The sequence below is a fragment of the Bacillota bacterium genome (genome assembly GCA_040754315.1).
Taxonomy (GTDB): domain Bacteria; phylum Bacillota; class Sulfobacillia; order DUSP01; family JBFMCS01; genus JBFMCS01.
Genome location: JBFMCS010000052.1, coordinates 1 through 93,308 on the forward strand (window position 1 = coordinate 1; position 93,308 = coordinate 93,308).

88 protein-coding genes, 3 pseudogenes and 1 riboswitch are annotated in these 93,308 nt (G+C 60.4%); of the genes and pseudogenes, 23 read left to right on the top strand and 68 right to left on the bottom strand.

What is annotated here, in order from left to right; translation table 11 throughout:
- Nucleotides 1-1,091 precede the first annotated feature (1,091 nt).
- A complete protein-coding gene (locus AB1576_11395) occupies nt 1,092-2,357 on the top strand; it encodes a DUF4143 domain-containing protein (protein MEW6082349.1) in 1,266 nt (421 codons plus the stop codon).
- Between the two features lie 355 nt (nt 2,358-2,712).
- On the opposite strand, the gene eno is transcribed toward AB1576_11395, so the two are convergent.
- Nucleotides 2,713-3,993, bottom strand: coding sequence for a phosphopyruvate hydratase (gene eno / locus AB1576_11400; GenBank protein MEW6082350.1), 1,281 nt, complete (start codon nt 3,991-3,993; stop codon nt 2,713-2,715).
- A gap of 177 nt (nt 3,994-4,170) precedes the next feature.
- On the opposite strand from eno, the gene AB1576_11405 reads away from it, so the two are divergent.
- Both AB1576_11405 and AB1576_11410 read left to right on the top strand, forming a co-directional pair.
- Nucleotides 4,171-5,028, top strand: a complete 858-nt coding sequence (locus AB1576_11405; protein MEW6082351.1) for a DegV family protein — start codon at nt 4,171-4,173, stop codon at nt 5,026-5,028.
- A complete protein-coding gene (locus tag AB1576_11410) occupies nt 5,025-6,290 on the top strand; it encodes an ArgE/DapE family deacylase (protein ID MEW6082352.1) in 1,266 nt (421 codons plus the stop codon). Before AB1576_11405 ends, AB1576_11410 begins: the two co-directional genes overlap by 4 nt.
- On the opposite strand, the gene gpmI is transcribed toward AB1576_11410, so the two are convergent.
- The 29 genes and pseudogenes from gpmI to AB1576_11555 all read right to left on the bottom strand — a co-directional run bounded on the left by gpmI (nt 6,287) and on the right by AB1576_11555 (nt 31,359).
- Complete coding sequence (gpmI, locus tag AB1576_11415; GenBank protein ID MEW6082353.1) at nt 6,287-7,804, bottom strand: 2,3-bisphosphoglycerate-independent phosphoglycerate mutase; 1,518 nt, start codon at nt 7,802-7,804, stop codon at nt 6,287-6,289. The two genes, AB1576_11410 and gpmI, sit on opposite strands and share 4 nt — an antisense overlap.
- 11 nt (nt 7,805-7,815) lie before the next feature.
- Nucleotides 7,816-8,568 carry a triose-phosphate isomerase gene (gene tpiA, locus AB1576_11420; GenBank protein MEW6082354.1) on the bottom strand — a complete coding sequence of 251 codons (753 nt, stop codon included), beginning with the start codon at nt 8,566-8,568 and terminating at the stop codon, nt 7,816-7,818.
- Nucleotides 8,569-8,583: 15 nt separating this feature from the next.
- Nucleotides 8,584-9,750, bottom strand: coding sequence for a phosphoglycerate kinase (locus AB1576_11425; GenBank protein MEW6082355.1), 1,167 nt, complete (start codon nt 9,748-9,750; stop codon nt 8,584-8,586).
- A 12-nt stretch (nt 9,751-9,762) separates the two neighbouring features.
- The gene (gene gap, locus AB1576_11430) at nt 9,763-10,767 is read right to left on the bottom strand and encodes a type I glyceraldehyde-3-phosphate dehydrogenase (GenBank protein MEW6082356.1); all 1,005 of its coding nucleotides are present in this window, start codon (nt 10,765-10,767) and stop codon (nt 9,763-9,765) included.
- Nucleotides 10,768-10,962: 195 nt separating this feature from the next.
- Nucleotides 10,963-12,321: an RNA polymerase factor sigma-54 gene (rpoN, locus tag AB1576_11435; protein ID MEW6082357.1), complete on the bottom strand. Its 1,359-nt coding sequence runs from the start codon at nt 12,319-12,321 to the stop codon at nt 10,963-10,965.
- Between the two features lie 89 nt (nt 12,322-12,410).
- A complete protein-coding gene (locus AB1576_11440) occupies nt 12,411-12,641 on the bottom strand; it encodes a PhoU domain-containing protein (GenBank protein MEW6082358.1) in 231 nt (76 codons plus the stop codon).
- Nucleotides 12,629-13,243, bottom strand: a complete 615-nt coding sequence (locus AB1576_11445) for a PhoU domain-containing protein (GenBank protein MEW6082359.1) — start codon at nt 13,241-13,243, stop codon at nt 12,629-12,631. Before AB1576_11445 ends, AB1576_11440 begins: the two co-directional genes overlap by 13 nt.
- The gene (locus tag AB1576_11450) at nt 13,228-13,644 is read right to left on the bottom strand and encodes a Na/Pi symporter (protein MEW6082360.1); all 417 of its coding nucleotides are present in this window, start codon (nt 13,642-13,644) and stop codon (nt 13,228-13,230) included. Before AB1576_11450 ends, AB1576_11445 begins: the two co-directional genes overlap by 16 nt.
- Nucleotides 13,566-13,905 (bottom strand): annotated as a pseudogene (locus tag AB1576_11455) (Na/Pi symporter). The gene AB1576_11450 and the pseudogene AB1576_11455 overlap by 79 nt, the downstream one beginning before the upstream one ends.
- Nucleotides 13,906-13,946: 41 nt before the next feature.
- Nucleotides 13,947-14,840, bottom strand: coding sequence for an Asp23/Gls24 family envelope stress response protein (locus AB1576_11460; protein MEW6082361.1), 894 nt, complete (start codon nt 14,838-14,840; stop codon nt 13,947-13,949).
- A 195-nt stretch (nt 14,841-15,035) separates the two neighbouring features.
- Nucleotides 15,036-15,203 carry a hypothetical protein gene (locus tag AB1576_11465; protein MEW6082362.1) on the bottom strand — a complete coding sequence of 56 codons (168 nt, stop codon included), beginning with the start codon at nt 15,201-15,203 and terminating at the stop codon, nt 15,036-15,038.
- A gap of 26 nt (nt 15,204-15,229) precedes the next feature.
- Nucleotides 15,230-16,657, bottom strand: a complete 1,428-nt coding sequence (gene argH / locus AB1576_11470) for an argininosuccinate lyase (protein ID MEW6082363.1) — start codon at nt 16,655-16,657, stop codon at nt 15,230-15,232.
- 19 nt (nt 16,658-16,676) lie between these two features.
- A complete protein-coding gene (locus AB1576_11475; GenBank protein MEW6082364.1) occupies nt 16,677-17,918 on the bottom strand; it encodes an argininosuccinate synthase in 1,242 nt (413 codons plus the stop codon).
- Nucleotides 17,919-18,078: 160 nt separating this feature from the next.
- Nucleotides 18,079-19,047: an HD domain-containing protein gene (locus tag AB1576_11480; protein MEW6082365.1), complete on the bottom strand. Its 969-nt coding sequence runs from the start codon at nt 19,045-19,047 to the stop codon at nt 18,079-18,081.
- On the bottom strand, nt 19,040-19,507 hold the full coding sequence (locus AB1576_11485) for a DUF523 domain-containing protein (GenBank protein ID MEW6082366.1): 468 nt from the start codon (nt 19,505-19,507) through the stop codon (nt 19,040-19,042). Before AB1576_11485 ends, AB1576_11480 begins: the two co-directional genes overlap by 8 nt.
- Entirely contained in the window at nt 19,461-21,482 is a 2,022-nt protein-coding gene (locus tag AB1576_11490; GenBank protein MEW6082367.1) for a hydantoinase/oxoprolinase family protein, read from the bottom strand. Before AB1576_11490 ends, AB1576_11485 begins: the two co-directional genes overlap by 47 nt.
- Before the next feature lie 23 nt (nt 21,483-21,505).
- Nucleotides 21,506-22,159, bottom strand: coding sequence for a corrinoid protein (locus AB1576_11495; GenBank protein MEW6082368.1), 654 nt, complete (start codon nt 22,157-22,159; stop codon nt 21,506-21,508).
- Nucleotides 22,160-23,440, bottom strand: coding sequence for a PocR ligand-binding domain-containing protein (locus AB1576_11500; GenBank protein ID MEW6082369.1), 1,281 nt, complete (start codon nt 23,438-23,440; stop codon nt 22,160-22,162).
- 666 nt (nt 23,441-24,106) lie between these two features.
- Nucleotides 24,107-24,574: a hypothetical protein gene (locus AB1576_11505; protein ID MEW6082370.1), complete on the bottom strand. Its 468-nt coding sequence runs from the start codon at nt 24,572-24,574 to the stop codon at nt 24,107-24,109.
- Nucleotides 24,571-24,873, bottom strand: a complete 303-nt coding sequence (locus AB1576_11510; GenBank protein MEW6082371.1) for a hypothetical protein — start codon at nt 24,871-24,873, stop codon at nt 24,571-24,573. Before AB1576_11510 ends, AB1576_11505 begins: the two co-directional genes overlap by 4 nt.
- Nucleotides 24,874-24,934: 61 nt before the next feature.
- Nucleotides 24,935-25,300 (bottom strand): hypothetical protein, encoded by a 366-nt coding sequence (locus tag AB1576_11515; GenBank protein ID MEW6082372.1) that lies wholly within the window; start codon nt 25,298-25,300, stop codon nt 24,935-24,937.
- Nucleotides 25,216-25,437, bottom strand: coding sequence for a 4Fe-4S binding protein (locus AB1576_11520; GenBank protein MEW6082373.1), 222 nt, complete (start codon nt 25,435-25,437; stop codon nt 25,216-25,218). Before AB1576_11520 ends, AB1576_11515 begins: the two co-directional genes overlap by 85 nt.
- Entirely contained in the window at nt 25,406-26,113 is a 708-nt protein-coding gene (locus AB1576_11525) for a 2-oxoacid:acceptor oxidoreductase family protein (GenBank protein MEW6082374.1), read from the bottom strand. Before AB1576_11525 ends, AB1576_11520 begins: the two co-directional genes overlap by 32 nt.
- The gene (locus AB1576_11530; GenBank protein ID MEW6082375.1) at nt 26,113-26,970 is read right to left on the bottom strand and encodes a thiamine pyrophosphate-dependent enzyme; all 858 of its coding nucleotides are present in this window, start codon (nt 26,968-26,970) and stop codon (nt 26,113-26,115) included. Before AB1576_11530 ends, AB1576_11525 begins: the two co-directional genes overlap by 1 nt.
- 24 nt (nt 26,971-26,994) lie before the next feature.
- On the bottom strand, nt 26,995-28,149 hold the full coding sequence (locus AB1576_11535; protein ID MEW6082376.1) for a transketolase C-terminal domain-containing protein: 1,155 nt from the start codon (nt 28,147-28,149) through the stop codon (nt 26,995-26,997).
- Nucleotides 28,146-28,730 carry a carbon monoxide dehydrogenase beta subunit family protein gene (locus AB1576_11540; GenBank protein ID MEW6082377.1) on the bottom strand — a complete coding sequence of 195 codons (585 nt, stop codon included), beginning with the start codon at nt 28,728-28,730 and terminating at the stop codon, nt 28,146-28,148. Before AB1576_11540 ends, AB1576_11535 begins: the two co-directional genes overlap by 4 nt.
- Before the next feature lie 36 nt (nt 28,731-28,766).
- Nucleotides 28,767-29,915, bottom strand: a complete 1,149-nt coding sequence (gene purK / locus AB1576_11545) for a 5-(carboxyamino)imidazole ribonucleotide synthase (protein MEW6082378.1) — start codon at nt 29,913-29,915, stop codon at nt 28,767-28,769.
- On the bottom strand, nt 29,915-30,406 hold the full coding sequence (gene purE, locus AB1576_11550) for a 5-(carboxyamino)imidazole ribonucleotide mutase (protein MEW6082379.1): 492 nt from the start codon (nt 30,404-30,406) through the stop codon (nt 29,915-29,917). The genes purK and purE overlap by 1 nt, the downstream gene beginning before the upstream one ends.
- Before the next feature lie 419 nt (nt 30,407-30,825).
- A complete protein-coding gene (locus AB1576_11555) occupies nt 30,826-31,359 on the bottom strand; it encodes a transposase (GenBank protein MEW6082380.1) in 534 nt (177 codons plus the stop codon).
- Nucleotides 31,360-31,523: 164 nt separating this feature from the next.
- On the opposite strand from AB1576_11555, the pseudogene AB1576_11560 reads away from it, so the two are divergent.
- The 3 genes and pseudogenes from AB1576_11560 to AB1576_11570 all read left to right on the top strand — a co-directional run bounded on the left by AB1576_11560 (nt 31,524) and on the right by AB1576_11570 (nt 33,289).
- Nucleotides 31,524-31,670: pseudogene (locus AB1576_11560) on the top strand (transposase).
- Nucleotides 31,671-31,773: 103 nt separating this feature from the next.
- Entirely contained in the window at nt 31,774-32,496 is a 723-nt protein-coding gene (locus AB1576_11565; GenBank protein MEW6082381.1) for an IS1595 family transposase, read from the top strand.
- A 349-nt stretch (nt 32,497-32,845) separates the two neighbouring features.
- On the top strand, nt 32,846-33,289 hold the full coding sequence (locus AB1576_11570; protein MEW6082382.1) for a DMT family transporter: 444 nt from the start codon (nt 32,846-32,848) through the stop codon (nt 33,287-33,289).
- Between the two features lie 19 nt (nt 33,290-33,308).
- On the opposite strand, the gene AB1576_11575 is transcribed toward AB1576_11570, so the two are convergent.
- Nucleotides 33,309-33,959: a DUF1638 domain-containing protein gene (locus AB1576_11575; GenBank protein ID MEW6082383.1), complete on the bottom strand. Its 651-nt coding sequence runs from the start codon at nt 33,957-33,959 to the stop codon at nt 33,309-33,311.
- 197 nt (nt 33,960-34,156) lie between these two features.
- Here AB1576_11575 and AB1576_11580 point away from each other — a divergent pair, with 197 nt between their 5' ends.
- Nucleotides 34,157-35,299 (top strand): FAD-binding oxidoreductase, encoded by a 1,143-nt coding sequence (locus tag AB1576_11580; protein ID MEW6082384.1) that lies wholly within the window; start codon nt 34,157-34,159, stop codon nt 35,297-35,299.
- A gap of 8 nt (nt 35,300-35,307) precedes the next feature.
- Here AB1576_11580 and AB1576_11585 read toward each other — a convergent pair whose 3' ends face one another.
- From AB1576_11585 to AB1576_11690, 22 genes are all read right to left on the bottom strand, one after another.
- Nucleotides 35,308-37,146 carry an aldehyde ferredoxin oxidoreductase family protein gene (locus AB1576_11585; GenBank protein ID MEW6082385.1) on the bottom strand — a complete coding sequence of 613 codons (1,839 nt, stop codon included), beginning with the start codon at nt 37,144-37,146 and terminating at the stop codon, nt 35,308-35,310.
- Entirely contained in the window at nt 37,133-37,576 is a 444-nt protein-coding gene (locus AB1576_11590; GenBank protein ID MEW6082386.1) for a 4Fe-4S dicluster domain-containing protein, read from the bottom strand. The genes AB1576_11585 and AB1576_11590 overlap by 14 nt, the downstream gene beginning before the upstream one ends.
- 11 nt (nt 37,577-37,587) lie before the next feature.
- A complete protein-coding gene (locus AB1576_11595) occupies nt 37,588-38,748 on the bottom strand; it encodes an iron-containing alcohol dehydrogenase (protein MEW6082387.1) in 1,161 nt (386 codons plus the stop codon).
- A 24-nt stretch (nt 38,749-38,772) separates the two neighbouring features.
- Nucleotides 38,773-39,708, bottom strand: coding sequence for a metallophosphoesterase (locus AB1576_11600; GenBank protein MEW6082388.1), 936 nt, complete (start codon nt 39,706-39,708; stop codon nt 38,773-38,775).
- A gap of 18 nt (nt 39,709-39,726) precedes the next feature.
- The gene (locus tag AB1576_11605) at nt 39,727-41,346 is read right to left on the bottom strand and encodes an APC family permease (GenBank protein ID MEW6082389.1); all 1,620 of its coding nucleotides are present in this window, start codon (nt 41,344-41,346) and stop codon (nt 39,727-39,729) included.
- Between the two features lie 387 nt (nt 41,347-41,733).
- Nucleotides 41,734-43,338, bottom strand: a complete 1,605-nt coding sequence (locus AB1576_11610; protein ID MEW6082390.1) for a PucR family transcriptional regulator ligand-binding domain-containing protein — start codon at nt 43,336-43,338, stop codon at nt 41,734-41,736.
- Nucleotides 43,339-43,443: 105 nt separating this feature from the next.
- Complete coding sequence (locus tag AB1576_11615) at nt 43,444-44,895, bottom strand: trimethylamine methyltransferase family protein (GenBank protein MEW6082391.1); 1,452 nt, start codon at nt 44,893-44,895, stop codon at nt 43,444-43,446.
- Nucleotides 44,896-44,910: 15 nt separating this feature from the next.
- Nucleotides 44,911-45,543: a corrinoid protein gene (locus AB1576_11620; GenBank protein MEW6082392.1), complete on the bottom strand. Its 633-nt coding sequence runs from the start codon at nt 45,541-45,543 to the stop codon at nt 44,911-44,913.
- Between the two features lie 22 nt (nt 45,544-45,565).
- Nucleotides 45,566-47,047 carry a trimethylamine methyltransferase family protein gene (locus AB1576_11625; GenBank protein MEW6082393.1) on the bottom strand — a complete coding sequence of 494 codons (1,482 nt, stop codon included), beginning with the start codon at nt 47,045-47,047 and terminating at the stop codon, nt 45,566-45,568.
- Nucleotides 47,044-48,453 carry a trimethylamine methyltransferase family protein gene (locus AB1576_11630; GenBank protein MEW6082394.1) on the bottom strand — a complete coding sequence of 470 codons (1,410 nt, stop codon included), beginning with the start codon at nt 48,451-48,453 and terminating at the stop codon, nt 47,044-47,046. The genes AB1576_11625 and AB1576_11630 overlap by 4 nt, the downstream gene beginning before the upstream one ends.
- Nucleotides 48,454-48,655: 202 nt before the next feature.
- The gene (locus tag AB1576_11635) at nt 48,656-49,363 is read right to left on the bottom strand and encodes an ABC transporter ATP-binding protein (GenBank protein MEW6082395.1); all 708 of its coding nucleotides are present in this window, start codon (nt 49,361-49,363) and stop codon (nt 48,656-48,658) included.
- A 29-nt stretch (nt 49,364-49,392) separates the two neighbouring features.
- On the bottom strand, nt 49,393-50,115 hold the full coding sequence (locus AB1576_11640; protein MEW6082396.1) for an ABC transporter ATP-binding protein: 723 nt from the start codon (nt 50,113-50,115) through the stop codon (nt 49,393-49,395).
- Nucleotides 50,116-50,190: 75 nt separating this feature from the next.
- Nucleotides 50,191-51,477, bottom strand: a complete 1,287-nt coding sequence (locus AB1576_11645; GenBank protein ID MEW6082397.1) for an ABC transporter substrate-binding protein — start codon at nt 51,475-51,477, stop codon at nt 50,191-50,193.
- A gap of 54 nt (nt 51,478-51,531) precedes the next feature.
- Nucleotides 51,532-52,707 (bottom strand): MFS transporter, encoded by a 1,176-nt coding sequence (locus tag AB1576_11650; protein ID MEW6082398.1) that lies wholly within the window; start codon nt 52,705-52,707, stop codon nt 51,532-51,534.
- On the bottom strand, nt 52,691-53,707 hold the full coding sequence (locus AB1576_11655) for a branched-chain amino acid ABC transporter permease (GenBank protein MEW6082399.1): 1,017 nt from the start codon (nt 53,705-53,707) through the stop codon (nt 52,691-52,693). The genes AB1576_11650 and AB1576_11655 overlap by 17 nt, the downstream gene beginning before the upstream one ends.
- A 4-nt stretch (nt 53,708-53,711) precedes the next feature.
- A complete protein-coding gene (locus AB1576_11660; protein MEW6082400.1) occupies nt 53,712-54,590 on the bottom strand; it encodes a branched-chain amino acid ABC transporter permease in 879 nt (292 codons plus the stop codon).
- Nucleotides 54,591-54,662: 72 nt separating this feature from the next.
- The gene (locus AB1576_11665; protein MEW6082401.1) at nt 54,663-55,418 is read right to left on the bottom strand and encodes a hypothetical protein; all 756 of its coding nucleotides are present in this window, start codon (nt 55,416-55,418) and stop codon (nt 54,663-54,665) included.
- Nucleotides 55,419-55,788: 370 nt separating this feature from the next.
- Nucleotides 55,789-56,421 (bottom strand): corrinoid protein, encoded by a 633-nt coding sequence (locus AB1576_11670; GenBank protein MEW6082402.1) that lies wholly within the window; start codon nt 56,419-56,421, stop codon nt 55,789-55,791.
- A gap of 74 nt (nt 56,422-56,495) precedes the next feature.
- Entirely contained in the window at nt 56,496-57,929 is a 1,434-nt protein-coding gene (locus AB1576_11675; GenBank protein ID MEW6082403.1) for a trimethylamine methyltransferase family protein, read from the bottom strand.
- Nucleotides 57,930-57,963: 34 nt separating this feature from the next.
- On the bottom strand, nt 57,964-58,962 hold the full coding sequence (locus AB1576_11680) for a proline racemase family protein (protein ID MEW6082404.1): 999 nt from the start codon (nt 58,960-58,962) through the stop codon (nt 57,964-57,966).
- Between the two features lie 35 nt (nt 58,963-58,997).
- Nucleotides 58,998-60,446, bottom strand: a complete 1,449-nt coding sequence (locus AB1576_11685; GenBank protein ID MEW6082405.1) for a trimethylamine methyltransferase family protein — start codon at nt 60,444-60,446, stop codon at nt 58,998-59,000.
- 204 nt (nt 60,447-60,650) lie between these two features.
- On the bottom strand, nt 60,651-62,405 hold the full coding sequence (locus tag AB1576_11690) for a sigma 54-interacting transcriptional regulator (GenBank protein ID MEW6082406.1): 1,755 nt from the start codon (nt 62,403-62,405) through the stop codon (nt 60,651-60,653).
- A 131-nt stretch (nt 62,406-62,536) separates the two neighbouring features.
- Between AB1576_11690 and AB1576_11695 the strand changes: the two genes are divergently transcribed.
- A complete protein-coding gene (locus AB1576_11695; protein MEW6082407.1) occupies nt 62,537-63,994 on the top strand; it encodes a trimethylamine methyltransferase family protein in 1,458 nt (485 codons plus the stop codon).
- A gap of 101 nt (nt 63,995-64,095) precedes the next feature.
- On the opposite strand, the gene AB1576_11700 is transcribed toward AB1576_11695, so the two are convergent.
- Both AB1576_11700 and AB1576_11705 read right to left on the bottom strand, forming a co-directional pair.
- On the bottom strand, nt 64,096-64,743 hold the full coding sequence (locus AB1576_11700) for a corrinoid protein (GenBank protein ID MEW6082408.1): 648 nt from the start codon (nt 64,741-64,743) through the stop codon (nt 64,096-64,098).
- Nucleotides 64,734-66,059: a PocR ligand-binding domain-containing protein gene (locus AB1576_11705; protein ID MEW6082409.1), complete on the bottom strand. Its 1,326-nt coding sequence runs from the start codon at nt 66,057-66,059 to the stop codon at nt 64,734-64,736. The genes AB1576_11700 and AB1576_11705 overlap by 10 nt, the downstream gene beginning before the upstream one ends.
- Before the next feature lie 316 nt (nt 66,060-66,375).
- On the opposite strand from AB1576_11705, the gene AB1576_11710 reads away from it, so the two are divergent.
- The 5 genes from AB1576_11710 to AB1576_11730 all read left to right on the top strand — a co-directional run bounded on the left by AB1576_11710 (nt 66,376) and on the right by AB1576_11730 (nt 70,919).
- On the top strand, nt 66,376-67,578 hold the full coding sequence (locus AB1576_11710; protein MEW6082410.1) for a M48 family metallopeptidase: 1,203 nt from the start codon (nt 66,376-66,378) through the stop codon (nt 67,576-67,578).
- 86 nt (nt 67,579-67,664) lie between these two features.
- Nucleotides 67,665-67,844: riboswitch (cobalamin riboswitch) on the top strand.
- 89 nt (nt 67,845-67,933) lie between these two features.
- On the top strand, nt 67,934-68,506 hold the full coding sequence (gene cobU, locus AB1576_11715) for a bifunctional adenosylcobinamide kinase/adenosylcobinamide-phosphate guanylyltransferase (protein ID MEW6082411.1): 573 nt from the start codon (nt 67,934-67,936) through the stop codon (nt 68,504-68,506).
- A complete protein-coding gene (cobT, locus tag AB1576_11720) occupies nt 68,507-69,565 on the top strand; it encodes a nicotinate-nucleotide--dimethylbenzimidazole phosphoribosyltransferase (protein MEW6082412.1) in 1,059 nt (352 codons plus the stop codon).
- A gap of 8 nt (nt 69,566-69,573) precedes the next feature.
- Nucleotides 69,574-70,323, top strand: coding sequence for an adenosylcobinamide-GDP ribazoletransferase (gene cobS / locus AB1576_11725; GenBank protein MEW6082413.1), 750 nt, complete (start codon nt 69,574-69,576; stop codon nt 70,321-70,323).
- Nucleotides 70,320-70,919: a histidine phosphatase family protein gene (locus AB1576_11730; protein ID MEW6082414.1), complete on the top strand. Its 600-nt coding sequence runs from the start codon at nt 70,320-70,322 to the stop codon at nt 70,917-70,919. Before cobS ends, AB1576_11730 begins: the two co-directional genes overlap by 4 nt.
- On the opposite strand, the gene AB1576_11735 is transcribed toward AB1576_11730, so the two are convergent.
- The 8 genes from AB1576_11735 to AB1576_11770 form a co-directional block, all read right to left on the bottom strand.
- Nucleotides 70,916-71,551: a TraR/DksA C4-type zinc finger protein gene (locus AB1576_11735; GenBank protein ID MEW6082415.1), complete on the bottom strand. Its 636-nt coding sequence runs from the start codon at nt 71,549-71,551 to the stop codon at nt 70,916-70,918. The genes AB1576_11730 and AB1576_11735 overlap by 4 nt on opposite strands.
- Nucleotides 71,552-71,620: 69 nt before the next feature.
- On the bottom strand, nt 71,621-72,883 hold the full coding sequence (locus tag AB1576_11740) for an ATP-binding protein (protein ID MEW6082416.1): 1,263 nt from the start codon (nt 72,881-72,883) through the stop codon (nt 71,621-71,623).
- On the bottom strand, nt 72,880-73,383 hold the full coding sequence (locus tag AB1576_11745; protein MEW6082417.1) for a hypothetical protein: 504 nt from the start codon (nt 73,381-73,383) through the stop codon (nt 72,880-72,882). Before AB1576_11745 ends, AB1576_11740 begins: the two co-directional genes overlap by 4 nt.
- 26 nt (nt 73,384-73,409) lie before the next feature.
- On the bottom strand, nt 73,410-73,529 hold the full coding sequence (locus AB1576_11750) for a cyclic lactone autoinducer peptide (GenBank protein ID MEW6082418.1): 120 nt from the start codon (nt 73,527-73,529) through the stop codon (nt 73,410-73,412).
- Nucleotides 73,530-73,531: 2 nt separating this feature from the next.
- Nucleotides 73,532-74,134, bottom strand: coding sequence for an accessory gene regulator B family protein (locus tag AB1576_11755; protein ID MEW6082419.1), 603 nt, complete (start codon nt 74,132-74,134; stop codon nt 73,532-73,534).
- 26 nt (nt 74,135-74,160) lie between these two features.
- Nucleotides 74,161-74,538 carry a response regulator gene (locus tag AB1576_11760; GenBank protein ID MEW6082420.1) on the bottom strand — a complete coding sequence of 126 codons (378 nt, stop codon included), beginning with the start codon at nt 74,536-74,538 and terminating at the stop codon, nt 74,161-74,163.
- A gap of 126 nt (nt 74,539-74,664) precedes the next feature.
- Complete coding sequence (locus AB1576_11765) at nt 74,665-75,189, bottom strand: DUF2179 domain-containing protein (GenBank protein ID MEW6082421.1); 525 nt, start codon at nt 75,187-75,189, stop codon at nt 74,665-74,667.
- A gap of 2 nt (nt 75,190-75,191) precedes the next feature.
- On the bottom strand, nt 75,192-75,632 hold the full coding sequence (locus AB1576_11770) for a DUF1893 domain-containing protein (protein ID MEW6082422.1): 441 nt from the start codon (nt 75,630-75,632) through the stop codon (nt 75,192-75,194).
- 134 nt (nt 75,633-75,766) lie between these two features.
- Between AB1576_11770 and AB1576_11775 the strand changes: the two genes are divergently transcribed.
- The 5 genes and pseudogenes from AB1576_11775 (at nt 75,767) to AB1576_11795 (ending at nt 81,098) form a co-directional block, all read left to right on the top strand.
- Nucleotides 75,767-76,933, top strand: a complete 1,167-nt coding sequence (locus tag AB1576_11775; GenBank protein MEW6082423.1) for an aminotransferase class I/II-fold pyridoxal phosphate-dependent enzyme — start codon at nt 75,767-75,769, stop codon at nt 76,931-76,933.
- Nucleotides 76,934-76,952: 19 nt separating this feature from the next.
- Entirely contained in the window at nt 76,953-77,075 is a 123-nt protein-coding gene (locus tag AB1576_11780) for a hypothetical protein (GenBank protein ID MEW6082424.1), read from the top strand.
- A gap of 421 nt (nt 77,076-77,496) precedes the next feature.
- Nucleotides 77,497-78,891: pseudogene (gene mtbB, locus AB1576_11785) on the top strand ([dimethylamine--corrinoid protein] Co-methyltransferase).
- Nucleotides 78,892-78,963: 72 nt separating this feature from the next.
- Nucleotides 78,964-80,406 carry a trimethylamine methyltransferase family protein gene (locus AB1576_11790; GenBank protein ID MEW6082425.1) on the top strand — a complete coding sequence of 481 codons (1,443 nt, stop codon included), beginning with the start codon at nt 78,964-78,966 and terminating at the stop codon, nt 80,404-80,406.
- A 53-nt stretch (nt 80,407-80,459) separates the two neighbouring features.
- Nucleotides 80,460-81,098 (top strand): corrinoid protein, encoded by a 639-nt coding sequence (locus AB1576_11795; GenBank protein MEW6082426.1) that lies wholly within the window; start codon nt 80,460-80,462, stop codon nt 81,096-81,098.
- Nucleotides 81,099-81,163: 65 nt separating this feature from the next.
- Here the strand turns inward: AB1576_11795 and AB1576_11800 are convergent, their stop codons facing one another.
- The 5 genes from AB1576_11800 to AB1576_11820 all read right to left on the bottom strand — a co-directional run bounded on the left by AB1576_11800 (nt 81,164) and on the right by AB1576_11820 (nt 86,797).
- Nucleotides 81,164-81,790: an indolepyruvate oxidoreductase subunit beta gene (locus AB1576_11800; GenBank protein MEW6082427.1), complete on the bottom strand. Its 627-nt coding sequence runs from the start codon at nt 81,788-81,790 to the stop codon at nt 81,164-81,166.
- Between the two features lie 17 nt (nt 81,791-81,807).
- A complete protein-coding gene (iorA, locus tag AB1576_11805; protein MEW6082428.1) occupies nt 81,808-83,523 on the bottom strand; it encodes an indolepyruvate ferredoxin oxidoreductase subunit alpha in 1,716 nt (571 codons plus the stop codon).
- A 29-nt stretch (nt 83,524-83,552) separates the two neighbouring features.
- Nucleotides 83,553-84,347 carry an IclR family transcriptional regulator gene (locus tag AB1576_11810; protein MEW6082429.1) on the bottom strand — a complete coding sequence of 265 codons (795 nt, stop codon included), beginning with the start codon at nt 84,345-84,347 and terminating at the stop codon, nt 83,553-83,555.
- A 138-nt stretch (nt 84,348-84,485) separates the two neighbouring features.
- Nucleotides 84,486-85,481 carry a TAXI family TRAP transporter solute-binding subunit gene (locus tag AB1576_11815; GenBank protein MEW6082430.1) on the bottom strand — a complete coding sequence of 332 codons (996 nt, stop codon included), beginning with the start codon at nt 85,479-85,481 and terminating at the stop codon, nt 84,486-84,488.
- A 50-nt stretch (nt 85,482-85,531) separates the two neighbouring features.
- A complete protein-coding gene (locus AB1576_11820; GenBank protein MEW6082431.1) occupies nt 85,532-86,797 on the bottom strand; it encodes a CoA transferase in 1,266 nt (421 codons plus the stop codon).
- A gap of 401 nt (nt 86,798-87,198) precedes the next feature.
- On the opposite strand from AB1576_11820, the gene AB1576_11825 reads away from it, so the two are divergent.
- The 5 genes from AB1576_11825 to AB1576_11845 all read left to right on the top strand — a co-directional run bounded on the left by AB1576_11825 (nt 87,199) and on the right by AB1576_11845 (nt 93,229).
- Nucleotides 87,199-88,638 (top strand): trimethylamine methyltransferase family protein, encoded by a 1,440-nt coding sequence (locus tag AB1576_11825; GenBank protein ID MEW6082432.1) that lies wholly within the window; start codon nt 87,199-87,201, stop codon nt 88,636-88,638.
- Nucleotides 88,639-88,844: 206 nt separating this feature from the next.
- Nucleotides 88,845-90,305 (top strand): trimethylamine methyltransferase family protein, encoded by a 1,461-nt coding sequence (locus AB1576_11830; protein MEW6082433.1) that lies wholly within the window; start codon nt 88,845-88,847, stop codon nt 90,303-90,305.
- Between the two features lie 23 nt (nt 90,306-90,328).
- Complete coding sequence (locus AB1576_11835; GenBank protein MEW6082434.1) at nt 90,329-90,961, top strand: corrinoid protein; 633 nt, start codon at nt 90,329-90,331, stop codon at nt 90,959-90,961.
- A 36-nt stretch (nt 90,962-90,997) separates the two neighbouring features.
- Nucleotides 90,998-91,930 (top strand): cysteine synthase A, encoded by a 933-nt coding sequence (gene cysK, locus AB1576_11840; protein ID MEW6082435.1) that lies wholly within the window; start codon nt 90,998-91,000, stop codon nt 91,928-91,930.
- A 135-nt stretch (nt 91,931-92,065) separates the two neighbouring features.
- A complete protein-coding gene (locus tag AB1576_11845) occupies nt 92,066-93,229 on the top strand; it encodes an ABC transporter substrate-binding protein (GenBank protein ID MEW6082436.1) in 1,164 nt (387 codons plus the stop codon).
- Nucleotides 93,230-93,308 lie beyond the last annotated feature (79 nt).

Sequence of the window (93,308 nt, forward strand, 5' to 3'; positions counted from 1 at the left end):
CCCGTTCCGCTTCCAGACGTTCCTCCTCGAAAGACATAAGCCACCCTCTCCTGGATGTATTATTACCTCCAGAATAGCGCAAAAAATAACAGCAGTAAATAGTGAATCACATAATTGTCGTGCACCCGGCCTCTTTCCGGTCGAACTACATAACTGACTAGCACGCAGGCTTGGGGTAAAGAGGCAGCCTTCGGTATCGCTTATTCGGCGCATTGACTCAAATGTGGGTTTCACCTGCCGGAGTTCGGGCCAAGGTAAAGCGCCAAAGGGGTTCTTGTTCTCCGCGTATCTACCGTGGCTTTGGCAAGTGACTCGGCCATTTTGTGACTTCCAACCGGTCAAAATGGTGGTCGAAGGGAACGATCTTCGGAATTTGCGCCTTCTTTGCGTACGCCGCTAAGTAAGCATCAATGAAACCAAACTTCAAGGTTCCGGTATTCTATCAACGTCGCAAGCACGTCCGGTTGGTCCGCAAGTACCCCGCGCTGGTCGCCTGAGGGATATGGATACCCCAGATATCAATCTTTTTCGGGAAGTCTTCCCTGTGGGCAGGGCCTGTAGTTGTACTTACAAGACACACTTACGGTCCTACCAGTTCTTTACCGATTTAGCCGAAGGTGGTCGCAACCCGAACTCTTTGCCCATTTGCTCTTGGCCTGCATAACCGGCCAAATTGGCACCTATGCTTTTTCACAAAGGTGTTTAGCAATCCTCTGTATTTTTATTTTGCCAAACCCGGAAGTAAAGTGACGCCAAACTCGGAAGTAAAATGGTGACAAACTCGGAAGTTGGGTATACTATAATAATTGGGGGTATTCGCTTAATGCGGGTTGCTACTACATGTAGTAGTGAGGACTGGAGATTTATACGAAGAATCTCTCGGATTCGTAGATGTTTGCTACTGAAGAACCTGCCAGAAATACCTGCTCCACCAAGCTGTTGAGGTGGATCTGACACCGTAACGGAAACTCATTGAGGGCACCGATCACGTACTTTCCAGTCGTTGACCCTAGATATGGGGGTTGCCTGAGTCAAGCGGATACCCCTACTAATAGATATCTGATATTTATGAATCCCATGGGAGGACAAAAATGGAACGAAAATATTTGAGCAGAATTGCAGATAAGCTTTTGGATACAGCACTTCATGCATCTGGCGCGGTGTTGATTGAGGGACCTAAATGGTGTGGAAAAACACGGACTGCGAAGGAGAGGGCGTCAAGTTTTCTTTTCATGCAGGATCCTGACTATACAGCTTCCTATCTGAAAGCTGCGGACGCAAAGCCCTCTCTTCTGCTCCGGGGCGCAACACCGCGTCTGATTGATGAGTGGCAGTTGGCTCCCGTGCTGTGGGACGCAGTAAGATTCGCCGTCGATGAGCGCGGAGTTGCTGGGCAGTTTATCCTGACAGGCTCAGCAGTACCAATGGATAATGCCATGCGGCATACCGGTACCGGAAGAATTTCCAGAATGCTGATGCGTCCGATGAGCCTGTACGAATCGCTAGAGTCAAGCGGTGATATCTCTCTAAAAGCACTTTTCGAGGGAAACACCGATACGGAGGGGCTTTCAAGGCTGACAATCGACAGGTTGGCATATTCTTTAGCTAGAGGCGGCTGGCCAGCGTCTGTCGGCGAAATTGATAGCACCGCGTTAAGGCGTGTATACGATTATGTGGATGCCGTGATCAATATTGACGTATCAAGAGTCGACGAAGTCGAGAAAAGCCCGGCGCGCGTCCGCGCGTTGATGCGTTCCCTTGCGAGAAATGTATCTACGATGGCGAGTCTGACGACAATAAGAAACGACATCGCCGGAGATGAAGATACCATCTCCGAAAAAACGATTGCCTCATATCTGAACGCGCTCAGGCGGATATTCGTTGTAGAGGACCTCCCCGCATGGAATCCGGCATTACGCTCCAAAACCACGCTTAGAACTTCTCCAAAGAGGTATTTTGTTGACCCATCCATTGCCATCGCCGTTCTACGCACCACACCGGACAGTCTGCTGGAAAACTTTAGTACTTTCGGTTTCCTTTTTGAATCACTATGCATCCGCGATTTACGCGTATACGCCCAGGCGCTGGATGGAGAAGTCTTCCACTACCGTGACAAGAGCGGACTTGAAGCCGATGCGATTGTACACCTAAAGGACGGTAGATGGGGTGCAATTGAAATAAAGATGGGTTCGAAAGAAATTGAGGAAGCCGCCGGAAATCTAAAAACGCTGAGAGAAAAGATCAATCTTGATAAAATGAGGGAACCATCGTTTTTAATGGTTCTGACTGGAACGGAGCTTGCCTATCGCCGGGGGGACGGAGTATATATCGTACCTATCGGATGTCTGAAAGATTAATTAAACGGGGTATCAATATCACTCAGTTACCCCCTATATATAGTGGTCATGACTGGTAAGGTAATAACAGCACTTCCATGGAGCTAGCCAATGATCTCTTTGCAGGTCACGAGCTGAACCTGAACAGCCTGCTGAACGAGAAGGTGATTCGGAGAGACGGCCAACTCAATAGCAGGTCTTGACAGCCTATGATCTTGGGATTGGTCGTCGACCTTAGCATATTTCGAATCGAGGAAGTCTACGGCTGTTGCCCTTGAGGCTCAGGCAATTTGAAGGGCTACTAGGACACCCCCCGTCCATACGGTTCAAGGAGTGACCTCACAAGAGACACCGTGCTGCACAACAGCCCGCTCGTCTACTCTCTACCCGGCAGCCACTTGGACTTCCCCGCATACCGGGCGCTCCGTCCCAGTTCTTCCTCTATCCGCAACAGCCTGTTATACTTGGCAACCCTTTCACTACGGCACGGTGCACCCGTCTTTATGGCCCCGGCTTCAGTAGCTACAGCCAGGTCAGCTATGGTGACGTCCTCAGTCTCACCGGAGCGGTGGGATATCATAGTCCTGTAGGAGTTCCGGTGGGCGGTCTCCACGGCTTCCAGTGTCTCAGTCAAGGTTCCCACCTGGTTCAGTTTTACCAACACCGCATTGGCAACTCCCATGCTGAGCCCCCGCTCTATCCTGTGCCTCTGGGTTACGAACAAGTCGTCCCCCACCAGGTCAATCCTATCGCCCAAACGCCCTGTAAGGTCCGCCCACCCGTCCCAGTCGTCCTCAGCCAGCCCGTCCTCTATGGAGCAGATGGGGTAGCCCGACACCCACCGCTGGTAGACACCAGTAAGTGATGCGGCATCCAGATCCTGTCCATCAAGCCTATACTTCCCTTTTGAGAATAGCTCGGTAGCGGCCACATCCAATGCCAGGGACACGTCCTTGCCCGGTGTGAGCCCTGCATGGGAGATCGCCGTCACCATGAGTTCCAGTGCCTCCTCGTTTGAGCCTAGGTTTGGAGCGAACCCTCCCTCATCGCCGACTGTTGTCCCATACCCTTTGCCCTTCAGAACCGAACGCAAGGAGTGATACACCTCGGCCCCGTACCTTAGCGCCTCGGAAAAGGAAGGCGCACCTGCAGGCACTATCATGAACTCCTGGACATCAACGTTGTTATCCGCATGCCTCCCGCCGTTGAGAATGTTCATGAATGGAACGGGCAGAAGGCACGCCGCAGCCCCCCCCACGTACCGGTACAATGGCAGGCCAGACCACTTGGAGGCCGCACCCGCCACAGCCAGGGACACGCCCAAGATAGCGTTTGCTCCTAGATTTGCCTTGTTAGAGGTACCGTCCAAAGCTATCATTCCGGCATCGATCTTGGTTTGCTCCAAGGCATCCATACCAGTGATACGAGGAGCGATTACGTCCTGGACGGCCAGGACGGCCTTCCTGACACCCTTCCCAAGGTAGCGCGCGGGCTCGCCGTCCCGCAGCTCTACAGCCTCGTGCTTGCCTGTGGAGGCTCCGGACGGTACCGCGGCCGAGGCCTTGATCCCGCTCTCGAGTCTAACCTCCACTTCCAGTGTCGGGTTGCCCCTGGAATCCAGTATCTCAAGGGCCTTCACCACTGCTATCCTGCTCATCTTGAGGCCTCCTTGAAACCGGTGTTGAGTCCTTCACTTCTTGTGCCCACTGGCATCAGACCACATTCGGGCCCATGTCTCTTCTATTAACTGGGCGGATTTCCCTGCATTGTGGAGGTGAATGCCTCAAGGTGGTCGAAGTGAGGGGTATCTGTCACCTGTGAAGGAGGGGCTTTCTTGAAGGAGGTTGCCATAGTAACAGACTCGTCTTCAGGCCTGCCCCCTGAGATCCTTGAAAGGCTAGGCATATACATGGTGCCCATTCACGTCACCTTCGGCTCCGAAACCTACCTGGACGGCGTCACGATGTCAACGGATGAGTTCTACCAGCGCTTGGATGCCGGAGAGCTCCCAATGACCTCACAACCTTCGCCTGGGGACTTCCTGGCGCTCTACCGCAGCCTTAGGGAAAAAACCAGGTCTATCATCTCTGTTCATGTCAGTGCCAAGGCCAGCGGGACATGCCAGAGTGCCCGGTTGGCGGCGGAGGGAGCCCCGGAGACGGATATCACAATTGTTGATTCCGGATCCACCTCAATGGGCTTGGGTTTCATGGCCATGGCCGGGGCGGAGGCAGCCCTCCAGGGTGCCACCCGAGACCGGGTGCTCGCAGCCATGGAAGCCATACGCTCCCGCCTCAGCGTCTACGCCACACTCCCAACCTTGGACTACCTGAGACGGAGCGGGCGGTTGAGCCTGGGACGCGCCCTGATAGCCTCAGCCCTGTCCATCAAACCGGTACTCACCATGAGAGAGGGACTCCTTGAAGCCATCGAGCGGCCCCGGAGCATGAACCGGGCTATGGATAGAATGATTAGCCTGACATCCGAGACCGTCGGCGACTCCCTAGTAAGCGCATCGGTCATCTACACTCGCACCCGGCACAGAGCCGAGCAGTTCGCGGAGGCAGTGAAGAGAACCCTGAACTGCCTTCATGATCCCTACGTCCTGGAAATGGGGCCGTCCCTTGCCACCCACGGCGGGCCCGGCATCATGGGGCTGGTGACCATGACCATCGCAGGAGTTACCCTATGACACAGGAACAAGCAGTACTGGAGGCCCTGGCAGGGCTCGAGAACGAGGCCTTGGCCTTTCTCAGAAGGCTGGTGGCCACTCCCAGCATCACAGGGAATGAAGAGCGTGCTCAGCTAGTCATGGCAGAGCAGATGAAACGCATGGGCCTATACGTGGAGTCCTGGGTTCCCCAGGGAAAGGACCTGGAGGGGCATCCGGGCTTCTCCATGGTGAGTTTGGGCCCCCCCAGGCCTGTGGTGGTAGGACGGGTGAAGGGTTCGCCGGGGGGCCCAAGCCTGGCGTTGAACGGCCACATAGATGTGGTTCCTGAGGGGAACAGGTCCAGCTGGGAGGAGGACCCCTGGTCAGGCCTTTACAGGGACGGCCGGGTCTTCGGGCGGGGCGCCTGTGACATGAAAGGAGGACTCACGGCAGCCCTCTTCGCCGTGGCTGGCCTGCTCTACGCTGGAGTACGGCCGAGGGGCGACGTGATGGTACAAAGTGTCACCGGGGAGGAAGACGGGGGAATAGGCACGCTAGCCTGCATATCCCGGGGCCTGGCCGGAGACGCCGCGGTGGTCATGGAGCCCACAAGACTTGCCGTGTGCCCTGCCCAGGGAGGGGCCCTGACCTTTCGCCTCATTGTCAAGGGTAAGGCAGCTCATGCCTGTGTAAGGGATGAGGGGATCAGCGCAGTGGAAATGTTCTTTCACATACTCCAGGCCGTGAGAGCCTACGAGGCACGGCGAAATGTTGAACTTTGCCATCCCCTCTACGTAAACAGCACCAACAAGGTCCCCATAGAATTCGGCACCGTCCGGTCGGGTGACTGGAACTCCACCGTTCCTGACGAGCTGGTGGCTGAGGGACGAGCTGGAGTGTTTCCGGGAGAAAACGCAGGAAAGGCAAGACAGGACTTCGAGAGGATGCTTGACGGGACAGTAGCACAACACCCGTGGTTAAGGGAGAACCCGCCCAGGGTGGAGTGGCTGGGAGGCCAGTGGGAACCCGCAGAAACCCCTGCTGATCATACACTAGTCAGCCAGTTGAAGGGGGCCTTCGAGACAGTCATGGGGAGGAGACCCATCATCGAAGGGGTCACCTACGGTTCCGACATGAGGCTCTTCACCAACTACGCTGGGATCCCTGCAGTACTCTTCGGGCCGGGAGACGTGCGACTGGCTCACTTCGCCAATGAGTCCGTCCCCTTCAGTGAGGTCATGGCCGTGGCGCGCACCCTGGCCGTGATGCTGGTCCGGTGGGGTGGGGAGCAATCGTCCTAGCGCGAGGGCAGGAGGAGCGAGCGTCCCTCCATTGCCTGGGGCTGCGGCAAGCCCAGGATTTCCAGGATGGTAGGGGCAACGTCTGCAAGGATCCCGTCCCTTACAGCAGCATCCCTCCTGGAGGGATCCACAAGTACGAAAGGCACCTTGTTTGGCGTATGGGCAGTGTGGACCCCCTTCCCATTCTCCTCCAACATCTGCTCGGCATTGCCGTGGTCTGCCACGATGAGGGTAACACCACCTATGGCCAGCGCCCCATCGGCCACATTCCCTAGGCATTCATCCACAACCTCTATGGCCTTGATCGCCGCGTCCAACACACCGGTATGTCCCACCATGTCCGGGTTGGCGTAGTTCATGATAATCACATCGTACTGTCCCAGGAGGTCCAGGGCCCTCCGGGTCACTTCATACGCGCTCATACTGGGCAGGGTATCGTAGGTGGCCACCTGGGGGGAGGGAACAAGCACCCTGTCCTCGCCCGGGAAGGGCTCCTCCCGGCCGCCATTGAGAAAGAAGGTCACATGGGCATACTTTTCCGTCTCGGCAACCCTGAGCTGCGTCAGGCCGTGCATGGACAAGATCTCCCCCAGGGTATCCCCGAGCACCACCGACTCGAAGGCAGCGGGAACTGGGGAGTTCTCATTATAGCGTATCATCCCGGCGAAACTGGAGGGCATGACAGGCCTGGGGAACTCGTCAAAAGTCTCCTGGGTGAAGCAGCGGGTTATCTGCCGTGCCCTGTCCGCCCTGAAGTTGAAGAAGAACATACTGTCACCGGGCCCGATCCTTCCAACGGGCATGCCCCCCGACACCACTACTGTAGGGGTTACGAACTCGTCAGTCTCACCCCTGGTGTAAGCGAGCTTCACGGCCTCCAGGGAACTGGGGGCTGTAGGTCCATGGCCAAGGACCATGGCCTCATAGGCTTTGCGCACCCTTGTCCACCGGTTGTCGCGATCCATCGCGAAGTAGCGGCCACATACCGTGGCTACCCTGCCGGCGCCCAGGTCCTGGGTGAGGCGCTCCAGGTGTTCAAGATACCCAAGGGCCGTCTTGGGGCCTACATCCCTGCCATCAAGAAACGCATGAATGTATACATCCGGCAGGCCCTGAGCCTTGGCCATTCGCAGGATGGCCTCGAGGTGGCTGAGGTGACTGTGGACACCCCCGTCCGAAACCAGCCCCATGACATGAAATGCGCCACTACCCCTCATGACGGACAGGATGACAGGGTTCCGAAAGAAAGCACCGGAGTCTATGGCCTTGTTGATCCTGGCCAGATCCTGGTAGACAATGCGCCCGGCTCCAAGGTTGAGGTGGCCAACGTTGGAGTTCCCCATCTGGCCTGGGAGAAGCCCCACAGCCTCCCCGTATGCCTCCAGCTGGGAATGAGGGAACCCGGAGACAAGCCTGTCCATGTTAGGGGTCCGGGCCTGGCTCACGGCATTTCCCTGCTGGCGGTCACTCATGCCCCACCCATCCAGCACCACAAGGACTAGGGGCCTTGGCACCCTCCCCGGCGTCATCTGGCCGCCGCCAGGATGGCCCGGAACTCCACCGGATCCAGGCTGGCTCCGCCCACCAGGGCGCCATCCACGCCGGGGCTCTGCAGGAACTCCCGGGCGTTCTTAGCGTTAACACTTCCCCCATAGAGGAACCGCACGCCCTCCGCTGCCGAAAGACCGGCGGACTGGGTGATCACCCTGCGTACAGCCTCCGCCATGGCCGCGGCATCGCTGCCCTTGGCAGAACGCCCCGTGCCGATGGCCCACACAGGCTCGTAGGCTACCACCATTGTTGCCAGGATCTCAGGGGACAGGTCCTGTATGGCCGCGTTCAACTGCCTGACCACAACCTCCTCCGCCCGGCCCGACTCCCGTTCGGCCAGGCACTCCCCCACGCACACAACGGGGATAAGATCATTGTTCAAGGCAGCCCTGGTCTTTAGGGACACCCTCTCATCGTCATCGCCGAAGTGCTGCCTGCGCTCGGAATGCCCCACTATGACATAGCGGCACCCCGCGTCCCTGAGCATTCTCCCGGATACCTCGCCAGTGAAGGCGCCCTGCGACTCCCAGTGAAGGTCTTGCGCCCCCAGGGCTACACCGGAACCCTCTAGGATCTGGGCTAACGGCGCCAGGCACGGGAACGGGGGGCAAATGACCGCCTGGCTCTCTCCCCACGGTTCAAACCCGAGAAACTCACCAGCAAAGGCCAAGGCCTCAGAAATGGTCTTGTGCATCTTCCAGTTTCCCGCTATAATGCGTCTCCTCATGTGGCACCTCGATTCTTAGCGATCCATTAGGACCTCAATTCCCGGCAGGGAGCGACCCTCCAGGAATTCCAGGGACGCGCCTCCGCCAGTGGAAACATGGGTTATCTCCCCGTATACGCCAGTCTCCTTTAGGGCAGCAATGGAATCGCCCCCCCCCACCACAGTGACGCCTTTGCATGATGCTATTGCCTTGGCCATCTCCCGGGTGCCCCCGGCAAAGACCGGGTTCTCGAATACCCCCATGGGCCCGTTCCAGAACACCGTGCCCGCCGGGACCACCGTCTCGCGGTAGGCCGCCACCGTCCTGGGCCCTATGTCCAGGGCCATGAGGCCAGGGGGGACAGCGTCCACGGGAACCCTGGCAGATTCACCGGCCCACACAGAGGGTGCCACAAGCAAGTCCACGGGCAGGTGGAGGCAACCCCTGGTCTTTTCCAGCATTTCCCTTGCGAAGGTCGCCCCGTCATTATCTATGATGGATGTCCCCATGGAGAACCCCTTGGCGCTTAGAAAGGTGTTAGCCATGCCCCCTCCCAGAAGGAGCATGTCAGCCTTGCCGGCGAGGTTTTGGAGTACCCTGATCTTGTCTGACACTTTTATGCCGCCCAGGACGGCGATGAAGGGCCGGGCAGGTTCCGCCAGCAGGCGGCTGAGGCTCTCTATCTCCCTGGACATGAGGAGGCCTGCCACAGATGGGAGGTGCTTGGCAACCCCCACAGTGGATGCATGGGCCCTGTGGGCCGTGCCAAAGGCATCATTAACGAACACATCGGCCAGGGATGCCATCTCCCTGGCCAATTCTTCATCGTTGACCTCTTCACCGGGGTGGAAGCGCACGTTTTCCAAAAGCAGCAACTCGCAGGGCTGGAGGGCCGCGGCCAGGGCCTTGGAAGAGGCACCCGCCACATCACTAGCCTTGGTTACAGGCCTCTCCAGGATATCTGCCAAACGCCGTGCCACTGGGTCCATCCGCAAAGCCTCCAGAACCTTCCCCTTGGGCCTGCCACGGTGGGAGACCAGGATAATGCGGGCATCCTGCTCCAGGAGGTACTCGATGGTGGGAAGGGACGCCCTGATGCGCGTATCATCCGTCACGTCCCCATCCGCCATGGGAACGTTGAAATCCACCCTTAACAGGACACGTTTCCCCCGGACTTGGAGCTCCCGGACTGACTTCTTCAACTTGGTGCCTCCCTAGAGCCCCTTTGCGGCCATGAATTCCACCAGATCGCAAAGGCGGCCCGCATACGCCCATTCATTGTCATACCAAGCCACAACCTTGACCATCGTGCCCTCCATGACCATGGTTGACAGGGAGTCCACCACCGATGAGAGCGGGCAACCCTTGTAGTCAATGGACACCAGGGGCTCGCCTGACACCCCAAGTATGCCCTTCATCGGCCCCTCAGCCGCCATTCGAAAGGCCTCATTCACCTGGTCCTCCGAGACGGGCTTGCCCAGTTCCGCCACGAAATCCACCAGCGAAACCGTGGATGTGGGAACCCTGAGAGCAAAGCCGTTCAGCTTGCCTTTCAGCTCGGGCAGCACTAGGCTGACCGCCCTGGCCGCACCAGTAGTGGTGGGAATTATGGACATGCCTGCGGCGCGAGCTCTCCTGAGGTCCGAGTGAGGCAGATCCAGTATCCTCTGGTCATTGGTGTAGGCATGCACTGTGGTCATGAGTCCTCGTTTCACCCCGAAGGCATCATGGAGCACCTTCACCACCGGAGCCAGGCAGTTGGTGGTACAGGATGCGTTGGAGGCCACCTGGTGCCTGGAGGGGTCATATGTATGCTCGTTCACCCCAAGGACGATGGTAACGTCTTCACCCTTGGCCGGGGCACTGATAATGACCTTCGACGCCCCTGCATCCAGGTGCAGCGCCGCCTTGTCCCTGGAGGTGAAGCGCCCAGTGGATTCAATAACTACCTGGACGCCCATCTCTCGCCAAGGAAGCCTCGCTGGGTCAGCCTGGGAGACAACCTTGAACATGCTGCCTCCCGCCCTTATTGAGTCCCCCTCCGCGCTGACATCTGGGAGGGTGCCATAGTTGGAATCGTATCTTAAGAGGTGAGCCAGGGTAGCGGTATCTGTTATGTCGTTCACCACCACTACTTCAATTCCTGACCTCTCTAGGGCATTTCTTACAAAGAGCCTGCCTATCCGTCCAAAACCATTCACTCCGACCCTTGTAGCCAAGTGCTTTTCCCTCCTAAGGACGATGTCGACCTATGGCCATTATAACCTGCCTTCCCGAGTCTTTCCAGGAGACGCTGAGCCTACTAGGGGAATCCTCCCACCATCTTCACCATTTAACTCCCGGACACTAGAACTAGGCTAGGACAAACCAAACAAGAAACCAACCCCGGGGGGTTGGTGCCTAGGCAGGCCTTCCTAGTAACGCTTCCGCCTTCCGGAGGAGGGGATCATCAGTTCCCCGCGGTACTTGGCCACGGTGCGCCGGGATATCGATATCCCTCTCTGGCCTAGAATGCCGGCGATTGCCTGGTCGCTCACGGGATTGTGCTGGTCCTCACACTGTACAATGTCGGCGATGAACTTCTTGACACTCTCCGCCGAAACGCCCCCGCCGATGGAATCCACCCCGCTGGAGAAGAAGAACCTGAGTTCGAACACCCCATGGGGTGTCTGGACGTACTTGTTGGAGATCGCCCTGGACACGGTGGACTCGTGTACACCCACCAGTGAGGCGATCTCCTTCAGGGTCATCGGCTTCAGGTATCGTACTCCCCGGTCGAAGAAGTCACGCTGGAGGTGAATGATGCTTTCTACCACACGGTAGAGGGTCATCCTGCGCTGCTCGATGCTTCTGAGAAACCAAAGTGCCGAGCTCAGCCTGTGTTCTATGAACCTGCGGGTGGCATGGTCACCCCGGGTTTCGCTGAGCAGGCTCCTGTAAAGGGGGCTGATTGCCAACCGCGGCATCAGGCTGTCGTTCATTACCACCACATAGTCATCACCCACCCGGAACACGCTGACATCCGGGATGATGTATCGAATGCCCTGGTGCCCACCGAAGACCCTTCCAGGTTTGGGGTCTAGTGTTCTGATGAGGTCTGCCGCAGCCTGCACCTCCCGGGGGGTTACCCCCAGGGTCTCCGCCAGCCTGTGGCACCGGCCCATGGCCAGATCCTCCAGGTGGTCCTCAATAATGCGCCTGGCCAGGTTACCAACCTGCGAGATGTTCCCAACCTGGAGCATCAGGCATTCCTGGAGGTTCCTGGCGCCCACACCAGCAGGGTCAAACCCCTGGATCACCCGGAGGACCTCGGTAACCTTGCTCACGCTCACCCTCAGGGATTGGGCGGTCTCATCAACGTCGCTTCGCAGGTACCCGTAGTCGTCCATGTTTCCGATGAGGTACTCGCCTATTAGCCTGTCCTCACGGCGGGACACGGAGAGCCTCAGTTGAAGAAGGAGGTGGTCCTGAAGCGTCGGGGGCCTGGAGGTAAACGTCTCAAAGGAGGGAGGGTTATCCCGGGAGGGCGATATGTAGCCTGTGTCGCTGGAATCCAGGAAGTAGTCCAGCCACTCCGGCTCCTCAGCCTTCTGATCCTCACCATTGTCCATGGTGGACTCCTCGGTGATCTCCAGTACGGGGTTATTCAGGATCTCCTCCTGGATATACTGGGAAAGCTCCAAGGCGCCCAGCTGGAGCACCGTAATGGCTTGGCGCAGCTGTGGCGTCATGATCAGCTTCTGAGTCTGTTCAAGGTTAAGGTTGTAGCCCATCTTCACGGCCATCGCCCCTTCGAACCCTCTAACTCTATATTATGTGGGCGTCAAGAAAATTCCTGCAAAGGCCTCTCTCATAACCTCCCTTATTCCACTTCCTCCATCACGCCGTGGCCTATACCGCTGGCGTGGTCGCCTATGCGCTCCAGGTTACTTATGACGTCAAGGAACACCACCCCAGAACCGGGGTAGCACCGTCCCTCGTTAAGGCGCTTTATGTGTGCCCGCCTCATTGCCTTCTCCATAGCGTCTATGTCGTCTTCCGTTATGATAACCTCTCCGGCCCTGCTAGGGTCGTCCTCGGTCAGGGACGCCAGGCTCTTGCGAAGGCCCCCATAACCCTCTCGTGCATCTCTTTCAGGCTCTTGATGGCTTCATCCGAATACGGAAGATCACGCTCCATCTTGTACTCAGCTAGTTCGAGTACGTTCATGGCGTGGTCGCCAATCCTTTCTATGTCATTGACCGCATTGTATAGGAAGTTGAGCCTCTCGGACTGAGCCTTGGTCAAGGATCGCTGCGCCAATTCTACCAGGTAAACAGTTATTTCCCTCTCAAGATTGTTAACGGCCTCTTCCCTTGCCCTCGCTGGGCGCACCAGGCGTTCATTACCCGTAAAGAAGACCTCCGTGGCTCCGGATAGCGCTTCAAGGGCAAACTTACCCATCCGCCCGAGTTCCTTGACCACTTGCTGCAGGGCGATGGCAGGTGAATCGAGGAGCCTGCGGTCCAGGTACTTGGGGGCTGTCTCCAGGATTGGGTCCTCCCCTCTGATGATGCGGGTAGCCGCCACTACGAGAAGGTAGGCGAAGGGAAGCTGTATTACCGTGTTGACCTTATTGAACAGGGTGTGCGCGTTGGCGATTCCCCTCACGGGGTCTTGAGAGGTCCACAGCACCACCTTCAGGACCAGCGGCATGAGGAGCATGAATACCACCGTGCCCACGCAGTTAAACAGGAGATGGCAGCCCTGCGCGCAGCAATGGACGTGCCAGTGCTGGAGAGTAGAGCGGTAACACAGGTGCCGATGTTGTCCCCGAACAAGATGGGAAGGGCAACACGGATATCCACCAATCCCTGGCCAGCCAATCCTTGAAGAATACCTATGGTGGCGCTGGAGGATTGGACGGCAGCGGTAAGGCCCATGCCAGTAATGACACCCATGAAGGGATGCTGGCTCAGGGTCACCATGAGGTCGGTGAAGGCGGGGATGTCCTTTAGGGGCTTCATGGCGTTGGTCATCACTGGCATTCCCAGGAACAGCATGCCGAAGCCCACGAATACCTGGGCGACGTTCCTATGCAGAGGCCTCTTAGCCACGAGGGACAGGAAGACCCCGACAGCGATGCTGGCAGGGCGAAGTCAGTGAGCTCGAAGGCAATGACCTGGGCGGTGAAGGTCGTACCGATGTTGGCGCCCATGATCACCGCGACGGCCTGGCGAAGAGACGTGAGGCCCACGTTGGAAGCTTACAACCATGACCGTCGTGGCGCTGGAGGATTGCACCAGCCCGGTTATGCCTGCCCCTACGATTACCCCCATGATGGGATTACTGGTCAAAATCTCAGGGATCCGTCTCATTGATGAAAAGACCGAGACCACCCACCGAGCCGGATAGCATCTCAAGGTTCAAAGGCACTGTCTCCCCCAGGTTCACCGGTATGGCTCTCCAGGCTGAGCCTTCTGGCTGCGACATTGAGCACTAGAACGTTCAAAGATGTGGAGAACTCTACTGCCTCCCTGACCCTCTCCTGTACATAAGTGAGAACAGGAACCACCTTTACCCCGAACTTCAACACCAGGTCCAGGTCGATGGTAATGCCTTCGGGCAAGCCTTCCAGGCGGCATCGCAAGACTCCTGCTACCCCTTGGACTCGCTTTGCCTCAAAGTGGCATATCGAGGATATCACCGTATCCGCGATGAAAAACCGCCCTAGGGAACTATAGGTGGGTCTTACCACTGACTTCTCAATAACCAGGCTTTCGGACTGCTGGCTCTTGGGGCGAAGAAGGAAGTGGAGTGGGTCCACTAGGTAACCGGAAAAGGTCTTCTTCACCTCGAATGTGGGGGCGGGGATCACGTGTTTGCCTAGATCCCTGCGAATCCTCAATGCCCTGTTGATCTCTTCTACAGTGCTGACCTCCTCGATTTCGATGACCCTTGAAGGGTAAGGGAGGCTCAGCGAACGGCAGATCCTTGACACCATTGCATGGGACGTGCCCAGTACCAGAATCCTCCTGGGACTGGCTCTCCGGATAGCATTGACAGCCTCCCGGGCGTCCCTGCTGTCGCTGAAGATGGCTCGGCGCACAGCTGCCAACTTGGTATCCTCGCGCTTGGCCGAGCGGCCTGCAAGGATCCTGCCTTCCTGTACGACCAGCCCGTCATCGATTATGAGGTCGGCTCCAATCTCGTTGGCAACGAAGGAAGCCCGGTGGCTCTTCCCCGTGCCCGACCTGCCCACCAAGGCGATGACGTCAGGCTTCCTGTAGATTGACTTTTCCTCCAGGTCCATCCAGGATAATCCTCCCCCGACTGCCCCAGCTAGTATTCTAGCCTGTGCCTGATGATCCTCCATGGTTTCCATCCTAGAGCGCATCGTCCCATCTCCATTATTCACCTACTATGCCAGGCAAAAAACAAGCCTGCATCAGGTGGACGCAGGCCGAAACGATGTTTCTCCCCGACCGGGAAATCACTCCCTGCCAGGTCAGCCCCGGGGCGGGGACTTCCTGGGCACTGGTGAGGGGCTTGCTGGAGGTCTCCTCCTTAGGAGACTCGGGTCAAGGCCCAGCTCTTGGGCTACCTCGAATTCCAGCCGGTCAACGCTGAAAGGTAGCCGGGTCTTTGCGGGACCTTGAGGTGTTTCCTTGACCATCAGGGTCACCTCCGCAATTGGCCATCTTACACCATATTCTCTTCGGAGGCCCCGCTTTTATGTAACCAAAATACTTCTTGATCATCCAACGTCTTTGCTGCGGTTTCCATTTGTTCCCGCAAGCGCACTTCAGCGGTGCCCATGGGTGAGGTCCTGGAATTGACGGCAGCCACCGGATTAATGACACCCAGGGCATCCAGATCAAACTGGGGATGATACCTGGATAGCTCTTGGGCGTCGAGGTCCCCGAGGCTCCTTCCCGAGGCGATACAGTCGCCCACGAGCCTACCCACGGCGTGGTGGGCCTCCCGGAAGGGTACGCCCTTCCGCGCTAGGTAGTCCGCGAGCTCAGTGGCAAGGAGAAAACCTCCCCCAGCAGCCTGGGCCATGGCTTCTTCCTTTACCTTCAGGGTGGATAACATGCCCGCGAAAACCCGCAGGCACGACTGGACTGTGTTCACCGCGTTGAAGGTGCCCTCCTTGTCCTCCTGCATGTCTGAGTTGTAGGTCAAGGGCAACCCTTTCACTACAGTGAGGAGCCCCAGGAGACTCCCGAACACCCTCCCGGACTTCCCGCGCCCCAGTTCCGCCACATCGGGGTTCTTCTTCTGTGGCATGATGCTGGAGCCGGTCGAGTAGGCGTCGTCCATTTCGATGAAACCGAATTCCTGGCTGGACCACAGCACCAGCTCCTCGGCCAAGCGGCTGGTGTGCACCATGATGAGGCTTAGGCAAAACAAGAATTCCAGGATGTAGTCCCGGTCAGAGACCGCATCCATGCTGTTTTCGTACAGGCGGCCAAAGCCGAGTTCCGCTGCCACGTAGCCCGGGTCGATGGGAAACCCCGTGCCAGAAAGGGCCGAAGCCCCCAGGGGCATCATATCCACCCTGGACAGGCAGTCCTTCAGCCTGTCCAGGTCCCTGGCGAACATCCAGAAGTAGGCCATGACGTGGTGGGAGAAGAGCACGGGCTGAGCCCTCTGCAGGTGGGTGTAACCTGGCATGACCACCCCTATATGGTCCTTTGCCAGTTGCAGTAACGCCCACTCCAGCTGCATCAACAGAGACGCCGTTATAGAAGTCTCCTCCCTGATGTACATGTGCATGTCCAGGGCCACCTGGTCATTCCGGCTCCGTGCGGTGTGAAGCCTTCCCGCCACGCGCCCTATCTTCTCTGCCAGGCGCCCCTCGATGTTCAGGTGTATGTCCTCCAGGTCTGGTCTGAAAGGGAAGGAACCATCTTCCAGTTCCTTGCCTATCTCGTCGAGCCCCCGGATGATCAGGTCCGCATCCTCCTGGGTGATGATGCGCTGCCTGGCCAGCATCTTGGCGTGGGCCACACTCCCCACCAGGTCATACCGCCAGAGCACCCTGTCAAAGGAAAGGGAGGAGGTGAACCCCTCAGCCTTCCTTCCACCCTCTGAGGAGAAGCGCCCCCCCCACATCTTCCGCATCCTGCAAGTTCCTCCCCCTCTAGTCTCCAACCAGGGGCACCTTCTCCTCTTCCCTTTCCCCTTCCCCTTGAGCGGCCCTGTGCACCGCCGCATAGGTCCGGGTGGGAAGCCCCCAGATATCTATGAAGCCCTCTGATGACTTGTGGCTGAAGGCATCGGCCTTGTCGTAAGTGGCTAGGGAGAAATCGTACAGTGACACCGGCGACTTCCGGCCAACCACATGACACAGGCCCTTGTACAGCTTCAGCCTTACCGTTCCGGACACGCTCTCTTGTACCTTATCCACGAAGGCATCAATGGATTCCTTCAGCTGCGAGTACCACAGGCCAAAGTACACCAGCTCAGCGTACTTCTCCTCCAGCCTTGTCTTGAATGATACGGTCTCCCTGGGCAGAGTGAGGAACTCCATCTCCTTGTGGGCCTGGATCAACACAGTGGATGCCGGGCACTCGTATATCTCCCTGGACTTGATCCCAACGAGGCGGTTCTCTACATGGTCTATCCTGCCAACGCCGTGTCGCCCCCCTATGTTGTTGAGTTCAGCGATTAGGGCTACAGGCTCCATTGGCCTGCCATTCAAGGCTACGGGAGTGCCCTGGACGAACTCGATCTCAAGGTACTCCGGTTCACCCGGGGCATCCGCCGGGGAGACAGTCCACTGGTAGATATCTTCCGGAGGCTCCACCCAGGGGTCCTCCAGGACACCGCACTCAATGCTCCGCCCCCACAGGTTCTGGTCTATGCTGTAGGGGTTCTTCTTTCCCACAGGTATGGGGATTCCCTTCTCCCTGGCGTAGTCTATCTCTTCTTCCCGGGACATGGGCCATTCTCTCACGGGGGCTATGACCTTGATGTCCGGGGCCAGGGCAGACACGGATACATCGAACCGCACCTGGTCATTGCCTTTGCCTGTGCAACCGTGGGCAACGGCCTCCGCGCCCTCGCTCTTGGCCACATCTACCAGTATCTTGGATATCAGGGGCCTGGAGAGGGACGCCGTGAGAGGGTACTTCCCCTCGTAAAGGGCATTAGCCTTCAATGCCCTGAAGGCATAGTTCCTGGCGAAGTCATCCTTGACGTCGACCACCTGGCACTTGACACAACCCAGGGACAGTGCCTTCTTCCTGATGAACTCAAGGTCCCGGCCCTCTCCCACATCGGCAGTAAGGGCTATCACATCCATGTTGTACTTGTCCTGCAGCCAGCGGATACACACGGAGGTGTCAAGACCCCCAGAGTACGCCAGAACTACGCTCCCCATGCTTTCTCCCTCCTGGTTTGCCCCGGCGGGCGCCATGATAGTAAAAATTATAGACCAGGACGCATATTTATGCAAGAGATTCCCTGAGGTTCCTGCGGTTCCTGGGGTTTCCCGGGAGTTCACGGCGAAGACCCTGGAGAATGCGGGGGTAATGGCCGGTCTACCTCGGGGGGATGTAGGCGCTCCTTTCCAGGTACTTGTCCCAGGCAGTCCATGGGGTGCCGGTATCATCATGGTTTTTCACCAGGACGGCGAACTGGTTCAACCTGGCGCTGACCAGGTCTGCGTAGAACAAGGCAAAGGCATTCATGGTCTTGGGTACCTCTGGGGCTCCCCAGTCCTTCTGCCCGTGGTGGCTCAGGATCATGTGGTCCAGTTCCATCTTGATGTCCTCGGGGAAGCCCTCCATCCCTCCGGTGGCCCTGTCTACCATCTCCTTGCCTATGACCACATGGCCTATGAGTTTGCCCCTATCAGTCATCTGGAAGGACACGCTGTCCATGTCATATTCCTGCACCTTGCCCACATCGTGGAGAAGCGCCCCGGTTATGAGGCGGTCCAGGTCCAAGGACTCCGGGTGAAGCCGCCACATACCCTGGCACAGGTCAGCCACCTCCAGGGTATGCTCCAGGAGCCCCCCGGCGAAGGCGTGGTGAACCCTCATGCCGCCGGGCGCCCTGGAGAAGATCGCAGCGAAACTGTGGTCCCCAAAGAAGGCGTGGAGGAGGGCCTTCAGGTGAGGGTTCTTCACCTGCCCGGCTGTCTCCAGGACCTTCTCCATCATCTGACCGCGGTCCTTGGAGGTAACAGGCTGGAACAGGCTGGGATCCATCTCGGAAAGGGATCGCTTCTCGAGCCTGGACACGTTCAGCTGGGGGCCCATGTAGTCAACAACCTGGCCCTCGACATAGACAAGGTCATCCACGTCAAACAGGCCGGACAGCCTGTCAGCGTTGTCCCAGACGCGTGTCTCGATCACGCCGCTGGAATCACCCAGCTGCAGTTTCAGGTAGCGCTCTCCCGAGCGCTGGCTGGCTTGGCTGTAGGTCACCAGGCTCTTTTTCACCACCGCAAAGGTGCTTGCCACCCTGTCCCCCGGCTTCAGTTCACTGGCCATTCTTCTAGACATCGCTCTTGTCTCCCCCGGTATAATGCTCATCACTGGACACAATGATCCCCTCCCTGCTAAGCAGGGCAGCGGTGACCCCCATCCCTGCCCTGGTTCGTCCTGAGAAGGTCCCGTCCGCTATCTCGAAGGTTCCACAGGAAGGACTCCTCTCCTTCAGCACTGCCCTCTTTAGGCCACACAACTGGCATATTTGCAGGACCTCCCGGGCGCCCCGCAGGAAGGCTCCGGTCCTGTCATTCCCATCCCGGTCCACGACGGGGCAGCGCCCGTCGATGACATCAAACCCGTTCCCGCCGCTTATCTCCGAGGGCACCCTGGGGGTGGGCATGCCTCCCAGCTGCTCCGGGCATACCGGTATGACCTCTCCCCTGGAGAATGCCTCTAGTAGCTGAGGGTTAGGGGATGAGCCCCCGTCATACCGGCACCCTATTCCCAGGAGACACGCGCTCACCACCAGCATGGTCTGGTCCTCCGTCCACAGGGGTGTCAAACCACTTGGGGGTCCCCACAGCTGTGATGGAGATCTCAGTGCCAAGGCAGAGAGAGTTCTCAGTGGCCATAGCCACCATGCAGTCCCGGACCTTGACCGATACCTCAACCCCGGAGGCCCCGGCCCTTAGCGCGCCTTCCCTCACTCTCTTAGTGCCCATCTCAATGGCGAAGGACCTTGCCTCATCCAGGATGTCGAACTCCTGCCTGAGCCAGGGAGAGAACAGTATGTAACCGCCATCGCTGGAGCTGTGTATCAGGAGATCGGCCGTCTCAACCACATTCCCCACGATGGCCCCCACGGCGTTGGCCACATCGGCATCCCCCGGCACCATTATCCCGGTCCCCAGGCGCCCAGCGACCCCAGGCAGGTAGGCATGGGCTGGAGCCCCCACCCCCACCAGGGGGATCTTGAGCCTCATGGAAACATCTAGGAGGTCCATTCTCTTTGGACCCAACGCCTCCCGGGTGAGCCCATGGCAGACAGGGCAATACACTGGGTCCTCCAGGTTCAGGCCGTCGCCAATGACCTTTCTCAGTATCTCCGATGATAGTCTATCCTCCATCGCCTGGAGTACATCTTGAGCCAGGACATCAGGCTCGACCCCCATTCGTCTAGCCATGATGGCCATGGCACTCCCAGACGCATCCCGGTTCCACGCATCCAGCCTTCCGAGGTAGTGAAGCACGTCGGTGGGAGTCAGGCCTGCCCGGAGTATCACGCCGTTGGCCTCAAGGCGATCCAGGGGAAGAAGGTCAGCATCCCGCTGCAGGGCCTTCCCCAGCGCCCTCACAGACAGGGGCCCTCCCCTGAGGGCCGAGACCACATCCGCCTCGCCCCCGTCCTGAACAGCGCCGTCCCTGATGAGGATCAGGAAGTCCTGCATCTCGCTCCTGGTGGGGCCGAAAACCGGGTCCTCCCGGATGAGTTTTAGTTCCTTCAGGGCCCCTGAGTGCTCGTAGGCCAGCCACGACAGGGGAGCAACCCGCTTGGGCCCCACGCGAAGGTTATGGTCCCGGTCCCTCCATATGTAGCTGTCCCCACCCAAGCCGATGGTGGTCATGTCCGCAGCCCGCACCCGGGTCCGCCATCCCCCCACGGAGGCACCCTCGCGGTTGAGGGTGGGCCTGCCCTCCAGGACCACGGCCACGTCTGAGGTTGTACCTCCTACGTCCACTACCAGCCCGTTGTCGACGCCAGTGAGGAAGACCGCCCCCAGCACGCTGGCGGCGGGTCCTGAGAGCAGCGTCTGGATGGGACGCATCCATGCCTCTGCCTCATCGACAAGGGAACCATCGCTCCTGACAACCATCACGGGGGCCTTGATGCCTATGTCCGCCAGGGCACCCTTCACGGCAGCCAGGAGTTCCTTGATTATGGGAATGAGCCGGGCATTGAGGACCGCGGTGACAGTCCTTTCACGGAAGCCCAGGGCCGTTGTGAGCTCGTGCCCGCACACCACCGGCACCCTCGTTATCGCTTCCAGAAGGGCCTTGGCCTCCAGCTCGTGCTCCGGGTTCCTCACACTCAGGTAGGTACTGATGGCCACCGCCTCTACCCGGCCCTGGAAGTGGCGGGCTGCCTCCTGTACGGACGCCACATCTAGTTCTGCCGCTGCTTCACCGTTGATGCGGTGCCCCCCGTCCACAACACGAACCTGGGCCGGAGGCAGCGGCCACTCTATTTCGGCCCCCGCCACTACCAGGCCCACGTCGGCACCTCGGCCCTCCACTACCGCATTCGTGGCCAGGGTTGTGGATAGGGCTACCACATCGGCCTTCAGTGCTTCCTCCCTCACGGCGCGGACAGCCTCCAGTACACTCCTGGCCAGGTTGGACCGGTCCGTCAGGGCCTTCCCCTTGGCCAAGATCTGGCCTGACGCCCTGTCCAGGACAACAGCATCAGTGTAGGTACCGCCGGTGTCTATCCCCAAGCCTACTGCCATGGTTTCCACCTCTCTCCCCAGTGTCAAGAGCCTTGCCTGGACATGAGCCGCCTGGCCGTCCTGGCCGCTGCTCGCGCGTCATGGGCATAGGCGTCAGCCCCAACCCGCTTGGCAAACTCCCGAGTGACCGGCCGGCCTCCCACTATTATCTTCACCCGACTGCGGAGCCCTGCGGCACTCAGGTAGTCCAGGGTCTCCCGGATGAAGGGCATCGTGGTGGTCAGGAGCGACGACAGTCCCAGGATATCCGGGGAATAGCGCTCCACCGCCATGGCGAATTCCTCGGGTGAGATGTCAATGCCCACGTCAAGAACCTCAAAACCCACAGCCTTCAGCATCATTGCCACCAGTGACTTCCCTATGTCGTGAAGGTCTCCGGCCACAGTACCTATGACCACCCGGCCCTCGTGGGTCTGGGCCGAGCCGGTGAGTAGGGGTCTCAAGGCATGGATCCCGGCATGGACCGCCCTGGATGCCATCAGCACGTCGGGTATGTATATGGTACCGTCCCCGAACCTCTCGGACACCAGGTCCATGCCGGCTATGAGGTGGTCCTCCAGCAGGGCCTCAGGTGACACCCCACTGTCTATGGCCGATCTCACCAAGGACATGACCTGGCTGGCTGAGCCGTGCAGGACAGCGTAGACAATTGGGCTGGGAACACCGCAATGGGGCATCTAGACCTCCCCCTTTGCCGGCTCTCCGGGACACCTGGCGCAGTTGTCCCGGAATTGTCCTGGTGTGCAGCCTTCCAGGGCCTTGAAAACCTTGGAGAAGTAACCTGGGTCAGAAAACCCAACCCTCCGGGCTATCTCCCTGATGGGCAACAGCGTGTCCCTGAGGAGGTCCTTCGCCACGGAGAGCCTGGCATTGGCCAAGTACTCCATTATCGTGCAGCCATACTCCCTCTTAAAGAGCCTGGAAAGGTAGTGAGGGCTCAAGTGCACAGTGCGGGAGACGTCCTCGACATTCACAGGCCTGTGGTAGTTCTCGGAAAGGTAGGTGGTGACCTCTCGGAGCACCCTCCCGTGCCTCCGGCCCTGATTTGCTGCCTCCGCCACGCATTCATCCAGCACCTGGTAAAGAAGGGAGCAGATCTCGGGAGTGGACTGCATCCGGGTGAGTTCGCGGAAGTGACGGTCATTGAGGGCAAGTAGCCGCTCCATATCCCCGCCCCCCTCCACAGCCGCCCTGGCCATGAGCACCAGGAACTGGTGAACCCTTGCCCGCAGCGCGGCTGGCTGGGCCACATAGCGCTCAAGGTCCTCGTCAAGGAGCGCCTCCAGCGCCTCACGGGCCTGGACGAGATTGCCCTGCCTGACCTCGGACAGCATTTCCCGCTCCTTCTTCAGCGAATAGATGGCGGGATAGGCGCTCTTACGGCTGCGCAGGCCTTGGCTCAGGGCGGCCTGGGTCTCGGCGATCCTCCGCCTCTGATCCAGGATGACGGATCCCTTCTTCATCATATAGTTGGCCACCATAAACAACATATCCGCCGCGGCCTTCACCTGAGCTGCCGGGATCACCCGGAGGCCCTTGGCCGCCTGGCATAACCGGGGAAACGGGATGCGGAGCCCCTGGGTGGCGGATTTGAGCTCCTCCCAGAAGAACTCCTCAGGTTCCCACATGAGCACCTGCCCGCAGACAATGGTGGCCACGTGGCGGTCTCCCAGGATCAAGGGGGCCGCCCACCCGATAAGGCCGGCGTGACAGCGAAAAATGTAGGGCTCACCCCACTTGGCTGCCTCCCTCCCGGCCCGGGTGTAGGACTTCCGGCACTTCTCCCTGCCTACCGAGCTATCCCTGATAAGCGTGCAGAAGGTACAATCACTCCGTTCCCCACCGGCCTCGAACACCGTGCCTCCATCGATGTCAGCCACAAGCACCTTGAGGCCTGTCACGGAGCTAAAGGACGTGAGGATTTCCCGGAATACCTTCTCCTCAATTATGTCTGTCATGTGCTCGGGTCCTGGAACCAATGTGCTAGATCAACCCCTCGAGTATTGTAACCTAGAGCAATTTCGACAGCCTGAAACGCAAAACCTTGTTGCCTCACCGGATCACGCCCGGGGCAGTCATAAAGAACCCCATAACCTGAATGGAGGCAAAAAAACACCGGGTCGAAGGCGCAACGCCTTACCCGGCAAGGAAAAGAGACCCCCTCTTATGTTCTGTTCTTACGGGAACAGTATTGACTATTCGATGTTCTTTCCAGATCTCCTTCTTAGCAGCCAAGTGAGGTGCCACTTTTTAGGCCTCCTGGATTAAGACGCCAGCGCCTAGCCTGGATTTCCACGGCCCGGAGTTCAACTAACATTTCCCATATACTGTGGGGTTGAACAGGACGCCCAGAGAGGGCGCGGGCTCGGGTTGCCCATGTTAGGTTTTTGACTAAACGCCACGTACTCACCCGAAGATGAAGCGCAAGCGCCTTTAGTCCAGCCAAGGTATGGGCGTGGACATATCTAGGAAGCGCGCGGCCACCAGAAGCGGGTTATGTGCACGCCGGTTGAAGCGCACCTGGAGTTCGTTGTCTGTCAAAGTGACCCGGGCGGCGGCGACCAGATCGCGGAAGATGTGGTTGGAATTAGCAGCCTGCCCAACATGTTGGTGGGGGATCAAGTTCAACCGTACTTCGAGTCCCCCCAGGCCGGGGCCACCCGGGAGACCTTGAACGTGTCGTAGGCCAGCACGTAGTGACCGTCCTCGATCTCCACGGACAGGTTGCCCCCGGTCACCCTGGCCTTGCCCACCAGCGTTACCCGCTCTGTCAAGAGCGATCCTGCCCGGGGATGCAGCAGTACCACCCGCTGGTCCTGGCTCATCGGGATGACGGGCCATTCCCGGACCTGGGCGTTCTCGATGGTGCGGGCCACGGCATCCACCCTGGCATCGAAAGTGATGATGGTGTACGGGTAACTCACGGCCGGGTTGGAGGGGCCCTGGATCCTGAAGTTGACCACGAACACCTTGGCCGGGCGGGCGATCCCGTCCACTTCCACCGTGTAAGTAGCGCCGGGTCTTTCCCCTGCAGCGAAGATCATCACCGTCTGGTCGCCGTGCTCCAGTAGGTAGGCTACCGGTGTCTTCATCTCGGCCAGCGCCCGGGCCCACGCAGCGATCTTGTCGTGGGTGCCCCCGCCCTAACGTTGACATCGGGCGTACCCAGCGGTGTTAGGGGCTGCGCGACGGCGAACAGCTGGGCGATGAGCCGGTCCAGCTCGACCACGTACACGTGCTGGTGGTTACGCGAGTCCACAAACACCAGGTGTCCCATGGTTCCCGCCGCCCGGTCCAGGAAGCAGTAGAACTTCTTGCCGCCGGCTACGAGATGGTAGGCGGCGGTGACCAAATGATATACTAACGCAAAGCACGCTTTTCGTGCGGGCAATAGATTCTTCCCGGTCATTGCCCGAGGCCAGCAGTTTGGAAATCAAGGAAAATAGTAGATGTCAGATGGGCCCGAAGGTTCCCTCGCTCGCCAGGCCGAGGTCCAGGCAGGCCAACCCCATACCCTTGCGGGCCTTGGCCCGGGCCGCATCCAGTTGACTACCAGATCGCGCCACTCCCGTTGCGAAGGTGCCGAAGCGGTCGGTATCAAAGTCCGCGCGCACCACCAGCGCACAACCGGTGCGAGCCTCGAATACCGGCTGGATGGCTTGTTCCTTGCCGTGTTTGGTAAGGAGGACGACGCGCCGACCCCCGAAAAAGCGGTCTACGGGGTCGGCGACGGTCAAGTCCGAGCCCGCTCCGTGAGCGCCTCCAGTACGAGGGCCGCTTTCGAGCAGGTCGTAACGCACAGCCCACAACCCTTGCATCGGGTCGCCTCCACTTTCACTTTCTTATCGTCGGGCAAGAACCAGATAACGTTCGGATCAGGGCAGGCGAGTATACATAGCTTGCATCCGGTGCAACGGCTCAATTCAACCTTGGCGGCCGCATACACGGCAACCATCCCCTCTCAACGCGGTGATCGAGTGTTCCTGCACCGCTTCAGCAGCCGCTTCCATCACCTGCATGTTCCTATCCACCAGCTGATCCATCTTGGTGAACTTCGCGGCCAGCACGTTGTCCAGTGCAGCCGTGGTCCCCGAGGCCACGAATTTGGCCCCGCCGAAACGCTCCAGTACCGCCTCGCGCAGGGATCCAAAAGTCACGATCCGGGCTATGCCGATCAGGGCACCCAGCATGGCCATGTTGGTGGCCAGTTCCGTCTCGGCTACTCTCACGGCGATGGCCGTGGCGGGTATCGAGTATAGCCGGGCGCCGAGCGCGCTCAGTTTTTCGAGATCTTCCCGGCCTATCCCCAGATCGCCGTCGGTATTGACGATGATGGTGCCTTCGGGCTGCAGTCCGTCAAAAAAGGGCATGGTGTAGCACTTGCCCAGGGTGATCACGTGAGGGTGGAAGATCATGATGATGTTAGGGAACAGCACTTCGCCCCGCTGGTATATTGGTTCGGCGGAGATGCGGACGTAGCTTTCGGCCGGGGCCAGGCGCTTCTCTGCCCCGAAGAACGGGTTGACCGTGGCCATGAGTCCGTCCTTGGTGGCCGCAGTGCCCAGGATATGGGCGGCAGTCACCAGACCTTGGCCGCCCAGGCCTGACATCCTGATCAGGGCCATCTTCATCACCGTTTCTCCCCTTCCGATGCAGCGAGGTATTGCTGGGCCTCAGGGGTAATGTACTCCCGGTACTGGAAGACCCCTTCCTTCTCGCGCTTGCGTATCACGCCCAGGGTCTCGTCCGGTCGGAATTTGAAGTTCGTCGGACAGGGGCAGAAGACCTGAACGTAAGTGGGACCTACATCTCGGGCCACCAGGATGGCTCGGCGGATGGCCTTCTCGAAGCGACGGGCGTTCGCAGGCGATGTCACCGCAACGTAGGCACAGCCGGACTCCCGGGCGATCTCCGGCATGGCTACCTTTTCGAACTTCTTGCCGGTAGGGGCCATGTTGAGCACCGCGCCCCGGGGGGACATGCCGCTTTCCTGACCTCCGGTATTAGCGTATGCTTCGTTGTCAAGCATCACGGTGGCGATGTTCTCGGCCCGGAACCACGAGTGCATCACCATCTCCAGGCCAATGTCGGCGGTGGCGCCGTCGCCTGCGACCACTACCACGTCCTTGGGCCGGTCGGGAAACCTGAGCTTCAGCGCCCGTTTCAGCCCGGACGCGATGGCGTTCTGGTTGCCAAACAGGCCGTGGATGTTATGCAGGCCCACCTGTGGGAAGGCGATGGCGCTGCAGCCGGTCGAACCCACCACTACCGTGTCGGCCGGGGCGGGCAAGGAAGCCAGGAACAGGCGCAGCGACAGGGCAAGCCCGCAGCCCGCGCACAGCGGGTGCTCCTCGAGCAACTCCTTGAAGGTACCCAGGTCGGCGACGCCCACGCTCCGGTCATAGGGACCGTCTGTCACCAGTTCCCGATACTCCTCCGGCATTATCTCCTCGAAGCCCGGGGCTATCCGGAATATCTGTTTGGTCATGGTCACATCCCATCCCATCCTTAGTCAGCGTGTGGCCGGAACGCATGCTTGCAACTGGGCTAATATCATCTCGCTAGGCATGGTCATGCCGCCGAACACGCGCGGGGCGCCCACGACCCGGCTGTTGTCCTCGACAACCGACTTGATCTCCCGGGCCAGCCAGCCCACCCGGTTGAACTCGGGCACGACGATGGCCCGCGCCCGCCGAGCCAGGTGTTGGATTTCCTCGGTGGGGAAGGGCCGGAGACACTTGATCTTCACCAGGCCCACGTCGATCCCCTGCGCCCGTGCCAGCTGGATGGCTTCCCGGCTCTGGGAGACGGCGGTGCCCGCGGCCATGATCAGGATATCGGCCTCCTCGTTCTCCGTCTCCAGGAGTCCCCCGAGATACTCATGGACGTACTTGCGGGAGCGTTCGACGGCCGCCAAGATCTCCTGTTGCCAGGATGCGTGAGCGGCGTAGCTGATGAAGTTGCTCTTCATCACGAAGGGATCGCGCATATGGCGGACGGGCACGCCCTCCATGTCCATGGCCGGCACCGGCGACCGGTGCGGGTCGTACGGCGGCAGTTTCACGTCGGGAGGTCCGACGGTGACCATCTCCCGGGTGTGGGTCACGAAGAACCCATCGGCAAACACGCCCACGGGGATATGTACGTCCGTCTGCTCGGCGATGGCGAAAGCCCGCAGCGTGAAATCGTACAGATCCTGGGCTCCCTCAGCATGAAGCATGATGATGCCGGTGTCGAGGAGGAAGGCCATCTCAATGGTATCCGGCTGGATGGACAGGGGTGAGTTCACGCCCCGCGTGAAGAAGCAACAGACGATGGGCAGGCGCATCCCGGCCCAACAAGGGAACATCTCGAAAGCCCGCAGGGTGCCGGGGCCGCCGGTGGCAGTGAACACCCGCACGCCACCCATGGCCGCCCCCGCCACCTGGCCCATCACGGCGAACTCGCTCTCGCCCCGAAAATAGTCGGGGATGTAACCTTCGGCGTACAGGTCGCCAACGAGGTGCATGCTTTCGGACTGCGGGGTTATCGGGTAGGCGATGGCCATGGTTATGTTGGACCGCTGGATCGCCTCCTTGACCGCCTCGCTGCCGGTTATGAAGCGGCTTTCGCACCTGGTCGGTTGAAACACTTCATCGACCATCAGCGCCACTCTCTGCTCGATCATCCGACGTCACCTGCCTTGCGCTTCATTTCCCTCACCATCGCGGTCAACCGCTCGAGCGTTCGCAGGCCGGCGTCCCGCAAGCTGATCATGGCGTCTTCATGTCCCACTTCGCCGCAAATGGCGATGGTATAGCAGTCCGTCCCTCCGCGGATGATCTTTAGCGCCACATTCGCGTAATGGCAGTGCACCCCGATGAAGACGCACACGTCGATGTGGTTGTGCCAGATGGTAAGGTTGGGGTGATTGGGGTTGATCTCTACCGCAGGGTTGATCATGGGGTACTTGGGACGGTAGTCGGGCATCGGGATGATCTTGGCCCGGACTTCCCTGGCCAGGACCTGGAGGGCGCGCGCCTTCTCAGCCACCCCTTCTTTCCAGTCCCAGAGGATCAGCGGGCCGGGGAAGAACACGGGATTGCCCGCGGCCAGCAGGCGCCGGGCGATCTCTTCCAGGGCCCGTTCCTCCGGGACGAGCTCTCCCTCAAGGAGCGCATGACCCCTTTCCGGCAGGCAAATGCCGACACAGGCGGCAGCCGGGGGCAAGTACCCCTCCGGTCCCGCCTTCACCCTGTAACTATCCACTTACATCCTCCATCCTTCCAGTGGACGCCGCCCGCCTCAGGTGGCCTGTCCCTGGTAAAGTCGGTCAGCCCAGCGCAACGCAACGTCCGGGGCGCCGCCCAGCACGTTCAAGTGTCCCATCTTGCGACGTGCTACCGGTGTTCCCTGTTTGCCGTATAGATGCACCTTCACGTTGTCCGGGAAGTGAGGCATCCCCCTCAGGACTGCGGGAACCTGCTCCCCCAGGACATTCACCATCACTGCCGGGGTCAGAAGCCGGGTTGACCCGAGCGGAAGTCCGCTGGTCGCCCGGATCAACTGCTCGAACTGAGAAGTGGCACTGGCATCCCACGTGTAATGACCGGAATTATGCGGGCGCGGCGCCAGTTCGTTCACGACCAGTCCTTTTGCAGTCACGAATAACTCGATGGCCATCAAACCTACCAGTCCCAGCGCATCGGCGAGGTCCGCGCCGAGTGCCTCCGCTTCCGCCTGCAGGGCGGGTTCGATGCGAGCAGGGACGACCGTACTGTGCAGGATGTTTGCGCGATGCGCATTCTCCCCTATGGGATACGTCACCGTTTGACCAGTTTCCTGCCGCGCGACTATAATGGAAGCTTCGCACAAAAAGCAGACGAACTTTTCAACCATCCACTCCCCGGTCAAGGGAGGCACCTTATCCAGCTGGGCAGCTGCCGCCTCCAGGTCGGCAGGGGCGTTCAGAACCATCTGCCCCTTGCCGTCGTATCCGCCGGCACAGGTCTTAAGCACGCAAGGAAGCTCCAGTTCATGCACGGCGCGGCGGAGTCCGGCCGCATCCCGGACGAGGCGAAAGGGGACCACGGGGAAGCCAGCCCCCACCAGGACCGTCTTCTCGCGGCCGCGATGCTGGGATACCCGGAGGATGCGGCTCCCCTGGGGCAACCAGAACTCGTGCTCCAGGGCCTCGACAACCTGGAAAGGGATGTTCTCGAACTCGTATACGATGAGGTCGGAAGCCCGTCCCAGGCGGCGGGCGGCCTCCACGTCGTGGAACGGGGCGACTATCTGCTCGCGGGCGATCTGGCCACAGGGCGAGTTGGGGGTGGGGTCGAGGCAGACCACATCGTATCCCATGCGCCTAGCTTCGAGGGCGATCATCCGGCCCAGTTGCCCACCGCCCAGGATGCCGATGGTGCTCCCCGGCAGGACCGGCTGTCGAGCCATCACCGCCACTCTCTGGCATCACGCACTGCTTGGGCCGCTTGCTCGCGGCGCGAGCGCAGACGACCGACAAGGCGCTCATCGTGGAGGGCCAGGATCTGCGCCGCCAGCAAGGCCGCGTTCTTGGCCCCGGCGGCGCCGATCGCGACCGTGGCCACCGGCACCCCGGCCGGCATCTGCACAATCGAAAGCAGCGAGTCGAGTCCCCGCAGGTCAGTCGAAGGCACCGGCACGCCGATCACGGGCAGGAGCGTGCGCGACGCCACCATCCCGGGCAAGTGGGCCGCCCCGCCCGCGCCGGCAATGATCACCTTGATGCCCCGGCCCGCTGCTTCGCTGGCGAAAGCGAACATCTCCTCGGGCGTGCGATGGGCGGATACGATCCGCTTCTCGAAAGGAATCTCGAGCTCGGCCAGCACCGAACAGGCTTCCTTCATGACCTCCCAGTCCGACCGGCTGCCCATTATCACCGATACGCTCGGCTTATCGTCCATGACACCCATCCTCCCGGTTATTCCGGAATCAGGCTTGGCGGCACCGCGCCCCGCCGGGGGTTCCCTCCAGCCACCGGAGTCTACGGCCATCCAGCCCCGCAACCGGGCTCGGGCTTCGCGCCTACCAGGCACAGCGATCCAGCCACCACCCGCCAGCAGATCAGCCCGTGGCGGGGCGCCGTCGCTGGGGGCTCCACCACTTCGACCGCATCGCATGTACGACTCGCTGCCCTGGCCATGGCGCCCGGGTCGGCCGCCCGTCCAGGATAGGAGGAGCACGTCGTCTGCGCCATGGCGGGAGCGGCTCGACGAGACCGTCGCATATTCTTGTCCGCCATAGCCCCCGGCACCATCACGGGATGTGCCCCGGGCAAGGTAGAAATTCGGTAAGCCCAGCTACGTTCCTTCTTTTGGACATTCTAGCTGTCGGGAACTGGGCAAACTTTTTGCGTGGGGGCCGGGTACGCCTTGAAACTTGGGCTATGGTGCAAGAATGGAAACCAGGATCCTCCCGCCCGGGGTCGGGCGGCGGCCTTTTCTAGGATCTCGCGCTCCTGTCGCAGGATGAGGGTCTCCTGGCGCAAGCGGTGCAGCTTTGCGCACCCGGAGGTGATCAACCCTTCCCGCAGGCCCGCATCGGTCTCCTGATGCCGCGCCCAGCACCGGAGCGACTCATGGGATATGTCCAAGTTTTTGGCGGTCTGGGTGATGCTCTCCCCACTCTCGCGTACCAAGCGGACAGCTTCCGTCCCGAACTCCGGCGGATATGGTCGTCTGGTTCCTGGCATTGGCAACAACTCCCCTATTCCCAAGTATGTCCACCTGAGAGCCGGGTTAGGCCCAGGGAGCCCGGGTCGCAGTCGCAACGACCGCCAGCACACCTCGGCCGGCCAAGGACATCCATCTCTATCTCCTCCGGCCGGACTTTCCGGAGGTGTTGCGCCGTGCGGCATCAACAACTACTGCTACGAGAATTACTGAAGAGGGATCACGTTACTTCCTCCGAGGTAACGCGATAACTTATGATGACTATCGAGTTAGGCCAGCATGGGTGACATTTTGGACGGTTATGCAGGCTGAGAGCAAATGAGCAAAGAGTTCAGGCTGCAACGGCCCACCGAGGGTAAGAAGCGGTCATTTTTCGCCGGACCTTTCTGTAAGGTAACAAAGGAGCGAGCAGGCGCTGTTTCTCGCCATGGTGGAGATGGTGGTAAGCGGTGTGTCTACGCGGAAGGTAAGGGCGGTGGTGCAGGAGCTTTGCGGGACCGTAGTCGGGGCTGAGGTCCTGGTAGTGGGTATGGTACTTCAGCATATGGTCCACGGCGCGCCAACAGCTGCAATGCGCCGCGTGCCAGCACCAGACTTCAGTGATTGCGGGCACGGTCCTCGAAGGTACTCGGAAGCCGTTGCGCGTCTGGTTCCAGACGATGTGGTACGTGACGAGCCAGAAGAACGGTGGCAACGCTCTCGGTCTCAAGCGCATTCTTGGCTTCGGAAGCTACCAGACGGCATGGAGTTGGCTGCACAAGATGCGACGCGCGATGGTACGCCCTGGGCGGGACCACTTGAGCGGACGGGCATGCGGTCGACGAAACCTACGTTGGCGAAAGCGATCGTCGTCGCAGCCATCGAGGTCCGTGAGCTCAAGTGCTTCGGGCGGGTCAGGTTTAGACAAGTCCCACGTCTCTGTTCACAGCCTGGTGCCTTTCGTGAGAGATGTCATCGTGCCGGAGTCCGTCGTCCTGACCGATGGTTGGCAGGGCTATGCGATGTTGTCTCGGTACGGCTACACCCACGAGAAGACCATTATGTCCGCCTCCTGGGACCCTGCACACGTGGCGATGCCCGGAGTGCACCGTGTAGCATCTCTCCTCAAACGGTGGCTGCTGGGCACGCATCACGGAGCTGTCGGAGAGCGAGCATCTCGACTACTACCTCGACGAGTACACATCCGGTTCAATCGGCGCACGTCCAAAGCTCGCGGTCTCTTGTTTTACCGGCTACTCCAACAATCCGTGCAGACCTCTCCGACTCCATATCGCCAGCTCGCCGGTGGCAGACCGCACCTAACTCACGGATCTGAAGAGTAACACACATATACGAGAGGAAAGTGGATACCCCCTTTATAATACGTCCAGTCAAGGGGGCGACTAGCAGAGCAACCCTGATACCGCAATACTCTCAAGCAGGGAAATGCGGAACGGGGGATGTGGGGACAACGGTACCCGCCGCAGAATAGTAAGGTGAGTATGTCTGGTGATATACGACCGACGCCTAACGAAAGCTGGCGGCAAACAATCTGTAACTGGGCTGCCGTCCACAGAAAGCTAGAACAGACTGTATGCGTGAAATCCAGGCTAGTCCCTTGTCCGGGTCCTCAGGCATTCCGGGAGGGAGAACGGGTTAGATTACAGAGGTAATGAGAAGGGAGGGCCCAAGATGATCCTGGCGGGTATCGCCGCCGCCCTTTCGGGTGTGGCCATGGCAATCCAGGGCTCCCTGAATGGTGCCCTGTCCAAGGTGATAGGCGTTTGGACCACCACCTTCCTGGTTCTCCTGATAGGTGTCACCGGCGTAGGCATTCCCCGCTTCGCCCTGGGCCTTGAGCCCGGTTCTCTTGGGAAACTGGGTGCTGCCCCATGGTACCTCTACCTCGGGGGTCTCCTCTCTGGCCCTATAGTCTTCGGGGTCGCGTCCAGCATACCAAGGCTTGGGGTTGCGCCTGCCACTACGGCCATCATCGTGGGCCAGGTACTCACAGCGACGCTCATTGACCACTTCGGTCTCCTCGGGCTGAATAGGATCCCCTTATCGTGGATGAAGGGTCTTGGCCTTGTGCTGCTAGCCTCTGGGGCCTGGCTGCTCCTGGATAGACCAGGCTGAGGCACAAGACCGCCGGAGACTAAAGGAACATTGCCTGCCGGACCTCCCCGGGGTGTTCGATAACCAGGAAGTCGTGATCCCACAGGGAATCATCCAGAAGCCTCTTGAAGTAGGTATCAAGTCCCTTAATCTCCTCCAGGGGGAGGTTCAGGAAGGCCGCTACGTCCCTGGAGTACTTGCGGTATTCCTCCAGGTCGCCAACCCCTGTGTCGATCAGGCAAAGCCGGGTGTAGTTCTTGTACTCCTCCTCTATCACCCACTTGGCCGTGTCTTCGCCATGCTTCTCACAGTAACCCTGGTATTCGGAAAGGGGATCTCCCTTGCAGTCTATCCACCCCTTGGAGAGGTACACCGTGCCAGGGCACTTGCCGAACTCGGCGTAGTATGCCTGGCGCGAACCCATTAGAAGGCTTATGCAGTCGTGGACACGGGGTATCACCAAGCGCTGGCCCCTTTTCGGGCAAAGGCCCACCACACCGTTGGAACACAGGCCATAGCCCAGGATCACCGTGGCCGCGTCGATGCTCCTGAGCCGCTCTTTCAGCTCATCCCTCAGCATCTCGGGGGTCCTGTGAAGGCCATACGGGAGATACTCTCTCTTTATCCCTGCTCCCACCAAGCGCTCCATCTCGTCCTTGACTGTCTGGCAAGCCAGCACCTCAACACTCACTTGACTATCCCCCCTGGCCGTACGTAACCCCGGATCACCGGCATATTACTGCATGTGGCTTCTTGCACCGGAAACCAGGTCCCTTTGGAGAATCCTCCACATTGAGGGTAGATTCCGTAGAAACGGGGCGCCTCCTTCACCCTGCCTGGAGGTTTCCACTGGCTGCCCTAGAAGATTCACGCTGGGAGGGATCTGGCGTGCACGAGACGGCAGATGCCGTGGTGATAGGAGGAGGGTCTGTCGGCTGTTCTGTAGCATACAACCTGGCCCGCAGGGGGGTCAGGAAGGTCGTCATCCTGGAGAAGAGCTACCTCAATGCAGGCTCCACGGGACGGTGCGCGGCGGGGATACGGCAGCAGTGGGGCACCAGGATCAACTGCCTCATGGGAATGGGCAGCGTAGAAAGGTTCAAGGGGTTCAGCGAGGAGGTGTGGCCCGAGAGCATTGACTTCAGGCAAAGCGGCTACCTCTTGCTGGGCCATACAGAAAGCGAAGCCCGCCAGCTTGCGTTGAACGTGCAACTCCAGAGGAGCCTGGGCATACCTGTGGAGGTGCTCACTGGCTGTGACGCTGGAGCCATCGTTCCATTCCTGAACACTACTGATGTCTCCCTGGCCACCTTCTGCCCTGAGGACGGCTTCGTCGATCCCTTCAAGGTCACCCTCTTTTACGCCAAGGCCGCAGCCCGCCTGGGAGCCACGCTGAGAAGGTTCACCGAGGTTATATCAATAACATCCCAGGGCGGGCGGGTAACCTCAGTCAAGACCAACAACGGGGTTATCGACACCCCCGTCGTAATCAACGCCACCGAAGCCTATGCTGCCTCACTGGGAGCCCTGGCTGGACTCAACCACCCGGTGAAGCCGGAGAGACACCAGATCCTTGTGACCGAGCAGGTGGAACCCCTGCTTGGCCCCATGGTGATGTCGTTCTATCACAAGTCATACTGCCAGCAGTCCCCCAACGGATCCTTCCTGATGGGCTTCGGCAATCCCTGCGAACCCGCGGGGATAAACTACAAGAGCAGCCTGGATTTCGTTACCTCGATGGCCCGGAAGGCGGTCCAGCTCATGCCGCTCTTGGGTTCTCTCAGGGTCGTCCGGCAGTGGGCGGGCCACTACGGGATCTCCCCGGATGGGCAGCCAATAATCGGCCCATCCCCTCGCCTCAGGGGCTACTACACCGCACTGGGCTGCGGCAAGGGGTTCATGTTCTCCCCCATGATCGGAGAGATCGTGTCCCAGATGGTGGTGGGAGAGGAGACAACGCTCCCCGCCAAAACCATGAGCGAGGAGCGCTTCGCCAAGGGCGAACTCATTATGGAGCCTGCGGTCGTCTAGGGTCAGTGTCAAGCCGCGCCGCCGCGTTGAATCCCCAACCGGTCCAGGGTTGCCTCCAGGGGCCTTCCCTCTGAATCCCAGCCCCGCACCTCATAGTACTCGTCAAGCATGGCACCCTGTTCCTCGGGGGTTATCCGGTGCCCCTGGGCGGGCCCGTCCGGAAGGCGCTCCGCCGAGAACCGGCGTGGGAGGGAGTCCTGTTCCCTCCTAAACCCATTGGCCACGTTGAAGAGGCGGGTCACGTTCCACACCCTCTCCCCCAGCCGGATGAGGTCTTCACCGGTCCAATCCTGGCCGGTGGCGGCAGAGAGCATGGCCCTGTATGTAGCCTCAGACACCGAGTACTGGCCAAAGTCACACTTCACCAGGGTGTCCAAGGCTGCCAGGTAGTCCTGCAATCCCGCCACAAGGGCAGCCTTTCCCTCCACCGAGAGCCTATCCAGGTTCTTCCCCCGGTACTCTTCCCCACCCACCTCATAGGATATGGGGAATGCCCTCTGGTGACAGCCCCCCCTGTCAGCGGTCATCAGGGCCAGCCCCATTCCCGGGGCGCCCCTGGGACCCCATGCTGGGCACTCCAGGCCCTTCACGTGCACCGCCAGTTCTCCCAGGGCGGTTTCCTCCGAAGCCCGCATTACCCCCTCGGCAAGGAGATCCCCCAGGGGGGTCCTGCGGTGGGCAATGTCCTTTATGAGTTCCAGCGTGCCCTGGGTGTCCCCGAAGGCCAGCCCCGGCTTGACCAGGGCATCCGGCAAGAGACCCTTCTCCTGTGCCTCCATGGCGAAGCCAATCACCCCGCCGGTGGACATGCCATCCAGCCCCAGTCCATCACAGAGCCGCACAGCGTAGGCCAGGCGGTGAATGTCCGAGATGCCCAGGTTGGCCCCGAGCATGGCTGCGGTCTCGTACTCCACCACATCCGTAACGGCGCCCCGCCCGGGCCCCTCCCGTATAACCCCTACCTTGCCGCAGGCGATGGGGCAGAAGGCACAGGCTGTATCCCTCAGCCAGATGGCCTTGCGCTGCGCTTCCTGGTCAACGCCGGAGGCGCCAGGGAATGTGCCCCCTTGGTAGTTCCTGGAGGGGAGCAGCCCCTCCGCGTTGGCATAGGGGACCGAACCCGGTGTCCCGTCCACCCTGAAGGCCCTGGCATAGCCGGAGTCCGCGATTTCCTTCCAGGCCTGCCTGACCGCCTCCATGAAGGCCCTGGGGCGCTTTGACCCTACCCTCTGGGTGCCCTTGATGGCCACGGCCTTGAGGAACTTGGATCCCATCACCGCGCCCAGTCCTCCCCGGCCGGCGTGCCTGTTGTACTCGCAGCTGACCATGGCGAACCGCACCCGCTTTTCACCGGCAGGGCCTATGCAGGCCACCTTGAAGGAGTCATCCCCCAGCATGGCCTTGACAGCGCTGTTCGTCTCAAAGGTGTCCATTCCCCAGAGCCCCCGGGCATCCCTTAAGGATACGTTGCCGTCTTCTATGACAATGCACACGGGGCCGGAGGCCTTGCCCCGCACCAGGAGGCCATAGTAGCCTGCGTAACGTATCTCCTGGGCGAAGGACCCCCCGTGGTAGGAATCGCAGAAGGTCCGGGTGAGGGGTGACTGGGCCACGACACACCCCCTCATGGAGGGGGCTACGGTGCCCGTGAGAGGCCCCGCTAGGAACATGAGAACGTTCTCAGGACCCAAAGGATCGCTCCCTGGCGGTACCAGATCATAGAGCAGCCTCGCCCCAAGTCCCTTCCCGCCCACGTATGAGCCCAGGAGATCCCCTCGGAGGGTCTCAGAGCTCGTGGTCCCGCCAGTAAGATCGACCTGCAGTATCCTGGCCTCAAGACCGCCCAAGGTCATTTCCCCCCCGTACTAGAACGGTCTCCTCTACCAGCGCTAAGGCGCCCACGGGGCAGCTGGCGGCACACAGGGGGTGCCCCCCGCACAGGTCACACTTGTCCGCTGTCCCAGCCTCGCCTAGGAACATGGCACCATAGGGGCACTCTTTAACGCACTCGCCACACCCGGTGCAGGCCCCCGGGTCCACAAGCCAGGGCCCGCCGGGATCCATCTTGATGGCCCCTTGGTCACACACCTTGGCACACCAGGCGTTCTCGCACTGCCGGCAGAGGACAACGCTACATGATAGGCCTTCCCTGGCCGTCTTCACCCTCAGCACCGCCCAGCGGGGGTTTACGCCAGGTGCATCACCCCTCTGGGAGCACATGGCCTGGCATGTGCCGCAGCCTGTGCAGAGGTCCTCCCGGGCCACCAGCCTCCTCATAGCGGCACCCCCTAGGCCTCGTTGTAGAGCCTGGTGTACAGGCGAACGTATCCATCGTAGTCCACTATCCTGGGGTTGCCCACGGTCTGGGGGTCCTCGAAGGCCAGCCGGGCCAGCTCAGGTATGTCATCCTGGGTCATCCCGGTGCTCCTGATGGGCTGGATCTCAAGGTCCCGGGCCAGTTCCGCCACGGCCTTGTATGAGAGTCTCGCAGCCTCCTCCAGCCTAAGCCCGTGCACGTTCTCTCCCAGGGCCTGCGCTATGCGGGCGAACTTCTCGGGCCAGCCCATCCAGTTGAATTCCATGACCGGGGAAAGCATGACGGCGGTGAGATAGCCGTGGTGCACGTCATGAAAGCCCCCAAAGGTCTGCGCCATGGCATGCACGGCACCGGCGCTGTCCACCCCGTAGGCCATGCCCCCTAGTGTGGCCGCAAGACACATTTTATGCCTTGCCTCGATATCCTCGCCGTTGGCAAAGGCTCGCCTCAGGTACTTTCCCACGTACTCTATGCATAGCAGGGCCACGGCATCGGTCACCGGCTGGGAGTACGCACAGGTGTAACACTCAATAGCGTGGCTGAGGGCATCCATTCCGGTCCAAGCCGTCAAGCGCGGGGGCATTGACACGGTCAGCAAGGGGTCTATCAAGGCTACGCTGGCTGCGATGAGAGGGGTGCCCCCTACGTTGAACTTGATCCTCCTGTCTGGGTCGGTGATGACCGACCAGAGTGTGGCCTCGCTCCCTGTGCCTGAGGTGGTGGGAACGCACACAAGGGGTGGGATCCTCTTGGTGATCTCCGTCTTGCCGAACTCGTAATCCAGTATCTGACCGTCATGAGCGACCTCCACCCCGATGGCCTTGGCAGTATCCATGGAACTCCCGCCCCCCACGGCCACCATGGAGTCACAGCCGTTGGACAAATAGGCCCCAGTGCCCTCCCCCACCAGGGTGGCAGGCGGGTTTCCCACCACCGCGTCGAAGACGGCATAGGGCAGGCCCTCCCTGTCCAAGACTGCCGTGACCTTGTCCAGGAGGCCCGCGGAGATGACCCCCCTGTCTGTTACAATGAGGGGCTTGGATCCCCCGATTCGCCTAACCTCGGCCCCCAGGATTTCCAGGGCTCCAGGCCCGTGCTTGATCGCTGTAGGCGATTCCCAGTACTGAACCAATTTGGGCCACCTCCGTGAGTTCTTCTAACCTGAGGTAAGCACGTACTTCTTGACGCCGTTCTTGTCCAGGTCCACCAGGCACCCCAGGAGCACGCCTTGCTCGTACATGCTCCCGGGGTTCATGCAGATGGTCTTGCCGATCCGCTTGACACCCTTGGATTCGTGGATGTGGCCGAAAAGGCCAAGCGGGGGCTGGTACTTCTTCACCACCTCCATCACGGAGTGGCTGCCCACGGGAACCAGCGAGCGCCCGGCAAACTTCGGCCTCAGGTCCCTGTCGAGTTCCGGGGCCTCATCCAGGCTTGACCCAAAGGGGGGCACGTGGAAGTTGAACACGGTCCTGTCCATGCCCGGCGCCAAGGCCATCGCTTCCTCGAGCTTCACCAGGAGATCCTCCTCAGAGCACTCTCGGAAGGTATCCCAAGGCGTGGGGTTCGACCACCCGGTGCTCACCATGGTCCAGTCCTTGTCCAGTTCAATTGCCTTTCCCTCACACAGGTGAACATGGGAGGCCCGGTCGATCACCTCGTCTATCTCGAACATGTCGTCGTTGCCTGGGCACACATAGCAGGGGATCCCCCACTGGGACAGGCGTTCATCCGCATACCGCATCCAGCGCTCCGCCGTCTCCAGGACGTGGCCGGTGAATGTCCTCTCCACCAGTTCCTTGTCCTGGTTGAGCGCCTCCACCATCTCCTCGTCCACCCTGAGAGGGTAGTACCCCCTGTCGGAGATCATCCTCTCAATACCGGGGAGGTCCTTTTCCGTGGCGGTCAACTCCTGTTCCAGGAAAGACACCTTGAAGATGTTCCCCTCCTGCATGATGGGTACCAAGGCCTTCCCCGTCATGTCCCCACCCAGGACCAGCACGTCTGCCTCGTAGAACTTGCCTGCGTTGATCATCTTCCTCCAGCAGACCTCTGACCCGTGGACATCCGTCGCGAAGAATATCCTGGTCATACCGGGCCTCCTATCCCTTTACTCCACGGGAATGTTCTTGTACACCATATCCAGGTCGATGCCCTGCTTCCGGCGGTACCACTTGGAGCCCACGTACAGCCCAATAGCGACAAGGTAGAGTATCACCATGTAAACCGCTGACGTGGGATGGTTTACGCCGTACACGGGGTCGACTATCCACATGTAAAGGTTGTATCCCAGGAAGATGATGAAGATCACTCCCGCCACCACGATCCAGGGGAGCCCGAAGATGGTGTACCGGGCTACCGGGGACGATCCGTATAGCTGCGGGTCCCTGTACGGGAGCAGTATAGCGGCAACGGTTGTCCCGAGGTACATGATGGCTATCACCACTGTGGCGTCCAGGGTATAGGTGGCGAAGTTCGGGGTGTAGCAGTAAAGGGCGCTGGTGATGATGGAGGGTATGGCCAGGAGCAGCAGGGCGTTGAAGGGAACCCTCTGCTTAGGGGTAACCTGTGCCACCCACTCAGGGAGCACCCTGTCAAATGCCGCTGCGAAGATCATGCGCGTTGAGGACAGGAACACGGTGCCTGCCCACCCGAAGAACCACGCGCTCATGGTAATGATTATCCATACCTGGAGCAGTGGGTTCTGGGTGAGGAAGGCTGCCAGGAGCCCAGGATAAGGGAACACCGGCAGCGGTGAACTGCCTGACCAGAAGGTCCAGTTAGCCGCGTGGTAGAAGTCCCAGCCGATGGTCTTGGCGATGAGGGCAAGGAAGATGACCGCCAGGACGGTGGTGACGAGCAAGGCCAGTGCCATCCCGCTGAAGTTCCGCCGGAAGTCGCTGGCTCCCCTGACCTCGCCGTAGAGGGTGGCCCCCCAGTTTGGCCACATGTTGAAGAACACCACCATTGGTATCAGGGGCATGCTAGCCCAGATGGGCATGGCCCCCCAGGCCACAGGCGTGTAGCCCTCCTGTGCCGCCTGGGATATGATGCTGGAGTAGACATCCCCTTCCGCACCGAAGAGGCTGGCTGTCATGGAGTTGAAGGACGCCATGAAGGAGCTGTTGCTGGAGGCCAGGAGCACTATGAACACTGTGGCCAGCCCCACCATGGCTATGTAGAAGCACGTCTTCTGGATCCGGGCATACCACTTCATTCCCAGCCCCACGTAGACGAAGGCCAGGCCGATTACCATAAGACACGTCAGGAAGAGCCCGTTAACGTCCATGAACCACAGGGCCGTTCCCAGGAGGCCTTTTGAACCGGTCCAGCCCGCTATGATGGTTAGCAGGGGCACAACAACCTCGTAGGCCAGCATTGAAGCATACAGGGGCACCCAGTGCCAGAGGATGAACCACCAGCCCGTGGCTGCCAGCACAAAGCCGATGCCTCCTCCCAGCATCCTGCTCTGCCACACGTAGTCCCCGCCCGCCCTGGGCATGGCCGATATCAGCATCGCGTATACCACTATCTCGAAGAGTATGAAGACGGCGCTGATGATGATAGCGATAACCAGGTGTCCCTCGGGAATGAAGGGGGCGAAGGAGAAGATGTACAGGCCCAGCGTGATGAGGTTGATGGAGAAGAAGGCGTAGATGAAGGCATCGAAAACCGACCAGGCTCTGACTAGGCCGCTGGCCTTCCTGACAAACATACCAACCTCTGCCACTTCGAAACCTCCCTTCTGGCATTGGAAATCGGGATCTCCAGTGACCCTTTCTTACCTTTTCTTCTTGATGACCGCCCCCTTCGTCACCTGAGATGATAGCGGGTGCTTGGCTCAAAGGTGCAGCATCCTTGCCCGCATCCTTGCTGAGGCCCTGTGGAGGGTCCCTTTCCATGGCACGACAGCCGGGCCACTGTGCAATATGGATGAATGGGTGACATCATTCTCCGATCAAGGTGGGACCGTAAAGGGCACGGGGGTATGGCGAGTATGGCCTTCGCCTCTAGTCTTCTAGTAAAGGGACTGGCTTCCTTTGTGCGGGAATTCCAACGATTGCGGGGCCGTTGGTGCAAGACGCACAAGATGCTGGCACCTGCAGGCGGCCTGTGTCTACTGGGAGAGGCGATGAGATACCGCAGCCAGGTAGTAGAGGACCCTCTTTTCCTCGCCCAGGAAGTCGTGCCCGAGTATGGACTCTATCTTCTTCAGGCGATACCGGAGGGAGTTGCGGTGAATGTACAGGCGGGAAGCGGTGGCCGAAGCCCGGCAGCCGGAAAGGAGATACTCCTCCAGGGTTTCGGCAAGCACGCCTCCGTCTTCAGCATCCTTCCCGAGGAGCGGTCCGAAGGCCCCCTGGTAGAGGGCTTCCCTCTCCTCCCTTGGGACATGACGCTCCAGGACGTGGAAGGCCTGGAGGTCATCATAGAGCGCCACGGAGCCCCTCCCCCTCAGCCGCAGGCCGATTTCCAGTGCCCTCTCAGCCTGCTGGAATGCCTCGGACAACTGCTCCTCAGTAAAGACCACAGGGCTCATGCCCGCCGCGAAGGCATGGGGCCCTAGCCCATCCGCAAGGCGCTGCTCCAGCCGCTGGGCCAGGGGTCTTACCCCAGAGGCCCCATTCACCTTGAGGAAGGCGATAACCCTGTCTCTCTTCAGCGTTGAGGCGTTCTGAGGGCACTCAAGCCTCACTATGGAATCGATTCTCTCCCAGGGGGCCGCGGGGGACAATGCTGGATACCTGTGTCTTCCGTTCTCAGAGGGCACTGCCTCCACCACGACCACCGCTCGCCTCCCGCTGAGGTCCACACCCAAGGCCCTGGCCCTGTCAAGCACAGGCCCGCTTACATTCCCTGAGAGTATCTCATCAAACAGGTCCCGGGCTGCCCTGCGCTCACCCTCGCGTATGGCCTCGTCCTTCATGTGCTCCAGGGATACCGCGGTGCCGGCAGCCTCCAGGGGCACCGTGTAGAGGGGGTCAAGGGTGTCCTCAAGCCCTGAGACAATGAAGAGGCCGTGGAAACGGCCGCCCGCTGTCACCGGGAAAAGGAGGTGCCCCTTGGGTGCCTCATCGCCCTCCACCGGCCGGTAGTAACAGGGGTGCCCGCTCCTCCTGACATCGCTGATCACCCCCGCAGGGGGTGGCGGCGCTTTGGGAACGGGAAAATCGCCTGACCGGCTCACGGGGACGAGGTTCGCGTCTAATAACTCCACGGGGTACCTCAGCATCTCGCTGAGGGCTTCCACAATTTGCTGGTAGCCGTCCCCGCGGAGGATGATGTCCGTCATCTGCCTGTGAACCATCTGGGAGTACTCCAGATCCGCGACCTTCTTATCCAAGATGGCGCTGAGCACTGGAACGATTACATCAACATATGACATGTCAGGCATGGTCAACAAGGGGAAGTCCGTCTCGTCAGCCCTGTGAACCAGGCCTTCATCCAAGGCATCCAGGTAACGCTCGGGGGAGAACACCACAAGGCCTGAGCACCCCGCATCCACCAGGTCCTCCAGCATCTTCACTTGGGCCTTGGGATTATCCTTCAGCACATACAGGGTGCTGACGACCAGCGCCCCTGGCCTGAACCACAAGGCGGCGTCAGGCACGTCGATGAGGTCCACCGCGGTCACCATGCGGTCGAGCCCCCCCTGGCCGGCTATGACCTTGGCCTCCCTGAGGCCTCCTATCCCCAGGCAATCGCTGACACTGATCCCCATTGGCAAGAACCCCCAAAATCCCTGGGCAATAGCGGGTGACATCATGAGAAGGCTGCTAGGTTGGAAGGGACGCCCTGGCGAGCGTCCCTTCCTGGCTACCAGGGACTACTCCTTGTACTTCGCGTCGGCCCTGGAGACTATGCCTTCTATGGCCTTAAGACCTGCGTCTGGCACAGCAAGGGGCTTATGTGTGGCCAGGATCTCCTGCACCTTGGCCTTGGTGCGCTCTCCCATCGTGGTTGCGCCCATGGCGGCCCACTGGTCATAGCGGTTCCTGTCGATGAGCCGCGGGAACCAGGTTTGGTTCTTGAAGTGGCGCAGTGTGTGCTCCTCGCTGAGGAAGTGGCCTCCCGGCCCCACGCGGTCTATTACATCCACTGCCAGGGTGTCATCGTTCACCTCTATACCCCGGACGATCCTCTTGACCATGCCTATGATCTCGTCGGACATCACCAGCATCTCGTAGGAGCCTGTGCTCCCATACTCAATGTAACCGACGTCATGGATGAGGTTGGCCCCGGACTGAGCCGCGACGAGGCACGAGAGGGCAGCCTCTATGGCGGCCTGCTCATCTACGATCTTGGAGTCAGTGCAACCGGCCGTGCTGAATATTGGCTTCCTGTAGTAGTGGCTCAGGTCAGCGAATGCAGCGTGGAGCAGGGTGAACTCCGGCGCTCCATAGGAGAAGATGGTTGACTGCATATCCATTATGGTGTAGACACCGCCAATGATGAAGGGGGCCCCCGGGTTCTTCAGCTGGTGGATAACCATACCGCTCAGGCTCTCAGCGTTCCCTGTCACCAGGGCACCCGCCAGGGTTGCCGGGACAGTGGCCCCAGCCATGACACACGGGGTGTAAACTACCGGAATGCGCATCTGGGCCGTCCTGAGCAGCTTGGTGACGGATTCCTTGGCATGCTTCAGCGGGGATATGGGCTCAGTGTACAGGCATATCGTAGGATTCGCCTGCAGCTCTTCCAGGCCTCCCACTGATGCCGCCGCCATGTCCACGATATCGTTGTAGCCTTCCAGATCGTGAGCGGTGAACACGATGGGCTTCACCGTGTTCATGAGCATGGCCTCGAACTGGTGCCTGTCCGAGGACAGGGAGGGGACGTCGGAGACAAGGCCTAGCGACATGACGAAGTCGATGTTGGGCAGGGCGTCACAGATCGTCGCCGCCTTGCACACATCGTCCTTGGTGACCTTCCTCCGCACGCCAGTGTAGCTGTCCAGTATGAACGGGCAGTCGGACCCAGTGCCGAAGTAGATGTTGTGGGCCTCCAGGCGGACACTGCGCTTGCCATCCCTTGTGGACAGTGTAACCCTGGATGGGGCCGTCCTGAGAGCCTTCTCCACCAGTGATGAGGGGATCCTGGCCCGGTTACCCTTTACATGGGCCCCAGCCGCCTTCAGGAGTGCCAGGGCTTCATCGTAGTAGACCTCTACGCCCACACGCTCCAGGACCTCCAGGCTTGCCCGGTGGATTTCCTCCACCTGGTCAATGGACAGGACCTGGAACTGGGCACTCGCGTTGACCTTGTAGTTAGATCTCATCATGCTATCCTCCCCTTAGCCCAGCAAGCCCTTGGCCAGGTCGGTGGCGGTCACGGCATCCGGGGCGTAGCCATCAGCGCCGATCTCCGTGGCGAAGTCCTGGGTTACCGGGGCGCCGCCGATCATGACCTTGACACTGTCTCTGAGGTTTGCCTCCTTGAGCGCGTCGATGACATCCTTCATAACAAGCATGGTCGTGGTCAGGAGCGCGGACATCCCCACGATCTGAGGGGAGTGCTGCTTCACGGCATTCACGAAGGTCTCCGCCGAAACGTCCACCCCCAGGTTCACCACGTTCAGGCCCTTGGACTCAAGGAGCATGGCCACGAGGTTCTTCCCGATGTCGTGGAGGTCCCCCTTGACCGTCCCGATGACCACCGTCCCGGTTCCTGCCCTGCTAGCGGAGTCCAGGTGAGGCTTGACCAGGTCAAGGCCCATGTTCATGGCCTTGGCCGCCATCAGGACCTCAGGCACGAACATGTCGCACCTTTTGAACCTCTCACCCACCACGTTCATGCCTGCCATGAGACCCTGATCCACGATGTCCAGGGGCTTGGCACCCCCATCCAGGGCCTTCCTTACCAGTTCCTGCGACTTGGCGGGATCCCCCGCGATTACCGCTGACGCGATCTCCTCGAAAAACGCCATCTCAAAGATCCTCCTCCTTCCGTTATTTTCCTACCCTGTTCTCCGCATCCTGGATGATCTGGTCAATCTTGGAGCGGGCTTCCTTCTCCAAGGGCTTGGGTTTGTGGGTCTCCAGGATCTGCCTGGCCCTTTCCCTCACCCTGTCTCCCATGCTCAGTTCGCCCCTGGCCTTCCAGTCATCGTAGCGCCGCCGGTCTACCAGGTCCAGGTTTGTGGTCTCAGTCCTGAAGTGAGCCAGGGTGTGAGGCTCTGCAAGGAAGTGGCCTCCTGGTCCCACGGCTTCGATGACGTTCACAGCCAGGGCATTCTGGTCTACCCTGATGCCCCTTATAACTCGCTTCACATAGCCGATTATGTCGTTGGCCATCACCATCTGCAGCTGGGACCCCGTAGATCCGTACTCGGAGTAACCCACATCATGAATGAGATTGGCTCCGGATTCGGCAGCCATCATGATGGACAGCGCACCCTCTATAGCTGCCTGCTGGTCAAGGCCCTTCGAATCGGTGCAACCCGCGGTCCCGAACACCGGGAGGCCATTGTAGTGGGCCAGCTCAGTGAGCCCCGCTTGAAGCAGGCTGAGTTCGGGAGCGCCGTAGCTGAAAACGGTGCTGCCCATGTCCATGATGGTCACGACTCCGCCTACGATGACGGGGGCACCCTCTCTCTTCAGCTGGGAGGCAACAACCCCTACCATGCATTCGGAGTTCGCTATCACCAGCGTTCCTGCCATGGTGGCCGGGGCCGTGCCGCCCGCCATCACGCAGGGGGTGTAGACCGCAGGCAGGCCTTGGCCCGCCATGAACAGGAGCTTGGAGATGGCCTCTTCGCTGTGCTGCAGAGGGGAACTGGGCTCAGAGTAAAGACACACAAAGGGGTTCTGCCTCAAGTCCTCCAGGCTGCCTGCCACAGCCACGCACATGTCAATGATGGTTTGGTAACCGCTGACGTCAAATCCCCAGGCCGTGATGGGTTTCGTTGTGTTGGACAAGAGAGCCTCGAAGGCGTGGATGTCCGCCAGGGTGGCTGTGACGTCTGAGGGCGTGCCCAGGTCCATTGCGAAGTCTATGTTGGGCAAGGCATCTACCAGAATGCCGGTCCTCCTGTTATCCTCCTTCCTGACCTTCCTTCTTTCCCCCGTGAAGACATCGATGGTGAAGTTGTTGGTGGGACCGGGACCGAAGTAGGAGTTGTGCCCCTCCAGGAACAGGCGGCGGCTGCCGTTCCGGTCACACAGCACAACCCTGGAGGGTGCGGACTTGAGCGCCCACTCCACCAGGTGTGATGGGATCCGGACCCGGTTCCTGTCAACCTTGGCGCCAGCCTTCCGGAATAGCTCCAGCGCCTCCTTGTCGAAGATGTTTACCCCGGTCCGCTCCAGCACTTCCATGGTAGCCGACTGGATCTCGCTCAACTGGTCACAGCTGAGCACCTTGAACTGGGTTGTGGCGTTAACCCTGTAGTTGGACCTCATCGTCTCCCTCCTTACTCTTGCTCCTCTCAGAGAGCGTTATGATCAACCGGTGCCTGCGTCATTTCCCTGAAGAAGGCCTCAACCTGGCTGTCCAGGGGAGGCGGGGAGTACGCGGAGAGCCTTGACTGCCAGGCCTCTCGGGCCTTGTCCTTCACGTCCTTGGAGCCTGCCATCCTCCACACATCGTAGTTGCCCCGGGTAAACAGCCCCGGTCTCCACATCTCCCTGAAGTGTCTCAACGTGTGCTCCGTTGTGAGGAAGTGGGAACCGGGACCGTTCTGGACGGTAAGGTCCACCGCCAGTGCCTCTTCATCGAAGGACGGGGGCTTGGCCAGGAACTTGAGCATGGATACAAACTCCTCGTCGAGCATGAATTTCTCGTAGGACATAGTCATGAAGCTCTCCAGGATACCGCAGGCATGGAGCACGAAATTCACACCGCTCAACACGGATATCATCATAGCCATGGCCGATTCGGCGCCCCCCTGGGCGTCAGGGAGCATAGAATCGGTGACGGACCCCCCTGTCCTGCTAGGCAGGCGGTAGTAACGGGCCATCTGCACCGTGGCCGCAGCCATTGCGGATGCCTCCGGCGCCCCCATGCTCAGGCTGCCATAACGCATATCGGCCACGGAGGACACGGAGCCGTATACCACCGGGCAGCCGGGCCTCAAGGCCTGGGTAGCGCAGACCCCCGCGAGAACCTCGGCGTTCTGGAGGGCCAGGGTGCCCGCTATGGAACAGGGGGCGGTAGCGCCGGCCATAGCCAGGGACGCGATGATGAGCGCCTCCCCCTCCCGGGCGTACTCCACCAGGGCGCCCAGCATGTTGGGGTCGTACGCCAGGGGCGTGTTCACATTCACAAGACCTATGAGACAGGGGCTATCGCCAGCCCCCAGGGCCGCCCGGGCCATGGTGATGGCGTCCCTGGCCTCCCTTTGCCCCTTGGTTATCCCGATGAGGGGCTTGCCGGACCCCCGTATGGCCGAGGCCATCATGGCCACATGCCTTTGGGGGGCCGGCACATCGGAGGGCTCCACAAGGACCCCTCCGTTCACATCCAGCACTGGGCTGGAGGCTACAAGACGCACGAAGTTTTCATAGTCCTCCAGAAGGGCCTTCCGCCGGCCCCCCGTCTCTGACCTCACGAAGGGCGCCCCGTACCCCGGGCCTAGGTACGTGCCATCGCCCACAGTGACACTCTTTCCGGGATCCCTTGCCCTGAGGAGAAACCGGGTTGGGGCACTCTCCAGGAGGGAACTCACCAATCGCCAGTCAAGGTAGACCCGTTCGCCATCGACCCTGGCGCCGGCAGCCGCCAGGCCCTCCCTCACCTGTGGGTCGTGAAAGAGCACCCCTGCGGTCTGGAGTATCTCCATGGAGGCAGCATGTATCGCGTTGAGGTCCTCATCCTTGAGGTACTGGTAGAAACCCAAGGCATTCCCCTCCCCTGCCGTGCCGAGCCCATACTGGCAATGTGGGCCTCTCTGTGCCCGAGCCATTGGTTTCTATGGCGAACTGGGTGTCCCTTTGGAGAATCCTCTACGCCACAGGTAGTATCCTTCGGAAATTTCGCGACACAACCGCCCCAGGGCGAAGTGGCGGTTGTGGGTAGTACTGTTATGCCCGGGCACGAATCTATACCAGGCCCAGGTATGCCTTTTGCACGTGGTCGTTGACCAAAAGATCCCTGCTGGAGCCCTCCAGTGTCACCCTTCCCTGCTCCAAGACATAGGCCCTGTTGGTAATGTGGAGCGTGGTGTTGACGTTCTGCTCCACCAGGAAAATGGTAGCCCCCTCTTTGCTCAGCCTCTGAAGGGCCTCAAAAACAGTCACCACCAGCTTGGGTGCCAGTCCCAGGGAGGGTTCATCCACCAGCAGGATCTTGGGACTAGCCATGAGCCCCCGGGCGATGGCCAGCATTTTGCGTTCACCACCGCTGAGGGTGCCAGCCATCTGGTTTCTCCTCTCCGCAAGCCTTGGGAACATCTCCAAGATAGCCTCCAGGGACTCGGCGGACTTCTTCCTGTCATTGACGACGAAGGCACCAAGGAGGAGGTTCTCCCTCACCGACATCCCTGTGAAGAGGTTCATATCCTCGGGTATAAAGCTCATGCCCATCCTTGCCACCTCATGGGTGGGAAGACCCCCGATTTCCTTGCCCAGGAACTTGATGCTGCCGCTCATGGGTCGCAACAGCCCGGCAATGCTTCTGAGGCTGGTGGTCTTGCCCGCGCCGTTGGGCCCCACCAAGGCGACAAACTCGCCCTCCTCCACCTCCATGGACACATCCCACAGGACCTGGACTTGACCGTAGCCAGAACCCAAGTTTTGCACCTTCAGCAAACGTGTCCCCTCCCCTCCGACCTGGGCCCCTAGAGGATGTAGGTCTCGCCGAGGTAGGCCTCGGCTACTTTCTTGTTCTTCACTATCTCATCCGGGGGCCCCTCCGCGATCTTCTCACCGTAGTGCAAGACGGCTATCTGGTCGCAGATCTCCATGATGACCCTCATGACATGTTCTATCGTCATGATGGTGATGCCCTGATCGCGGATCCTCCTGATGGTACAGGTGAAGTCCACTAGTTCCGTCGGCGTGAGCCCGGCCGCCAGTTCATCCAGCAATAGCATCCTGGGCTCACTGGCAAGCGCCCTCGCGAGGTCCAGGCGTTTGAGCTGGGCGGTGTTAAGATGCTTCGCCACCGTGTCTACGGGCATGGGGAACTCCACGAATTCCAGCACTTCCCTGGCTTTCTTTGCAGGATTCCCGCGGTGTCCCAATCCCCCGAAGATGGCAGGGACCATCACGTTCTCCAGCACCGTCATGTCCTTGAAGGCCCTTACTATCTGAAAGGTCCTGGCTATACCCTTGTGACACACCTGTTCAGGCGACAGGACCGTTATGTCCTCTCCCTGGAAGTACACCTTGCCGCCCTCCGGGCGGTACACCCCCGCGATGACGTTGAGCAGCGTGGTCTTGCCCGCTCCGTTGGGACCTATGAGGCCGAAGATCGTGCCCTCCTCAACCTGGATCGACACATTGTTAACGGCCACCAGTCCCCCGAACCTCTTCACCACCGATTCCGTCCTGAGGATCATCTGCCACACCACCCAGCGTTCAAGTTGGTAAAGAGGGTGGCGGGAAGGGGTTTCCCGCCACCCGCGCCGCTGCCGCTACTGCATGTAAGGCGGTATCTCGATGTCCGCTTCCTTCCACTCATCAGGCCAGATCACCACGGGCTCTCCGCCGAAGTACTGGAGCACCGGGAAGATGAAGTAGCCCTTCCCTACCACCGGGTCAGGTATTGACTCCGGCGTGAACTTGTACTCCTCCATGATTATGCCATCGGTGAAGGACATGGTGCCCGCCTTGATGTTATCCATGGCGAACTTGTGTATGTTCTCGCTGTTTAGTTCCCCATACTCCGCCAGGGTGTCCTGGAGGATCTTGATGAAGAACCGGGAGGAGTCATAGCTGAGTCCTCCGGCGGAGGGACTCGGCTTGATGCCCCACTTGGACTCGAAGGTCTCAGCGAACTCCTTGGCCTCCGGCGTGGTGAAGCCAGGGATCTGGTCCAGAACATAGTCTGACATCTCGCCGCTGAGCTCGTACCACTCACCGATCCAGCCAAGGCCATCGGCGATGACCAGGGCGTTGAGGTTCACCTCACGACCCTGCTTCACGAAGGCCGCGAAGGCCGGGGCGGAAGTGGCGGTGCTGGCCACGATCTCAACCCCCAGATCCCTAAACCGGGTGAGGAGCGGGTAGAACTCGGTCTCCCCGATGGGGAAGTACTCCTCGGTCACCACTGTCCACCCGATGTTCTCCAGGTCTTTCCTTATGGCGCCCCCGAAGCTGCGGCCCCAGTCGGTGTCTTCACCGCAGACCGCCGCCTTCTTGTTCTTGGGAGTCCACTTCCCGGTGTCAACGATTTCCTCCAGCGCTGTCGCGTAGGCCACCGTGAGCTTGGCAGGGCTTGGCCAGGACTTCAGCCAGTAACTGTACTTCTCAGGATCGCTGGCGTACTTCTCATTGACCACCTCGGTCGCACCGTACCCGAAGAAGTGAGGCACCTTGTGCTTGGCGGTCACCTCCATGCACGCCACCGCCACGGAACTGTGCCAGTTCAGCACGCCTGCCTGGATGCCGTGGCGAAGGATGGCCTCCTCGTAGGCCCGGGTAGCCTTCTCAGGGTCTGACTGGGAATCGATCCATACCAGCTCAATCTTGTAGTCCCCCACCTTGTAGTCGATCTCTTCGAAGGCCATCTGCGCGGAGCCCTTGAACTCATCACCGGTACGCGCCGCCGGGCCCGTGAAGGGACCCATGACACCTACCCTCAGCACCTTTTCTGGTGGAGTCTCACCCGAAGGAGCGCCGCCCCCGCACCCTGATAGGGCCAGGGCTACGATCAAAAGAAGGGAGAGCACCCTAACGAGTTTCTTCGTGGATCCTTCCATTTTCGTGACCCTCTCCTTTCTCGCTCTAGCGGTTTTGAATGCCATTGCCGGGGCCTAGATCTCCGGGCACCCCCTCCTTTCCCTGAGACACCTGGCCAGTATGAAAAGGGCCGGAACCATTACCAGAGCATTCACATAGTAGGTCACGCCCGGGGAGAGACTCTGGGCCACCAGGCCACCCGTAGCCGGGCCCACGATCATTCCCACGCCCACCATGGTCTCGAATACCCCCGTGGCCGCCCCCCGGCGATGGGCCGGGACACAGCGGGATATCAGGGCTATGCAGGCCGGGAATACGCTGCCCAGGCCCACGCCCAGGGCGAAGGCAGACGCTATCATCGCCATGCCATGGGTCAGGGTCCCAACAAGCACTGAGGCCACAACGGCTATCCCCAGGGCGAACATGAGCACGGGCACGGAGCCGTACCTGTCCGACATCATCCCGGCCGTGGTGAAGGCTACCACACGGCCAAACCAGAAGGTTGCCATCAACACGCCTACCATGGCCTCGGTACCCAGGATGCCCAAGGCATACAGGGGCAAAAGGACCATGGTGGCATGCATTGCGAAACTGTAGAGAACTGCCACGATGTAGGGGACAAGGGCCATAAGACCGCGGGGAGCCTCCGTCCCCTGCCGAGCGCTGGCCTGGGCCTGCTCGTCATGGGTCTGCCTGGGTATCCGCACTAAGGCATAGAACATCACTGTTGCCAGGAGGGACAAGGCCAGGGCCGCCCTGAAGGCAAAGCCATGCCCCAGGCCGGCTGATATCAGACCTGCCAGAATACTGCCTCCCACAAAGCCTGATCCATAGACAGTACTGATGAACCCCATGAGCCTCCCAGATCCCTTCTCCGTGGCCATGTGAGTGGTCAATGCCTCAAGGGAGCACCACCAGGTCGCCCAGCCAATCCCCTCGAGGACCCTCGCGGCCCCGAGGTGCGGTATGGTGGACGAGGCGGAGTATCCCAGGTAGGAAGCAAGGGTGAACGCCATGCCTGCCAGCATGATGTTCTTGGTGCCCAGGCGGTCCGACATCAACCCGGAGGGAATAGCGGACGCCAGGTAGGCAATGCCGTAGAAGAGCCCCAGCATTCCCACATCAAGGTGGCTCCCTCCCACTCTACCTGCGAAAAGGGGGACCACGGTGGCGATTATGCCTGTTCCCAGGCTGAACAGCCCCACAACAACAATGAGGTATACCCGTGACCCCTTACTTGCCTTGTTCATGACCTAACCCCAGGTCCACCGTCTTTGAACGCCAGCGATTGGCCCTTCGCAGCAGGCCCTCGTATGCGGCATTGAACCCGCCGGGGTAGAAAACCATGATGAGGATGAGCATGACACCGTAAATGACCAGGCGGAGCTCCATCAGGTGCTTCAGGTACTCAAACGCCGGGATCAAGACAAAGCCTGCCAGGAGTCCCCCCCAGATGCTGCCCCTGCCCCCCACATAGGCCAGGGTAAGCACCTGGACCGTGTGCCGTGTGTGCATGACGTCAGGGGTGAGAATGCCCATGAAGTGCGCGTAGTAGGCCCCCAGCGCCCCGGCGATGGCGCACGACAGGGTGAAGTTGATCACCTTGTACTTGGTTGGGTTCACCCCTGAGGCCTGGGCGGCCTCCAAATCCTGTCCTATGGCCTTAAAGGCGAGGCCTACCCTGGACCGCGTCACTGTCCTCAGCAGGATCCAGGTGAGAAGGGTGAAAGGCAGTAGTGTATAGTAGTACGGTAGCTTGTGGGCGGTATCAAAGAATAGTGGCACGTTGAGCCCCAGCTGGCCCCTGGTGAGGTCCACTAGTTGCGTTGCCAGCGCCATGAGGTTGAGTCCCACAAACCAAGACATGACCGCGGCGAATATGCCTCTGAGGCGCAGTGTCAGCACTCCGGTAAAGAACCCCACGATGGCCGCGGATAAGGTTGCGAAGATGATGCCCAGCCACGGGGACACCCCCAGCCTGACGGCCAAGAGTGCAGAGGTGTAGGCTCCCAAGCCCCAGAAGGCTGCATATCCAAAGTTCACTATCCCAATGAAGCCCGTGGTGAAGTCGAATCCCATGGCCAGTGTGCCGAAGAGAAGGCTCGAGATCATGAGGTGGAGCAGGAACTCGCTCTTAATCACCTGGGGCGCCAGCACCAGGAGAATGCCGATGAGCGCTACATGCGGCGAAAGCCCGATGCTTGCCATTCTGGACAACAGGGTAGCCCTCTTGAAGTCCTGTTCCGTCACCTTTTCATACCCCCTTGGCCGCCGTTCCGAACAGCCCAGCGGGCTTTAACAGCAGGATCAGTATGATTATTGAGAGGCTGAAGATGTCTTGCCATCCAGCACCCAGAGTGTAGTAGGAAACGGTCTCAAGGAACCCCACTACCAGACCTCCCAGAATGCTGGCCCCAATGTTGCCCAGGCCCACAAGGATAACGACGTACCAGGACTTGTACAGGGGCATTAGTCCCATGGTAGGGTAGGCAGGGTTAATGGAGAGGAGAAGAGCCCCGGCGACACCTGCAAGCATACTAGCCAGGGCGAAGGTGAGGGTCTGGATCTTGTTCAGGTCTATGCCCACCAGCATGGCACCGGTTTCATCCTGCGACACCGCCCGGATGGACCGCCCTGTGGTGGTCTTGCTCAGAAAGAGCCAGAAGATGGCGATCATTAGGGCCGCTACCAGGAAGCCCGCTGCCCTGTCCATGGGTATGCTCATGCCCGACACGAAGGAAACGCTGCCGGGCCAGTACTGCCTCACGCCACGGAACTTGGTGCCCCAGACCGATTGGGCCAGGTTCTGCATGGCCACGGAGAGGCCAACCGTCAGGAGGAAGGTGTTCATGATCCACTGCTCTTTTGACCTCCTGCGAAGCGGGTAGAACACACTCTTCTCCGTGAAGCCGCCCGCAGCGAAGCCTGCTATCCCCGCGATGATGATGGCGGCTATGGGGTTCAGACCCGCCGCGACCGAGAAGAAAGCAACGTAGGCCCCGAGCATGTAGAACTCTCCGTGGGCGAAGTTGGGGATATTCATGACGCCAAACACCAGTGACAAACCCACGGCCATGAGGGCATACAGGCCCCCGCGGAGTATTGAGGTGACAGTAAGGTCCCACCATTCCATGGACTTCAGCTCCTTGCCTGTTCTTTCGTGCAGTGCTGGCTTTTGGCTCCCAGGAAATAGCCAGGATCCTTGTCAGGGACGGGTAACTGCCTCCCAGCAACTCCTGACACAGATCCCACATACCTCGTCATCTAGGCCAAGTGCATCGATCCGCTGGCGGCACCTCTCCCGGTACACGTCCTGGTCCTCCTCACCCACGTACTTGTCCAGGATGGGGCAGGCGCTTAGACATGCGGTGCAGTCACCACACTCCCCTGCCTGGCGCGACTCCACCTCCATCATCCCCGGCAGGTACAGGGTGGCCATGCGAAAGGCAGCCCCCCACTGGGGCGTGACGATTAGCCGGTGCCGCCCCCTCCAGCCGAGGCCGGCAGCCTCTGCCACGCTCCGGTGGGACGCGGAGTGAGGGAAGTAGTCCCGCACATGAGAAGCCTGGCTTACGAAACCCTCCAGTGTAGCGCCTTCATGGATGCCCCCAAATCTCCCGGCAAGGGCTTTTGCCACCCGGTCTAGGGCGTTGTTCAGGAGGGTGTAGGCGTGGGCGTACTCATTCCAGCGGCTGCCCTCGGGGGGCCGGGCCACCCAGTGGCCGGGAATGGCCTCGATCTCACCAGGGTGGTAGGCCATGGCCAGGGACACTGCCACTATGTCCTTCCACTTGACCCCCAGGACTTGAGTCTTGTCTCTCAGGTAGGCCTCCTGAGGGGGTATCCACCTCACTCCGGCCAGGGATACAGCAGCCAGTGACCCCTGGCGCCCGTAGTCGTGGCAGAATGTATCGAATTCCTTCTTAATGTCAGTCCATACCGGCGCTTGGCTCTTCCCCATTCCGAGTCCCTCCCCGTCAAGGCCCCTTGAAAGGTATGGCTGTTATTCGCCCTGGCCGGGCCAGTCCCTCTATACTGCACTGGAAAGCCCACTGGTAATACCAGGCAGGAGTGGGTTTTCTACCACGCTGGCTCGCGTTTGCATTGATGGCTTTGAGTTTCGCCTAGTACTAGGCACTGCCTTTGTAGAATCCTCCGTTGTTCTGGTAGAATTCTCAGAAACTAAGGGTAAAAGCCTTTCCAAGTCAAGGCCGGTCTTTTTCCCCATTTCACCGGGGCATTCCCTATGCCCAAGGACAGTGATCCCGTGAACAAAAAGGAATTGGGCTCTTGTCGGGTGTAGACAGAGCCCATTCGCCCCAGGGTACCCCTTAGCCCAGCAAGCCCTTGGCCAGGTCGGTGGCGGTCACGGCATCCGGGGCATAGCCGTCAGCGCCGATCTCCGTGGCGAAGTCCTGGGTTACCGGGGCGCCGCCGATCATGACCTTGACACTGTCTCTGAGGTTGGCCTCCTTGAGCGCATCGATGACATCCTTCATAACAAGCATGGTCGTGGTCAGGAGCGCGGACATCCCCACGATCTGAGGGGAGTGCTGCTTCACGGCATTCACGAAGGTCTCCGCCGAAACGTCCACCCCCAGGTTCACCACGTTCAGGCCCTTGGACTCAAGGAGCATGGCCACGAGGTTCTTCCCGATGTCGTGGAGGTCCCCCTTGACCGTCCCGATGACCACCGTCCCGGTTCCTGCCCTGCTAGCGGAGTCCAGGTGAGGCTTGACCAGGTCAAGGCCCATGTTCATGGCCTTGGCCGCCATCAGGACCTCAGGCACGAACATGTCGCACCTTTTGAACCTCTCACCCACCACGTTCATGCCTGCCATGAGACCCTGATCCACGATGTCCAGGGGCTTGGCACCCCCATCCAGGGCCTTCTTTACCAGTTCCTGCGACTTGGCGGGATCCCCCGCGATTACCGCTGACGCGATCTCCTCGAAAAACGCCACCTGGTATCCCCCTTTTCCTGCTCGTACTCGCCCGCGGGCTCTCCTGAATGGCCCTGGCGGCGAACCCAGTCAACCTACCGTGCCCACCACTTCTTCTCCATCTGGTCCAGCCTCGACTGGACGCCCGCGGCCAAGGGCGCTGGCCTGTGGCTCTCCAAGATCTCACAGGCCTTCTCCCGCAGCACCTGATCCAGGGGCTTCATGCCCTCCATCTGAGCCAGCTGGTACCTGCTCCGGTCCAGGTGTTTGGTCCGGTGCAGTTCCCGGAAGTGCCTGAAGGTGTGTTCCTCCGCAACGAAGGTGCCCCCCGGCCCGACCCTGCCAATGATGTCCAGTGCCAAGGTTTCATCGGAGACCTCCACGCCCTTCATGAACTGCCGGATGTATCCCGCTAGTTCATCCATGAGAAGGTGCCCCTCAAAACTCAGGACCTCGGAGTGGTCCAGGAACCCTGTGTCATGGATGAGGTTGGATCCGCACATCACTGAGGCCAGGGCTGAAATGCCGTATTCCATCCCTGCCTGTGCATCCAGGAACTTGGAGTCGCTGACCCCTGCAGTGCCGAACATGGGAAGGTCATAGTAGTGGCTCATGTCGGTCAGGGCCGAACACAGGAGAGGCAGTTCCGGTGTGCCATAGGAGTAGATGGTGGTGAGCATGTCCATGGCCGAGGGTATCCCGCCGAAGACACTGGGGGCTCCTGGCTTCACCAGCTGCTGCATAACGATGCCGCTGACGCTCTCCGCGGTGCCTAGGGTGATTATGCCAGCGTAGGTCACCGGCGCGGTGGCCCCGCCCATAGGCATCGGGGTATTCACAACAGGCAGGCCCCTCTCAACGGAGCGTAGCGCCACCTCCAACCCGTAGCCATGAACCAGGGGGGTGATGGGCTCCGTGTAGACAATGAGGAAGGGCCTCTCGGCCAAGGCATCCGCCCCGCCGCTGATGGCAACCAGCATCTCGTACACGTCCTCAAACACATCCATCTCGTTGCAGCACATCAGGATGGGTTTAACGGTGTTGGACACTGTCTCCTTGAACTCTACCTGGGTGGCAATGAGGGATGGAACATCCCTGACCTGCCCCAGGAGCATGATGAACTCCATGTTGGGAAGGTAGTCGTTCATCCGGGCGAACTCGGCCACATCCGCGCGGGTGCATGGGCGACGCTCACCCGTCCTGGGATCCAGGATCTGGGGGCAGCTGGCACAGCCTCCGAAGTGGCTCCGGCGTCCCCCCAGCTCGAGGGCCTCGTTGCCCAGGCGGTCCCACACCGTGAAGGACGATGGGGCCTTCTTCAAGGCCTCTTCCACCAGGCCCTTGGGTATCTTGACGATCTCCCCTTCAACGGTGGCCCCAGCCTTCCTGAGGATCTCCCGGCCCTCCGGGAGTTCAACCTTTACGCCAACGGTTTCCAGGACCTTGAGTGTGGCCCTGTGTATTCTCTCGCACTGTTCCTCGGAGAGCACCCTGAAAGAGGGCGAGTTCACCTTGCTGCCGTCGATCATTCGTTCTCCCTCCTGTTGCCTGGCTACATCCCCCTCACAGGCGAAAGCCCATCTTCAGCGGGTCATCGGGGTGCATTACCAGGTTGTTGAGGCCCGTGATATGGGCTCTAGCAGTGATAGTGGGCTGAACAGCATCGAATTCTCCTACCTTGGCCTGGCCAACAAGCCGCCCGGCAAAGAGCGTCCCCAGGATGCTCTCGTGGACGAACTCCTGGCCCAGTGGCAGCTTGCCCTTGGCATGAAGGGCTGCCATCTTTGCCGAGGTGCCGGTACCGCAGGGTGACCGGTCCACCTGTCCCTCCCCGAATATCACCACGTTCCGGGCGTGAGCCCGGGGATTTGAGGGAGGCCCAGAGATCTCCACCAGGTCAATGCTGCTGATGTGGGTCTGGACAGGGTGCCTGACGGGGAAGTCCTGGAGCTCCCGGAGTATCCTCATGCCGATCTGGACCAGTTCGCCGAGGTTCTCCAAGGAGATCTCACCTACCTGGTCCGAAGAGACTATCCCAAAGAAGTTGCCTCCGAAAGACACATCAACCTTCACATCGCCATGACCTGGCACGGGAACGCTGACATCGCCGGCAAAGAGGAATGAGGGAACGTTTGTGATGGTCACCGACTTCACCAGGTCGCCCTCCATCACTGCCTTGGCTCTGACAAGCCCTGCCGGCGTGTCCAGGACCACCTCTGGCTCGCCCTCCCTGGAGGCGACCAAGCCTGTTTCCAAGGCCGCGCTGGCCACGCCGATGCAGCCGTGCCCGCACATGTTCAGGAAACCGAAGGTGTCCATGAAGATCACACCCAGGTCAGCCTCCGGATGGGTAGGTTCCGTGAGGACCGCCCCGAACATATCGGCATGCCCCCTGGGCTCCCTCATAAGGAAGCCGCGGAGGTGGTCCAGGTTCTTCATGAGGTAGTCTCGTTTCTGGGCCATTGTGGCGCCGGGAAGGTAAGGAAACCCTCCGGTGACTATCCGCGTGGGCTCACCCTCAGTGTGGGAATCCACAACGGTAATGAGCCTTTCAAAACGCATGGCAATCTCTCCTTCCGCTTATCCGGACGATGGCGTCAGGCCCTGGCGTCAGCGGCATCCACTATGGCCCTGATATGCTTCAGCGTGCCAGCGGGCAAGGGTTCAACCCTGTGTCCCTCGAGAACCTCCGCCGCTCGTTCGTGCACCCTCTGGCCCAAGGTCTTCCCGCCCCCGGCCTTCCAGGCATCATAACGCTGGCGGGTAATGAGGTCAGAAAAGGTCAGTTCCTTGCGGAAAAACCGTGTTGTGTGCTCCTCTTCCAGGAAGTGGCCACCAGGTCCCACCGACTGGGTGACGTTGACGGCCAGTGTATCGTCGTTAACCTCGATGCCCCTGATGAACCGTTTCGCCATTGCAATGACCTCATTGCTGAGGACCATCATCTCCACGGACCCAGTAGACCCGTACTCGATGTAGCCCACATCGTGGATGAGGTTTCCCCCGCTGAGGGCGTTCACCAGGATGGAGAAGGTGGCCTCCACCGTAGCCTGCTCATCGAAGGCCGGAGAGTCACTGCACCCGGCAGTGCAGAACAGGGGGATCTTCGTGTACTGGGCCACATCGGCCAGTGCCGCCTGGAGCAGGTCGAACTCCACGGCACCGTAGGAGAAGAGGGTGGTTCTCATGTCCATCACGGTAAAAACGCCACCCAGTATGAAGGGCGCCCCCTCCCGGACCAGCTGGTGGAGCACCAACCCGCTCAGGCTCTCAGCCAACCCCGAAGCGAGGGTGCCCGCCAGCGTGGCCGGGGCGGTAGCCCCCGCCATGGGAGCCGGAGTGTACACTACCGGGATGCCAGCCTCGGCGGAGCGGATCAGCTTATCCACCGCTTCAAGGGGGTGCCTGAGAGGGGATATGGGTTCGGTGTACATGGCCAGGATCGGGCGTTCGGCCAAGGCCTGGGGGCCTCCAACCACAGCCTCAGCCATGGAGATTATGTCGTTGTAGCCCTCCAGGTCATGGGCGGTCACCACCACGGGCTTCCCGGTGTTGAGGAGCATGGCCTCATACTGGTGCCTGTCAGAAGAGAGGGTCGGAACGTCCTGGACCAGTCCGAGGGACATGCAAAAGTCCAGGTTCTTCAGGCCGTCCAAGGCCTTGGCCGCATCGGCAACATTCTTCTTGGTGGTACGGTTCCTCTGGCCCGTCCAGGGGTCCACGAAATTGGGACAATCAGAGCCGGTTCCGAAGTAGATCTTTGTGCCCTCCAGCTCCACGTCACCCTTGCCAGTCCGGCTGTTGTGGAGGGTCACCTTTGAAGGGGCCTGAGTCATTGCCCTCTCCACCATGGCCCGGGGGAATCTCACCCTGATGCCGTCAGCCTTGGCACCAGCCTTCCGGAGCATCTCCAGGGCAGGTTCGTGATGGAAATCCGCCCCCGTCTCCTCCAGCAGCCTGAGGCTGGCATCAAGGACCCTCTCGATATCGCTGTCTGCCAGGACCCTTAGCCTCATGGACCTGCACTGACTAGTCTCACACGACACTTGTATCCCTCCCAGCTTGTCAGAAGACACCAAATTAGCACTTAGCATTCCCATCTACTGGCGCGTAGAGAGCATTCAGCAAGTTCCGTGCCACACCCGGAGAAGCCGGAGCCACTCCCCCTTTGGCCGGGCCTCCTGGGAAGCGCAAATAATATTTGCATAACTGGCGCAAGTGGTACTGGCAGCGCCAAGCATTCTTGCGTTTCAGCCCTGCCGGAATTCTTCGAGCCTCAGCCCCATCTTCTTGAGCCGGTACTGCAGGTTCTGGCGGCTGAGACCCAGGGACCGCGCCGCCCGGGATACATTGCCCTGGTGGGCACGGAGGGCCCGGTTCAGGAAGGCTCGCTCTGCGTCCTCCATGGCGACACGGAAGGTTTCGTGCTCAATGGGAGGCTTTGCCTCTTCCGCCGTGGCAGGGTGAAGGAAGTAGTAGGGGAGGTGCTTGACCTCGATGCATTCCTCTCCAGGGGCCACCATGTTCAGTGAACTCTCCACGCAGTGTTCAAGTTCCCGTACATTCCCTGGCCACGGGTGCTTAAGAAACAAAGCCATGACCGCGGCCGAGGCAGACTTCACCTGCCGGCCAAACCTGCGGTTGTACTTTCTGATGAACCTCTCGGTGAGTTCTGGGATGTCCTCCAGGCGCCTTCTGAGAGGCGGCAAGCCAAGGTAGACCACACCCAGGCGGTAAAAGAGGTCCTGCCGGATGGTGCCCTTCTCCACCGCCTTCAGGGGATCCACGTTCATGCTGCTGATTATCCTGGGGGTGACCCGCCTCTCCTTGGTGTCACCCACCCTCCTGATGGTACCCTCCTCGAGAACCCTTAGGAGCTTGCTCTGCAGGAATGGCTGCATGGAGTTGATCTCGTCCAGGAAGATGGTTCCCCGTGAGGCCTCCTCGAAGAGGCCTCGCCTGTCCACGGCACCCGTGAAGGCCCCCTTGCTGGTACCAAAGAGGATCCCCTCCAGGAGTCCCTCGGGAATGGCCGCGCAGTTTATCGCCATGAAGGGCTCTCCGGTCCGGGGGCTGTTGCGGTGGATGCTCTGGGCGAAGAGTTCCTTACCGGTTCCCGTCTCCCCGTGGATGAGAATGGGGGAATCCGTCCCGGAAGCCTGCCGGGCTTCCCTTATGACCCGGAGAAAGGAGGGATCCTGCCCTGCTATGTCCTCAAAGCTATAGGTGGCCTCCAGTGAGCTCCCCTCGGCAACAGGCGTCGTCGAACCCTGTATCTTCATCTCCATCTCTCTCCACTTGTCCGAGAACCTCCGGGCCATGCTGTAGTCCTTTGTTATAGCCACGGCCCCCACCATGTTGCTGTCCTCGTACAAGGGCACGGCCGTGCATATTATGTTTACCATCTTGCCGTACTTCGTCACATAGGTCTGGTGCTCATTTATAATGGGCTTCCCTGTTCTCATGGCCCTGACCATCAGGCTGGATTCCGGGGCCAGCCTGTATACCTCACTCACGTGGCGGTAGAGCGCATCGGAGCGGCGCATCTCGTCTATCTCCTCTTGGGAACGGTTCATGAAGATAAGCCGGCCGTCCCGGTCGACCACCTCAATTCCCTCGCTTATGGAGTTCAATATGTTCTCGTAGCTGTTCTTGGTGGTAACGGTGTTCCTCAGCTGGTCCTTAAGCAGTTCTACCTCTGTGTAGTCCCTGATGATGAGGGCGGTGGGACACCCCTGGCAGCCCCCGGCCAGAGACACCCGGCAGATCTCCAGGGTCCTCCCTCCTTGGGCATCCCTGATCTCCCGGGTTATCCGTGAGCGGTCGCTGGGGAAGGTTAGGTGCGGGAGGGCCTCCTCAAGGCTGCGCCCCTCGATTGAGGCGGCACTGTTACCCAGGAGTTCCAGGGCGCTTGGGTTGTGGCCCCGGATGAAGCCCTCAGCATCCACTAGGACTACGCCTATGGGAAGTGCGTCGATGATCATCCCTTGGGTTGCTGGATCCATGGATTGATCCCCCCGGTAAGAGACACTATTCTACTATTACGGGACATTACCTCCCGGAGGGAATGGCATGGACCTTGCAGAAACATCTGGCAAGGACATCTTCCGGAGCGTGAAAACCGGGTGAAAGGAGAATGACCGTGAGGAGCAATTACGTAGCGAACGCCACCGCGCAGTTCCGGATCCTCTCCCAAGACCAGGTCGAGGAGATCCACGCGGGGACCATGGAGGTCTTGCAGAGGACGGGCGTTGAGGTGCACCACCCGGAGGCCCTAGACCTCCTGAAGAGGGCGGGTTGCCATGTGGACGGGCCCCGGGTCAGGATCCCCTCCTGGCTGGTGGAACGCTCCATCCGGTCGGCCCCGTCCCGGGTTGTGCTGTGCGGCCGTGACGGCAGCCGCAGGTTATTCCTGGAAAACCGCAACTTCCACTTCGGTCCAGGGGTCACCAACCCCTTCATATCTGATCCTGTCACAGGCGAAAGGCGCCTTGTCACCCACGGGGATGTGGCCAACACTGCAAGACTGGTGGATTCCTTGCCAAACCTGGATTTCGTGATGTCCCTGGCAATGATAAGCGATGTGACCAAGGGACTCGCCGACGTCTACGAGGTCGAGGCCATGCTCTCCAATACCACCAAGCCAATAGTGAGCTGGGGCTTCGGGGTGGAAGGCTACCGGGACATCGTGGACATGTGCATTGCCGTGGCCGGAGGACTGGAGGCACTCCAGAAGAACCCCTTCATCTGCCTCTACTCCGAACCCACCACACCCTTGCAGCACTCCTTCGAGGCCATGGGCAAGCTCCTCTTCATGGCTGAGCACAACCTCCCCTGCATATATACGCCTGCACCCATGGCGGGAGCCACTGCTCCGGCTACCCTCGCGGGGGTACTGGTGATGGGGAACGCCGAGTGCCTCACCGGTGTCGTGGTCAGCCAGTTGAAGCGGGAGGGCGCCCCCATCATAATGGGCGGGGTCCTGACCGTGATGGACATGCGATCCACCCTCTTCAGTTACGGGGCGCCAGAGATGCCCCTCCAGAGCGCAGCCATGGTCGATGTGGCCCACTACTACAAGATACCCTCTTTCAGCACGGCCGGCTGTACCGATGCCAAGACCTTAGATCTCCAGGCGGCGTCGGAGCTCACCTTCAGTGTCCTCTCCGCGGCCCTCAGCGGGGCCAACCTCATACATGATGTGGGCTTCCTGGAGTATGGGTCCTCGGGCTCCTACGAGATGCTCCTTCTCGGAGACGAGGTGATAGGGATGGCCAAGCGCCTGGTGAGGGGGATCGAGGTTACCCGGGATACCATGGCCCTGGACATCATCGACGACGTGGGCCCCGCGGGCCACTTCCTCACGCAGGCCCATACCTTCCGCCATTTCCGGGACCAGCTCTGGACGCCGCGGTACTTCGACAGGAACCGCTACGACTTGTGGAAGGCGGAGGGCCAGATAGACATGGGGCAGCGATTGAGGGATGAGGCAAACAGGCTCATGAGGGAGCATTCGGTGGAGCCCCTGGACAAGAAGGTCGTGGAGGGGATCGAGAGGGTTCTCGCCAGGGCCGAAGCGCGGGTGCGCGGGTAGTCACCGGCAAGAAGGCGGGGCAACGCCTGAGCCTACGGAGAAAACTGGTCTTCAGGGATCGGTTCGTCCTTTGCGTGGGCCACTCCGGGGAATCCCGAGTCTCAACCTGTGATCCAGCCGGCACACAGGGTTGCCCCTGAAGTGGCATCGTGCCCGTAACCGTCGGCACCGATGTCGTCGGCGAACTCCCGGGTTACGGGCCCGCCGCCGACCACCACCTTCACGGTGGACCTGAGGCCGGCCTTCTCCAGTGCCCTTATCGTCTGTTTCATGGAGAGCATGGTGGTGGTAAGGAGGGCTGACATCGCAAGCACCCTAGGTTTGAGCTGGGCCACGCTCTGGACGAAGGCCTCCGGGGGCACGTCTATGCCTATATCTACCACGTCCAGGCCCTTGCTTTCCATGATTATCGCCACCAAGCGCTTACCGATGTCGTGGAGATCCCCAGCAACGGTCCCTATGACGATCCTCCCCTCCTTGCTCGGGTGGGTCTGGGCCAGGAGCGGCTTCAGCACGTACAGGCCAGCATGCATTGCCCGGGAACTCAGCAGTACATCAGGTATGGCCATGCTTCCGTTCCGGAAGCGCGATCCAACCACATTCATGCCCTCCAGGAGCCCCTTGTCCACGATCTCCTCGGGGGAGTGCCCCAACCTGAGGGCCTGCTCGGCCAGGAGTTTTACCAGGGAAGCCCTGCCGTCTATCAGGCTGGACTTGATATCCTCATACACGTTGCTGTCTAGGTCCACGTGGCCTCCTCCTCTTCCGCGTTCCGCTCCAGCATGGCTTCGGCGTATTCCGTGGGGGTCATGAACTCCTCCTTCTTGAACACCTTCGTGAAGTAGCTGGGGTCGGAGAAACCTACCCTTCTAGCCACATCCGATATGTTCAGGGACGGGTCGGCAAGGAGCTTCTTGGCCTCGTCCATGCGCTTCCGCGTAAGGTACTCCATGATGGTGACTCCCAGCTCGTCACGGAAGACCTGGCTAAGGTAGCCTGGACTCAGGTGCGCCACCTTGGCTATGTCTTCAACCCCCAGGGGACGGTCAAAGTTGCCATCCACGAATTCCCTCGCAGCCTCCAGCGCCTGGTGGTGCTTACCCACAGCTGGTACCACCTCCTCCAGGTACTCGTCAAGTACCTGGTTGACTAGGAAACACACCTCCTCAACAGAGGGAGCCTGGAGGATCTCCCCTATCCGCTGGGGGGTGGTCTCCAGGAGCTTCTGGATGCCTGCTCCGCCCTCTATGGCGCCACGAGACAGGACCACCATGATCTCCAGGGCCCTAGCCTTGATCACATCTGGGCGCCCCGCATTCTTAAGAAGGAGCTCGGCCAGCATGTCATTGAGGGTTTGCCTGGCCCCTGCCTTGTCTAAGGACTTCAGCTTGCGCACCAGCTGGTTCTCCATTTCCAGGGAATAGGGGCGATGCCCCCCTCCCCCGATCATCAACTCCAGTTCCTTCTTGGCCTGGATGGCTTCGCCCAGGCGCATCTGCTGGCGGGTGATGCGCCTTTCCTGGCGCAGGCTCTGGATCCCCGCCTTCATCATGTACTCGCCCACGGTGAAGAGAAGGTCAGCCGCGGCCTGCACCTGGCTGCCCGAGACAACTGGCAGTTGCTTGGCAGCCTCTATCAGCCGGGGGAGGCTTACATTGAGGCCCCTGGTGAACTCGGAGACCTCTATCCAGAAGAAGTCCTCGGGTTCCCACATTAGGACCTGGCCGCAGATGATGGTGGCCACGGGTTTCCGGGAGGAAATGATGGGAGCGCTCCAGAGGATAAGGCCGGCGTGGCACCGGAATATGTAGGGCTCCCCAAACTTCGCGGCCTGGACGCCCGCCCTGGCGTAGGAGCCCTGGCACTTCTCCAACCCACCACTGGCAGTCCGGATAATCTGGCAGAAACGAGGCTGTCCCTCCTCGTAACCGGGAGGCGCCACGGTCACCCTGCCATCTGTGTCCATGACGGCAGCCCTCAGCCCAGTGGCCTCCACGAAGGATCGCAGGATTCTCCGGAGGATCCTCTCGTTTACGAAGGCCTTCAGGCTGTCTGATGCAGGCATATCCATTTCGCTCCTTGGGGACCAAGTGAATCCTGGCTTAAGCCAGGGGCTTCCAGACTTGTCCCGGGATTTCTCTCTTTTCCCGGTGCGGTAGCGGGTGGCCGGAAAACCGCAGCCTGGACCCGGGCGTGACTGCCCTTCATGAGATTAGTACTACTGACCCGCGATAAATCCTTCCGCGGCCAGATTCCACCAGTACCTAGGCTCAAGCCGGGAATGGCAAGTGACCTTGGAAGGAGGCGAGGTATCTCACAGGGAAATCCTGCATAGAATGCCCTGTAGCATACCAAGATCTAAGGATCGAGGAGGAACCGGGGTGGAAAGGCCCTCCATCGTAACGGCCGGCCTTCTGGCAGCCACGGCAGTACTGGTGGTCTTCTGGTTCGTTTCTTCCCGCTTCCCTGCGGCGGATACCGATGCGCTAAGGCACTTCTCCACGGAGTTTCTCACTCGGGCCCAAGCGTACAACCGCGTGCGCTATGGGATATTCGCAGGCCGCAACCTGGCACACCTGGGCGTGCTGGCCCTCCTGGTGGCCGGGGCACCCTGGCTGGCCGGCAGGGTCGTAGCCCTCATGGGCGGCAGGCCAACCCTGGGGGCCCTTGCCTTAGGCTTGGTCATAGGCTCGATCCTCCTCCTGGCAGATCTCCCATTCGGTTTGTGGCGCTACCAGGTGGACACGTTGGCAGGCCTCTCCACGATGCCTCTTGGGCTCTGGCTCAGCGACACCCTGAAGGGCTTCCTCCTGGCCCAGGCTATATCATTGCCAGCCATCGCCGTGTTCTTCTTCCTGGTACACCGGTTTTCCTCCAGCTGGCACCTCTTGGCCGGGGCTGGCCTAGGGGTGTTCCTGGTGATCAGCGCTGCGCTGGCACCCTTAGTGATTGACCCTCTCTTCCACAGGTTCTGGCCCCTTGAGGACAAAGCCATGTACCAGGAGATCCGCCACATGGCCCAAGACGCCGGCATCGAGGTTCGGGATGTCCTGGTTATGGACGCCAGCCGCCGGACCACCCGGGCCAACGCCTACTTCACAGGGGTGGGGAGGACCCGCCGGATAGTCCTGTACGACACGCTCACAAACCAGTTCCCGAGAGGGGAAACCCTCATGGTGGTCGCCCATGAGATCGGTCACTGGAAGGCAGGTCACATTACCAAGGGCATAACCCTAGGCACCCTGGGCTTCCTTGCCTTGCTGGGGGTCATCCGGGTAACGATAGGGACCAGGCCAACCGTAACCCACCTCCCCCTCGTCTTCCTCATATGGTCCCTGGCAGCCCTCCTGTCCATGCCTGTGAACAACGCCATTTCCCGGGGCTTCGAACGGGAGGCAGACGGCATTGCCCTGGAACTGGGGCAGGACCCCTCAGCATGGATCAGCCTGGAGAAGCGGCTGGCAGCGAAGAACCTGGCCGATGTGAATCCCCATCCACTGGTCAAGGTGGTAGTCTTTACCCACCCCCCGATCCTGGAGAGGATAGCCACGGCGGAAGGAGCGGGACCTGGCAGGGCCGAGTAGGGGCAGGCCAGGGAGACGCTCCCTGCCCCGGGCCCCTAGACCCCTTGATTACCGGACCCCTAGTGGTGTATGATGTGTCCATAAGTCCATATCATGGGCAAACGGGTGCTCCCACCAGGGAGTTAAAAGGGAATCAGGTGCGAAGCCTGAGCGGTCCCGCCACTGTAATCCGGTAGTAGCCTGCAGGCACCACTCCGTTTCCGGGGGAAGGTACAGGCTTTCGATGACCGGTAGCCAGGAAACCTGCCTGTGCGCTTGCGTGCTGGCCTTCGTGGGAAAGGGAAGTGCGGATGCTTGAGAGGTTCTCGCCCCCCGGGGGTGGGGATCTCTTCTTGCTTCAAAGGGGGTGGCAGGAATGCCCGGTCCTGCAAAACGTCCTGTGATACTGGTCACCGGCGGAGCCAGGAGTGGAAAGAGCACCTACGCGCAGAGGCTTGCGGAAGGAATGGGAGGAAACATCCTGTTCATTGCTACCGCTGAGGCCTTGGATGAGGAAATGGCCTTACGGGTGGAGAGCCACAGGGGGTCCAGACCTCCCGGGTGGGTCACCCGGGAGGAACCCCTCAGCCCCGCGCGGGCCTTGGAGGCAGTCCCACCAGGCACCAGTGGGGTTGTGCTGGACTGCCTGACACTTCTCTCTGCCAACATACTTCTAGAGGATCCTGGTGCCCAGTGGGACAGCGTGGAGGCTGAGATCATCTGGGAACTGGAGGCATTTCTCAGGAAGATCCGGGAGCTCGGGCTAGGCGCCATCGTGGTCACCAATGAAGTGGGTATGGGCATCGTGCCTGAGAATTCCTTGGCACGGGCCTTCAGGGACCTGGCGGGAAGGGCAAACCAGTTCATGGCAAGCCAGGCTGACTATGTTTACCTGATGGTGGCGGGAATACCCGTCAGCGTCAAGAGCCCCGAAGGGAGGACCCCGTAGATGCAGAAGCTGCAAGACACACTTGATTCCATCAAGCCACTGGATAAGGCCTCTATGGAAGGCGCCCAGAGGAGGCTGGACAGCCTGACGAAGCCCTTGGGAAGCCTGGGTCGCCTTGAGTCCATCGCGCGGCAAGTTGCAGGGATCATGGCAGACCCTGTTCCCCAGATCAGGGGCAAGGTAATAGTGCTCATGGCAGGAGACCACGGGGTGGTGGAAGAGGGGATAACCGCCTACCCGCAGGAGGTCACCGTCCAGATGGTGGCCAACTTCCTGAATGGCGGGGCAGCCATCAACGTCCTGGCTCGCCAAGTGGGGGCTGGCATCGCCCTGGTGGACATCGGCGTAAACGGGGATGTCCCCCGAGGTCCCGGGCTCCGCAGTCTCAAGGTGTCCCGGGGGACCCGGAACTTCCTGAAAGGGCCCGCGATGACCCGCGAGGAGGCAGTCAAGGCCTTGGAGACGGGGATCACCGTGGCCTGTGAGGAGATAGAGGCCGGCGCTGACTTGATCGCCACCGGGGACATGGGAATAGGCAACACCACCGCCAGTTCCGCCCTTCTCGCGGCGTTCAGCAACTGCCCCCCGGAACAGGTTGTGGGAAGGGGAACAGGCATAGACGACGAAGGGCTGAAGAGGAAGGTAGAGGTGGTGGCCCGGGCCCTGGGGATCCACCGGCCTAACCCCTCCGATCCCCTGGGAACCCTTGCGAACCTAGGTGGACTGGAGATAGCAGGGTTGGCCGGGGTCATCCTGGGCGCCGCATCCCGGCGGAGACCCGTGGTGGTGGACGGGTTTATATCTGGGGCCGCAGCCCTGGCGGCCTGCGCTATCAAACCCCGGGTCAGGGACTACCTGATCCCTTCCCATCTCTCAGCCGAATCCGGCCACAAGGCAATGATGGCCGCCCTGGGCCTGGAACCCGTCATAGTACTGGACATGAGGCTGGGAGAGGGTACCGGTGCTGCCCTGGCCATGTTCCTGGTGGAATCATCCCTGAGACTCATGCGCGAGATGGCCACCTTCGAGGGGGCTGGCGTTTCCACGGCCCTGGAATAGGAGGATCCATGAGGGCGTTCCTCATCGCTGTCCAGTTTCTCACCAGGATCCCGGTGAGATTGGGGAAACCCCCTTCCGAGGGGGAGATGGCAGCCTCTGTTGCCTGTTTCCCCCTGGTAGGCCTCATTGTGGGGGGTATTTTGGCCCTCACCCACGTGGCCCTTGGCCCTTACCTGCCCCCCATGGTGGAGGCATCCGTGCTCCTGGTTGGCTACATCCTGGTGACCGGGGGCATCCACCTGGATGGCCTCATGGATACCGTGGATGGGCTCTCGTCCTCACAAGACCCCGAGCGTATCCTGGCGGTAATGAAGGACAGCAGGGTAGGCGCCATGGGCGTTGTTGCCGCCACCGTCGTGATCCTGGCACGTTACTCAGTGTACGGCTCGCTCCCCGGCACCCTGGCACCGGGCCTCCTTGTGGCCGCCGCAGTGAGTTCCCGCTGGTCCATGTGCCTGTGCATGGTCCTGGCTCCCTACGCCAGGCAAGGCTCAGGTCTTGGGCGTTCCTTTGTAGAGGCACCCAACGGCCCCAGGCTCCTGGTGGCAACCCTACTGGCGACGGCCATTGCCCTGGCGGCCTCCGGGTACCAGGGCTTAGGGGCACTAGGGGCCTCAGCGGTTGCCACTGGACTCTTCGCTGCAATGCTCAGAAAGCGAGTTGGAGGGATTACCGGGGACACCTTGGGAGCCCTCAACGAGATCACTGAGGTCACCTCTCTCCTGGTGCTCGTGGTCCTGGCGGGGATGAACCCGTGAAGGCAGTGTGCTTCTTCGCAAGGCACGGCCAGGCCGGTAACAGTGAGCCCAGGATCCTCGGGACCACAGACCTCCCCCTGGGAACCCGGGGCATGCGGCAGGCCCAGAAACTAGCCCAACGCCTTGAGGGTGTCCCAATTGAATGCGTGTGGTCCAGCCACCTGGCCAGAGCCCGGCAGACTGCGGAGGCCATAGCCTGGGCCGTGGGGGCCCCCTTGAGACTACACCCTGGGCTTGGCGAAATGAACTTCGGTGACTGGGAGGGAAGGTTTGCCCGCGAGATCCTCTTGAGTGAAGACTTCTCCCGCTGGGCAAGGCACCCGCTGGAGAACTCCCCTCCCGGGGGTGAAACCCTTCTTGGCCTGAGTGAGCGAGTGCTCGCAGCCTGGGAGGAAGTACTTGACTCCTGGGCAGGGGGTAATATAGCCGTCGTGGCCCACGGGGGCCCCCTGAGGGTCCTCATCGGGCACCTCGTGGGCATCCCCCTGGAGGCCATCCACCGGATTTGCCAGGACCACGCCGGCCTCAGCTTAGTCACGATGGAGCCGGAGCCGCGCCTCCTCCTCCTGAATGACCCCTGCCACGCACAGGATTAGCCTCTCCTGGGCCCCCTGTTTCTCCTTCGACCGGGCCTGGTGTCACTGGCATCGGAGGGAAGCCTCTCCACACTCTCGACCACGCCCCTGGGCTCATCGAAGTCTACGAAGGCATCCTCCACCCGGCGGGCTCCAGGTACGTCGCTGGGGGTGCTGGCCGTCCCGTACCTGGCCACATCCTGCCAGGCATCCTCGCTGTCATAGATCAGGCTCTCCCGGCGCTCTGGAGTCAGAGCGCGCTCCCGGGACACCGAGGCATCAACTTCCAAGGCTCGGCTCTTCTCCACCAGGTCCTGGCAAGGAAGGCAAAGATCAGCCTGGGGAAGCGCGTCAAGCCTGGCAGGGGAGATGGGCATCCCACACCGGCCGCACCGGCCGTAGGAGCCCTTCTCTATCCTGTCCAAGGCCTCTTCAACCTTTCCCAGATCCAGCCTCATCCGGTCCCCAAGCGCTGCGTCCTTCTCTCGCTCCAGGGTCTCTGTGCCCAGATCTCCAGGATGGTTGTCCGCCAGGGAAAGCTCCTGGGTACTCTGGCGCAATGACTGCGTACGAGCATCCCGGCGCCCCTCTATAGCCTTTATCAGCCGTTCCCTCTCCTGAACCAGCCTGGCCTTGTACCCGGATACGTCCATTTTCCTTGCCCCCTTAGGCAAATCGTGCCCCGGCACGGCCGGGGCTTTCCCTGACAGATTGTGGAAAGCCTAAGCGGTGGCTTTCCCCTGGGGCAGGAATATGGTGAAGATGGAGCCCTTTCCCTCATTGGAGGACAGGGCTATCTCGCCTCCATGCTCTCTCACGATCTTGCTGCATATCGCCAGCCCAAGGCCCATTCCCCGGGCCTTCGTCGTCACGAAGGGGCGGAACACCTTCTCTTGCAGGTTCTCAGGGATCCCGCACCCCGTGTCCTGTATGCGTACGATTACCCCATCCCCCTGGGTTGCCTTCTCAACGCTGATGGTAAGATACCCCTTGCCTTGCATGGCCTCGGAGGCATTCCGGAACAGGTTTACGAAAACCTGCTTCATTTCCTCTTGCTTCATGAGTACCTCCGGCATACCAGCATCTATGCGTTTCACAACCTTCACGCCTGGGCTGTCAGCGGTAAGCGCCAGCATCAGGCTTTCATCGATAAGGTCATCCACTTTGACGGGCTGCAGGCCCTCGCCAGCCGGTCTGGAAAAGGCGGCCATCTGCCTTACTAGTGCGTTCATGCGATCGGCTTCCTTGAGAATGAGGTTGACGTACTTACGCTCTACCTGGCCCTCCACCCTTGGCATGATCATCTGGAGGAATCCCCTTATGGCTGTCAGCGGGTTCCGGATTTCGTGGGCAGCCATGGCCGCAAGTTCCCCCAGGGCGCTGAGGCGTTCCGCCTGGAGTACCTGCTCCTGCAGGTTCCTTATCTCCGTGACGTCCTTGAGGAGAATGACACTCCCCACCACACTACCGGCATCATCCTTCAGGGTACCCACGTCCGCGAGAAAGTGGTGCTCCTGGCCATCCCGGATCAGGGTAAGGGAATGATCTCGGGCCTCGCCCCCTGTCTCCTCCAAGGGTATAGCCAGCGCTGGGCTTATCTCGACAAGGCTCAGGCCCTGCAAGGGCTTGCCCCTCAGGCCTAGAAGGTCCAGGGCAGCACTGTTGGCGTAGGTTACCTTGCCACCCGTGTCGGTGGTTATTACCCCCGTGCTTATTGCCTCCAGTATGAAGGAATAGCGTTGTTCCATTAGGCGAGAACGAGCCTCGCTTATGCCGAACCTGGCTATTTCCCTGGCTATGATGATCGAAGCCAGTGGGAGAGCGCAGGCTACCACAAGTACAGTCAGGGCCATGGCAGTGGGCGGCAAGGTGAAGAAGAACTTCTCGGCCCGCCAGTAGTTATGGGCATAGAGCAGGAGCACCAGAAAGGCTTGCCCCAGTATGATGTTGATCAGTAGCACGTACTTACGATCAATTCCACTCACAGGCTGGTGTTCTCCCGGTTGCCCGAAGTGAGCAGGCTTGGCAGTCTGAGAACATTTATCCCATACCTCCGGATCAGGGATGACAAGACCAGCAGTGGTGTGGTCCCGATCCAACCCATGCCAATATGGACCCAGGGCCTCTCCAGCATCTCGACCACGGTCGAACCACTTCTGGTGATGGCGAAGTAGGAAATGACCTCTCCCATTAAGAGCACTTGAAAGGCGAAGAAGGTCCCAGCAGCGGCAACCCCCAGTCTAGCCCTGCTGGCGACCTTGACCATCACGAGGAGGAAGACCAGGCATACCAGCGTGTGAGTTCCCAAGGCCCACCCCATCCATCGATATATGCCTCTTAAGAGGTAAACCGCGATGGAATGGATCAAGCCAATTCTAAACGCCGTCATCACTGGTATCCTGTATCCCACGATGCCAGGAGAGACATAGGCAAGCAAGGAACTCTCCCACAAACCGAGAAAAACCAGCACTCTGAGGTCATCCATGAAAGTGCCTCCTGTCTTCTAGCGCGCTACTTCAGTGATTTGGGCAAGTCAGGCTGGTACCACCACAGACTGCAAGCAAAGGTGATATTTGCATGCGCCAATAGGAGCAGTACAAACGACAGTAATAACAGTAGCCTGCGTTTCACATTCAGGCCTCCCTTCTTGGAAGAATGCCGTCAACTCGTCTTGCGAAGGCGAACCCAGTGGGAGTCAGGCTGAAGGCTTGCCAGGATAACCCCAGAGCGCTGGAAAACCAGATCACCGGCGGGAAGAGAATCCTGAACACCAGGAACAGAGACCAGGTGCAGATCATAACCAGGCATGCCAGGCGGAATGCCCTATGTCTTCCCGGGGGGAGGGGCTTCTGAGGGGTGGCTGCGGGAGCATGCATAAGACAGGATGATAGGATCCAGGGCAGGGTGGCTAGGGATAGGTGGTATAGTCTGTGGGAAAGCAGGCTTTCGGCCACCCTGGCGGCCAGGCCTATGACCGCAGCGACGATGGCGCCGGTAGTCGCGCACCCTAGGGGAGTGGACGAGTGTGCGCCACCGGAAAACAGCCGGAGCAGCCCACCAGAGGCAGCCGCCGCCAGCGCGTGGGGCAATACCCCTAAGGGAGCGGCGAGGGCCACCAGCATGACCAATCCCAGCAGGAACCCCCCCAGGAGCTTGAGGCCAAAAGAGAAAACCTCACCTTGATCACTGCCGGGGGCCACTTGGCGAGCGAGAGCCTCACCCACAGAATCAGCCAAGTGATCCCATCTTGAGGATGCAGCCACTAGGCACCATTCCCCGGGGTCTGGCTTGATTGAAGCAACAAGGAAACCTTTGCGAAGAGATCCGCCAGGTCAAAGGGTTTCTCCAGGAGCTCGACCCCCTCTCCTCGCTCCATAGACCTAAGGTTCAATGACGCCGAGATCACCATCACCGGGACATTCTTGAGGGTGCCGTCACTCCTGATCTCCCTCAGCACCTCCAGGCCAGTCTTCCCCGGCAACACCAGGTCTAGGATGATGAGATCCGGCTTGGCAGTCCTTATTGCCTCAATGTCCATGCCGTCGGGAAAGGCTACAGACTGGTGGCCCTCCATCTTCATGCAGTCTTCCAAGAGGGTCCTCACGGCCGTATTGTCGTCTATGACCACCACTGTCTTCATGGCGGCCCTCCCAATCCAGATTTGTAGTGCTTTTTACAGATTCACCATGAATTGACATATTCCTTCAGCCATGTAAAGAAAAGGAGAATGTCACCAACGTGACACCCTCCTAGTCTCCCTGTCTTCTCACTTACCCTTTCGATAATTCAGGAAGCCACCTTGAGCCTGGCGCGCATCCAGCACGGTTACGAAGGCCTCGGGATCCCGCTGGTTCAGGATGGACATGAGCTGGCGGTACGCCTTGCGCCTCAGGGATATAAAGAGCACCTTTGTCGGGCCCTCCCTACCCTCTCCGTGCAAAACCGTGACCCCGAAGCCCGCCTCTCTCAACTGATCGGCCATTTCCGCGGCAGGACAACCCTTGCACACTATCTCCACGGTGAGGAAACCCAGCCCTATCCTTTCCTCCACTACCCCCCCGACATAGGTGCCCGCGGCAAATCCCGCGGCGTAGGCTAGCAGGTTTAATGGATTGTCCAGTGACCCTACCACCCTAGAGAGGGCGAGAATGTATATGTAGATTTCGGCAAACCCAAGGAGGGAGGCCTCCAGCTTCCTGCCTCGAAACATCATCAGCATTCGCGTGGTCGCCAGTGTCATATCCAGTACTCTCGCGAAGAAGATGAAAAGGTAACCCCAGATAAGTTCCAACCCTATCGCTCCTCCTGGTCTCCTGGCTTGGGCTCCGGGAGATCCCCCCAGAAGCCCCTGAGAGCCTCCAACAACTCCTCTAAGTCTCTGGTCTCTTCGGACAATCGCTCTACCGGACACGGTCCTTGTCCGGACCGGTCCAGGATGCGTGGCACCAGCCTCCCATAATTGTAGTTGACGCTGGATTTTTCCAGTAGCTCCAGGGCGCTCTTGCCCATCACATCCCCGTGGAGACGGGCACACCCGGCAGCTGCGGCCCCAAGGGCTACCGCCCTTCCCACAACACGGTCCGCTACGCTTGAGCCTGACAGATTGCCTCCGAGCCTGAGGTAGAGAAGGAAAAAGGGTCTAGCGCCAGCGCCAGTCTCGCGCCCCAGGATCCGCCCTTCCTTCACTGCGGCAACGCTGAAGCCTTCCTCCAGGCACCTCCGGGCTACATCCATGTCCGTACACATGATAGAGCTTGTTCGAGGGATGTTCCAGTGATCCTTCAGCCTAGCCCAGTTTTCTTGGAAGGATTCGCACCGCCGGTGGTGGAAATACGGCGGTAACCTGCCGGGATAAAAGGGGTGACAGCATGAGAAAATCCTCGCGCCTTGAGGCCCTGTGCCAGGGCATCTTTGGCGAGATGAACGCCCGAGCACAGAATGCACGGGACCGAGGCATCGACCTCATTGACTTGAGCATTGGCAGCCCGGACCTGCCACCCGCGCCCCACATAAGGAGCCGCCTTTCCGAGATGGCAGCGGCAGCCGGCAGTTACCGTTACACTGTAACATCGCTGCCCAGCCTCCACCGGGCGGCAGCCAGCTGGTACCTCAAGCGGTTTGGTGTCCAGCTGGACCCCAAAGCGGAGGTGGTAGGCCTTCTCGGCTCTCAAGACGGCCTCGCCCATCTCTTCCTGGCTCTCCTAGACCCGGGAGACGTGGCCCTGGTTCCTGACCCGGGTTACCCAATATATTCTGCCGGTCCAGTCCTCGCGGGGGCCCAATTACACAGAATGCCGCTCCTAGGGGAAAATGACTTCCTTCCCCAGCTGGACAAGATACCCTCCGAGATTGCGGGCAAGGCCAGGGTAATGCTTCTCAACTACCCTAGCAACCCCCTGGCGGCCATTGCCAGCAGGGAGTTTTTCGAGGAGGTCGTGGCCTTCGCCAAGGCCCACGACATTGTGGTGGTCCATGACGCAGCCTACTCCGAACTGTGTTTCGACGGCTACCGGCCGCCCAGCTTCCTGGAGGCGCCGGGCGCCATTGAGGTGGGGATAGAATTCAACTCGCTGTCCAAGGCCTTCAACATGGCGGGGTGCCGGGCGGGCTACGCGGTGGGCAACAGTGACGTCATAGCGGCCCTTGCGGAGATAAAGTCCCACGTGGACTTCGGCATCTTCCTGCCCATCCAGGAGGCAGCGGTGGCAGCCCTCACGGGACCTCAGGATTGCGTCCAGGAGATGGCCCTTACCTACCAGCGCCGCCGCGACGTACTGGTGAAGGGGCTGAGGAAAGCAGGGTGGAACCTGCCGTCTCCCAAGGCCACAATGTTCGTGTGGGCCCCTGTGCCCCTTCCCATGAAGTCCAGGGATTTCGCCTTGGAACTCCTGGAGAACACCGGTGTAATGGTTACCTTCGGAAGCGCCTTCGGGGAGTGGGGGGAGGGCTACGTCCGCATCGCCCTGGTTGAACCTGAGGAGGTGCTCCAGGAGGCTGCCAGCCGGATCGCCCGCTGGGGCATCTTGCGAGGGTAGCCTGTAGGGAGGGGTGCCTGTGCCTGAAGGGAACAGATCATCCTGGGTTGACTTGGCAAGCTCGCTCCCCACGGAGTTCCGGGGGATCCTGGATGCCCTGTTCGATGAGGTCTACGTGACCGGCGGTCCGGGATACCTGTAAGTCCCGGCTCCAGTTCGAAGGTTGCCGAGGCCCTGGGTATAAGCCAGCCCTCAGGGGAGAAAGACCAAAAAGAGTGTGGTCCAGGTGAGGAATAACCAGGGGGGCCGGCCCTAACAGGATAATTCACTAGTGCATTCGCGCAAAACAGGGCCAACTTCCATGCGCGCCGGTTATGGGCAAGAGCAATTCCCTGGGGAAGCCCGGGGATGCGTGAACGCATTGACGGATGGGCTTGCCTCCCGCTCCCAGCCGGGCTCAGGTACCCTTTACAGCTACCCGGAAGGACTGGCGCCTCTGCCACGCTGCATCCTTCCGGAAACCCCGGGGAACACGGCATCCCCGGCGAGACCAAGGGGTCGCACCTGGCACGAACATTGCAAGTACGGTGGCGGGAGATTCCAGTCAGAAGATCAGAAGAGGGGTGAGGCGTTTGGTAACTACCCGGCTTGGGGACGGCTCCCTGATAACCCTGAGCGAGGACGAGGTCAGGCGCGACGTGGAGGAAGGAATGCAGGATGCCGCTGCCCGTGGCAACATCCCTGGCCTCGGGCAGGACGAGCTGGAGCGGCTGGTGGAAATCTGCTGCATACCAAGAAAGTTCGTCAGTGTCGAGAGAGGCAATGAGCTCATCCTCACGTATGATTCGGCAACACTTAAATTCTCCAGGCTGGGCATACCGGTGGAACGCCCGCAGATCATGCAGATCTACGAGAGAGCGCTCATGGCCGACACACTGGAGATGGCCTATGTGCACTACAGCTTCAAACCGGTCAAGCTCATAGTGCCCGAGGAGCAGTACATGGTGGCTGAGACCTCCCTGGTGACCACCGCTCCCCTGCTCTACGGTGCCATGCCCAACCTCCCCCTCTACACCCAGCCAGACGGCCCGTGTCCCAACCCAGCGGAGTTGCTCCCCCTGGGGAAGATCGACCAAGCCAAGGCTGCCCAGGAGGAAGCCGTGGAGTACGCCATCAAGGACATGGTGAACGTGGGCACTGCCATGTATGAGGCGGGCGCGGACGGGATCGACTTCGACACCACAGCGGCGGCTGGTGACTCTGAGTTCTACGCAACCCTCAAGGCCACGGAGATCCTGCGGGAGAGACACCCTGGCATGGCCATAGAGATCGGCATGGCTGGAGAGTTCATCCTGGGCTTTCATGGAGACATCGAATATGATGGTGTGAGGCTGGCTGGGCTGTACCCTCACAAGCAGGTGAAGGTGGCGGAGAGGGCCGGGGCTACGGTGTTCGGTGCAGTGGTGAATACCAAGAGCAACAGGTCGTTCCCCTGGAACCTGGGCAGGGCTGTCACCTTCTGCAAGGCCTGTGTAGAAGAGGCTAACATCCCAGTGCACGCCAATGTGGGCATGGGTGTCGGGTCAGTACCCCTCCTTATGACGCCCCCAATAGACAGCGTCTCCCGGGCCTCTACCGCCATGGCGGAGGTAGGCCGGCTGGACGGGTTGTAGGTTGGCTACGGTGACCCATCAGGGATGGCCATTTCTCATTCACAAGCCTCCGGGATGGGTGGCATCCGTACTGCCGGAGATCTGGTAGCCCGGATGCAGCTCGCCCGCAGGATGCGGCTAGGCGAGGCCAAGGCATATGTGGCAGGCAGGCTGGGGGTTTCCGTGGCGGACCTGCACGATGAATGCAGGATGAATGAACTCCGCCAGGAACTAGATATTTCCACTGTCTACGCAGGCCTTGGGGAGCAGTCGCGTGGCATCGAGTCCAAGTTCAAGATCGCCAGGATCCTGGAGATCGAGATCAACTCGGTGAACCGTTTCTTGAGGAAGTCTGGGTTGAAGTAGGCGAAAGATACCAGCGGCAAGCGGGGCAAACTTGCAACACGGCACCAAATACCTGGGGAAGGGGGAGTCTTGATGCCACTTTCCAGACTCAAGGTCCTACCGGAAGAGTACCTGTTCAGGGTACACGAAGCATCCCTGAAAATACTGTGGGAGACCGGGGTGGTCTTCGAGTCAGACGAGGCGGCCCAGGTGTTCAAGGCGCACGGGGCCAAGGTAGACGGCCACCTTGTCCGCATCCCCGCGGCCATCGTTGAGGAGTCTCTCGCCATGTGCCCCAAGCAGTTCCGGTGGTGGGGTGTAGACGAGTCACATAGCGTAACCCTGGGGGGCAACCAAGATCGCACTGCCATATCCCCGAACATGGGCCCCGTTTACATTCAAGACCTGGACAGGGGCCGCCGGCGAGGAACCTTGGAGGACTTTGCCAACCTGATCAAGCTCTGCGAGGACAGCGATGTGGTCAATGTTGTTGGCGCCATACTTGTTGAACCCGGGGATGTGGCCGTGCGCGACCGCCACCTGATGATGACCTACATGCTCCTTAAACACACGGTCAAACCCCTCATCGGCATCATCAGGACCCAGGAGGAGGAACACCAGGTCTTCGACATGCTCGAGATCGCCATAGGAAGGAAGGACTACCTCCTGGACCACCCTGTCATAGGGGTAAGCGTGAACCCCCTAAGCCCCCTGAGGTTTGGGACGGAGCCCATCGATGCCATGCTGGCATACGCGAGACGCCGCCAGCCCGTGTTCATCCTACCCTGCATCCTGGCGGGGACAACGGGTCCCGTGAGCCTCCTTGGCACCGCGGTGCTGCAGAACACCGAGATGCTGGCAGGAGCGGTATTCCTGCAGATGATTAACCCGGGTACCCCCGTTGTGCTCTCGCCCGCCTCGTCCGTGACCAACATGAGGAAGGCCACCTACATTACGGGGTCTCCAGAGGGACATCTCATCAATATTGCGGGACTCCAGATGGTCCTGGACTTTTATTCATTGCCCAGCAGGACCATGGCTGGCCTTACTGACTCCAAGACCGTGGATTGCCAGGCCGGCTATGAGACAATGCAGAACATCATGCTCTCTATGCTCTCCGGAGTGCACCTGGTAAACGAGGCCCTGGGGGTACTCGACTCCATCATGACCACCTCCTACGAGAAATTTGTCATTGACGAAGAGCTGCTAAGCAGGGTTCTCAGGATGATGAAGGGAATAGAGGTTTCGGAGGAGGCCTTGGCCGTGGATGTGATACAGCAAGTCAGCCACGGCGGGAATTACCTGGTACACCCAAGCACCTTCAGTCGCTTCAGGGACTTCTGGAGACCTGGTGTCTCCCACTGGGACAGTCACGACGACTGGGTCCACGAGGGCGCTGAGGATGTGGTGATCAGGGCAAACAGGCAGTTTAAAACCAGGCTGGCTTCAGCCCCGGAGTCGGTGATCCCCTTGGAGGTCGACACGGAGATCAAGAGGTACCTCAAGTCAGTCCTCCACGACACCAGCATAGACTAAGGTCTTTTGGGGGAAGCCCCCGGCTTCCCGGCAAGGAAAGGAGGAAAACGACGGTGGATAGCACCAAGCTCTTTGAAGAAGCCGCCAGCGCAATAGTGGACGCAGACAAGGCAAGAGCGGAGGACATCGCCAGGAAGGCACTGGAGATGGGACTTGACCCCTTTGAGGTCATTAACAAGGGCTTCATTGTAGGGATCATGACGGTGGGGGATCTCTTCGACCGGGGCGATCTCTTCTTGCCCCAGCTGATCCTGTGTTCTGAAGCCATGAAGTCAGCCTCGGAGATCCTCAATGCCGCAGCCGGCACCGAGAAGACCTCCAGCGGAAAGGTGATAGTGGCCACTGTGGAGGGAGACATTCACGACATCGGCAAGGGGATCGTAGTATCGCTCCTGGCTGCCCACGGGCTGGAGGTGTTCGACCTGGGCCGTGACGTGCCGACGGCCAAGATCATCGAGAAGGCAGAGGAACTCAAGGTCGATATCATTGGCACCAGCGCACTCCTGACCACAACCATGGAGAAGCAGAAGCACCTGGAAGAGGCCCTTCGCAAGGAGGGTCTGAGGGACAAGTACAAGACCATCGTGGGTGGGGCTCCCGTTACCGAGAGGTGGGCCAAGAAGATAGGGGCGGATGCCTACGCCGAGGACGCCACTGACGGGGTGAAGAAGGTCTTCGACCTCCTCAGGTAGCCTGGTCATCTAGGCAAGAACCAAGTGAGCCACTTGGTCTGCCGGTGGCTCACTGCACTTTTCCCCTAGTCCTTTTCCTTCTCCCTCTCATGCCAGGCACCTGACGGAGGGGTCTGCGATGCAGCACTTTTGCCCTGCCGGAAGGCATGCAGGTTGACCTCCAGGTCCTTTTCGCGGATGGAGCTCCTGAGGGCTCTCTCCCAGGTGGTCTTCTCGAAGTCCATGAACCCGGACAACGCCCCCACCAGAACCATGTTGGCGGCGCGCCTCTCCCCCGTCTCCAAAGCCACCCCAACGGCATCCAGAAGTACGACCCTCTCCGCTGCCGTGAGGACCTCGTCCTCGATACGTTCTGGGTAGCCCGGGACTCCGGGAACGGGCACTGCCGGCACAATCCGTTCGGTGCTGGATATGAGGAGGCCACCCGGTCTCAGGTACGTCGAGCCCCTCAGGGCCTCAAGCATCTCAAACCCGATGACCGCGTCTGCCTTCCCCATGGGGACCACCGGGGAGTGAACCTGCTTCCCTCCCCTGACGTGGCTCTGGACACTGCCTCCGCGCTGGGCCATGCCGTGGACCTCCGACTGCTTCACATCCATCCCCGCCTCGAGAAACGCTGACGCCAGCACGCGGGCGGCAAGGATTACCCCCTGCCCTCCCACTCCGCATATGACAATATTCCGGATGTCCATGAGACACCAGCCTCCCTCTAGGATATGGCACCCGCGGGGCATACCTGCGCGCAGACAGAGCACCCAGTGCAAAGCCCCTGGTGGATCTCGGCCGTCTCGCCCGTCTTCATCATTGCTGGGCACCCCAGGTCCAGGCAAACGCCACAGCCCGTGCACTCGCTGGCGTCCACGGTTAGGGGCATCTTCCATGATGCCCTGTCCAGCAGTGCGCACCTGCGGCGCGCCACCACAACCGACGGCCCTGGGTGGGCAAGCGCCTCCTTGACCACAGACCGGAAGCCCTCAAGGTCATAGGGGTCCGCGACCTTGACATGCTCTATTCCAATGCTCTGGGCAAGCCGCGCGATGTCCACCGCCGGGGCAGGGTTCCCCCTGGCCGTCCTTCCTGTCCCGGGGTGATCCTGGTGCCCGGTCATGGCAGTGGTGGAGTTGTCCATGACTATCACGGTGAACCGGCCCCCGTTGTATCCCATGTTGAGGAGGCCTGTGATCCCTGAATGGAAGAAGGTCGAATCCCCTATGGTGGCCACCACCTGGCCTTGGACCGCATCCCCCAGGGCCTTGGAGATCCCATGGGCGTGCCCGATACCCGCCCCCATGCAGGCGCAGGTATCCATGGCTTGGAGGGGCCGCGAGGCCGCCAGGGTATAGCACCCGATGTCCCCTGTCACCGTGAGCTTCAAGCGCCCCAGCACGTAGAAGGCAGCCCTGTGGCCGCAGCCCGGGCACAGGACGGGCGGCCTGGGCATTAACGTTCTCTCCTGGGGAGCTGGCTGGCCAAGGAGGCATTCTGAGAGGAGCTCAGGCGTGTACTCCCCCACGAGTGGCAGGATCCCCTTTCCCTTGGGGTGGAGCCCCATGGCCTGGATCTGCTCCTGCACAATGGGGTCCAGCTCCTCCACGACGTAGACCTCCTTGACCTCCTGGAAGAAGGTCTTTATGAGGCCATTCGGCAGGGGGTGACTCATCCCCAGTTTCAAGACGCTGTCTTCGGGAAATACCTCTTTCACGTGGCTGTAGGCAACCCCTGAAGCGATAAATCCCCGTTCCCTGGAGCCCCACTGGATCTCGTTAAAGGGTGAGGTTTCGGAGGCCTGTGCCAGTCGTACCAGGCGTTCTTCCACCACAGGGTGGCGGCGGCGGGCGTGCCCAGGAATCATCACGTACTTCTCGGGATTCTTATCAAACCCTAGGCCCACTGGCCCTTCCTTCCTCGGTTCAAGGCTCACAGGGCCTCTGGTATGGGATAGCCTGGTGGTGGTGCGGATCATCACGGGTGTGTCGAAGGCCTCACTCATCTCGAAGGCTGCCTTGGCAAAGTCCTTGGCCTCTTGGCAGTCCGAGGGTTCTAGCATTGGGATCTTGGCAAGGCGGGCATAGTGCCGGTTGTCCTGCTCATTTTGGGAACTGAACATGCCGGGGTCATCCGCAGAGATTAGCACCAGCCCTCCCTTGACCCCGATGTAAGCCGCGGTCATGAGCGGGTCTGCCGCCACGTTGACCCCAACGTGCTTCATAACAGCCATGGCCCGCGCCCCCGCCAGGGAAGCCCCTGAGGAGACCTCCAGTGCCACCTTCTCGTTGGGTGTCCACTCCGCGTGCACACCCTCATAGGTCCTGAGCGCCTCCAGTATCTCAGTGCTGGGGGTACCCGGGTAGGCGGCCGCCACCCTAACTCCTGCTTCATAGGCACCGCGGGCAAGTGCCTCGTTGCCTGACAGAAGTGCCTTCAAGAAATCCTCCCCCTTGACCTGATGATCTACTAGCTGAGGTTCAGTCTCTCTGTGATGGCCCTGGCAGTGTCCTTCACACCCTCGATTATCTGGGGCATCCTCTCTGCCAGCAGTCGCGCGGTAGGCCCTGACAGGCTTATAGAGGCCACCGCCCTTCCGGAGCGGTTGAAGATGGGGGCCGCCACGCAACGCAGCCCTATCTCCAACTCCTGCTCGTCCAGGGCGTATCCTTGATCCCTGACCTTGGCCAGCTCCCTTTGAAGATCCTCAAGGGCGGTGATGGTGTTGCTGGTGTACCTTTTCAGCCCCATTCTCTTCACTATGTCCTGCAGAACCTTCTCGTCCTGGTAGGCCAGGATGGCCTTCCCCACCCCGCAGGCGTGCGCGTCTGCCTCGGCCCCGATGGATGGCGTGAGCCTCAGGGGATGGGAGGTCTCAATCTTATCCAGGACTACAATCTTTCCTTCTGCTATCTTGATCTCGTCAAGGATGCCCAGGTGAACCGTCTCTTCGAAACGGTTGGCCAGGGATTCCGCCAGCGGCCTGGCTACTCGCCGGATCTCCATGCGGGACTGGTAGAGGGAGCCCAGGGTGAACAGGCTGACACCCACCCAGTACCTCTTACTCAGGGCGCCCCGTTCCACGAACCCTCGGGACTCCAGGGTGGCAAGGGTCCTGTAGACCGTGCTCTTGTGTTCACCCAGGAGTGCCGCGATCTCAGTGAGGCCCAGTTCCCTTCCTTTCTCCGCGAAGAGATTCAGGATCTTCAGGCCCCGGTCCAGTGCTTCGATACTGGTGTTCTCCTTGCAGCCATCCAATGCCACGAGCCTACCTCCCTTTGCCGGGTTCCTATTCCACACAGGAAGCCCTTGTTCCTGCCAGTGAAACACTGGGAAAGGGCTGCCTGGCTTAGAATTGGGCCATGGCAGCCCTTAGTGGATGCCTCGCGTTCTTAGTGTGATTTAGGATACCCCGCCGTCTTCCCTGAAGAACTGGCCAGCCCCGGGATGCAGCGGCAGGCATGTGTCGGCCCCGGATTCCGGTGAGATCTGCCGTGCCAAGGGGTGGAACGCCTGCAGGTCCTCGAGGGAGGTGTCCTGGAAGACCGCCGCGGCAATGCTGTAGACTATGGCCGGATCCAGATCCTCCGAACACACCAGTAACACTGGGAGGGCCAGCGCCTTCACGTCCCCGCTCACCTTGGGATATGTTCTCCCAGGGATGGTTCTCACGGTGAAGAACGGCCAGGAGGCCCTGACTGGATTGACCAGACCATCTTCCAGGGGAACCAGGCGGATCGACTGGTAGGAGCACACATTCTTCACCCACTCGCTGGGGTAGGGAGAACTGTGGAACACCGCCTCCACCGCCCCCTCAGCCAGGGCCGAGGAGGCGTCATCCTCCGATTGCAGGACCACAGTGGTCACAAGGGCCCCTAGGCCGGCGGCCTCCAGGATGGCCTTGGCGGCCACCTCACCAACGCCCTCCTCCACTCCGATAGCCCTGCCCGACAGGTCCTTGATGGCCTTCACGGGGGACTCGGCCAGCACCAGTATGTGGATGACCATGGAATAGACAGAGAACACCGCCCTTAACGGTTGCCTGTCATCCAGGAAGGCCCCCTGGCCGGTGACAGCCTCGTAGGCTACATCCTGCCTGACTAGCCCCAGGTCTGCCACACCGGACCCCACCTGGCTGGCCGCCTCCCGCCAGCCAGGGGCAGGGTCCGCCAGGAGGATCAGGCCCGGAACCTCCCGGGACACAACATCGCAGATGCCTTGGCCTAGGAGAAGACCGGCACCCCCGGGAACACCCGCAGACAGCACCAGGAACCTCACATCCGGATCAGGAACCTCACGCACCTCAACGGCCTCCTCACGCTCCATCCCCCCGCACCCTGCCATGATCAGGAGGAGGACCGCTAGAGTGCCCGAGGTCACTTGCCACACCTTGTTCACCCTGACCCCTCCCGCGACAATCCTGGGCTAGGGACACCTTGGGCTGCCCCTCACTGGATAACGCCTTCTGAGCGCAAGCGCTTCAATGTCTTCTGGTCAAGCCCCACTAACTCCCTTAGTACCTCCTCCGTGTGCTCCCCGAGGGCAGGAACCCATCCTGCCCGGGCAGCCGGAGCCCTGGAGAACCTGGAGGGGGACTTCACAACCCGCCTCCCCCTCAGGGGGCCATTCTCGATGGGAACCAGCATGCCCCTGGCCTCCACCTGCGGGCAGTTAAACACGTCCTCGGCAGTGTGGACCGGCCCTGCGGGCACCCCATGGGAGGCCAGGATTTCCGCGGCCTCCCTTATTCCCTTGTCCTTGAGCCAATCCTCTATGGCCGGCGTTATGAGGCTCTCGGCGTGAGCCGCCCGGGACGGGCCGTCAGCGCACCTGGGATCTTCCGCCAAGTCCTCCCTGCCCATGGCCAGGGCCAGCCGTTCCCACATGTAGCCCGAGGGGATGTTCATGGCAATGTAGCCGTCCTTTGCCTTGAAGGCCCCCCTAGGGCCAAAGAAGCTCTCGGGCCCCCTGGAGGGCACCATCCCCGTGAAGGAGTGTATGGTGAGAGCCCTCTCGTTCAAGAACACCATGGCATCCAGCATGGAGACATCCACCATCTGGCCTTCACCTGTCACGGCCCTGTCAAGAAGGGCCATGAGAATACCCTGCACAGCGCTGTAGGCTGTCACCAGGTCAGCCAGGCCAAACAGCGCGGAGACGGGGGGACGGTCCCCAAACCCCACCATGTGCATGAAACCGCTCATGGCCTCCGCCACAACGTCAAAGGCTGGCCGGTCCGAATAGGGGCCCTGTGTATGGCCAAAGCCACTCAAAGCACAGTATATTAGGGAGGGGTTTACCTCCTTGATGACTGGGTAGCCAAGCCCAAGGCGTCCCATGACACCGGGGCGGAAGTTCTCGACCATCACGTCACTCCTGGCAGCAAGGTCAATGAAGATAGACCTTCCCTCCTCTCGCTGGAGATCCAGGGCGACGCTCTTCTTGTTCCGGTTGAACTCGGCGAAGCCCCAGGAGTGCCTCGTTTTCTCTACCTCAATGAACGGCCCCATCTTGCGCCGGGCATCGCCGGCACCGGGCTTCTCCACTTTGATCACTTCGGCCCCAGCATCCGCCAGGATCATGGTACAGCATGGCCCTAGAATATACTGTTCGGCACTGAGTACCCTGATGTGTTCTAATGGCCGTCTGGAATTCGCCACGACTATCAACTCCCTATGCCAGGCTGTGCCCCAGCGGGCTTTGGCATGATCCACAAACTGCCCTCCAGGCAGGCGGCTCCTCGTTCACGCAGCCTTGGGAGTACATCCCGGCACCGGCAGCCGGGCGCCTACCATCTAGTTATGAACGGGAAGGGGGGTTGCAGAACCGGCCAAGTTGGGAGCCTGTGGCTGGATTCTGCCGCCAGGCCCCCGCCCGGGTCCCTCCATGGATTTCCTTGCCTTTCCCCGTTCTCCTTTCCCCCGGTGCCCAACCCGGTTTTTCCACGGTCTCCCTTCACTGCCAGGGGAAATCGAGGGAGATATGGCGCAAGTCCCGGGGTAAGAGGGATTCTCCTGGGGGCGTCGAAGTAACTTCCACTCAAGAAGCACAGGAGCAGGACGTATTTCCCGTTCGGGACCACATTGCCAGGGTTAGGCATCCAGGAGGGACATCAATGAAGGTGAGTTACCACCAAAGGAAGGGCCTCGGGATCAGTGTGCTCAGCCAGGCCCAGGTGGAGCATGTGCACATGGCCACCCTAGAGGTACTGGAGAGGACCGGTGTGGAAGTCTACGAAGATGAGGCGCTGGGCCTCCTAAAGGGCGCCGGTGCCCGGGTGGAGGGCACCAGGGCAAGAATCCCCCCTCACCTGGTACAGTGGGCACTCAGGGCCGCGCCGGAACGAATTACTGTCTTCAACAGATCTGGCCAGCCGGCCATGTACCTTGAGGACTCCAAGATCCACTTCGGCACAGGCTCCGACACCCCGTTCACCATTGACCTAGACACAGGCCAGCGCAGGCTAGCCGTGAAGGAAGACACCGCTAGGGCAAGCCGCCTAGCAGACACCCTATCCAACATAGACTTCGTCATGTCCCTGGGGCTATCCTCGGACGTGCCTCCTAGGACATCAGACCTCCACCAGTTCGAGGCCATGCTGGTAAACACGGAGAAACCCCTGGTGTTCACGGCCCACTCCAGGGAGAACATGGAGGCCATAGTCCAGATGGCTGCCATCGCCGCGGGGGGCGAAGAGGCGCTCCAGCAGAAGCCCTTTATCATCCTCTACGCGGAGCCCTCGTCGCCGCTTAGACACACCGGGGAGGCCGTGGCAAAACTCCTCCTGGCCGCCGAATGCCTGGTGCCGGTGATCTACACGCCTGCCGTTCTCATAGGGGCCACAGGCCCAGTCACCCTGGCAGGCTCACTGGTCATGGCCAACTCGGAACTCCTGAGCGGGCTGGTAATCCACCAGCTGAAACGGAAGGGTGCCCCCATCATCTACGGGGGAGGCATCCCCACCATGGACATGAGTACCGGTACCTGCACGTATGGAAGCCCCGAACTGCACATTTGCGGGTCGGCCCTGGCGGCCATGGCGCGCCACTACCGCCTTCCCATATTCGGAACCGCCGGTTGCACCGACTCGCTGGTCTTCGACCAGCAGGCGGGGTTCGAGGCAGGCTACAACTTGCTCATCACTGCCCTCAGCGGGGTGAACCTCATACACGACGTCGGCTTCATGGGCTCAGGCACCATATCCTCCCTGGGGTTTCTAGTGGCGTGCGATGAGATCATAGGAATGGTCAAGCGCACCGTGAGGGGCATGGAGGTATCCGCTGAGACCCTGGCCGTGGATGTCATCGACGAGGTGGGGCCAGGCGGGAACTTCATGGCTATCCCACATACCGTGGCCCACCTGCGCAGCGAGACATGGTTTCCCCGGCTTCTGAACCGTGACAATCACGATGGCTGGCTTGCTCGCGGGGCCCGCACCCTGGGAGACAAGGCCAGGGACAGGGCTAAGGAAATACTGGGTGAGACGTCCCCGGGACAACTGGCCCCTGAGATCGTGGAGAGGGTCAGAGCGGTGCTTGCCCAGAGGGAAAGATAAGCCTTGCGAGGCAGCCTTTCAATCCTGGCGCTTCGCCCCGGCCGGTGCCGGGGCGAGACCATCCTGTGGGCTTCTTGCCAAGCTTTGCCATGACAAGAGGGCAGCATTTTTCACTCGATGGCACCATGTTCCCAAGGATATAATTCGCAGCTAGTCGAAAACAGCCAGTCTAAAACATCAATTAGGAAGAAGGAGGATTGGCCCTAGTGAAGGCAAACTACGAGGCCTTGCGGTCCCCGCTGATACGCTTCCTGTCAGACGACCAGCTCTACGAGATACACCTGGCATCCCTTGAAATACTGGAGCGGGTGGGCGTCAAGGTGGACGAACCCGAGGCCAGGCAATTGCTGAAGGATGCCGGCGCCTGGGTGGATGAAGACTCAGGTATCTGCCGGATCCCCTCGCACCTGGTCAAGGCAGCCTTGCAGAGCGCCCCTCCCCGGGTGGTGCTCGCCGACAGGAACGGTAACCGCTGTCTCTTCTTGGAGAAGAACCAGCCATACTTCGGCACCGGGTCTGACCTCCCGTTCACCCGGGACCCCTACACCGGGGAGAGGCGGGAAACCACCAAAAAGGACATTGGGAACACCACCAGGGTCGTGGACGCTCTCAAGAACATCGACTTCATGATGTCTATGGGCATAGCCACGGACACCCCGGAGACCGTATCCGATCTTCACCAGTTCGAGGTTATGGTGACAAACACCAGGAAACCCATCGTGGCCACCGCCCACCACCGCCAGGGACTCCTGGACATAATCGAGATGGCTGCCATGGTCCGCGGGGGTCTGGACAAGCTACAGGCAAATCCCCTCTTTGTGTGCTACTCAGAGCCGGTATCGCCCCTGAGACACGCTAAGGAAGGCACGCAGAAACTCCTCACCTGCGCCGAGAACCTCATACCCATTAACTACACGCCAGGCATGGCGGCGGGCGCTACCGGTCCAGTCACCCGGGCGGGCGCCATAGCCACCGCCAATGCCGAGCTCCTCAGCGGCCTCACCATGCACCAGCTGAAGAGACCGGGCGCCCCCTTCATCTACGGTGGCGTTGCCACGGTCATGGATATGAGCACCTCTCTCCTCCCCTACGGCGCTCCGGAGTGGCACATGACCAGTGTTGTACTGACACAGCTGAGCCAGATGTACGAGCTCCCCATGTTCAGCACCGGAGGCGCCAGTGACTCCCTCATCTTTGACCAGCAGGCTACCCTGGAGGCGGCCTACTCGCTGCTCCTTGCAGGAATGAGCGGGGCAAACCTCATCCACGACGTCGGGTACATCGAGGCAGGCCTCACCTGTTCCTATGAGATGCTGGTAGTATGTGACGAGATTATAGACATGGTACGTCGCATCATCAGGAGCTTCGAGATCAATACTGAGACACTCGCCTTGGAGGTCATCCAGAGGGTGGGGCCCGGTGGGCAGTTCGTCACGGACGACCACACCTATCGCCACTTCAAGCAGGAGATGTGGTTCCCCAGGCTCATCACGCGCCAGCGCTATGAAGACTGGGAGAACACTGGAATGCTAACCATGGGCGACAGGGCCAACAAGCGGGTCAGGGAGATCCTGGAGAGCCACCATGTAGAACCGCTGGCACAGGACGTTGCTGGGGCCATGAAGGAACTCATCGCCAGGCGCACTGAAGAGTACCGCGCCAGGTAGCGAACTATCAGGAGGTGCAGAAGGTGTTTGACTTCTCCCAGCTTTCACAGGCGGTTATCAAGGGGGATGCCTCGGCTGTAGAGGCCTTTGTGAAGCAGGCAGTGGACGCCGGGACCCCCGCGCAGGATATCTTGGACAAGGGCCTCATTGGCGGCATGGACATCGTTGGAGCCCGGTTCAAGAACCAGGAGATGTTCATTCCCGAGGTGCTCATGTCGGCCAAGTCCCTCTACTCCGGCCTGGCGGTGATCAAGCCCCTCCTGGGCGAGGGTGCCTCCGGAGGCCTGGGAACGGTGGTCGTGGGCACTGTCCGGGGCGACGTGCATGACATAGGGAAGAACCTGGTGGCTCTCATGCTGGAAGGGGCCGGGTTCGCCGTGAAAGACCTGGGTGTGGACGTGCCCCCCGAGGGTTTCGTGCGCGAGGTGAAGGCATCCAATGCTGGCTGCGTAGGGCTGTCGGCCCTGCTCACCACAACCATGCCCGCGATGAAGGAGACTATTGACGCCCTCAAAGAGGCTGGACTCAGGGACAAGGTCAAGGTAATTGTGGGTGGCGCCCCCGTCACCCGCAAGTTCGCCGAGAGTATAGGGGCGGACGGCTACGCCGCGGACTCCGTGTCTGCCGTGGATGCGGTTAAGGATCTTCTCAAGTAGAGGGCGTTCCCCAATCCTCGACCTGGAGGGTAGCCCATGAGACACAAGGTGGACCACATCCTGGAGTGCCTCGGCGAGACACCCCTGGTGAGGCTTCGCCGCATTCCGGACCGGGGGTCCGCCTCGGTCCTGGTGAAGTTCGAGGCTGTCAACATAGGCGGGAGCATCAAGACGCGTTCCGCGTACGGAATGGTTACCGCGGCGGAGGAAGCGGGCCTTCTGAAGCCCGGTTCCATCATAGTGGAGTACACCAGCGGCAATCAGGGTATCGGCCTAGCGATGGTCGCGGCCGTCAAGGGTTACCGGTGCAGGATCGTCATGCCCGAGACCATGAGCATGGAACGGCGCAGGATAATGGAGGCTTACGGGGCCGATATATGCCTCACACCTGCCGGCGCCAACATCACTGAGGCCATTGACCTGTGCGTTCAGCGGGCCCGGGCGATGGCCGAGGAGGACCCCAAGGTATGGCTGGCGAACCAGTTTGCCAATCCCGCCAACCCTGAGATCCACCGCCTCACCACCGGGAAGGAGATTCTGGAACAGGTAGATGGACCTGTCGATGCCTTCTGTGCCGGCGTCGGCACCGGCGGCACGCTTACGGGGGTTGGAAGGGCCCTTCGCGAGGCTAACCCCCAGGTAACCCTGGCGGCCGTGGAGCCCACCAAGGCGGCGGTGCTCTCCGGTTCCACCGATATAGGGCACCATGCAATGCAGGGCATGGGGGATGGTCTCGTCCCGGACGTGCTGGATATGGAGCTCGTCGACCAGATAATCCTGGTTGAAGACGAGGATGCCCTGGAAACAGCAAGGCGGCTGGCGCGGGAGGAGGGGCTCCTATGCGGCGTTTCCTCAGGGGCGAATGTGTCCGCCGCCCTGGTACTGGCAAGGGAGCTGGGGGAAGGCAAGACCGTGGTAACAGTGTTGCCGGATACCGGCGAACGATATCTTAGCACTGAACTGTTCTGATAGACTACGGAGGTGATGGGCAAGAAGAGACATCGGCTCTCACACAGGCACGGCACGGCCGTGCGAGGGCGAGGCTCGCCAATTTAGAGAGAATTGCGTGGGAACTGGCAAGAAGAGTACGAGGAGGGGTAAAGAGTGAATTACAGGAAACTGACCCTGGTGATGCTTTCCTTGTTCCTTGTTATATCCCTCGTGGCTGGGTGCGGATCCACACCAGCGGCCCCGGCTGAGCCCGCCGATGAGGAGGAGCCCCCCGCTGAGGAACCGGAGGTAATCAAGATAGGTTTCGTCAACCACCTCACTGGGGACGCGGCAGTCTACGGCACCAGCATGAAGAAAGGCGCAGAGGTGGCCCTGGCAGCGATCAACAACATGGGCGGCATAGACGGCAAGAAGATAGAGGTCGTTTTCGAAGACGACAGGCTCAATCCCACTGATGCCATTTCCGCTGTGCGGAAGCTGCTTGAGGTAGACAAGGTTCCCGTTGTCATTGGCTCATCCAGCAGCACCATTACCCTGTCGATACTCCCGCTGGTGCAGGAGATGGGGGCAATTCTCATGAACTCTGTCTCCACGGCCCCCAGCCTGAGAGAGTACCCTGGCACCTACTTCGGTTTAATGCCCACTGACGAGGCCCAGGGTCTGGAGTGGGTCAACTTCGCCAGGGACATCGAAGAGATGAGCGCTGCAGTGATGTACATCAACAATGACTACGGTATCGGCGTGAAGGAGGCCTTTGCCAAGGAATTCGCGGCGGCCGGAGGAAATCTCCTCATAGCCGAGCCGCACGATGTCGGCAAGGCTGACTTCCGCACCGAACTCCTCAAGGTCAAGGCCAAGGATCCAAAGCTTGTGTTCATCGTTTCCCACGTCAAGGAAGGCTCCATAGTATTCAAGCAGGCTCGGGAGCTGGGAATGGAAGTACAGTGGGTGGGCGATACGGCCTTGGAGAGCAAGGAGGTCATCGACCTGGCAGGGCCCGCGGCGGAGGGACTTATCTGCCTGAGGGTCGGTTCCAAGCAGACACAGGAGTACGAGCAGTTTGCCGAGGCATTCCGCAGCCTCCACAACGAAGAACCCACCATCTGGTCGGACTTCGCCTATGATACCATGTGGCTGGCAGCCAAGGCCGTTGCCGAGGCAGGCACGGATCCCCAGGCTATCCGCGACTACCTGTGGAACGTGAGGGAATACCCTGGGGCATCTGGCAAGAAGACCTTCGACGAGGATGGTATCGCCGCAGGGGTGTATGAGCGTTACGTAGTGAAGAACGGAGAGTTCGTGCTCTGGCAGCCATAAGAGGGTTCGCCTGACCGAGCGGGGGCCCCCGCGGCCACCCGGCGGCCCCCCCCGCAAAGATGGGCGGCCATGCCAAGCA

What these genes read in the sequence shown, in the direction of transcription:
- AB1576_11395 (MEW6082349.1), top strand. Translation starts at nt 1,092, where the DNA reads ATGGAACGAAAATATTTGAGCAGAATTGCAGATAAGCTTTTGGATACA.
- eno (MEW6082350.1), bottom strand. Translation starts at nt 3,993, where the DNA reads ATGAGCAGGATAGCAGTGGTGAAGGCCCTTGAGATACTGGATTCCAGG.
- AB1576_11410 (MEW6082352.1), top strand. Translation starts at nt 5,025, where the DNA reads ATGACACAGGAACAAGCAGTACTGGAGGCCCTGGCAGGGCTCGAGAAC.
- tpiA (MEW6082354.1), bottom strand. Translation starts at nt 8,568, where the DNA reads ATGAGGAGACGCATTATAGCGGGAAACTGGAAGATGCACAAGACCATT.
- rpoN (MEW6082357.1), bottom strand. Translation starts at nt 12,321, where the DNA reads ATGGGCTACAACCTTAACCTTGAACAGACTCAGAAGCTGATCATGACG.
- AB1576_11445 (MEW6082359.1), bottom strand. Translation starts at nt 13,243, where the DNA reads ATGCCGCTGGTCCTGAAGGTGGTGCTGTGGACCTCTCAAGACCCCGTG.
- AB1576_11460 (MEW6082361.1), bottom strand. Translation starts at nt 14,840, where the DNA reads ATGGACCTGGAGGAAAAGTCAATCTACAGGAAGCCTGACGTCATCGCC.
- AB1576_11465 (MEW6082362.1), bottom strand. Translation starts at nt 15,203, where the DNA reads ATGGTCAAGGAAACACCTCAAGGTCCCGCAAAGACCCGGCTACCTTTC.
- argH (MEW6082363.1), bottom strand. Translation starts at nt 16,657, where the DNA reads ATGCGGAAGATGTGGGGGGGGCGCTTCTCCTCAGAGGGTGGAAGGAAG.
- AB1576_11475 (MEW6082364.1), bottom strand. Translation starts at nt 17,918, where the DNA reads ATGGGGAGCGTAGTTCTGGCGTACTCTGGGGGTCTTGACACCTCCGTG.
- AB1576_11480 (MEW6082365.1), bottom strand. Translation starts at nt 19,047, where the DNA reads ATGTCTAGAAGAATGGCCAGTGAACTGAAGCCGGGGGACAGGGTGGCA.
- AB1576_11485 (MEW6082366.1), bottom strand. Translation starts at nt 19,507, where the DNA reads ATGCTGGTGGTGAGCGCGTGTCTCCTGGGAATAGGGTGCCGGTATGAC.
- AB1576_11490 (MEW6082367.1), bottom strand. Translation starts at nt 21,482, where the DNA reads ATGGCAGTAGGCTTGGGGATAGACACCGGCGGTACCTACACTGATGCT.
- AB1576_11495 (MEW6082368.1), bottom strand. Translation starts at nt 22,159, where the DNA reads ATGCCCCATTGCGGTGTTCCCAGCCCAATTGTCTACGCTGTCCTGCAC.
- AB1576_11500 (MEW6082369.1), bottom strand. Translation starts at nt 23,440, where the DNA reads ATGACAGACATAATTGAGGAGAAGGTATTCCGGGAAATCCTCACGTCC.
- AB1576_11505 (MEW6082370.1), bottom strand. Translation starts at nt 24,574, where the DNA reads ATGAAGACACCGGTAGCCTACCTACTGGAGCACGGCGACCAGACGGTG.
- AB1576_11515 (MEW6082372.1), bottom strand. Translation starts at nt 25,300, where the DNA reads ATGCAAGGGTTGTGGGCTGTGCGTTACGACCTGCTCGAAAGCGGCCCT.
- AB1576_11520 (MEW6082373.1), bottom strand. Translation starts at nt 25,437, where the DNA reads ATGGTTGCCGTGTATGCGGCCGCCAAGGTTGAATTGAGCCGTTGCACC.
- AB1576_11525 (MEW6082374.1), bottom strand. Translation starts at nt 26,113, where the DNA reads ATGAAGATGGCCCTGATCAGGATGTCAGGCCTGGGCGGCCAAGGTCTG.
- AB1576_11530 (MEW6082375.1), bottom strand. Translation starts at nt 26,970, where the DNA reads ATGACCAAACAGATATTCCGGATAGCCCCGGGCTTCGAGGAGATAATG.
- AB1576_11535 (MEW6082376.1), bottom strand. Translation starts at nt 28,149, where the DNA reads ATGATCGAGCAGAGAGTGGCGCTGATGGTCGATGAAGTGTTTCAACCG.
- purK (MEW6082378.1), bottom strand. Translation starts at nt 29,915, where the DNA reads ATGGCTCGACAGCCGGTCCTGCCGGGGAGCACCATCGGCATCCTGGGC.
- purE (MEW6082379.1), bottom strand. Translation starts at nt 30,406, where the DNA reads ATGGACGATAAGCCGAGCGTATCGGTGATAATGGGCAGCCGGTCGGAC.
- AB1576_11555 (MEW6082380.1), bottom strand. Translation starts at nt 31,359, where the DNA reads ATGCCGCACGGCGCAACACCTCCGGAAAGTCCGGCCGGAGGAGATAGA.
- AB1576_11570 (MEW6082382.1), top strand. Translation starts at nt 32,846, where the DNA reads ATGATCCTGGCGGGTATCGCCGCCGCCCTTTCGGGTGTGGCCATGGCA.
- AB1576_11590 (MEW6082386.1), bottom strand. Translation starts at nt 37,576, where the DNA reads ATGAGGAGGCTGGTGGCCCGGGAGGACCTCTGCACAGGCTGCGGCACA.
- AB1576_11600 (MEW6082388.1), bottom strand. Translation starts at nt 39,708, where the DNA reads ATGACCAGGATATTCTTCGCGACGGATGTCCACGGGTCAGAGGTCTGC.
- AB1576_11610 (MEW6082390.1), bottom strand. Translation starts at nt 43,338, where the DNA reads ATGGGGATCAGTGTCAGCGATTGCCTGGGGATAGGAGGCCTCAGGGAG.
- AB1576_11615 (MEW6082391.1), bottom strand. Translation starts at nt 44,895, where the DNA reads ATGAGATCTAACTACAAGGTCAACGCGAGTGCCCAGTTCCAGGTCCTG.
- AB1576_11620 (MEW6082392.1), bottom strand. Translation starts at nt 45,543, where the DNA reads ATGGCGTTTTTCGAGGAGATCGCGTCAGCGGTAATCGCGGGGGATCCC.
- AB1576_11640 (MEW6082396.1), bottom strand. Translation starts at nt 50,115, where the DNA reads ATGATCCTCAGGACGGAATCGGTGGTGAAGAGGTTCGGGGGACTGGTG.
- AB1576_11645 (MEW6082397.1), bottom strand. Translation starts at nt 51,477, where the DNA reads ATGGAAGGATCCACGAAGAAACTCGTTAGGGTGCTCTCCCTTCTTTTG.
- AB1576_11650 (MEW6082398.1), bottom strand. Translation starts at nt 52,707, where the DNA reads ATGAACAAGGCAAGTAAGGGGTCACGGGTATACCTCATTGTTGTTGTG.
- AB1576_11660 (MEW6082400.1), bottom strand. Translation starts at nt 54,590, where the DNA reads ATGGAATGGTGGGACCTTACTGTCACCTCAATACTCCGCGGGGGCCTG.
- AB1576_11665 (MEW6082401.1), bottom strand. Translation starts at nt 55,418, where the DNA reads ATGGGGAAGAGCCAAGCGCCGGTATGGACTGACATTAAGAAGGAATTC.
- AB1576_11675 (MEW6082403.1), bottom strand. Translation starts at nt 57,929, where the DNA reads ATGATCGACGGCAGCAAGGTGAACTCGCCCTCTTTCAGGGTGCTCTCC.
- AB1576_11680 (MEW6082404.1), bottom strand. Translation starts at nt 58,962, where the DNA reads ATGCGTTTTGAAAGGCTCATTACCGTTGTGGATTCCCACACTGAGGGT.
- AB1576_11690 (MEW6082406.1), bottom strand. Translation starts at nt 62,405, where the DNA reads ATGGATCCAGCAACCCAAGGGATGATCATCGACGCACTTCCCATAGGC.
- AB1576_11695 (MEW6082407.1), top strand. Translation starts at nt 62,537, where the DNA reads ATGACCGTGAGGAGCAATTACGTAGCGAACGCCACCGCGCAGTTCCGG.
- AB1576_11705 (MEW6082409.1), bottom strand. Translation starts at nt 66,059, where the DNA reads ATGCCTGCATCAGACAGCCTGAAGGCCTTCGTAAACGAGAGGATCCTC.
- cobU (MEW6082411.1), top strand. Translation starts at nt 67,934, where the DNA reads ATGCCCGGTCCTGCAAAACGTCCTGTGATACTGGTCACCGGCGGAGCC.
- cobT (MEW6082412.1), top strand. Translation starts at nt 68,507, where the DNA reads ATGCAGAAGCTGCAAGACACACTTGATTCCATCAAGCCACTGGATAAG.
- cobS (MEW6082413.1), top strand. Translation starts at nt 69,574, where the DNA reads ATGAGGGCGTTCCTCATCGCTGTCCAGTTTCTCACCAGGATCCCGGTG.
- AB1576_11735 (MEW6082415.1), bottom strand. Translation starts at nt 71,551, where the DNA reads ATGGACGTATCCGGGTACAAGGCCAGGCTGGTTCAGGAGAGGGAACGG.
- AB1576_11745 (MEW6082417.1), bottom strand. Translation starts at nt 73,383, where the DNA reads ATGGATGACCTCAGAGTGCTGGTTTTTCTCGGTTTGTGGGAGAGTTCC.
- AB1576_11760 (MEW6082420.1), bottom strand. Translation starts at nt 74,538, where the DNA reads ATGAAGACAGTGGTGGTCATAGACGACAATACGGCCGTGAGGACCCTC.
- AB1576_11770 (MEW6082422.1), bottom strand. Translation starts at nt 75,632, where the DNA reads ATGGATGTAGCCCGGAGGTGCCTGGAGGAAGGCTTCAGCGTTGCCGCA.
- AB1576_11775 (MEW6082423.1), top strand. Translation starts at nt 75,767, where the DNA reads ATGAGAAAATCCTCGCGCCTTGAGGCCCTGTGCCAGGGCATCTTTGGC.
- AB1576_11790 (MEW6082425.1), top strand. Translation starts at nt 78,964, where the DNA reads ATGCCACTTTCCAGACTCAAGGTCCTACCGGAAGAGTACCTGTTCAGG.
- AB1576_11800 (MEW6082427.1), bottom strand. Translation starts at nt 81,790, where the DNA reads ATGGACATCCGGAATATTGTCATATGCGGAGTGGGAGGGCAGGGGGTA.
- AB1576_11825 (MEW6082432.1), top strand. Translation starts at nt 87,199, where the DNA reads ATGAAGGTGAGTTACCACCAAAGGAAGGGCCTCGGGATCAGTGTGCTC.
- cysK (MEW6082435.1), top strand. Translation starts at nt 90,998, where the DNA reads ATGAGACACAAGGTGGACCACATCCTGGAGTGCCTCGGCGAGACACCC.